General features: G+C 62.1%; 96 protein-coding genes (1 of these 96 running past the window's edge). 37 read left to right on the top strand and 59 right to left on the bottom strand.

All coding sequences use genetic code 11. The features are described from left to right. The 3 genes from addB to trxA all read left to right on the top strand — a co-directional run. Positions 1–638, top strand: the 3' end of a protein-coding gene (gene addB, locus KY465_RS17625) for a double-strand break repair protein AddB (RefSeq protein WP_219203430.1). The gene continues 2,665 nt to the left of window position 1, outside the view; 638 of the gene's 3,303 nt are visible here — the last part of the coding sequence; its start codon lies off the left edge, out of view; its stop codon occupies positions 636–638. Beyond that, positions 631–4,269 (top strand): double-strand break repair helicase AddA, encoded by a 3,639-nt coding sequence (gene addA, locus KY465_RS17620; RefSeq protein ID WP_219203429.1) that lies wholly within the window; start codon positions 631–633, stop codon positions 4,267–4,269. The genes addB and addA overlap by 8 nt, the downstream gene beginning before the upstream one ends. A gap of 78 nt (positions 4,270–4,347) precedes the next feature. Next, positions 4,348–4,671: a thioredoxin gene (trxA, locus tag KY465_RS17615; RefSeq protein ID WP_219203428.1), complete on the top strand. Its 324-nt coding sequence runs from the start codon at positions 4,348–4,350 to the stop codon at positions 4,669–4,671. Between the two features lie 63 nt (positions 4,672–4,734). On the opposite strand, the gene KY465_RS17610 is transcribed toward trxA, so the two are convergent. The 11 genes from KY465_RS17610 to gyrB all read right to left on the bottom strand — a co-directional run bounded on the left by KY465_RS17610 (position 4,735) and on the right by gyrB (position 16,398). Further along, complete coding sequence (locus tag KY465_RS17610) at positions 4,735–6,072, bottom strand: bifunctional folylpolyglutamate synthase/dihydrofolate synthase (protein WP_219203427.1); 1,338 nt, start codon at positions 6,070–6,072, stop codon at positions 4,735–4,737. Positions 6,073–6,117: 45 nt separating this feature from the next. Next, on the bottom strand, positions 6,118–7,140 hold the full coding sequence (gene accD, locus KY465_RS17605; protein ID WP_219203515.1) for an acetyl-CoA carboxylase, carboxyltransferase subunit beta: 1,023 nt from the start codon (positions 7,138–7,140) through the stop codon (positions 6,118–6,120). Positions 7,141–7,205: 65 nt separating this feature from the next. Next, entirely contained in the window at positions 7,206–8,057 is an 852-nt protein-coding gene (trpA, locus tag KY465_RS17600; RefSeq protein ID WP_219203426.1) for a tryptophan synthase subunit alpha, read from the bottom strand. Further along, on the bottom strand, positions 8,054–8,395 hold the full coding sequence (gene cutA / locus KY465_RS17595; protein ID WP_219203425.1) for a divalent-cation tolerance protein CutA: 342 nt from the start codon (positions 8,393–8,395) through the stop codon (positions 8,054–8,056). Before cutA ends, trpA begins: the two co-directional genes overlap by 4 nt. Then, positions 8,395–8,823: a hypothetical protein gene (locus KY465_RS17590; protein ID WP_428983052.1), complete on the bottom strand. Its 429-nt coding sequence runs from the start codon at positions 8,821–8,823 to the stop codon at positions 8,395–8,397. Before KY465_RS17590 ends, cutA begins: the two co-directional genes overlap by 1 nt. 74 nt (positions 8,824–8,897) lie before the next feature. Beyond that, positions 8,898–10,118, bottom strand: a complete 1,221-nt coding sequence (gene trpB / locus KY465_RS17585; protein ID WP_219203424.1) for a tryptophan synthase subunit beta — start codon at positions 10,116–10,118, stop codon at positions 8,898–8,900. Continuing rightward, positions 10,115–10,825, bottom strand: a complete 711-nt coding sequence (locus KY465_RS17580) for a phosphoribosylanthranilate isomerase (protein ID WP_219203423.1) — start codon at positions 10,823–10,825, stop codon at positions 10,115–10,117. Before KY465_RS17580 ends, trpB begins: the two co-directional genes overlap by 4 nt. Before the next feature lie 94 nt (positions 10,826–10,919). Beyond that, positions 10,920–11,660: a M48 family metallopeptidase gene (locus tag KY465_RS17575; protein ID WP_219203422.1), complete on the bottom strand. Its 741-nt coding sequence runs from the start codon at positions 11,658–11,660 to the stop codon at positions 10,920–10,922. Between the two features lie 146 nt (positions 11,661–11,806). Beyond that, on the bottom strand, positions 11,807–12,271 hold the full coding sequence (locus KY465_RS17570) for a DUF2852 domain-containing protein (RefSeq protein WP_219203421.1): 465 nt from the start codon (positions 12,269–12,271) through the stop codon (positions 11,807–11,809). 126 nt (positions 12,272–12,397) lie between these two features. After that, positions 12,398–13,690 carry a polyhydroxyalkanoate depolymerase gene (locus KY465_RS17565; protein WP_219203420.1) on the bottom strand — a complete coding sequence of 431 codons (1,293 nt, stop codon included), beginning with the start codon at positions 13,688–13,690 and terminating at the stop codon, positions 12,398–12,400. 230 nt (positions 13,691–13,920) lie between these two features. Beyond that, a complete protein-coding gene (gene gyrB / locus KY465_RS17560; RefSeq protein ID WP_219203419.1) occupies positions 13,921–16,398 on the bottom strand; it encodes a DNA topoisomerase (ATP-hydrolyzing) subunit B in 2,478 nt (825 codons plus the stop codon). A 281-nt stretch (positions 16,399–16,679) separates the two neighbouring features. Between gyrB and KY465_RS17555 the strand changes: the two genes are divergently transcribed. Together KY465_RS17555 and KY465_RS17550 are read left to right on the top strand one after the other, a co-directional pair. Then, positions 16,680–18,077, top strand: a complete 1,398-nt coding sequence (locus tag KY465_RS17555; RefSeq protein ID WP_219203418.1) for a cytochrome P450 — start codon at positions 16,680–16,682, stop codon at positions 18,075–18,077. Positions 18,078–18,290: 213 nt separating this feature from the next. Next, positions 18,291–20,444, top strand: a complete 2,154-nt coding sequence (locus tag KY465_RS17550) for a malate synthase G (RefSeq protein WP_219203417.1) — start codon at positions 18,291–18,293, stop codon at positions 20,442–20,444. Positions 20,445–20,693: 249 nt separating this feature from the next. Here KY465_RS17550 and KY465_RS17545 read toward each other — a convergent pair whose 3' ends face one another. After that, positions 20,694–21,341, bottom strand: a complete 648-nt coding sequence (locus KY465_RS17545; protein ID WP_219203416.1) for a L,D-transpeptidase — start codon at positions 21,339–21,341, stop codon at positions 20,694–20,696. Between the two features lie 248 nt (positions 21,342–21,589). Here KY465_RS17545 and KY465_RS17540 point away from each other — a divergent pair, with 248 nt between their 5' ends. Then, entirely contained in the window at positions 21,590–22,072 is a 483-nt protein-coding gene (locus tag KY465_RS17540; protein WP_219203415.1) for an MmcB family DNA repair protein, read from the top strand. Between the two features lie 28 nt (positions 22,073–22,100). Here KY465_RS17540 and KY465_RS17535 read toward each other — a convergent pair whose 3' ends face one another. From KY465_RS17535 to polA, 7 genes are all read right to left on the bottom strand, one after another. After that, positions 22,101–22,661: an ActR/PrrA/RegA family redox response regulator transcription factor gene (locus KY465_RS17535; protein WP_219203414.1), complete on the bottom strand. Its 561-nt coding sequence runs from the start codon at positions 22,659–22,661 to the stop codon at positions 22,101–22,103. A 62-nt stretch (positions 22,662–22,723) separates the two neighbouring features. Next, positions 22,724–24,094 (bottom strand): ActS/PrrB/RegB family redox-sensitive histidine kinase, encoded by a 1,371-nt coding sequence (locus KY465_RS17530; RefSeq protein WP_219203413.1) that lies wholly within the window; start codon positions 24,092–24,094, stop codon positions 22,724–22,726. A 53-nt stretch (positions 24,095–24,147) separates the two neighbouring features. Continuing rightward, on the bottom strand, positions 24,148–26,628 hold the full coding sequence (hrpB, locus tag KY465_RS17525; protein WP_219203412.1) for an ATP-dependent helicase HrpB: 2,481 nt from the start codon (positions 26,626–26,628) through the stop codon (positions 24,148–24,150). Then, positions 26,625–27,272 carry an ATP-binding cassette domain-containing protein gene (locus KY465_RS17520; protein WP_219203411.1) on the bottom strand — a complete coding sequence of 216 codons (648 nt, stop codon included), beginning with the start codon at positions 27,270–27,272 and terminating at the stop codon, positions 26,625–26,627. The genes hrpB and KY465_RS17520 overlap by 4 nt, the downstream gene beginning before the upstream one ends. Positions 27,273–27,285: 13 nt before the next feature. Further along, positions 27,286–29,022 carry an ABC transporter permease gene (locus KY465_RS17515; RefSeq protein WP_219203410.1) on the bottom strand — a complete coding sequence of 579 codons (1,737 nt, stop codon included), beginning with the start codon at positions 29,020–29,022 and terminating at the stop codon, positions 27,286–27,288. A gap of 50 nt (positions 29,023–29,072) precedes the next feature. Then, positions 29,073–30,299, bottom strand: coding sequence for an ABC transporter substrate-binding protein (locus KY465_RS17510; protein WP_219203409.1), 1,227 nt, complete (start codon positions 30,297–30,299; stop codon positions 29,073–29,075). Positions 30,300–30,893: 594 nt separating this feature from the next. Then, the gene (gene polA, locus KY465_RS17505) at positions 30,894–33,818 is read right to left on the bottom strand and encodes a DNA polymerase I (RefSeq protein WP_219203408.1); all 2,925 of its coding nucleotides are present in this window, start codon (positions 33,816–33,818) and stop codon (positions 30,894–30,896) included. A gap of 466 nt (positions 33,819–34,284) precedes the next feature. On the opposite strand from polA, the gene KY465_RS17500 reads away from it, so the two are divergent. From KY465_RS17500 to KY465_RS17485, 4 genes are all read left to right on the top strand, one after another. After that, positions 34,285–35,709, top strand: coding sequence for a M20/M25/M40 family metallo-hydrolase (locus tag KY465_RS17500; RefSeq protein ID WP_219203407.1), 1,425 nt, complete (start codon positions 34,285–34,287; stop codon positions 35,707–35,709). 123 nt (positions 35,710–35,832) lie between these two features. Beyond that, positions 35,833–37,995, top strand: a complete 2,163-nt coding sequence (locus KY465_RS17495) for a transglycosylase domain-containing protein (RefSeq protein ID WP_219203406.1) — start codon at positions 35,833–35,835, stop codon at positions 37,993–37,995. Positions 37,996–38,299: 304 nt separating this feature from the next. Beyond that, the gene (dnaK, locus tag KY465_RS17490) at positions 38,300–40,234 is read left to right on the top strand and encodes a molecular chaperone DnaK (protein WP_219203405.1); all 1,935 of its coding nucleotides are present in this window, start codon (positions 38,300–38,302) and stop codon (positions 40,232–40,234) included. A gap of 157 nt (positions 40,235–40,391) precedes the next feature. Next, the gene (locus tag KY465_RS17485; RefSeq protein WP_219203404.1) at positions 40,392–41,489 is read left to right on the top strand and encodes an acyltransferase family protein; all 1,098 of its coding nucleotides are present in this window, start codon (positions 40,392–40,394) and stop codon (positions 41,487–41,489) included. Positions 41,490–41,978: 489 nt separating this feature from the next. Here the strand turns inward: KY465_RS17485 and KY465_RS17480 are convergent, their stop codons facing one another. From KY465_RS17480 to KY465_RS17455, 6 genes are all read right to left on the bottom strand, one after another. After that, positions 41,979–42,959: a complex I NDUFA9 subunit family protein gene (locus KY465_RS17480; RefSeq protein WP_219203403.1), complete on the bottom strand. Its 981-nt coding sequence runs from the start codon at positions 42,957–42,959 to the stop codon at positions 41,979–41,981. Positions 42,960–43,039: 80 nt separating this feature from the next. Beyond that, positions 43,040–43,330 carry a DUF1330 domain-containing protein gene (locus KY465_RS17475; RefSeq protein ID WP_219203402.1) on the bottom strand — a complete coding sequence of 97 codons (291 nt, stop codon included), beginning with the start codon at positions 43,328–43,330 and terminating at the stop codon, positions 43,040–43,042. 16 nt (positions 43,331–43,346) lie between these two features. Continuing rightward, positions 43,347–44,036 carry an orotidine-5'-phosphate decarboxylase gene (gene pyrF, locus KY465_RS17470; RefSeq protein WP_219203513.1) on the bottom strand — a complete coding sequence of 230 codons (690 nt, stop codon included), beginning with the start codon at positions 44,034–44,036 and terminating at the stop codon, positions 43,347–43,349. A gap of 206 nt (positions 44,037–44,242) precedes the next feature. Next, on the bottom strand, positions 44,243–44,845 hold the full coding sequence (gene pmtA, locus KY465_RS17465) for a phospholipid N-methyltransferase PmtA (protein ID WP_219203401.1): 603 nt from the start codon (positions 44,843–44,845) through the stop codon (positions 44,243–44,245). Positions 44,846–45,085: 240 nt separating this feature from the next. After that, positions 45,086–46,219, bottom strand: a complete 1,134-nt coding sequence (gene dnaJ / locus KY465_RS17460; RefSeq protein ID WP_219203400.1) for a molecular chaperone DnaJ — start codon at positions 46,217–46,219, stop codon at positions 45,086–45,088. A gap of 325 nt (positions 46,220–46,544) precedes the next feature. Then, positions 46,545–47,351 (bottom strand): undecaprenyl-diphosphate phosphatase, encoded by an 807-nt coding sequence (locus KY465_RS17455; RefSeq protein WP_219203399.1) that lies wholly within the window; start codon positions 47,349–47,351, stop codon positions 46,545–46,547. Positions 47,352–47,634: 283 nt separating this feature from the next. Here KY465_RS17455 and KY465_RS17450 point away from each other — a divergent pair, with 283 nt between their 5' ends. From KY465_RS17450 to KY465_RS17390, 13 genes are all read left to right on the top strand, one after another. Continuing rightward, a complete protein-coding gene (locus KY465_RS17450; protein ID WP_219203398.1) occupies positions 47,635–48,327 on the top strand; it encodes a glutathione S-transferase family protein in 693 nt (230 codons plus the stop codon). Between the two features lie 55 nt (positions 48,328–48,382). Then, positions 48,383–49,561, top strand: coding sequence for a tRNA epoxyqueuosine(34) reductase QueG (gene queG / locus KY465_RS17445; protein WP_219203512.1), 1,179 nt, complete (start codon positions 48,383–48,385; stop codon positions 49,559–49,561). An 8-nt stretch (positions 49,562–49,569) separates the two neighbouring features. Beyond that, entirely contained in the window at positions 49,570–50,463 is an 894-nt protein-coding gene (locus KY465_RS17440) for an SDR family oxidoreductase (RefSeq protein WP_219203397.1), read from the top strand. A 204-nt stretch (positions 50,464–50,667) separates the two neighbouring features. Beyond that, positions 50,668–50,991, top strand: a complete 324-nt coding sequence (locus KY465_RS17435) for a septal ring lytic transglycosylase RlpA family protein (RefSeq protein ID WP_255561812.1) — start codon at positions 50,668–50,670, stop codon at positions 50,989–50,991. A gap of 154 nt (positions 50,992–51,145) precedes the next feature. Then, entirely contained in the window at positions 51,146–52,471 is a 1,326-nt protein-coding gene (locus KY465_RS17430; RefSeq protein ID WP_219203395.1) for an acetylornithine deacetylase/succinyl-diaminopimelate desuccinylase family protein, read from the top strand. A 36-nt stretch (positions 52,472–52,507) separates the two neighbouring features. Next, complete coding sequence (locus KY465_RS17425) at positions 52,508–53,998, top strand: ABC transporter substrate-binding protein (RefSeq protein ID WP_219203394.1); 1,491 nt, start codon at positions 52,508–52,510, stop codon at positions 53,996–53,998. A 67-nt stretch (positions 53,999–54,065) separates the two neighbouring features. Next, positions 54,066–55,016, top strand: coding sequence for an ABC transporter permease (locus tag KY465_RS17420; RefSeq protein WP_219203393.1), 951 nt, complete (start codon positions 54,066–54,068; stop codon positions 55,014–55,016). After that, positions 55,013–55,885: an ABC transporter permease gene (locus KY465_RS17415; RefSeq protein WP_219203392.1), complete on the top strand. Its 873-nt coding sequence runs from the start codon at positions 55,013–55,015 to the stop codon at positions 55,883–55,885. Before KY465_RS17420 ends, KY465_RS17415 begins: the two co-directional genes overlap by 4 nt. Beyond that, on the top strand, positions 55,882–57,507 hold the full coding sequence (locus KY465_RS17410; RefSeq protein WP_219203391.1) for an ABC transporter ATP-binding protein: 1,626 nt from the start codon (positions 55,882–55,884) through the stop codon (positions 57,505–57,507). The genes KY465_RS17415 and KY465_RS17410 overlap by 4 nt, the downstream gene beginning before the upstream one ends. Before the next feature lie 116 nt (positions 57,508–57,623). Further along, on the top strand, positions 57,624–58,916 hold the full coding sequence (locus tag KY465_RS17405) for an RsmB/NOP family class I SAM-dependent RNA methyltransferase (protein ID WP_219203390.1): 1,293 nt from the start codon (positions 57,624–57,626) through the stop codon (positions 58,914–58,916). A gap of 59 nt (positions 58,917–58,975) precedes the next feature. After that, positions 58,976–59,425: a TspO/MBR family protein gene (locus tag KY465_RS17400; RefSeq protein WP_346432663.1), complete on the top strand. Its 450-nt coding sequence runs from the start codon at positions 58,976–58,978 to the stop codon at positions 59,423–59,425. Positions 59,426–59,519: 94 nt separating this feature from the next. Then, positions 59,520–59,969: a PaaI family thioesterase gene (locus KY465_RS17395; protein WP_219203389.1), complete on the top strand. Its 450-nt coding sequence runs from the start codon at positions 59,520–59,522 to the stop codon at positions 59,967–59,969. Continuing rightward, entirely contained in the window at positions 59,966–60,613 is a 648-nt protein-coding gene (locus KY465_RS17390; RefSeq protein WP_219203388.1) for a 5'-methylthioadenosine/S-adenosylhomocysteine nucleosidase, read from the top strand. Before KY465_RS17395 ends, KY465_RS17390 begins: the two co-directional genes overlap by 4 nt. An 84-nt stretch (positions 60,614–60,697) precedes the next feature. On the opposite strand, the gene KY465_RS17385 is transcribed toward KY465_RS17390, so the two are convergent. Next, on the bottom strand, positions 60,698–61,186 hold the full coding sequence (locus KY465_RS17385; protein WP_219203387.1) for a YciE/YciF ferroxidase family protein: 489 nt from the start codon (positions 61,184–61,186) through the stop codon (positions 60,698–60,700). A gap of 149 nt (positions 61,187–61,335) precedes the next feature. On the opposite strand from KY465_RS17385, the gene guaA reads away from it, so the two are divergent. Then, positions 61,336–62,907, top strand: coding sequence for a glutamine-hydrolyzing GMP synthase (guaA, locus tag KY465_RS17380; RefSeq protein ID WP_219203386.1), 1,572 nt, complete (start codon positions 61,336–61,338; stop codon positions 62,905–62,907). A 9-nt stretch (positions 62,908–62,916) separates the two neighbouring features. Further along, positions 62,917–63,708, top strand: coding sequence for a hypothetical protein (locus KY465_RS17375; RefSeq protein WP_219203385.1), 792 nt, complete (start codon positions 62,917–62,919; stop codon positions 63,706–63,708). Between the two features lie 114 nt (positions 63,709–63,822). Here the strand turns inward: KY465_RS17375 and KY465_RS17370 are convergent, their stop codons facing one another. The 10 genes from KY465_RS17370 to KY465_RS17325 all read right to left on the bottom strand — a co-directional run bounded on the left by KY465_RS17370 (position 63,823) and on the right by KY465_RS17325 (position 73,057). After that, positions 63,823–64,272 (bottom strand): deoxycytidylate deaminase, encoded by a 450-nt coding sequence (locus KY465_RS17370; protein ID WP_219203384.1) that lies wholly within the window; start codon positions 64,270–64,272, stop codon positions 63,823–63,825. 2 nt (positions 64,273–64,274) lie between these two features. Then, a complete protein-coding gene (locus KY465_RS17365; RefSeq protein ID WP_219203383.1) occupies positions 64,275–65,711 on the bottom strand; it encodes an aldehyde dehydrogenase family protein in 1,437 nt (478 codons plus the stop codon). Beyond that, complete coding sequence (locus KY465_RS17360) at positions 65,698–66,621, bottom strand: dihydrodipicolinate synthase family protein (RefSeq protein WP_219203382.1); 924 nt, start codon at positions 66,619–66,621, stop codon at positions 65,698–65,700. The genes KY465_RS17365 and KY465_RS17360 overlap by 14 nt, the downstream gene beginning before the upstream one ends. A gap of 9 nt (positions 66,622–66,630) precedes the next feature. Further along, positions 66,631–66,978: a 4Fe-4S dicluster domain-containing protein gene (locus tag KY465_RS17355; RefSeq protein ID WP_219203381.1), complete on the bottom strand. Its 348-nt coding sequence runs from the start codon at positions 66,976–66,978 to the stop codon at positions 66,631–66,633. Positions 66,979–66,984: 6 nt separating this feature from the next. After that, complete coding sequence (locus tag KY465_RS17350) at positions 66,985–67,761, bottom strand: enoyl-CoA hydratase-related protein (RefSeq protein WP_219203380.1); 777 nt, start codon at positions 67,759–67,761, stop codon at positions 66,985–66,987. Beyond that, the gene (locus tag KY465_RS17345) at positions 67,758–68,924 is read right to left on the bottom strand and encodes a CaiB/BaiF CoA transferase family protein (RefSeq protein WP_219203379.1); all 1,167 of its coding nucleotides are present in this window, start codon (positions 68,922–68,924) and stop codon (positions 67,758–67,760) included. Before KY465_RS17345 ends, KY465_RS17350 begins: the two co-directional genes overlap by 4 nt. A gap of 9 nt (positions 68,925–68,933) precedes the next feature. Continuing rightward, positions 68,934–70,316 carry an FAD-dependent oxidoreductase gene (locus KY465_RS17340; protein ID WP_219203378.1) on the bottom strand — a complete coding sequence of 461 codons (1,383 nt, stop codon included), beginning with the start codon at positions 70,314–70,316 and terminating at the stop codon, positions 68,934–68,936. An 81-nt stretch (positions 70,317–70,397) separates the two neighbouring features. Next, complete coding sequence (locus KY465_RS17335; protein ID WP_255561811.1) at positions 70,398–71,150, bottom strand: ABC transporter permease; 753 nt, start codon at positions 71,148–71,150, stop codon at positions 70,398–70,400. 53 nt (positions 71,151–71,203) lie between these two features. Next, a complete protein-coding gene (locus KY465_RS17330) occupies positions 71,204–72,013 on the bottom strand; it encodes an ABC transporter ATP-binding protein (protein ID WP_219203376.1) in 810 nt (269 codons plus the stop codon). Between the two features lie 9 nt (positions 72,014–72,022). After that, positions 72,023–73,057: an ABC transporter substrate-binding protein gene (locus KY465_RS17325; RefSeq protein WP_428983051.1), complete on the bottom strand. Its 1,035-nt coding sequence runs from the start codon at positions 73,055–73,057 to the stop codon at positions 72,023–72,025. 153 nt (positions 73,058–73,210) lie between these two features. Here KY465_RS17325 and KY465_RS17320 point away from each other — a divergent pair, with 153 nt between their 5' ends. After that, a complete protein-coding gene (locus KY465_RS17320) occupies positions 73,211–74,116 on the top strand; it encodes a LysR family transcriptional regulator (RefSeq protein ID WP_219203374.1) in 906 nt (301 codons plus the stop codon). 27 nt (positions 74,117–74,143) lie between these two features. On the opposite strand, the gene KY465_RS17315 is transcribed toward KY465_RS17320, so the two are convergent. The 11 genes from KY465_RS17315 to KY465_RS17265 form a co-directional block, all read right to left on the bottom strand. Beyond that, positions 74,144–75,214, bottom strand: coding sequence for a LacI family DNA-binding transcriptional regulator (locus KY465_RS17315; RefSeq protein WP_219203373.1), 1,071 nt, complete (start codon positions 75,212–75,214; stop codon positions 74,144–74,146). 65 nt (positions 75,215–75,279) lie between these two features. After that, complete coding sequence (locus KY465_RS17310) at positions 75,280–76,626, bottom strand: TRAP transporter large permease (RefSeq protein ID WP_219203372.1); 1,347 nt, start codon at positions 76,624–76,626, stop codon at positions 75,280–75,282. Positions 76,627–76,669: 43 nt separating this feature from the next. Continuing rightward, complete coding sequence (locus tag KY465_RS17305; RefSeq protein WP_219203371.1) at positions 76,670–77,242, bottom strand: TRAP transporter small permease subunit; 573 nt, start codon at positions 77,240–77,242, stop codon at positions 76,670–76,672. Then, a complete protein-coding gene (locus KY465_RS17300) occupies positions 77,239–78,336 on the bottom strand; it encodes a C4-dicarboxylate TRAP transporter substrate-binding protein (RefSeq protein WP_219203370.1) in 1,098 nt (365 codons plus the stop codon). Before KY465_RS17300 ends, KY465_RS17305 begins: the two co-directional genes overlap by 4 nt. A 31-nt stretch (positions 78,337–78,367) precedes the next feature. Then, entirely contained in the window at positions 78,368–78,856 is a 489-nt protein-coding gene (locus KY465_RS17295) for an OsmC-related (seleno)protein (RefSeq protein ID WP_219203369.1), read from the bottom strand. 170 nt (positions 78,857–79,026) lie between these two features. Then, positions 79,027–80,187, bottom strand: a complete 1,161-nt coding sequence (locus KY465_RS17290) for a Gfo/Idh/MocA family protein (protein ID WP_219203368.1) — start codon at positions 80,185–80,187, stop codon at positions 79,027–79,029. Further along, positions 80,187–81,188: a Gfo/Idh/MocA family oxidoreductase gene (locus tag KY465_RS17285; protein ID WP_219203367.1), complete on the bottom strand. Its 1,002-nt coding sequence runs from the start codon at positions 81,186–81,188 to the stop codon at positions 80,187–80,189. Before KY465_RS17285 ends, KY465_RS17290 begins: the two co-directional genes overlap by 1 nt. A gap of 19 nt (positions 81,189–81,207) precedes the next feature. After that, complete coding sequence (locus KY465_RS17280; RefSeq protein ID WP_219203366.1) at positions 81,208–82,809, bottom strand: GMC family oxidoreductase; 1,602 nt, start codon at positions 82,807–82,809, stop codon at positions 81,208–81,210. A 94-nt stretch (positions 82,810–82,903) separates the two neighbouring features. After that, on the bottom strand, positions 82,904–84,481 hold the full coding sequence (locus KY465_RS17275; RefSeq protein ID WP_219203365.1) for a sugar ABC transporter ATP-binding protein: 1,578 nt from the start codon (positions 84,479–84,481) through the stop codon (positions 82,904–82,906). Further along, a complete protein-coding gene (locus tag KY465_RS17270) occupies positions 84,478–85,455 on the bottom strand; it encodes an ABC transporter permease (protein ID WP_219203364.1) in 978 nt (325 codons plus the stop codon). Before KY465_RS17270 ends, KY465_RS17275 begins: the two co-directional genes overlap by 4 nt. Further along, positions 85,452–86,408: an ABC transporter permease gene (locus tag KY465_RS17265; protein ID WP_219203363.1), complete on the bottom strand. Its 957-nt coding sequence runs from the start codon at positions 86,406–86,408 to the stop codon at positions 85,452–85,454. Before KY465_RS17265 ends, KY465_RS17270 begins: the two co-directional genes overlap by 4 nt. A gap of 269 nt (positions 86,409–86,677) precedes the next feature. On the opposite strand from KY465_RS17265, the gene KY465_RS17260 reads away from it, so the two are divergent. Further along, positions 86,678–87,676, top strand: coding sequence for a sugar ABC transporter substrate-binding protein (locus KY465_RS17260; protein WP_219203362.1), 999 nt, complete (start codon positions 86,678–86,680; stop codon positions 87,674–87,676). Between the two features lie 80 nt (positions 87,677–87,756). Here the strand turns inward: KY465_RS17260 and KY465_RS17255 are convergent, their stop codons facing one another. The 10 genes from KY465_RS17255 to KY465_RS17210 form a co-directional block, all read right to left on the bottom strand. Beyond that, complete coding sequence (locus KY465_RS17255) at positions 87,757–89,460, bottom strand: ABC transporter substrate-binding protein (RefSeq protein WP_219203361.1); 1,704 nt, start codon at positions 89,458–89,460, stop codon at positions 87,757–87,759. A gap of 88 nt (positions 89,461–89,548) precedes the next feature. After that, positions 89,549–90,313 (bottom strand): SDR family oxidoreductase, encoded by a 765-nt coding sequence (locus tag KY465_RS17250; protein WP_219203360.1) that lies wholly within the window; start codon positions 90,311–90,313, stop codon positions 89,549–89,551. A gap of 42 nt (positions 90,314–90,355) precedes the next feature. After that, the gene (locus tag KY465_RS17245; RefSeq protein ID WP_219203359.1) at positions 90,356–91,267 is read right to left on the bottom strand and encodes a 2-oxo acid dehydrogenase subunit E2; all 912 of its coding nucleotides are present in this window, start codon (positions 91,265–91,267) and stop codon (positions 90,356–90,358) included. Between the two features lies 1 nt (position 91,268). Continuing rightward, positions 91,269–92,699 (bottom strand): NAD-dependent succinate-semialdehyde dehydrogenase, encoded by a 1,431-nt coding sequence (locus KY465_RS17240; RefSeq protein WP_219203358.1) that lies wholly within the window; start codon positions 92,697–92,699, stop codon positions 91,269–91,271. 13 nt (positions 92,700–92,712) lie between these two features. Continuing rightward, positions 92,713–94,092, bottom strand: coding sequence for a biotin/lipoyl-containing protein (locus KY465_RS17235; protein ID WP_219203357.1), 1,380 nt, complete (start codon positions 94,090–94,092; stop codon positions 92,713–92,715). Continuing rightward, positions 94,082–95,077 carry an alpha-ketoacid dehydrogenase subunit beta gene (locus KY465_RS17230; RefSeq protein ID WP_219203356.1) on the bottom strand — a complete coding sequence of 332 codons (996 nt, stop codon included), beginning with the start codon at positions 95,075–95,077 and terminating at the stop codon, positions 94,082–94,084. Before KY465_RS17230 ends, KY465_RS17235 begins: the two co-directional genes overlap by 11 nt. Before the next feature lie 10 nt (positions 95,078–95,087). After that, entirely contained in the window at positions 95,088–96,083 is a 996-nt protein-coding gene (locus KY465_RS17225) for a thiamine pyrophosphate-dependent dehydrogenase E1 component subunit alpha (protein ID WP_219203355.1), read from the bottom strand. Positions 96,084–96,156: 73 nt separating this feature from the next. Then, positions 96,157–97,455: a M24 family metallopeptidase gene (locus KY465_RS17220; RefSeq protein ID WP_219203354.1), complete on the bottom strand. Its 1,299-nt coding sequence runs from the start codon at positions 97,453–97,455 to the stop codon at positions 96,157–96,159. A 66-nt stretch (positions 97,456–97,521) separates the two neighbouring features. Further along, positions 97,522–98,328 (bottom strand): SDR family NAD(P)-dependent oxidoreductase, encoded by an 807-nt coding sequence (locus KY465_RS17215; RefSeq protein WP_219203353.1) that lies wholly within the window; start codon positions 98,326–98,328, stop codon positions 97,522–97,524. Positions 98,329–98,343: 15 nt separating this feature from the next. Then, positions 98,344–100,092 (bottom strand): ABC transporter substrate-binding protein, encoded by a 1,749-nt coding sequence (locus KY465_RS17210; protein WP_255561799.1) that lies wholly within the window; start codon positions 100,090–100,092, stop codon positions 98,344–98,346. A 320-nt stretch (positions 100,093–100,412) separates the two neighbouring features. Between KY465_RS17210 and KY465_RS17205 the strand changes: the two genes are divergently transcribed. The 7 genes from KY465_RS17205 to KY465_RS17175 all read left to right on the top strand — a co-directional run bounded on the left by KY465_RS17205 (position 100,413) and on the right by KY465_RS17175 (position 107,389). Then, on the top strand, positions 100,413–101,369 hold the full coding sequence (locus tag KY465_RS17205; RefSeq protein WP_219203351.1) for a sugar ABC transporter substrate-binding protein: 957 nt from the start codon (positions 100,413–100,415) through the stop codon (positions 101,367–101,369). A gap of 80 nt (positions 101,370–101,449) precedes the next feature. Then, positions 101,450–102,247 carry an SDR family NAD(P)-dependent oxidoreductase gene (locus KY465_RS17200; RefSeq protein WP_219203350.1) on the top strand — a complete coding sequence of 266 codons (798 nt, stop codon included), beginning with the start codon at positions 101,450–101,452 and terminating at the stop codon, positions 102,245–102,247. Positions 102,248–102,313: 66 nt separating this feature from the next. Continuing rightward, on the top strand, positions 102,314–103,288 hold the full coding sequence (locus KY465_RS17195) for an ABC transporter permease (RefSeq protein ID WP_219203349.1): 975 nt from the start codon (positions 102,314–102,316) through the stop codon (positions 103,286–103,288). A gap of 10 nt (positions 103,289–103,298) precedes the next feature. Further along, positions 103,299–104,300 (top strand): ABC transporter permease, encoded by a 1,002-nt coding sequence (locus tag KY465_RS17190; protein WP_219203348.1) that lies wholly within the window; start codon positions 103,299–103,301, stop codon positions 104,298–104,300. After that, a complete protein-coding gene (locus KY465_RS17185; RefSeq protein WP_219203347.1) occupies positions 104,297–105,811 on the top strand; it encodes a sugar ABC transporter ATP-binding protein in 1,515 nt (504 codons plus the stop codon). The genes KY465_RS17190 and KY465_RS17185 overlap by 4 nt, the downstream gene beginning before the upstream one ends. Before the next feature lies 1 nt (position 105,812). Next, positions 105,813–106,688, top strand: coding sequence for an NAD(P)-dependent oxidoreductase (locus tag KY465_RS17180; protein WP_219203346.1), 876 nt, complete (start codon positions 105,813–105,815; stop codon positions 106,686–106,688). Beyond that, complete coding sequence (locus KY465_RS17175) at positions 106,685–107,389, top strand: ThuA domain-containing protein (RefSeq protein WP_219203345.1); 705 nt, start codon at positions 106,685–106,687, stop codon at positions 107,387–107,389. The genes KY465_RS17180 and KY465_RS17175 overlap by 4 nt, the downstream gene beginning before the upstream one ends. Before the next feature lie 31 nt (positions 107,390–107,420). Here the strand turns inward: KY465_RS17175 and KY465_RS17170 are convergent, their stop codons facing one another. Together KY465_RS17170 and KY465_RS17165 are read right to left on the bottom strand one after the other, a co-directional pair. Beyond that, a complete protein-coding gene (locus tag KY465_RS17170) occupies positions 107,421–109,682 on the bottom strand; it encodes a PBP1A family penicillin-binding protein (RefSeq protein ID WP_255561798.1) in 2,262 nt (753 codons plus the stop codon). 175 nt (positions 109,683–109,857) lie between these two features. Further along, a complete protein-coding gene (locus KY465_RS17165) occupies positions 109,858–110,805 on the bottom strand; it encodes an AraC-like ligand-binding domain-containing protein (RefSeq protein ID WP_219203344.1) in 948 nt (315 codons plus the stop codon). A 206-nt stretch (positions 110,806–111,011) separates the two neighbouring features. Here KY465_RS17165 and capB point away from each other — a divergent pair, with 206 nt between their 5' ends. The 3 genes from capB to KY465_RS17150 all read left to right on the top strand — a co-directional run. Then, entirely contained in the window at positions 111,012–112,763 is a 1,752-nt protein-coding gene (gene capB / locus KY465_RS17160; protein WP_255561797.1) for a caprolactamase subunit beta, read from the top strand. A gap of 16 nt (positions 112,764–112,779) precedes the next feature. After that, positions 112,780–114,864 carry a caprolactamase subunit alpha gene (capA, locus tag KY465_RS17155; RefSeq protein WP_219203342.1) on the top strand — a complete coding sequence of 695 codons (2,085 nt, stop codon included), beginning with the start codon at positions 112,780–112,782 and terminating at the stop codon, positions 114,862–114,864. A gap of 141 nt (positions 114,865–115,005) precedes the next feature. After that, the coding region (locus tag KY465_RS17150; protein WP_219203341.1) for a LamB/YcsF family protein at positions 115,006–115,343 on the top strand (338 nt) is incomplete at its 3' end.

Below are 115,343 nucleotides of genomic sequence, written 5' to 3'. Positions count from 1 at the left end.
TTGCCGAGCCGGTCGAGGGCGCAGTGCTGCCGCCCGAAATTGCCCGGATCTGGAGAAACCGTCTGGCACGAGCAGCGCCTGATATCATCGAATGGGAGCTGGACCGGCGGAAACATGTCGCCCGGCGCATCGTCGAGGCTTACGGCAAATTCGAACTGACCTCGGGTGTGAGCCTGCGCGGTATTGCCGATCGCATCGATATCTCCCCCGAGGGGACGGCCGGCCTCATCGATTACAAGACCGGGATGTCGCCGTCGCTGAGACAGGCACGCACGCTGCTTGACCCGCAATTGCCCCTGGAAGCCTTCGTGCTGCAACAGGGCGGCTTTTCAGGCCTTGCGCCCCATACCGTCTCGCAAATGCACTATCTTCGCTTGAACAAGGCGCGCCTTTATGCCGAACGTGTCGACAAGGCAGGGATCAAGGAGGGGGAGCCCGACTACAGCACGGAAGCCTTGATCGCCGCTGCGGTCCGCGAGTTCGAAGGTCTGGTGCTTGCCCTGCGCGAGGGCCGGAGGGGCTTCATGTCGCGGGTCATTCCCCGCAGTGCCCGTGATTTTGCCGGCGACTATGATCATCTGGCCCGCGTTGCCGAATGGCAGACGATGAGCGATGCGGAAGGAGGCGGCGATGACTGACAAGCCGCGCCACGCAGAGGAGGGGGCGTCCGACCCGGCTGTCCAGCTGCATTCACCCACGACCTTCCACGACCCCATTGATGAGACCACGCGGCGCCAGCGTCAGGCAGCCGACCCGGGGCATTCCGCCTGGGTTTCCGCCAATGCCGGTTCCGGCAAGACCCATGTCCTGACCAACCGCGTCATCCGCCTTTTGCTCGCCGGCGCCCGCCCATCCGCGATCCTGTGCCTGACTTACACCAAGGCTGCTGCTGCCGAGATGTCCAACCGCGTGTTCCGCAGTCTCGCGGCATGGACCCGCCTGCCCGATGCGGACCTGGCGGAGGCGATCACGACCCTGCAGGGGCGTCCGGTCACCGCCAGCGAACTTGCCCGGGCGCGCCAGTTGTTTGCAATGGCGCTCGAAACCCCCGGCGGCCTGAAAATCCAGACCATTCATGCCTTCTGCGAGGCGGTCTTGCAGCGTTTTCCGCTCGAGGCGAATATTGCCGGCCGCTTTCAGGTTCTTGACGATTCCGAAGCACGCAACCTGCTCGCCGAAGCCCGGCGGGCTCTGTTCCGCACCGGCGACGCGGACCCGGGGTCGGATGTCGCAGCGTCGATCGAGGCGGTGCTTGATCTCGCCGGCGAAACCGGACTTGAACAGCTTCTGCGCGAGATCTACAGCAACCGCCGGGCGCTCGAAACCTTCTTCGCCGCCAGCGATGATGGTCCCTCTGTGGACCAGGCGCTGCGCTCTGTCCTCGGCCTGAGTGAGGGCGAGACCCGCGACGATCTCGATCAACTGTTCTGGCCGCTGCGCGATCTCGATGAACCGACGTTGCGCCGCATGGAGGCGGCCGCCAGCGGCCCGAAGCCCGCCAAGCTGGCCCTCGATTTCGCCCAAAGCCTGCTTGCCTGCTGCACCATCAGTGATCCCGCCGAGCGGGCCCGCAAGGTCTGTGAGGCCTTCTTCACGACCACCGGCAAACCCCGGGCCTTTGGCAAGGTGGCAGCCGCGGCGGTCAAGGCGGAACTTCCAGACATCGAAGCGCGTCTCGAGGCCGCTCAGCAGGAGGTTCGGGCCCTCATTGACCGCCGTTCCGCCTTCGACGTGTACGAAGCCAATGTGGCGGCACTGTCCATCGCCCGGCGGTATATTGCTGAATTCGAACGCCGCAAGCGCCGCCAGGGCTTTCTCGACTTCGATGATCTGGTGGCGGCCACTGACGCCCTGTTTGCCCGCACCGGCGCTGGCGCCTGGGTGCATTACAAGCTCGATCAGGGCATAGATCATATCCTTATCGATGAAGCGCAGGACACCGCGCCCCTGCAATGGAATGTCATCCGCGCTCTGGCGGCGGAGTTTTTCGCCGGCGAGGGCGCGCGCAACAGAGGCCGCACCTTATTCTCGGTCGGCGATGAGAAGCAATCGATCTACTCGTTTCAGGGCGCCCGGCCCGAAAGCTTTTCTGAGGAGCGGCGGCAAACCCGCCGGCGCGCCGAGGCCGCCGGTGAAGCCTTCACGGAAATCCCGTTGCGTGTGTCGTTCCGCTCCACCCAGGAAGTGCTGCGCATCGTCGATCTCGTCTACAAGAACCCTGAGGCGCAAGGCGGCATGGGCGAAGACCAGGCCGCCATCATCCATGAAAGCGCCCGGCCCCGGGCGCCCGGGTCGGTCGAACTTTGGGACGTCATCGCGGCAGAGCCGACCCCGACGAGCGAGAGTTGGACCGCCCCCTTCGATCAGGTGCCCGAATCGGCGCCGGCAGCCCGATTGGCGGCCCGCATGGCTGACGCCATCGAAGACTGTCTCGCTCACCGTCAGATCGCTGACGCAAAGACCGGAATCCTGCGACCGGCGCGCGCCGGTGATGTTCTCGTGCTGGTGCGCAAGCGCGACGGCTTCGTTCCAACGCTGCTGCGCCTGTTGAAGACCCGCGGCAATATCCCGGTCGCCGGCGCCGATCGTTTGCGGCTGACCGACCATATTGCCGTGCAGGACCTGATCGCCATCGGCCGCTACGCGCTTCTTGCCGCCGACGATCTGTCGCTTGCCGCACTGGCGAAAAGTCCGCTGATCGGCCTCGACGAAGACGCCTTGTACCGCCTCGCCGGTGAGCGCGACACGGCCGAGACCCTCGACGCCCGTCTGACGCGGCTGGCGGCTGAGGAAGCAGCATTTGCCGCCATGCGGACCACAACGCAGCGTTGGCGCGAGCTGGCGCAACAGCTTTCCGTGCATGATTTTTATGCCACGCTGCTCGGACCCGACGGGGGGCGGGCGCGCTATTTCGCCCGGCTCGGTTCGGAAGTCAGCGATGTCCTGGACGAGTTTCTCGGCCTGGCGCTCGACCACGATGCCGCCGGAATACCCGGATTGCAGGCTTTCATCTCGATGCTTGATGCGGAAACGCCGGAGATCAAGCGCGAAATGGAGCAGGGAGCCGATGCCGTTCGCGTCATGACCGTCCACGCGGCCAAGGGTCTCGAGGCCCCGATCGTTTTCCTGGTGGATTCCGGTGGCGCTGCCTGGCAACCCGCGCACGTACCGAAACTCTGGTTGCTGTCCACTGAAAAGCCCTTTGCAGACCAGATCCCGGTCTGGCTGCCAAATTCTGCCATGCGCGCCATTCCGGCTGCCGAAGCCGCCGTCGCCGCGCAGCGTCGCCAGGCAGAGGAAGAATATCGCCGGCTTCTTTATGTCGGTCTCAGCCGCGCCGCCGACCATCTCGTGGTCTGCGGCTATCGCGGCCTGCGTCAGGCCTCCTCCCCGACCTGGCACGATTTCGTGCAGGCCGGCTTTGAAAACGCCGAGCACGATCCCGGCGTACAAGTTGAGACAGCCGAGCGGCAAAGCGGAACCGATACATTCGCCATACGTCGCCTGGTCGTTGCTCGCTCCGGCTCGCCGGCCGAACCATCAGCCCCGCTCTCATCCTCTGTGGAAGACACGTCTTCCGCCCCGTTCGTCATCCCGACCGAACCGCTGCCGCCCCCGCAGCGTTTGCCGCGTCCGCTTGTTCCCTCGGCGGCCGGTGCACGGCTCGCCGAGGATCGCCGCAGCAGTGGCAGCACGGCATCGTTCTCTCCCGCGGGTATGACCACTGCCGACAGAGGCGGCGCGCATGCCGCCGCCCGCGGCAGGGCAGCGCACCGACTTTTGCAGGTGCTGCCGGACCTGCCGCCCGACCAACGGCCGGGCGCCGCGCAGCGCTATATCTCCCGCGCCTTGCCCTTTCTGGCTGCCGATGCACGCGATGCCTTCTGCGACGAACTGTTCGCCGTGCTCGATCATCCGGATTTCGCGGCCCTGTTTGCTCCGGGCGGCGCCAGCGAGGTTTCGGTGATGGGCACGCTGACCCTCGGCAAGAGTGAACGTGTCATCTCCGGGCGTATCGACCGGCTCGCCGTCGATGCGCGACGGGCCATCATTCTTGACTACAAGACCGGCACTCGACCTTTTGACGGGCAGCCGGAGCCCGACCACATCATCCAGCTCGCCATCTATCGCGCCCTTCTCAGGCCGCTCTACCCGCAACACGCCATTGAGGCCAGCCTGCTTTACACGGCGGGGCCCGACCTTGTGCGCCTTGACGCTGAACAAATGGATGCTGCATTGAGCGAACTCGGGCGCCGCCTGGGCGGCTGATATCTGCGCTCTTGAATATGGACAGGCAAAGCATCACATTGGGCGCAACCCTGATCCCATCTGAAGGAGAGCCGTTCCATGACCACTGTGAAAGTCGACAATGCCAATTTTCAGTCTGAAGTGCTTGACTCCGATGTGCCGGTGGTCGTCGATTTCTGGGCTGAATGGTGCGGCCCCTGCAAGATGATTGCGCCGAGCCTTGAGGAAATTGCCAGCGAAATGGACGGCAAGGTCAAGATTGCCAAGCTGAATATCGATGAAAATCCGGAGCTGGCGGCCCAGTACGGCGTGCGCTCGATTCCGACCCTCGCCATGTTCAAGGGCGGCGATGTTGCTGACATCAAGGTCGGGGCCTCCCCCAAGTCAGCCCTGTCAGGCTGGATTTCTTCAAGCGCCGCCTGACCGTACAAATCTGCAGATCGACTGTGATAACCCGCCGGCGCACCGGCGGGTTTTTTGTCATGATCAGCGCGGCGGTGTGCGGTTGGCGGCGAGAACCTCACCGACAAGGTATAATGATCCGCAGATCAGGATGCGCGGCGGGTTGTCAGGCCGTTGCCAGGCTGTCGCGATCGCCTTGAGGGCTGCCTCGACAGTATCGGCCGGTTCGGCTGAAAGGCTCGCCTCAGCCGCATCGGAAGCCAGGGCCACCGGGTCGAGCCCCGCCTCGCTCGACTGGATGGGTACGGTAAAGACGTGTTTGGCGATACCGGCAAATGCCTCGAAGAAACCTCTCGGCTCCTTCGTGTTCAGCATTCCGCAGATGACGAACAGCTCCCGCGACTGACGTTCCTCCGCATTGGCCATTGCTTCGGCCACCACGCGCCCGGCCCCGGGATTGTGCCCGCCGTCGATCCAGATCTCGGCTCCCGGCCCTGCCATTTCAGAGATCGGTCCGGTGCTCAAAAGCTGCAAACGGCCCGGCCATGCGACCGATGCAAGGCCGCGCCCGATCGCGTCTTCGCTAATCAGGAAGCCGGCCGCTTTCAGGCCGCGTATCGCGACAGCGGCATTGCCGAACTGGTGGCGCCCGGTCAGATGCGGCAGGGGCAGGTCGAGCAGCTCCTCCTCGTCCTGGTAAATCAACCTGTTGTGCTCGCCATAGGCCATGAAATCCTGGCCATAGACCGCCATGGGCGAACGCAATCGTTCCGCCGTGCCGATCAGCACATCGCGCGCTTCGGCTTCCAGCTGTTCCCCGATGACCACAGGGCAGCCCGCTTTGATGATGCCGGCCTTCTCGGCAGCGATCAACTCGACCCGGTCGCCAAGATAGGCCTGGTGATCGAGCGAGATCGGTGTGATCAAGGTAGCCGCCGGCCCGGGAATGACATTCGTCGCGTCAAATCGCCCGCCGAGACCGACCTCGATAATGGCGACATCCGCCGGATGCTCGGAAAACAGCACGAACATGGTGGCTGTCAGAATTTCGAATACGGTGATCGCGGCGCCGGCATTGGCTGCCGCCACCCTGCGGATGGTCGCGCATAACAGATCATCATCGACCAGTTGCCCGCCGCCCTCCGCACCAGCTTCCGCCGCCATGCGGAAGCGCTCATGCCAGCAAACCAGATGCGGCGAGGTATGCACATGGACCCGGTGCCCGGACGCCTCGAGCATCGACCGGCAAAAGGCGCTGACCGATCCCTTGCCGTTCGTGCCGGCAATGTGGATGATCGGCGGCATCTTGCGATGCGGATTGTCAAGCCGGTCGAGCAGCTGCTGGATGCGATCGAGCGACAGATCGTAGCCCTTCGGATGCAGCGCCATCAGGGCATCGATTTCCAACGCGGCTCGAGACATCAAGGGCAGCACTCCGAAGGACGCGGCCGCAGCCGGAATACCGGTTCAACCGGCGATGTTGGATGCCTTTTCCGTCGCTGGCTGTGGGGCAGGACCGGAATTTGCGTTCGCGCCGGTCCGCCCGGTCTCGTCTATAATCCGCCCGCTGCCCGTCGGCGCAGAGCTCTCGGATGTTTCTGGCGTCAGAGCGCCGTTCTCCGCACCTGGCTCGCTGCGCGGCGCTTGCTTGAGAAGGATGCGCAGCAGTCGCGCCAGCGTCCCTGGCAGATCATGGCGATGCACCACCATGTCGATCATGCCATGTTCCAGCAGATATTCCGCGGTCTGAAAGCCCTCAGGGAGTTTTTCGCGGATTGTCTGTTCGATCACCCGCTTGCCGGCAAAGCCGATTTCCGCCCCCGGCTCGGCCAGATGGACATCGCCAAGCATCGCATAGGAGGCTGACACGCCGCCGGTCGTCGGATTGGTGAGAACGACGATATAGGGCAGGCCGGCCTCTTTCAGCATTTCGACACCCACAGTGGTGCGCGGCAGTTGCATCAAGGACAGGATGCCTTCCTGCATACGTGCGCCGCCAGAGGCCGGGAACATCACCAGGGGTACCTTGCGCGCGTACGCTTCCTGAAACGCCTCGACGATGGCCTCGCCCGCCGCGATGCCGAGTGACCCCCCCATGAATGAAAAATCGTGGACACAGGCGACGAGTGGGACGCCCTGCACTTCGCCGACGCCGGTGACGATCGAATCCTCGAGCCCGGTCTTCTGCCGGTTTTCTTTCAGCCGGTCGGCATAGCGCTTTGAATCCCGGAACTTGAGGGGATCCTGTGGCACCTTCGGGGCCGGCAATTGCTCGTATTTGCCGTCATCAAACAGATGTTCGAGGCGCGCCTGCGCCGACATCTTCATATGAAAGCCGGAGGCCGGAATGACATAATGATTGTCAACCAGGTCCTGATGGAAGACCATCTCGCCGGTCTCCGGACATTTGATCCAGAGATTCTCGGGGACCTCCCGACGGCCAAGCATCGAGCTGATTTTCGGTCTGACGTAATTGGTAATCCAGTTCAAAGCGCTCACTCCGCTTGTTCCGAAACCCGCGGCGCGATCGGCAGACCGGCTTGCGGGATACTCTTCTAGATGGCGTCCTCATCAACACTGGCAAGCCGCGCGGCGCGGACGCCGCCGGCCAGTTCGCTGACCAGGGCCCGTACGGCCGTGACCGTGCCTGCCGTCGGGCTGTCCTCTGCGTCAAGGCTGGCAGCCATCGCCCGCACGATCGCCGTTCCGACAACCACGCCGTCGGCGCTCTGACCGATCGCCTGTGCCTGCGCTGCCGATTGCACACCGAAACCCACGCAGACCGGCAGATCCGTATGCGATTTGATGCGCTTGACTGCTTCGTTGACCTTCGACGTATCGGATATGGCCGAGCCGGTGATGCCGGTCATCGAGACATAATAGACAAAACCGGACGTGTTCTTGAGCACCGCCGGCAACCGCTTGTCGTCGGTGGTCGGTGTCGCCAGGCGAATGAAGTTGACGCCGGCTTCCAGTGCGGGAAGACAAAGTTCCTCATCCATTTCCGGCGGCAGATCGACAACCAGCAGACCATCGATGCCGGCAGATTTGGCATCAGCGAGAAAGCGCGTCACTCCATAAATGTATATGGGATTGTAGTAACCCATCAGCACGATCGGCGTCTCGTCATCGCTTTCCCGGAAGCGCCGGGCCAGCTCCAGCGTCCGCGCCAGGCTCTGGCCTTGCTTCAGCGCCCGCCGGCCAGCCATCTGGATGGCCGGACCATCGGCCATCGGGTCGGAAAACGGCATGCCCAGCTCGATGACGTCTGCGCCTGCATCCGGCAGCGCCTTGAGAATCTCGAGAGAGGTGTCGAAATCTGGGTCGCCGCCCATCACATAGGTGACCAGAGCCGGTCGACCTTCGGCTTTCAGCGTGGCGAAACGGCTGTCGATACGGGTCGTCATGGTGCTGTCTTTCCTGTTTCCGCCGCAATCCAGGCGGCGTAGGCGCGATTGCAGGCCGCGGCTTCGTGCCGGATGATCGCCGGCGTCTCGTAGGGATGAGTCTCCGCTATGAACGTCGCCAGCGCTGTTGCGTTGTTGCTGCTCGTCTTGAAAATGGCAAGGGTTTCCGTTTCAGAGACGATGGCTCCCTCCCACCAAAACAGCGCTTCGACGGGCGCAATGATGTTGACGCAAGCGGTCAGCCGTGCCTCGAGGGCCGCCCGCGCCGCCTCTCGAGCGCTGGCCTGATCACCAAAGGTGACGTGAATCTCGATCAGAGAATCGTCGGCGGTCGCCATCAGACGTCTCCACGCGGCAGGCGCCGTTGCATGTAGGTCTCGAGCGAAGCCCCGGACATGACCGTCTCCATCCAGGCGCGACGCTCGAAGTCGATCACAGCCAGCTCCCAGACGCAGGCCATCAAGGTCGGATCGGCGCGGTGGAACTCCGGCGTTCCGCCTAGATCGCTGCGCCAGACGGTTTGCGTGGCGATGCCGCCCGCCAGCCAGAGATGCAGCAACAGCCATAGCCCGGCTTCGCCGCGGTGCACCACCGCAAAGCCCGCTCCGAGATGATCGACGCTGCCGATCTCCGCCGCCGAGCTGATGGTTTCCCGGATGAGCGCCGTCATGTCGGCATTAAACTCTGTCAGATCGGCCGGCCTCCCGGACCTGCCATCGCCGGCAACAATGCCCGAAAGCTTCACCCGCACATCCGCCAGCGCCATCTCGCACAGAAAACCCGCCTGTCGTGGCGCATAGCAGTTGGCCTCGGCAATGATCGGCTGCGCGCCCAAGGTTTCTAGGACTCCATTCCGAGAATTTTGCTGACCGTGAAGATGTCTTTGTCGCCGCGCCCGCACAGGTTCATCACGATGATCTCGTCACCACTCATTTGCGGCGCGCGTTTGATGACTTCGGCCAGCGCATGCGCCGGCTCCAGCGCCGGGATGATCCCTTCCAGACGGGTCAGCAGCTGAAACGCCTCGAGCGCTTCATCATCGCGAATCGGAACATAATCGACCCGGCCGGTTTCCTTCAGCCAGGAGTGTTCCGGCCCGATACCCGGGTAGTCAAGGCCGGCCGAAATCGAGTGCCCTTCCTTGATCTGGCCGTCGTCGTCCTGCAGCAGATAGGTGCGGTTGCCATGCAGCACGCCGGGGGTCCCGGATGTCAGAGACGCGCAGTGCTCTTCGCCTTCCAGGCCGCGCCCGCCCGCCTCGACGCCGACAATCTTGACCGATGCATCATCGAGAAACGGATGAAACAGCCCGATGGCGTTCGAACCACCGCCGACGGCAGCAACCACCATGTCCGGCAGGCGGCCTTCCGCGGCCATAAGTTGCTCCCGCGTTTCGCGGCCGATCACCGACTGGAAGTCGCGCACCATTTCCGGATAGGGATGCGGCCCGGCTGCCGTGCCGATCAGGTAATACGTGTCATCGACATTGGTCACCCAGTCGCGCAGGGCCTCGTTCATCGCATCCTTCAACGTGCCGTTGCCGGCAGAAACCGGATTGACCTTGGCGCCGAGCAGCTTCATGCGAAAGACGTTCGGAGCCTGCCGCTCGACATCGGTGGCACCCATATACACTTCGCAGGGAAAGCCGAAGCGCGCCGCCACCGTCGCCGTGGCGACGCCATGCTGACCGGCGCCGGTCTCGGCGATGATGCGGGTCTTGCCCATTCGCTTGGCGAGCAGGATCTGGCCAATGCAATTGTTGATCTTGTGCGAGCCGGTGTGGTTGAGCTCGTCGCGTTTGAAATAGATCTTCGCGCCGCCAAGATGAGCGCTCAGCCGCTCGGCAAAATAGAGCGGCGAAGGACGACCCGTATAATGCGTGTTCAGCGCTTCCAGCTCGGCCTTGAAGGACCCGTCAGTCTTGGCGCGGGTCCATTCCTCTTCAAGTTCAAGGATCAGCGGCATCAATGTTTCGGCAACGAAACGACCACCGAATATCCCGAACATGCCCTGTTCATCGGGGCCGGTGCGAAAGGAATTGGGAGTGGAGGGCTGGTTCACGAGATAGGCTCCTTGCTCTTGGCGGTCCCGATCGCCGAGTCTGTGGAATTGACCGCTTCAGAATCATGCCGGCGTACCGCTTCGGCGAAGGCGCGCATCTTGTCGAGATCCTTGATCCCAGGCGCGGATTCAATACCAGACGAGACGTCAAGAAAGCGGCATCCCGTGGTCCTCAGAGCCACCCCGACATTGGCTGCATCAAGGCCGCCCGACAGAACATAATCGGTTTGCCGATCCAAGCTATCGAGCAACGTCCAGTCGAACTGCACGCCATTGCCTCCCGGCAGCGCCGAGCCGCGCGGCGCCTTGGCGTCGAACAGGATGTGATCTGCCACCCCGAGAAACGGTTCCATTGCCGCCAGATCCTCGGCTGTGCGCACCGGGATCGCCTTCATGGCCTTCAAGCCGCTCCGCGCCTTGATCTTGGAAATCTGCGCCGGTGACTCCGCGCCATGGAATTGCAACAGCGTCGGCCGCACCCCGTCGATGATCGCGTCAAGTTCCGCATCGCTGGCGTTCACCGTCACCGCGACCGTCGCAAGGCCAAGGGCATGCGCCCGGGCCGCCAGCATGCCGGCATGTTCAACGGTGACATTGCGCGGGCTCTTGGCGAAGAAGATAAACCCGGCTTTCCACGCGCCGAGCGCCGCAGCCTGTTCGACGGCTTCGACGGTCTTCAGCCCGCAGAATTTGATGTGTGTGCTCATAGGGTTCCCCTCGCATGAAATCGCGGCAGAGTCGAGACGGGCGGCCGCCGATCACAAGGCCGGTTCAGACCATGCTTGCGCGGGCGGCCGCAATCTAGAACTGCAGGGCCTGCAAGCCGCTGCCATGGGCTTTCAGCCAGCTTTTCGCCGCGTTGGTGTTGGGACACAGATCCCGACACAGCGACCAGAACGCCGGGGAGTGGTTCATCTCCGCGAGATGCGCGACCTCATGCGCGGCCAGATAGTCGGTGACGAGCGGGGGCGCCATGGCCAGCCGCCAGGAAAAGGATAGCCTGCCGTCGGATGTGCAGGAGCCCCAGCGGCTTTTCGTATCCTTGACAGAGATGGCGCGGACAGTACGCCCGATCTGCTCTGCGTAGTGGTTCACCCGCTTTTCTAGATCCTGGCGGGCAACGCGTTTGAGATGATCGGCGACCCGCCGTCCGACATGCTCCGGACCACCGGAGACCATCAACGCCGGAACATCGCCTTCGGTGATGACCTTTGCAAGACCGCGCAATTTACCGCTGCGCGTGATCCGGTGATCGATGCCGCCGATCGGAATGAGCATGCCCTCGCCGACCTTGCAGTCCGTGGGCAGGGCGGCCAGCTTGGTCATCATCCAACCTTCGTGGCGCGTCAGAAAGGCATCGATCTCGCGCTGCGCCATGCCCGGCGGCACCGTCAGCCTGAGTGCTTGTCCGCCCGGCTCGATGCGCAAGGTGATGCGCTTTGCCCGCTGGTGTTCGCGAATGCAAAGGGCCAGCCGGCGTCCGGCCACCTCGTAATGGCGGCGCACAGGCGCAATCGGCGTTGTTTCGAACCAGCTGAACATGCCTGTCTTCTATCCGATTCGCCGCTGTACAGAAGTCTCGCTTTCTTCCGCAGGCGCTATTTTGCCGCAAAGAAAACGGCGCCCGAAGGCGCCGCGCTCAGCTTGCAGGACCGTTGTGCGGGCAAGTGCAACCCGATAGCCGCATTTTATCCCTGCAGTTCCGGCGCACCCGGCGCCTCATTGCTCGAAGCTGATGTCGACTCGTTCCGCCGCGCCATGAAGCTTTCGAATTCCTCGCGGTCGCGCGCCATGCGCAGATCGCGCATATGGGCATCGAACTCGGCGCGCATTTCGTCAAGTTTGCGCCGTTCTTCGTTCAGCCGGTCGATCTCGCTGTCGCGCCAGGCATCGAAGGCCACATTGCCCGACGGGCTGCGACCGCCGTACTCGCCACGTGTTGCATCTTCAAATCGGGCGGCGCCCCGGCGGCAGGCGCGGAAAAAGCCGTCCGTACTGCGGTTGACGTCGGTCTTGAAGGACTCGAGACGATCACCCCAGATGATGTAGGCGAGCATCGCAAGTCCAAGCGGCCAGAACACCATGAAGCCGAGCACCATCAGGGCGATGGTGGCGGGGGTCCAGGCCGGGCGGATCATTGCGTTGGATGTCATGGATCGAAACCTCGTTGCTTGAGGCACGGAGATCGTTGCCTCTTGGTTTCGATGTGGGGAGCGTCGCTGTGCGGTTCAAGAATGAAGCAGCGCGTTTTCGTCAAATAACTGATTTAACATAATTTTTCACGCAGATTTACCGCCGGCAACGGACGCCAGTTTCGGACCGCTCGAAGCTGAACCGGTTCGGGCCGCCGCCTGCGTCCGCACAAAATCGAGAATGCGCGGTGCGATTTGCTTGCGGAAGCGGGAGCCATTGAACACCCCATAATGGCCGACCGTATCCTGGACGTAGTGCGCCCGCATCTCCTGCGGAATATTGGGACAGATGGTCTGCGCCGCCTGCGTCTGCCCAAGCCCCGAAATATCGTCGCGCTCACCTTCGACGGTCAGCAGAGCCACATTGCGGATTGCCGTGGTGTCGACCGGCTGGCCGCGATGCATCAATTCCCCCTTCGGCAGCGCATGGTCGATGAACACGGCCTGCACGGTTTGCAGATAGAACTCGGCCGTCATGTCCATCACTGCCAGATATTCATCGTAGAAATCGCGATGCTTTTCCGCCGAATCGCCATCTCCGTCCACGAGATGCAGAAAGAAATCCTTGTGCGCGATCATGTGCCGGTCGAGATTCATCGTCATGAAGCCGCTGAGCTGCAGAAAGCCCGGATAGACGGGACGTCCGAAGCCCGGCAACGGCCATGGCACCGCCATGATCACATTGTTTTCAAACCACTCGATCGGTTTGGTCTGCGCCAGTTCATTGACACCGGTCGGGTTGATACGCGTGTCGATCGGCCCGCCCATCAAGGTCATCGTAAGCGGCACCTGCCGGTCGCCGCGCTGTTCCATCACGGCAATGGCGGCAAGCACCGGAACCGAGGGCTGGCACACGGCCATCACGTGCACGTCCGGCCCGAGATCATGCAGCATCTCGATGATGTAATCGATATAGTCATCAAGATCGAAGCGACCTTCCGACAAGGGCACCATGCGTGCATCGATCCAGTCGGTGATGTAGACCTCGGCCTCCGGCAGGAGCCGCTCGACAGTGCCGCGCAACAGCGTGGCGTAATGGCCGGACATCGGCGCCACGAGCAGGATCTTCGGGTCGGGCGCATGCCCGGACGGAAGGTCACGCTTGAAATGAACGACATTGCAGAACGGCTTCGACCAGACGATGCGTTCCTGGACTTCGACCGGCCGCTCCGCGATTTCGGTGGTGTCCAGTCCGAACTCCGGCTTGCCATAACGTCGTGTCGTCCGCTCGAAGACTTCAAGCCCGGCCGCCATCGCCCGTCCGGCCGGCGTATGCGAATAGGGGTTCAGCGGGTTTTTGCTGGCCAGGCGCACCGAATCGGCGGCAGCGCGCCATGGTGCCAGAGCCGCATGGGTGAATTCGTAGAACTGATAGAACATCAAGGGTCCCTTCAACGCCGCCCGGGTTGGAAGGTCCAGCCCGGATTCGGCAAATCACCAGCGCAGCCTAGCACGCTCGTTCCGCATAGCAATATATGCGTTGCAGCATGAAACGGAAAACCCGTAAAGCCGGCAGTTGTTCCCTGATATTATCGCACCCGGCGCCGCTGGCTGTGCTGCGCCGCAGCGCTTGCGCTTGCTCTGACCGGCAATAGCAGGAGCGATCTCGCTCAGATATCGAGATTGGCGACGTTCAGTGCGTTTTCCTGAATGAACTCGCGCCGTGGTTCGACTTCGTCGCCCATCAGCCGTGAGAACAGATCGTCCGCATTCAGCGCATCGGTGATCTGCACCTGCAGCAGCGAGCGCACATTCGGGTCAAGCGTGGTTTCCCACAACTGCTCGGCATTCATTTCGCCAAGCCCTTTGTAGCGCTGCATCGTCAGGCCCTTGCGCCCCACGGCAAAAACTCCGCTGAGCAAGGCGCGCGGACCGGTAATGGTTTCGACCAGATCCTTCCGGCGCAGCTTTGGCGGCGTGGCATACACCTCCTGCAGCTTGTCGGTCATCTGGTCGATCAGCCGCGCGTCCTGGCTGCCGATCAGTCCGGTATCGATCAGCATGGATTCCTTGACGCCGCGCAAGGTCCGTTCCAGTCGCAATCCACCGCTCTCGGTCGGCTCGCCGCTCCAGCCGCGTTCGGTATCCTCGGCAATCAGATTGAGCCGGTCGGCAACGGTCTGGGCAACGGCCCGCGCCGCCTCGGGCGACGCCACGCGTTCCGGATTGAGGGCACCGGCAATGGCCGCCTGTTCGATGACGTCACGATCGTAGCGCGAATGCAAACCCTCGATCAGGCTGCGCAACCGCAATGCGTCGTTCAGTGTCGCGCGCAGATCCTGGCCCGACCGCATCTCGCCCGAGCCGAGCTCCAGCACGGCTTCTTCGAGGCCGCTGGCAATCAGGTACTCTTCGAGCGCTTTTTCGTCCTTCAGATACTGCGAGGACTTGCCACGGCTCACCTTGTAGAGGGGTGGCTGTGCGATATAGAGATGACCGCGCTCGACCAGCACAGGCATCTGCCGGAAGAAAAAGGTCAGCAAGAGAGTGCGGATATGCGCGCCGTCGACATCGGCATCGGTCATGATGATGATCTTGTGGTACCGCAGCTTCTCGGCGTTGAATTCATCCTTGCCGATACCGGTTCCGAGCGCCGTGATCAGCGTGCCGATTTCCTGGCTCGACAACATCTTGTCAAATCGGGCCCGCTCGACATTGAGGATCTTGCCCCGCAGCGGCAGAATGGCCTGGGTTTCGCGTGAGCGTCCCTGCTTGGCGGAGCCGCCGGCAGAATCGCCCTCGACGAGGAACAGTTCCGATTTCGCCGGATCGCGCTCCGAGCAGTCGGCCAGCTTGCCGGGCAGAGACGCGATATCGAGCGCTCCCTTGCGCCGCGTCAATTCCCGCGCCTTGCGCGCCGCTTCCCGGGCTGCTGCCGCCTCGATCACCTTTCCAACCAGCGTTTTCGCCTCGGCCGGGTGCTCCTCGAGCCAGGTTGAAAGCGCCGCATTGACGAGGTTCTCCACCACCGGGCGGACTTCCGAGGAGACGAGCTTGTCCTTGGTCTGCGAGGAAAATTTCGGGTCCGGGACCTTGACCGAAAGCACGGCGGTCAGACCCTCACGGCAATCATCGCCTGTCAGGGTGACCTTTTCCTTCTTGGTCATTCCCGAGCTTTCCGCATAACCGGTAACTTGACGGGTCAGGGCGCCGCGGAAGCCAGCCATATGCGTGCCGCCGTCCCGCTGCGGGATATTGTTGGTAAAGCACAGCACATGCTCGTGATAGCTGTCGTTCCACCACATCGCGACTTCGACCGTGATGCCATCCTTCTCCCCGATCAGGGTAATCGGATCGGCCACCAGGGGCTTCTTGGTCCGGTCGAGAAAGCGCACGAAGGCTTCAAGTCCGCCCTCGTACCACAACTCGACCTTCTTTTCGTCGGCATGACGCTTGTCGATCAGCAGGATGCGGACACCGGAATTGAGAAATGCCAGTTCGCGCAGCCTGTGCTCCAGCGTCGCAAAGTCGAATTCCGTCTTCGAGAATGTGTCGGTTGAGGGCAGAAAGGTGATCTCCGAGCCGGAGCGGCCTTCATAGGTGAACGCCTGCTTGTTCTCGGTATAGGTCCCGGTCTGGGCGAGCGGTGTGTCGGCGACGCCACCGGAAAAACGCATCTCGTGCACAGTGCCGTTGCGGTTGATCCGCAGCGACAGGAATTCTGACAGCGCATTGACGACAGAAACGCCCACGCCATGCAGCCCGCCGGAAACCTTGTAGGAATTCTGGTCGAATTTCCCGCCGGCATGCAACTGCGTCATGATCACTTCGGCAGCGGAAACGCCTTCGCCGGCGTGAACATCGGTCGGAATGCCGCGCCCGTTGTCGATCACGGTGCATGAGCCGTCGGCGTTCAGCTGCACCGTCACCAGATCCGCATGCCCGGCCAGAGCCTCGTCGATGGCATTGTCCACCACCTCATAGACCATGTGATGCAGACCGGAACCGTCATCCGTGTCGCCGATATACATGCCCGGCCGCTTGCGCACGGCATCGAGACCCTTGAGGACCTTGATCGAATCTGCGCCATACTCGGATGGTCCCGCCGGGGAGAGGGGGCCCGGGGTGTTTTCTGGTGTGTCGCTCATGAAATTCCTGTGTCTCATTCCGCTTGGCACCGCCGGGAGGGGGTTTTGCGAATCAGGCGGAACCGCGCCTGACAAGATATAGGATTTCGCCGCCAAAAGCCAAATGAACCGGGGTTTTACCGGTGGATTTCCGGCATCCGGCACCGTGCTTTCGACCCTCGCTTTCAGCCATCCGCACGGCAGCAGGCGCTCAGCTGTGCAAGTCTAATTTTCGAACGCAGACAATTCGCCATTGGCCGGGGGGATGATCGCGCCTAATTAGGAACAACAAGGAAAAATCAATGGACGTCCGCCGCAAGCCCTTCGTTCCGCCCGCTCCGGTTCCGCGCACCGTGCCGCCGGGGCGACTGGAAATCATTCGCACTGTGATGCGCAATCCCCTCGAATTATGGGGCGAGCCGTCCTACAACGAGCCTTGGATCCTCACCAAATTCCTCAATGAGCGTGCCCTGATCGTCAATCATCCGGGTCTGGTTCGTCATGTCCTTGTCGACAACGTTGCCAATTATCGCATGGGGCGCATCCGGCAACTGGTATTGCGGCCGATCCTGCGCGATGGGCTGCTGACTGCGGAGGGCGACACCTGGCGGCGCTCGCGCAAGGCCGTGGCGCCGGTCTTCACCCCGCGGCATGCGCGCGGCTTTGCCGACCAGATGCTGTCTGGCTCACAGCGCTTTCTGTCGCGCTACCAGGCGGCCGGGCCGCAGGGCAGCGAGTTCGACATCGGCCGCGACATGAGCGAACTGACCTTTTTCATTCTGTCCGACACGCTGTTTTCCGGTGATGTCGCCGCCACTGATGACGAGTTTGCCGCCGACATCGAGAAACTCCTGTCAACCATGGGGCGCATCGATCCATTCGACCTCGTCAAGGCGCCGCGCTGGCTGCCGCGTCTGCGCCGTCTGCGCGGGCGGCACGTCTTGGCAAAATTCCGCGGCATGGTTCGGCGCACGATGACAGGGCGGCTCGAGGTTCTGAAAAATGACCCGGGCGCCGCGCCGGAGGACTTTCTGACGCTTCTTTTGCGCCAGATGGGCCCGGACGGCCTGTCAGCTGAGGAGGTTGAGGACAATCTTGTCACTTTCATCGGCGCCGGCCACGAGACCACCGCCCGTGCCCTCGCCTGGACTCTGTACTGCCTGTCGCAATCGCCCGACGACCTCGCCGAGGTCGAAAAGGAAATCGATAAGGTGGTCGCCGAGGAAAAAGATCCGGTTGAATGGCTGGCCCGCATGCCCTGGACCCGCGCCGCCTTTGAGGAAGCCATGCGGCTTTATCCGCCGGCCCCCTCGATCAACCGCGAAGCGATCGCCGATGACACCTATGTCGACAAGCAGGGCGCCCGCGTCACAATCCCGGCCGGCACCACGGTCATGGTCATGCCCTGGACATTGCACCGCCATCGCCGACTCTGGGACGAGCCGAACGCTTTCATTCCGGCCCGCTTCCTTCCCGCCAATCGCGATGCCATCGATCGGTTCCAGTATCTGCCCTTCGGTGCGGGACCGCGCGTGTGTATTGGCGCCACTTTCGCATTGCAGGAGGCGGTGATTGCACTCGCGGTTCTGCTCGGGCACTTCCGCTTCGAAAGCCTGCCGACGACGCGCCCGTGGCCGGTACAGAAGCTGACAACCCAGCCCGGTGGCGGGCTGCGGATGCGCGTCGTGCCGCGCCGGTGAACGTGATCGACGTCTTTGCACGTGATCCGCACAGCCACGATGCACATTATTGTTGCCCGATTGGAAACAATGCTGTTCGATCGTGCGCAATTGACAGCCCTTGGCCGTCACTGCAGTTTGCTTGCAAATTGCAACCCATTCACGGACGAGCTGTTGGCAATCCATCCGCAGCTGGGTGCACCTCGTCCGACCATGAACCAGTACGGAGCCCATATGTCCACGGTGAGCACGAACGGCCTGACTTTCAGTGCCGACCTTCATGATTTCATTGTCAACGAAGCGATACCCGGCACTGGGGTCGATGCCGACGCATTTCTCGCCGCTTTTGCCGAGACCGTCCACGAACTGACGCCGAAGAACCGTGCTCTGCTGCAAAAGCGCGACGCGATGCAGGACAAGATTGACGCCTGGTACAAGGAAAACGGCGCCCCTTCTGACATGGGCGCCTATGAGGCATTTCTGCGCGAGATCGGCTATCTGCTGCCCGAGGGAGGTCCGGTCGAGGTCTCGACAAGCAATGTCGATCCGGAGATTTCGACCATTGCCGGTCCGCAACTCGTCGTTCCGGTCATGAATGCCCGCTATGCTCTGAATGCCGCCAATGCCCGCTGGGGATCCTTGTATGACGCGCTCTACGGCACCGATGCGCTCGGCGACCGGCCCGAAGGCGGTGAATATGATCCGGCGCGCGGCGGACGTGTTATCGCCTGGGCCAAGGCCTTTCTCGACGACAGCGTGCCGCTCAAGGACGCCAGCTGGGCCGACGCCACGGGTTTTGATTATGAGAATGGCGAACTGAAGATTGAAACACCGGATGGTCAGACCGTGCTGTCCGACCCGGCGCAATATACCGGCTTTTCCCGCCAGGGCGATCATGCCTATCGCCTGTTCTTCGCAACCAACAACATGCACACGATGGTCCAGATCGACCGTGACAGCGCCATCGGCAAGGATGATCCGGCTGGCATTGGCGATGTCGTGCTTGAATCGGCAATCACCACGATCATGGACTGCGAGGATTCGGTCGCTGCGGTGGATGCCGAAGACAAGCTGGTCGTTTACCGCAACTGGCTCGGCCTGATGCGCGGCGATCTTTCGGAGGAGATCCGGAAAGGTGGCCGCACCTTCACCCGCCGGCTCAGCCCCGACCACCACTATTTGACGCCCGATGGCGAGAACGCGGCACTCAAGGGCCGCTCATTGATGCTGGTGCGCAATGTCGGTCACCTGATGACCAACCCCGCCGTCACCGACGAGAACGGAGACGATGTGCCCGAAGGCATCATGGATGCGTTTCTCACCGGCCTCATTGCGCTGCACGATATCGGCCCGCACGGGCGCCATCTCAATTCGGTGGCTGGATCGATGTACATCGTCAAGCCGAAGATGCACGGTCCCGAGGAAGTGGCTTTCGCCGTCGAGATCTTCGATCGCGTCGAAAAGGCGCTCGGCATGCAGCCGAACACCATCAAGATGGGCATCATGGATGAAGAGCGCCGCACGACCGTCAATCTGAAGGAGTGCATCCGCGCTGCCAGCAGCCGCGTCGTCTTCATCAACACCGGCTTCCTCGATCGCACCGGCGATGAGATCCATACCTCGATGGAAGCCGGACCGATGATCCGCAAGGATGACATGAAGCAATCCGCCTGGATCGCTGCCTATGAAAACTGGAACGTGGATATCGGCCTTGAATGCGGCCTGCGCGGCCACGCCCAGATCGGCAAGGGAATGTGGGCGATGCCGGATCGCATGCAGGCGATGCTCGAAGCCAAGATCGGCCATCCGAAGGCCGGCGCCAACACCGCCTGGGTGCCGTCCCCCACCGCGGCAACCCTGCACGCCACGCATTACCACCGCGTCAATGTCGCAGATGTCCAGGCTGAACTGGCCAAGCGGCCGCGTGCCGATCTGTCCGACATCCTGTCGGTTCCGGTGGCAACGCGGCCCAATTGGACGCCCGAGGAGATCCAGGCCGAACTGGACAACAATGCGCAGGGCATTCTCGGCTATGTCGTGCGCTGGGTCGCGCATGGTGTGGGTTGTTCGAAAGTGCCGGATATCAACGATGTCGGCCTGATGGAGGACCGCGCCACGCTGCGCATCTCGGCCCAGCACATGGCTAACTGGCTGCATCATGGTGTCGTCAAGAAGACCCAGATCGTCCGCACCATGAAACGCATGGCCAAGGTGGTCGACAAGCAGAACAAGGATGATCCGTCCTACCAGCCGATGGCTGCCGATTTCGACAATTCGGTCGCCTTCCAGGCTGCTCTTGAGCTCGTCCTCAAGGGGCGCGAGCAGCCGAACGGCTACACCGAACCGGTGCTGCATCGCCGCCGGCTCGAATTCAAGGCAGCCGGGTAACATCCAGGACGCCAGTATTCTGATGCCGCCTCCGGGCACGGCTCAGGGAGATTCAAGAAGGGCGATCGCAAACGGTCGGGCTAGGCTTTTCGCTCTGCCGAACCGGGCCCGGCATCACATACGCGGCGATGCCCAAGGACCCGAGCCTCGTCAGGTGCCCGCGCTTCCCCGACCGAAAGCGCTCACATGAGCGCTTTCGCAGACACAGTCACGACGCGAGAATGGGCAGGGAAATCCCGAATCCGAGCCCTATTGCAGCACCACCACCCGGGCCTTCCGGCCGGGCCGCACCCGGTCATACAGATCGATGATGTCCTGGTTCATCAGGCGGATGCAGCCTGAGGATGCAGCCGTGCCGATCGACTGCCATTCCGGCGTGCCGTGCAGGCGGAACAGTGTATCCTCCCCCTGCTCATTGAACAGATACAGCGCCCGTGCCCCGAGAGGATTCTTCAGTCCCGGCTTCATGCCGTCTTCGCCATAGCGTGCCAGCTCCGGTTGCCGCTGGATCATTTCCTTCGGCGGAGTCCAGGTCGGCCATTTCCGCTTCCAGGCGATATAGGCATCGCCTTCCCAGGCAAATCCGGCGCGTCCGACACCGATGCCGTAGCGTACTGCCTTGCCACCCGGCAGCACATAGTAGAGATAGCGCTTTGGTGTATCGACAATGATCGTGCCGGGTTTTTCGCGTGTGCGATAGCGGACGATCTGCCGGTGCAGGCGCTTGTCGACCTTGCTGATCGGCACCGCAGGGATCGAATAGCCGGAATCGGAAACTGCGCCGTACTCGGAGGTGAATGTCTCGGTTGCCGGCCCATCGCCCGTGCTTGTCGTACAGCCGGCAAGAGCGACGGCGGCGGCCAGGCAGAACATGGTCACGGCGCTGCGAAATATCATGGCAGAATCTCTCGATGATTAGGGGTGCAGCGTCGATATCAGCGCATGCTTGCGCCAAGCATTAGGAGAATGAAATTTCTTTTTGCAAGCGGCGATCGCTCGCCGTCCCGGGCATTTGAGGCGATTTGCGCTGGCGAATGGCTTTTGTGCAACAAGCGCGATGAGGGTCGGTCGCCCCAGGCCTGGCCGGCAACGCCGCGGCCTCCCATCCCATTGTCGAATCACCTCCCGGCTGGCAGGGTGCGCAAATGCCGATCATCTCGCCGCACAAGTCCTCACCGCTGCTCGACGGGCGTCAGTCCGATCGCGCCATGCTCGTCCGCCGCGGCATTCAGCGGCTGTTTCTCTCGATGCGCATCTCGCTCCTGCCGGAGATGACACTGGCTTCCGGTCGCCGCGCCGATCTGATAGCGCTGACCGACAAGGGGGATATCTGGATTGTCGAGATCAAGACTTCGGTCGCCGATCTCCGGACCGATGGCAAATGGCCCGACTATCGCGACTATTGCGACCGTTTGTACTTCGCGACCCATGCCGGCGTCCCACCGGAGATTTTTCCGCAAGATTGCGGCCTGCTGATTGCAGATTCCTATGGCGCCGATTGGCTGCGCGAAGCCCCGGAACACCGATTGGCGCCGGCGCGCCGCAAGGTGCTGACACGGCAATTCGCGCGGCTGGCCGCCGACCGCCTGGTGCTGGCCGAGTTTGCCGCTTCCGGCAATCCGGAATAAAGCCACGCGGGTGCATGGCGCATGCTGCCTAGCGTGGCGCGCGCTTTGCCAAGATGCGTTGCAGGGTTCGCCGATGCATGTTGAGCCGCCGTGCCGTTTCCGAGACATTGCGGTCACACATCTCGTAGACCCGCTGGATATGTTCCCAGCGCACCCGATCGGCCGACATCGGATTTTCCGGCATTTCCGGCTTGTCACCCGGTCCCCGGGTCAGGGCCGCGAATATTTCATCGGCATCGGCGGGCTTGGCGAGATAGTCGATGGCGCCGAGCTTGACCGCATTGACCGCCGTGGCGATGTTGCCATAGCCGGTGAGCACGATCATTCGCGTCTCTTCGCGCGCCGTGCGCAGCGCCACGATGACGTCGAGGCCATTGCCGTCCTCGAGCCGCATGTCGACAACGGCATAGTCGGGCGGTGCAGCCTTGGCCTTGGCCAGGCCTTCCGCCACCGATTCGGCAATCTCCACCGTAAAGCCGCGGCTTTCCATCGCCCGTGCCAGCCGCCGCACGAAAGGCCCGTCATCATCGACGAGGAGCAGCGTCGTGCCAGCTGCCACTTCTGTGGGGGATGTGTGTTCTTCCGTCATCATGCTACCTGATATAAGGGGCGCGCGCCCGCCCGCCAACCACATTCGCCATCTGCCTGCGCCTACCGCCCCATGCTCACATGCGGCGTGTAGGATCCGGTGACAGCGCCGACATCCATCTTGCTGCGCGGCCAGCGGATCCGGACCCGTGCACCTTGCGCCGGCTCGCCGCGATTATCGAACTGAAGCGTCGCGCCGGAGCGTTCGAGAAGCGTTTTGGCAATGAACAGGCCGAGACCGAGGCCGCCGGCACCCGGGCGCCCTGCCTTGTCCCGGCTGCGCATATAGGGAAGCCCGATGCGCGACAGCATTTCTGCTGAGAACCCCGGTCCATCGTCTGTGATGACGATCTCGACGCTCTCATTGTCATGCCTGCTCGTGACCTGCACTTGCGAGCGGGCGAAATCGACGGCGTTCTCGACGATATTGCCCAGTCCATACAGAATTCCGGCATTGCGCTGGCCGATCGGTTCCGGCGGAACATGACGCGAATCGCCGGGCGGCGCTTTATCCGTTACGCGTTTGACGATGATCTCGACACCAAATTCGCGGTGCGGCGCCACGACCTCTTCGATCAGCGCATCAAGCGGGACCTGCCGCATGTGCAACTCGTCATCGGTCGACAGGCTGGTCAGCCGACCGAGAATGTCGCGGCAGCGCTCGCTCTGGCTCACCAGCAATTGCACGTCTTCACCGTGCTGCGGATCACCTGCCAATGCCTTGTGCATCTCGCGGGCCACCACGGAAATGGTGGCCAGCGGGGTACCGAGTTCGTGTGCCGCGGCCGCCGCCAGCCCATCGAGGGCGGACAGGTGTTGCTCGCGCTGCAGCCCGAGTTCGGCAGCCGTCAGAGCCTCCGCCAGTTCATTGGTCTCAGCCGAGACCCGGTGGACGTAGAAGGCCGCGAACGCGGTGGTCGACAGAATGGCAATCCACGTGCCGATGATCAGAACGAACGGAAAAGTCAGTACGGTGCCGGGATACCAGGGTAGCGGCAGGGACAGAAAGGCGAGAAAGGTGATGGCAACAAAGGTCAGCGCTCCGAGCGCCACCGTATGCCGCACCGGTTGTGAGGCGGCGCAAATGATCACCGGCACGCAGATCAGCACCGAGAAGGGATTGGCAAGGCCGCCGGTCAGAAACAACAGACTGGTCAACTGCAGGACATCGAAGGACAGCACCGCCAGACCGCCCAGCGGCGGCAATCGGTGATTCGGCGGATAACGCACCGTCAGGAAGATGTTGAGCCAGGCCGAGCAGCCGATCAGCACGAAGCAGAAGAGTTCCGGCATCGGAAAGCCGAAGCCGTAGGCGATCACCACAACGGCAATGCTCTGACCGGCGACCGCCAGCCAGCGCAGTCGCGTCAGCGTGCTCAGCCGCAGCCGGTGCTGAAACGTCTGGTCGTCAAGAAGGGTGTCATCGGTGCTCATCTCAGCTTCCTTCTAGCCGAGCCTGACGCGCGAGGAAATCGCCAGCCCACCGATCATCGAGTACGCGGCTTGGCGCGCCGGGTCGCCTCGGCGTTTCGCGGGTCCTCCGGCCAGGGATGCTTCGGGTAGCGACCGCGCATTTCGGCGCGAACATCGCTCCAGGAGCCATCCCAGAAACCCGGCAGATCACGTGTCGTCTGGATCGGCCGCTGCGCCGGTGACAACAATTCAAGCAGCAGCGGCACGCGGCCGGCAGCCAGACAGGGATGCCGGCTTTCGCCAAACAGTTCCTGAACCCGAATGGCGATCCTCGGCACCTCGCCGTCATAACGAATGGCAATGCGCGATCCGGTTGGCGCGGTGTAATGGGTTGGCGCCAGCCGGTCGAGCGCGGCGACCCGCTCCGCCCCGAGTATTGACTGCAGCGCGGCAAGCAGCGTCTGTGGTTCGATCTCGCCGAGCGAGGTGCTGTTCGCGAGAAAGGGCACCAGCCACTCTTCCAGCGTTTCGAGCAGGGCCGCGTCACCCAGATCCGGCCAGTCAAATTCAGCCTCGGCACCCGCTCCGGAATTGCGGTGCAGAAAGGCAACGCGCTCACGCAGATGTTGCGCTTGCCTGCTGAAGTTCAGCAGTGCCAGCCCCTCGCGGCGTAACCCGTCCACCAGCGCCTGCTGCGCCCGGACCGGGTCGGGCTTTGCGAGCGGCGTTTCGCTCACCACGATGGCGCCGAGCCGGTGCACCCGGCGGCCCAGCACACGGCCGCTCTCCGCGTCGAAGCGGTACTCCTCGCTTTCAACGCCGGCATTGGCGATCACCGCCTCAAGAGCCGCACCGGACAGTTCCGCTGCGGCCAGAACCCGTGATCGTGCGGCCCGCCCTGTGACGTCGGCCACCACAAGATAGGTTGAACCGGCGAGCCGGTCCTCCGCCGCCACTTCGCAACCCCGGCCGTTGGCCATCAAGAAGCGTCCGCGGCCGCCGCGCTGCCGTGCCACCCGGTCGGGAAAGGCAATGGCCAGATGGCTGGCTGCTGGCACCGCTTCTTCGGGCAGCCGCACATTTCGGCCCGCGATGCGGCGCGCCAGGGAAAGTGCCGCCTTGGCGCGGGGAGAGCGCTCTTGTTTCAGTTGCGCCATGCGTGCGTCGAGATCGATCATCCGTCCGCCAAGCCCCTGCTCTGTCAAAAGCACTGCCAGCATCGCGGCTCCAAACCGATCGCCATGCATGTCGGCGGCAACCACCATTGATGCGAGTCGGGGCGGCAGCGGTAGCGCGCGCATGGCACGCCCCTGTGACGTGATCAGTCCATTCGTATCAATCGCTCCGAGCGCGTGCAGAAGATTGCGCGCTTCGGCCAGCGCAGCAGCGGGCGGCGGATCGAGAAAACGCAGCTCACGCGGATCGAGTACGCCCCAGGCGGCGCAGTCGAGCACCAGGCCGGAAAGATCCGCGCTCTTGATCTGCGGCTCGTTGAACCTCGGCAGCGCCATGGTCTGACCCGGATGCCACAGACGCAGCGCGATGCCCGGCTCCGTGCGTCCGGCGCGCCCGGCGCGTTGTGCCACCGAGGCTTGCGAGGCGCGCCGCGTCACCAGACGGGTAATCCCCGTTTCCGGATCGAGAGCCGGCTGCCGCACGAGGCCCGAATCGATGACGACACGCACGCCATCGATGGTGATCGAGCTTTCCGCCACCGGCGTTGCCAGCACCACCTTGCGATGCCCGGAGCTCGCCGGTCGGATCGCTCGATCCTGGTCGGCACCGCTTAAACCACCGTAAAGCGGCATTATCTGCGTGGTGCTGCCAAGCGTGTCGCCAAGTCGCTCGGCGGTGGCCAGGATTTCACTTTGCCCCGGCAGAAATGCGAGCATCGAACCGTGCTCCTGGCGATGCATCTGCCGGATCGCCTCCGCCATCACGTCCTCGATGCGGCGGCCGGTCGGCCTGTCCTGGTAGCGTATCTCGACGTCGAAGGCGCGGCCCTGGCTTTCGATGATCTGCGCCGTGCCGACGAGGCCCGCTATTCGTTCCACGTCGAGGGTTGCTGACATGACCAGAATGCGCAGATCCGCGCGCAGACCCGACTGAATGTCGAGCGCCAGAGCCAGTCCGAAATCTGCCTCAAGGGCCCGCTCATGAAACTCGTCGAAAAGAACGCAGGAATACCCGGCGAGCTCCGGATCATCGAGCGCCATGCGCGTGAAGACGCCTTCCGTGACGACCTCGATGCGGGTTGCGTCCGACGTGCGCGTGTCGAGCCGCATGCGGTAGCCGACAGTGGCGCCGACCTCCTCCCCCCGCATGGCCGCCATACGGCGCGCTGCGGCGCGCGCCGCCAGCCGGCGCGGCTCGATGAGCAGGATACGGCCTGTGCACCAGGATTCCTCCAAAAGATCGAGCGGCACCAGTGTCGTCTTGCCGGCCCCTGGCGGTGCCGCCAGAACGGCGGCGGTCTCGCCTGCCAGAGCGCTGCGCATATCGGGCAGAGCGGAAGAGATCGGCAAGTCCGCAAATTTGTCCGACAGCCGTGTCACTCGGCCCCCACATTGTGCACCGGACCTCCGGCTGCAACGGCATCGGCTGCATCGTGCGTCACGAGGATCATTGGAAGCCCGGCCGTACGCGCTTCCGCGAAGACCATTTCGCGCACCTGATCGCGCAATGTCGCATCGAGTTTCGAGAACGGCTCATCGAGAAGAAGAAGCCGAGGTTCGGACACCAGCACCCGCTGCAGTGCGACGCGCGCCTTCTGCCCGCCCGACAAGGTTTCGGGATCGCGCTTGCCGAAACCGGCAAGTCCCACGCGTTCGAGCGCCGCCATAGCCATCTGCCGCCGCTGACGCGGCGAGCGCACCGCGCCTGGCACCGCAATGGCAATATTGTCGGCGACGCTGAGATGCGGAAACAACAGGGGGTCCTGAAACAAGATCCCGGCCCGGCGCTCTTCTGCTGGCAGATCCGTCAGAACCACGGCACCGGAACTGACCCGGCCTTGCGCCGAGAACACCGGGTCAAGAAAGCCGCCGATAAAGGCCAGCAGTGTCGACTTGCCGGAGCCGGACGGCCCCATCACGGTCAGCACCGTACCCGGTTCGACCCGTCCGGCCAGGGCAATCAGGCGGCGCCCGTGCAGGCGGATCGATATATCCTCGAGGATGAGTGCGCTGCGGTCAGCCATGTCCCGTCCGATGTCAGACGCGCAAGCCGCGCCGGTTGCGGAATAGCAAGACCGGAAGCGCGATGGCAATTGCAAAAGCCAGGAACGGCAAACCGGACTGCACCAGGCCGTAGACACCCACAACCCGGCGGTTGCCGCCGGAAGACAGCGCGACGGCTTCACTGGTGATCGTGGTCAGGCGCCCCGCACCAATCAGCACTGTCGGCAGATATTGACCGACTGAGACGGCAAAGCCGACGGCAAAAGCGGTCAGGATGGCGCGCGACAGCATCGGCAAACGTATCCGCCACAGGGCGCGCTGCCGGCTCATCCCCAGCCCGGCAGCCAGCGTGTCGAAACGGCGGTCGAATCCGCGCCATGGATCGCTGAGGGACAGGAAGACATAGGGCAGGACGAAAACCAGATGCGCCAGCGTCAGGCCGGCAAATGTCGCGTCGAGCCCGCTGAGGATCGCGACATACTGCATGCCGAACAGAAAGGAGATCTGCGGCACGATAAGCGGCAGATAAAGGATCAGCAGCGCCTTGTTGCTCCGGCTCTCGCGCTGGCTTCCAGCGGTCGAATGCCGGAGATCTCCCTGCCCGTCGCGAAACTCGTTTTCGAGGCAAAGCAGTGTCAGGACCACCGAGATGAGGGCGGCGATGATTGCCACGATCAGGGTCGTCGTCAGCGGCGAACACATCTGCGCCAGCGCCCGCTGCCATCCCGACCATGACAGCGTTTGCGGAAAGGCCTCAGGGAAAGGCCACAGACCGGCCACCGACCATATGCCGAGGACGACGATGCTGGCGAGTACGGTCGCCGCCGCCAGCCCCATGCCCGCCAGACTGAGGCTCCGCACCACACCATCCTTGCGGCAGCGTTGGCCGCGGGCCCGCAAGGCCGTGACCAGAATAGCGCCGACCCGCTCCAGGCCGAACCAGACGAGGATCGCCAGGCCACCGACCGCCAATTGCAAGATCGCACCCGCCGAGGCGAGGTAACGGCGCGTCAGATCCGGATCATTCATCCAGTCTAGAAGGCGCACTGGCAGCGTTGGCGGCAATTGCGGCCCGAGGATCAGCGCCACGTCCACCACCGAAGTTGCATAGGCGAGAACGGCAAGAACGGCGAGACGAATCTGCCGGTAATAGGAAGGCCAGACGAGGAACACGAAGCTGGCCACACGGCCATAGCCGAGCGAGCGTCCAAGGCGCAGAGCCGGCTCGCTTCGGCTTTGTGGCAGCACCGCCAGGCTGATCAGGAAGAGGAAGGGGATCTCCTTGGCAATCAGACCGGCGATCATCGCCAGGCCAAGCGGATCATGCACGATGAGAAAATCCGGCGGCCGCTCGAAGCCGGTCAGCGAGGGGGAGACCAGGCGCAGCAACAGGCCGGAGGGGGCGATCAGGAATGCCAGTCCGAACGCAGCGGCCGCATGCGGCACCGCCAACAGAGGCGCGATCAGCCGCCGTATCACCGCAAAGGCGCGAGTGCCGAAATGGCTTGCAATGAAAATGCCGGTGATAAGCAGAGACGCCAGGGTCGATGCCAGTCCCGTCAGCAGGCTGTGACCGACAGAGCCGGCGAGACCGGGAACTTCGAACAGCGCGCGAAAATGATCAAGGGTCACCGCCTTGCCGCCCAGGCCCGGCAGAAAACCGAATGCTGGCAAGAGCGTGCCGAGAAAACCGCAGATGACCGGTCCGATCAGAAGAAGCACCGTTGCCGCGGGTGCGGCTCGGGTCAGCCAGCCTCCGCGGGCCAGCATGGTCCGCCCTTCCGGTGCACGACGTGCTGTTGTGGCGCTTTGTCGACCGGTCAGTTGCCGACCCCGTAGCGCTTCAGCCAGGCATCCTCGATCCGCTCCATCCAGCTCGGATGCGGCTCGTCGAGGTTCGGACCAAGTTCGTCCGGCCGCAATGTCGCCGCGCCGAGATCCAGCGCCTCAAACCGCGCCCGCATCTCAGTCGGCAATTTCTGCAGCGACAAAACGGTCGGGTCGCCCCAGAAGGCGGGATCTTGCTTGCGCAACTGCGCCTCTGGCGAAAGCAGGAAATTCGCCAGCACCAGGGCACCGGCCTTTGCTGTGGCGTTGTACGGAATGGCGACAAAGTGGGTGTTGCCGAGCGTGCCGCCGGAAAAGCTGAAGGAGCGCACGGTCCTGGCAAGTTCGCCAGCAGCAATTCCCGCGGAGGCTTCCGCCGGATTGAAAGCGAAAACGATATCGAGCTCGCCATCAGCCAGTTTCTGCTTCATGTCCGGATAATTTTTCGGATAGGCGGCGCCCTTGCGCCACAGATAGGGCTGCAGTTCATCGAGATAGGCGAAAAGGGGCGCCTCATCAGCCGTAAAACTGGCTTCGCTCACCGGCTTTTTCAGCTTCTTCGGGTCGTCGATCACCTCATGCAGCACTTGCTTGAGAAAGGAACTGCCGATGAAATCCGGCGGCGCCGGGTAGGAAAAGCGACCGGGATTGCGCTGCGCCCAGGTCAGCAGCTCCAGCGCCGAATCCGGCAATTCCGCGGCATCCGTGCGGGCACTGTCGTAGAAGAACACCAGCTTGGCGCCGCCCCACGGGCTTTCCAGCCCATCGGTCGGGACGGTGAAATCGGTGCGGACGGTCGGCATGTTCTCGACATCGACATACCGCCAATTTGGCAGATGCGTCGCCCAGTCTTCGGACAACAACAGATCCTGCTTCTTCATCGAGGCAAAATTTTCGCCGTTGATCCAGATCAGGTCGACCGAGCCGTTGTCGCTGTTGCCAGCGCTTTTCTCCGCCACGACCTTGGCGACGGCATGTGCGGTGTTGTCGAGCTTTACATGCACAACGGAAACGCCATGCCGGCTTTCGAGCACATTTGCGGCCCAGTCCAGATAGGCATTGATGTTCTGCGAGCCACCCCAGGCATTGAAATAGACCGTCTGGCCCTGCGCCGCGGCGAGAACAGCCGGCCAGTCGCTTGCGTCGGGGTCGGCGGCGCGGACAGCGTTTATGCTGCCGATCATCGCAAGGGCTGCAAGAAATGCACCGAAACGCGTCATGGTTATTTCCCTCTTTTGTTCAAAGAGAAACACCATGCTGCCCGCCGCGCGTCAATCGGCGCCTAGTCAGCCTTTTTCACATTCCGGTGATGCCGGTCGCGTTCGTTTCCTGACGGCAGATCGGCAAGACGCCTGCAGATGATAAAAAGCCGGGGACCAGCGAGGGGCATTGCTGGTCCCCGACCTCTATTGACGGACGGACCCGTCAATCTGAAAGACGTCTGTCCGCCACACGGCACCAGCGACACAAAGTGTCGCCGGCGAGCGGGCTGGAGAAATTGTCAGTGCCGAAGTCAGGATGATATCGCGCATGAAGTCTGGCGCTGCGAACCAGCGGAGAAAGACCACGCGTCGTGTAACGCGCAGCCAGCGACACGGCTGCCATCACCGCTGTGATGCCCCTCTCTACCATGTCATGGCCCCAATGCTCGTCTGCAAATTTCGTATACCATCAAACACGAAAAGCAGGTTAGAGCGATAGCCCAAACAGGTGATTTTGAGCGATTTTTTTCGATTTCTCGGTAGAATCGCTGACAGAAATACCCGGAAAACGCGAGATAGATAAATATAACCCACTAAATATAATGGGATAGTTCAGTGCGCTTCGTCCCAGTTGGATGCAGCGCGCGCTTCGACTTTGAGCGGCACGGCCATGTCGACTGCCGGTAGTGCGGCCTCCTCCATCACCTTCACAATCAGCGGAATTGTATCCTCGGCCTGCCCTTCGGGAGCCTCAAATATCAACTCGTCATGCACCTGCAGCAGCATGCGCGCCTCCAACCTGGCATCGCCGAGCGCTGCATCCATCCGGACCATCGCCCGGCGAATGATGTCGGCGGCGGAACCTTGGATGGGTGCATTGATCGCGGCGCGCTCGTTAAAGGCACGCATTTGCGGATTGGAGGAGCGAATGTCCGGGTAATGCGCACGGCGGCCAAAGATTGTTTCAACATAGCCCAGGTCCCGCGCTTTCGCTTTGGCCGCTTCCATATAGTCGCGAATACCGGGAAAACGCTCGAAATAGGTCTTGATGTAGGCGCTTGCCTCGCTGCGTTCGATGCCAAGCTGGTTGGCCAGGCCAAACGCCGAAATGCCGTAGATGATACCGAAATTGATCGCCTTGGCGCGGCGGCGCACCTCGGGCGGCATGCCTTCCACTGGCACGCCGAACATTTCCGAGGCGGTCATGGCGTGAATATCAATGCCGTCCGCGAAGGCGCCGCTGAGCTGCGGAATATCGGCGACATGGGCGAGCACGCGCAATTCGATCTGACTGTAATCCGCCGAGATCAACGCATGCCCGGGCGCGGCGACGAAGGCGGTGCGGATCTTCCGGCCCTCCGCAGTGCGGATCGGTATATTCTGCAGATTGGGCTCCGAGGACGAGAGCCTGCCGGTCGTCGTCGCCGCCATGGCAAAGCAGGTGTGCACGCGACCGGTTTGCGGATGGATGAAGCCGGGCAGGGCGTCCGTGTAGGTCGATTTCAGCTTGGTCATCTGCCGCCAGTCGACAATTCGGCGCGGCAGCTCGTGGCCGGCTGCCGCCAGATCTTCGAGCACCTGCGCCGAGGTCGACCATTGGCCGGATTTGGTTCTTGATCCGCCGGGAAGTCCCATCCGGCCGAACAGAATTTCGCCAAGCTGCTTTGGCGACCCGACATTGAACCTTTCGCCGGCAAGCGTATGGATCTCATCTTCGAGTCCGGCTGCCTTCTGCGCCAGCTCGCCCGAAAGCCGCGACAGGATCTGCCGGTCAACAGCGATCCCGCGTTCTTCCATCAGCGCCAGAACTTCGACAAGCGGCCGCTCCAGTCGCTCATACACATTCGCGACGCCTTCCGCTGCAAGGCGCGGCTTCAGCACCAGCCACAGCCGCAGCGCGATGTCGGCATCCTCGGCCGCATAGGCCGTGGCGCTGGGCAGGTCCACCTGCGCGAAGGAACGTGCGGTCTTGCCGCTGCCGGTCACGTCTTTATAGGCGATGGGCTTGTGCCCGAGCCAGCGTTCCGAAAGCGTGTCCAGGCCGTGATTGCCCTTGCCGGCATCAAGGGCGTAGGACAACAGCATCGTATCGTCGAAGGACCTCATGGCGATGCCAAGACGGCGCATCACCAGAAGATCGTATTTGACATTCTGACAGACTTTCAGAACGCTTCGATCCTCCAGCAGGGATTTGAGCTCGACCAGCGCCTCGGCAAAATCGATCTGTCCCTCGACGGGCCCGCCTCCCAAGAGATCATCGCTGCCTGACACATGCCGCAAAGGAACATATGCCGCCCGGATCGCCGGTACCGTTCCCGCCTCCGGCGCCTCTTCACAGAATGCGAGCGAGAACCCCACCAGGTCCGCCTGCATCGGGTCGAGCGACGTGGTTTCGGTGTCGAAGGCCACCAATCCGCGCTCCCGCGCAGCTGCGCACCAGGCGCGCAGACTGTCGAGATCAAGAAGCGTGGCGTAGGTGCTTCTGTCAATCGTCAGCCCGGCCACCTGATCGGCGCGCTGCCGTGCCACGCGCGACGGGGTCGCCTCAGCCTCGCTCTGCATTGTCCCGGACGGGTCGAGATCGGGCCCGTGTGCTGCCTCGGGCGCGTCGACTTCGATCGTCGCAGCTTCCACGACCGCGGCTTCCGTATCGGTCGCCTCCGCAACACGCCGCGTCAGCGACGTGAACTCCATGGCCTTCAGGAAGGAGATCAGTTTTGGACCGTCGAGCGGGTTCAGCACCAGAGCATCAAGCGGTTCTTCGAGCGGGACATCGTCGCGCAGCCGCACCAGTTCGCGTGAGATGCGCGCCTTGTCCGCATGTTCGATGAGATTTTCACGGCGCTTCTTCTGCGGGATCTCTTCAGCCCGGGACAGCAGCGTTTCAAGATCACCGAATTCCGCGAGCAGCGCTGCAGCCGTCTTTGGTCCGATACCCGGGACGCCGGGAACATTGTCCACCGAATCGCCGGTCAGGGCCTGCAGGTCGATCATCTTTTCCGGCGGAACGCCCCATTTCTCGACGACTTCGGCAACGCCGATCTGCCGGTCCTTCATGCTGTCATACATGAAGACCTGTTCGCCGACCAATTGCATCAGGTCCTTGTCGGACGAGATGATCGTCGCATCGCCGCCGGCTTCCCGCGCCAGCCGTGCATAGGTGGCAATGATGTCATCGGCCTCGTAGCCTTCGGTCTCGATGCAGGGGAGGTCGAAGGCACGGGTCGCATCGCGAATGATCGAGAACTGCGGCACGAGATCTTCGGGCGGGGCCACGCGGTTGGCCTTGTATTCCTGATAGAGCTCGTTGCGAAATGTCTTCGAGGAATAGTCGAAAATGACCGCGAAATGCGTCGGCGTGACGCCCACAGACGTATCGCGCGCCGACGACAACAGCTTCCACAGCATGTTGCAAAAGCCGGATACCGCACCGACCGGCAACCCATCGGATTTGCGCGTCAGCGGCGGCAAGGCGTGATAGGCGCGGAAGATGTAGCCCGAGCCATCGACGAGGAACAGATGATCACCCTTTTTCATGCCAGAGGCTTAGCGCGCCCTTTTGCGAAGGTCCATCCGCTTTTCCGAAAGACGGCTTGAGAAACCGCTGCGCTTTTTTCCCGGGCATCGATGCCAGAACCGGACAATCACGCGGACGTTACCAAGTTGTAATGAATATCCGCCGCCTGCGTCCTTGAATTGCCACAATGTCTAACCCAATTCCTCACTATCGGCAGTGATTGCCGGGTCCGGATCGCGGCATGTCCCCCGCCGCACCGGACGATCCCCGCGGACAAGGATTTGCCCCCCGCCTATTAGTCCTTGTCCGAGAAATGCCGCCACAGCCCGTCCCCTCCGGCTGTGGCGGTTTTCGTTTGCGGGCCGGCCGACGGGCGGTCCTTTGCGGCAGGCGGCCCTTCCCGGATTGCCGTTTGCGCCAGCGTCGCTTATGTCTCGGGCACAGCTTGCAGATCGAGCGCCATCATACCCGGAGGTTCATCCCATCATGACCGAAACGACCCCCAATCCCGCCGGGAACCTCGGCGATGTCGCGCCTGTCCTTGCTCTGGTCGACGAGGAGATCGAACAAAGTCTTGCGCGCCTGTTCGAACTGCTGCGCATTCCGTCCATTTCAACCGATCCAGCTTTCAAGCAGGAGTGCCGCCAGGCCGGCGCCTGGCTGGTTGAACAGCTGACCTTCCTGGGTTTCGAGGCCAGCCTGCGCGATACGCCGGGACATCCGATGGTCGTCGGACACAATCATGAAGCCGGACCTGACGCGCCGCACGTCCTGTTTTACGGTCATTATGACGTGCAACCGGTCGACCCGCTCGAAGAATGGACGACCCCGCCCTTCGAGCCGGAGCTGGCCGAAGCGCCGGATGGCAGCCGCATCATCACCGGCCGGGGTGCTGCTGATGACAAGGGGCAGCTGATGACCTTCGTCGAGGCGTGCCGGGCCTATCGCACCGCCGGGCGGAAATTGCCGTGCCGGGTGACGATCCTGTTCGAGGGCGAAGAGGAATCCGGTTCTCCCTCGCTGATCCCTTTCCTCACGGCCAACGCCGAAGAGCTGAAAGCCGACTGCGCCCTGGTCTGTGACACCAATATGTGGGATGCCCAGACCCCGGCAATCTCCACCGGATTGCGCGGCCTGGTCGGCGAGGAAATCACCATTACGGCGGCTGACCGGGATCTGCATTCGGGCTATTTCGGTGGCGCTGCCGCCAATCCGATTCACATCCTGTCCAGAATTCTTGCTGATTTGCACGATGAGACCGGGCGGGTCACGCTTGACGGTTTCTATGACGGCGTCAAGGACACGCCGGCGGAAGTTCTTGAGATGTGGGATGCGCTGGGCCGCACCGCAGAAGGTTTTCTCGGCGATGTGGGTCTCGCCAATCCGGCAGGCGAAAAGGATCGCTCGGTGCTCGAACTGGTCTGGGCGCGGCCGACCGCCGAGGTGAACGGCATCCAGGGCGGCTACACCGGCGAGGGCTTCAAGACCGTCATCGCTGCCAAGGCCTCGGCAAAAGTGTCCTTCCGGCTGGTTGGCGAGCAGGATCCCGATTCGATCCGCGCCGCGTTCCGCTCGCATGTCGAACGGCGGGTCCCTGCAGATTGCAGCGTGCACTTTTCCCCGCACGGCGGATCACGGGCCATTCAGCTGCCCTATGATTCGCCGATGCTTGGCACCGCCCGCGCCGCCCTGTCGGAGGAGTGGCCGCAACCGGCCGTGATGATCGGCATGGGCGGTTCGATCCCTGTCGTTGGCGATTTTCAGTCGCTGCTTGGCATGGAGTCGCTGCTGATTGGGTTCGGACTGGCTGACGACCGCATCCATTCCCCGAACGAGAAATACAGCCTGACATCTTTTCACCGCGGAATCCGCTCCTGGGTGCGCATCATCGCCGCCCTTGCCGCGCGGTAGCTCGGCCGCAGCCTGCCGGCACGCGCAGCGCGCACAGGGCAAAGATCTCCTTAACCGTGCCTTAAAGTGGGACCATTAGGATCGACAGTGATTCCAGCAATCTGACGGATACCTCCCGGCTCCATGGCGCGCAAGAAAACAGGACACGACCGCATCGAACCCTCTTTTGAGGACGATGACGGCGGCTCCGCGCCTTCACGCAAGCGGCGCAAGCCCTCCGGCGCCTCCAGGGACGCGGTGAAAAGCAACAAGGGCGGTACTGCGACACGCGGCTCCGCCGGCCGGCGCAAGCGCTCCTCCCCCCGGCGTCGGCGGGGAATGACCGCGCTTGTGCGGCGTGCATTCTATTGGTCCTTTGTCCTGGGGATCTGGGGCGTGATCGCGATCGGAGCGGTCATCACCTACTACGGCGCCCGTATGCCGAGCGCCTCGACCTGGGCCATCCCGGACCGACCGCCCAATGTCCGCATCGTTTCGGTGTCGGACAAACTGCTGGCCAATCGCGGCGCCACCGGCGGTGAAGCACTGCCCCTGAGCCGGATGTCGCCCTATATCCCGGAAGCGGTCATCGCCATCGAGGATCGCCGCTTTTACTGGCATTTCGGCGTGGATCCGATCGGCCTGACCCGCGCCGTGGTCACAAATCTGGTCAAGGGACGGACGGTTCAAGGCGGTTCAACCCTGTCCCAGCAACTGGCCAAGAACCTGTTCCTGTCACCCGAGCGCACCGTCGAACGCAAGGTGCAGGAGGTGCTCCTGGCGTTCTGGCTGGAGCACAAGTTCAGCAAGGACCAAATTCTCGAGATGTATCTCAACCGGGTCTACTTCGGATCCGGAGCCTATGGCGTCGCCGCCGCTGCCCGGCGTTATTTTGGCAAATCGGCCGCCGATGTGACCCTGTCGGAAGCGGCCATTCTTGCCGGCCTGCTCAAGGCGCCGTCGCGTCTGTCGCCGGCGCGCGATCCGCAAGCCGCCGAGGCGCGCGCCCAAGTGGTGCTCGCCGCGATGCAGCGCGCCGGTTTCATCAGCGATCGCGAGACGGCCACCGCTCTGACGGCGCCGCCGGTGCGTGCCAAGAGTTACTGGACCGGTTCGGAGAATTTCGTCGCCGATCTTGTCATGAAGAGGCTTCCCGAACTGATCGGCGAGGTGCGTCATGATGTTGTCGTCGAGACCACCATCGATCTGCATCTGCAGCAAAGCGCGGAAAATCAGATCCGGACCGCCCTCAAGGCCAACGGGCCCGAGCACAATGTCACCGAAGGGGCGCTGGTGGCGATCGATGGCACCGGTGCCGTGCGCGCCATGATCGGCGGGCGCGACTACGCCGACAGCCAGTACAATCGTGCCGCCCTGGCCAAGCGACAGCCCGGATCGGCATTCAAGCCTTTCGTCTACGCGGCCGCTCTCGAGGCCGGCCGCACGCCGAATTCCGTGCGCTACGATGCGCCGGTGAAGATCGGCAAGTGGACACCTGAAAACTACGATCAGAAATACCGCGGCGAGGTTACGCTTGCCACGGCATTGAAGACGTCGCTCAACACTGTCGCGGCGCAACTGGTGATGGAGGCCGGACCGGGCAATGTCGTCAAGACGGCGCATCGCCTGGGCATTGAATCCGACCTCAAGGCCAATGCGTCGATCGCCCTCGGCACCTCGGAAGTGACGCTGACCGAACTGACCGCCGCCTATGCGCCCTTTATGAATGGCGGCTTCAAGGCCACTCCGCACGTCATTCGCCGCGTTCGCTCGCTCGACGGTGAAGTGCTGTTCGAAAACAGCTACACCAACCCGCCGCGCGTTCTGACCCCGAACGTGACAGCGATGATGAACCAGATGCTGGTCGGCGTCATTGAGGACGGGACCGGCAAGCGCGCCCGCTTGTCCGGCTGGCAGGCCGCCGGCAAGACCGGTACCACCAATTCCTACCGCGATGCCCTGTTTGTCGGCTACACCGCCAACCTCGCCACCGGCGTTTGGTTCGGCAACGACGATGGCACGCCGATGAAGGATGTCACGGGCGGCAGCCTGCCGGCCGAAACCTGGCAAGCCTTCATGGCAGCAGCGCACGCCGGGCTGGACCCGGCACCACTCCCGCATTACCGTCCGCTTCCCGCCAGCGGACAGTCGGAGAACCGGGTCGCCGCCGGTCGCCAGCTCGAAAGCAGTTTTCCCGCCCCCCCGACCGCACCTGCCGCGTCGGGCGGCAATCCGCGGCCGCCCGCGGCGGTTGCCGGCGGCGCCGGACAACGCACCACCTTGCTCGATCTCATTCTCGGCAATTGAAGCCGCGATGCGCCCGTTTCTGCGTCGTTTCGATGCCTTTGACCCCGGCGCACGCCGGCTGTTGGAAACTGCGCTGGAAGCGTGCAAAAACACCGCTGGCATCGCTTGCAGAGCTGAAGAGGCGTTCTTATATACGCCGCAGCGCACCGATGCGCCGCCAAGAGACAGTGGCGGGTCGGGCTGACTGGCGTTCGGGTCCTTACTCACGATGGCCCTGTCCGCCGAATGGAATGTTTGTCTCAGTAGGGGCTGCAGACGGGAATGCCGCCACCGGGTCCCGGCAGCTCGCTTGAAGGAGAAGAGAATGGCTAAAGTAATCGGTATCGACCTCGGTACGACAAATTCCTGCGTCGCCGTCATGGACGGCAAGGATGCGCGGGTTATCGAGAATTCGGAAGGCGCGCGCACAACCCCTTCCATGGTGGCCTTCTCCGATGACGGAGAGCGCCTGGTCGGGCAGCCGGCCAAGCGTCAGGCTGTGACCAATCCCGAGGGCACCTTGTTTGCCGTCAAGCGCCTTATCGGCCGCCGCTATGAAGACAAGGCTGTGACCAAGGACAAGGAACTTGTTCCCTACAAGATCGTCCGTGCAGACAATGGCGATGCATGGGTCGAGGTCGATGGCGAAAAATACTCGCCGTCACAGATCTCGGCCATGGTGCTGCAGAAGATGAAGGAAACAGCCGAATCCTATCTCGGTGAGACCGTCGACAAGGCCGTGATCACCGTGCCGGCCTACTTTAACGACGCCCAACGCCAGGCCACCAAGGACGCTGGCAAGATCGCCGGGCTGGAAGTGCTGCGCATCATCAACGAGCCGACGGCAGCAGCGCTCGCCTACGGTCTCGACAAGACGACGGGCAAGACGATCGCTGTCTATGACCTTGGCGGCGGCACCTTCGACGTCTCGATCCTCGAGATCGGCGATGGCGTCTTCGAGGTGAAGTCGACCAATGGCGACACCTTCCTCGGCGGTGAAGATTTCGACATGCGTCTCGTCGAATATCTCGCCAAGGAATTCAAGAAGGAGCAGGGTGTCGACCTGAAGGGTGACAAGCTGGCTCTGCAGCGCCTCAAGGAAGCCGCCGAGAAGGCCAAGATCGAGCTGTCCTCGGCATCTCAGACCGAAATCAATCTGCCCTATATCACCGCCGATTCGTCCGGTCCGAAGCACCTGACGATGAAATTGTCGCGCTCGAAATTCGAAAGCCTGGTCGAGGATCTGGTCAACCGCACCATCGATCCGATGAAGGCGGCGTTGAAGGATGCGGGCGTGCAGGCTGGCGAAATCGATGAGGTCGTGCTCGTCGGTGGCATGACGCGCATGCCCAAGGTTCAGCAGGTGGTCAAGGAATTCTTCGGCAAGGACCCGCACAAGGGTGTGAACCCGGACGAAGTTGTTGCCCTTGGCGCGGCCATCCAGGCCGGCGTGCTGCAGGGCGACGTCAAGGATGTCCTGCTTCTCGATGTCACTCCCTTGTCGCTTGGCATCGAAACCCTCGGCGGTGTCTTCACGCGGCTGATCGATCGCAACACGACGATCCCGACCAAGAAGAGCCAGACATTCTCCACTGCCGATGACAACCAGAATGCCGTTACCATCCGGGTGTTCCAGGGTGAGCGCGAAATGGCCAACGACAACAAGATGCTCGGCCAGTTCGACCTGGTCGGCATTCCGCCGGCGCCGCGTGGTGTTCCACAGATCGAGGTCACCTTCGACATCGACGCCAACGGCATCGTCAATGTCTCGGCGAAGGACAAGGGCACGGGCAAGGAGCATCAGATCCGCATTCAGGCCTCCGGCGGACTGTCGGATGCCGACATCGAGCAGATGGTCAAGGATGCCGAAGCCAATGCCGAGACGGACAAGTCGCGCCGCGCCGCTGTCGAGGCGAAGAACCAGGCAGAAAGCCTCATTCACTCGACCGAGAAGTCGCTGGCTGACCATGGCGACAAGGTGAGCGAAGAGGATCGCACCGCGATCAGCGATGCCATCGCCGCCCTGAAGGAAGCCACCGAGGCATCCGAACCGTCAGCCGAAGACATCCAGGCCAAGACGCAGACATTGATGGAAACATCGATGAAGCTTGGCCAGGCCGTGTATGAAGCCAGCCAGGCGGAAGCGCAGGCTGACGAGACGTCGGCTGAGGCCGCTTCCGGCGGCGAGTCGGCTTCTGATGATGTCGTTGATGCCGATTTCGAAGAGGTCAAGGACGACGACGAGAAGAAGTCGGCCTGATCGTTTGCCGCGACACGGCTATTAAAGATAAGGGCGCCCTGCGGGGCGCCCTTTGCATTTATAACCCCTTAAAATTTGTAGTTTTCGCTTAGCGCTCTGTTGCCTTCCGCTGCGCCACCCTCACCGGGTGTAACGTTGGCGCGGAGTGAGATGTCGAATGCCGCAAAGCTATCGCTTGTTCAGCACGTGGCGGCTGCTCGCGGCACTTCTGGTCATGGCGTACCACTTTTGCCATTATCACGCCGAACCGCGCCCGATCGTCACCTGGTTCGAGCACATGCTGCCGCTCCTCGACATGTTCTTCATCATGTCCGGCTTTCTGATCTTTGACCGCTACGGCAGCATGGAGAACACAGGGCGCAATTATCTGCGTTTTCTGATCAAGCGGCTCGCCCGCCTTTACCCCCTCCATCTCTTCACCCTGTCCGTCTTCGTTGCCTTCGCTCTGCTTGTTCATTTCGGCGTGCTGAACTCGCAAGGGGCCGGGGATCGCTATGATCTTGCAGCCCTGCCGGCCAATCTGCTCTTGGTGCAGGCCTGGGGCGGCAGCAACGGGCTGAGTTTCAACTATGTGTCCTGGTCACTGTCCGGCGAGTGGTTTGCCTATCTTCTTTTTCCGCTGATCCTTTTCGTCGCAGGCCGCGGCCGCCAGCTGGGACTCGTCCTTCTGCTGGCATTGATGCTGCTCGGGCTGGAATACGCCGATCGCCATGCCGAAGATAAATATGACCTGTGGTACTACACCAAACATTGGGCGGCCTACCGTGTCGCCGCCGACTTCCTCTTTGGCGTCATTCTCTGTCGCGCCGCGCGCCAGCTGCGGGTGCCGCCCGGTGCTCAGTGGCTTGCCTGGGCGATGCTTGCCGCTACTTTCTGGGCCATGTTTGCCGAGGCCGGCATCTATCTCACTCTCGCAATGTTCGGGGTCGCCATCACACTCGCCGCGCTCTCAGAGCGCCGCGACGCGAACGCCACCCGATGGCTCGACCCGTTGATGCCCGTCGCCTCAGTGTCGTTCGGTGTCTATCTGTGGCATCCGGTCATCGAGCTGTTTGCCTATTCACTCGTGTGGAAGCGCCTCATGGGCGCCGCCGACCCCGTTGTCTTCTGGCTCTATTTGCCGCTGCCAATGCTGGCGACCATCGCTGTCGCCATGTTCTCGGCCCGTCATCTCGAACGGCCGACCGGCAAATGGCTCGAGAAGACTCTCGGGGAATGGGCCGCTCGGCGCCCTTGGCGCATCCTTCGCACCTGAACTCTGGGCATCCGTTGCCAAGGGTTGAGGTATCGGCCTCTTTTTGCCTCCCGTTTCAATCTATACTGCGGCTCCGGCCGCTACACGGCATTTCTTCCTGAACACTATGCCCGCCAATGGAAAGCCACTAACCGCATCCGTCCTTTGTTATGCGAGAGCCTTGGCTACGAGAGCGTCTACGAGGTGATCGTCCGGAGCGAGAAAAGCCGGAATCACCTGCTGCAACCCTTTGTTGATTGCCTGGTGGCGCGTCACCGGGAAAAACCAGGCGATGCTCCAACGATCGGAATGGATAGAGCATCGGCGGCGGAAAACCTACGCGCCTGACCGCTGCCCTGCCGCCGCCAGGGCAGGAGTAGAGAAGCTGCGGTCTGCAGCTCCATCAGCGGCCAGCGACGAACCGCGCCCTCTTCAGACTTCACGTCAAGGTGAGCGGGATCAGCTGGGCCGCACACGGCAAGCGTTCCCCAGTGCGGCTCGAAAGTTGAATCAGGCGCCCTTGCCGGAATCGGTATACTGACCCTGCGGGCGATAGCGAACGAGATAGGAGGGCAGCACGGCATCGATCGCCGTGGGGCGGATGCCCTCGGCCTCAAGGGTGCGACCCTCAGCCATCGCTTCCTCCGAGACAACATTGTCGACCTTGAGATTTTCCACCTGGTCGGCAGTGATTGGCGGGGTGATGAACGGAACAAATCCGGCGACGGTTCCGATCAGCGACGCCAGACCCCAGGGCAGGGGCACCAAAAGACGATCACGGCGAATGACCGAGAGCATCTCTTTCAGGCACTGCCTGAAAGTCATCGCTTCCGGGCCGCCGAGCTCGTAAATCGTGCCGGGCTTGAGCCGCCCCTCGACGCTGCGCGCCACCATTTCAGCGACATCGCCGACATAGACGGGCTGAAAGCGGGTGTGTCCGCCGCCGATCAGCGGCAGCACCGGTGACAGGCGTGCCATTTCGGCGAAACGGTTGAAGAAATCATCTTCCGGGCCAAAAATCACCGATGGGCGCAAGATGATCGCCGAGGGTACGATGTCGAGTACCGACTGCTCGGCACGACCCTTGGTCCTGGCGTAATCCGAGGCAGCATCAGGATTGGCGCCGATGGCGGAAATCTGCGTCAGGCCGGCGCCGGCGGCGCGTGCCGCTTCAGCCACGGCGCGGGCGCCGAAATCCTGCACGGCGTCAAAGGTGTTGCGGCCCGTCTCGTGCAAGATACCGACGCAATTGACGACATGATCGGCGCCGGCAACCGCGGCATCAACAGAGTCGCGATAGCGCAAATTGGCCTGCACCGGCGCGATCTGGCCGACATTGCCGAGCGGTTGCAGATGAAATGCCAGGTCAGGGCGGCGCGTGGCAACGCGGATGCGGTAGCCGCGACGGGCAAGGGCGCGCACAACATGGCGGCCGACAAAACCGGATCCGCCAAACACGGTGACCAGCTTGGGCAGGTTTCTATCTTGCATGTCTTTCATCCTGTCTGCATCCCCTATGCCCCGTCTAGCCGGGACCGATGTTTCCGCAACCGGCCCTTCAAACGCCGCTGTCAATCAGCGCCCTTGACGATGATGATTTCGCCGCGGGCATGCTTTTGGCGGATGGCGCGCGCCTTTTGATAGGTCTCCGAATTGTAACAGGCAAGAGCCGCTTCATAGCTGGGGAATTCGACGACGACATTGCGGCCGCGCGCCGTGCCCTCGACAGCTTCATAGTCGCCGCCGCGCACCAGAAACACCGCGCCATACTCGCCATAGGCCGGCTTGGCGGTCGCGACGTAGTCCTTGTAGCCTTCCGGATCGTCAACATCGATCCGGCCAATCCAGTATCCCTTTGCCATTCCTTGTTCCTCTTGATCAGGAGTTGCGCATTTCTGCAATGATCTCGCGGGCCGCCGCAGCCGGATCGGCCGCCGCCGAAATGGGCCTGCCAATGACCAGATGCGTGGCGCCGGCGGCGAGAGCCCGGGCAGGCGCCATGACGCGTTTCTGATCGCCGAGCGCGGCGCCGGCGGGGCGGATGCCGGGGGTGACGAGCTTCATTGCGTCGGACAGCACCGGTCGCACCATCGCAGCCTCCTCGGCCGAGCAGACAATTCCGCCCATACCAGCCTGCCGCGCCTGTTCAGCGCGGCGCAGGACAAGGGCGCGCGGATCGTCATGATACCCGGCTTCCGCCAGATCGGCGGCATCCATCGAGGTCAGGAGGGTGACACCCAGCAAACACAGGCCCGAACCCGAGGCGGCCTCCACGGCGGCGCGCATGGCCTTCGGGTAGGCGTGCAGCGTCAGCATGTCGACGCCAAGATCGATGACGCTGTCGACGGCCCTCGCCATGGTGTTGTCGATATCGAGAAGCTTCATGTCGAGAAAGACATTCTTGCCGGCGTCTTTGAGCCGCCGTGCCAGATCGAGGCCGCCGGCAAAGGCAAGCTGATAGCCGATCTTGTAGAAGCTGACGGCATCACCGAGCGTTGCGACAAGCGCTTCCGCATCGCCGGTGCTGGGGACATCGAGCGCGACGATCAGGCGGGGATCGGCCAGCACATTGGCTTGCACTTCAGCGCCCTCTGACATGCACTCGCACTCCTTCTCCGCCACCATTCCGGCATCGCGCCACTCCCATGCCACAGCGTTGCAGCATCGCGATCAGTAACCATTTGCCGGGTTAACGGCTTTGCCCGGTCAAGTCGAGTGCCAAGGGCGGCGAAAGCGGGATGTTGCCGCGCTTTTGCGGCGGCAGATCGCAAAGCTCAAAGGGGAGCGGTGCGGCGGTAGGTCCATAATTGCGCTGGCGGCAGATTGCGCAGAACGAATTCATGGTGGGCGACGGTGAAACTGCTGCCGCGCGACGCGACCGGTGACACAGGACCATAGGAAATCTGCACCACCGGGCGACCGGGCGGCATACGGTCGAGCAGACCTTCGACCAGAGCAATGCGTTGCTCCATCGGGAAATTGAGCAGAGGCACGGCGGAAATGACACAGTCAAACTGCATCCGGCCATTGTCGCCGAGCGCTGTCTCGAGATCAAAGGCATCCCCGCGGATGACATTCACTTCAGGATATTCGAGCTTCAGATGCTCATAAAATTCACCGGAATACTCGACCGAATAAAGGCGCTCGGGGGCGATGCCGCGACCGAGGATGGCACGGGTGATGGCACCGGTGCCCGGCCCGAGTTCGAGGACGGGCAAGGATGAGTGCGGATCAGCGAGGCTGGCCATGCTGCGGGCCGTGAACTGCGACGTCGGAACAATGGCACCGACAGCCTTGGGTCCGTCCAGCCAGCCGCGAAAGAACCTGATTTCATCATCGAACTTGCGGACCAGTCGGTCGGAAATATTCGTCTTCAAAGCCGTCGTCCTCACTCGATTTCCCGCGAAATTTGCAGGACCATTTGATACGTCGCTGGTCAAAGCCTCATTGACCGAAGGTCATCCAGGCTGTCGGATCCCGGTGCCAAACGTTCCGCCGCATATTTGGAATGACAACGGCGCCATGCCGCCCACATACACCTCAATCGGATCTTTTTGAGGTCAGCCCGAGAGAAAGCGCAGCCGGCGGCCGGTCGTCTCATGCCGGGCGCCGGCCTCTCACTCGGTCAGCGTATCGAAAAACCCCTTCATGCGGGAGAAGAAACCGTCAGATTGCGGGTTGTTTTCCTTGGACGACAAAGCGTGAAATTCGGTCAGAAGCTCCTTCTGCCGGCGTGACAGGTTCTGCGGCGTCTCGATGGCGATGCGCACATAGAGATCGCCGAACTGAGCGGATCGCAGGACGGGCATGCCCTTGCCGCGCAGACGCATCTCGCGGCCCGCCTGTGTGCCTTCAGGAACCGTCACGCGCGACTTGGCGCCGTCCATCGTCGTGATTTCGAACTTGCCGCCGAGCGCCGCCGTGGTCATCGAGATCGGAACGGTGCAGAACAGGTCGGCGCCTTCACGCTGGAAGAACTGGTGCGGTTTGACAGACAAGAAGATGTAGAGATCACCCGGCGGACCACCGCGCAGACCTGCCTCGCCCTCGCCGGACAGACGGATACGGGTGCCATCCTCAATGCCGGCGGGGATGTTGACGGACAGCGAGCGCTCTTCGGTGACACGGCCCTGGCCGCTGCACTTGCCGCACGGATCGGAAATCATCTGGCCGCGGCCATGGCAGGTCGGGCAGGTTCGTTCGATCGAAAAGAAACCCTGAGCGGCGCGAACCCGCCCATTGCCGCCGCATGTGGTGCAGGTCTGGGGCTTGCTGCCCGGCTTTGCGCCCGACCCGGAGCACTCATCACAGGTGATCGATGTCGGAACGCGGATCTGGGCGGTCTTGCCGCCGTAGGCTTCCTCGAGCGAGATTTCCATATTGTAGCGCAGGTCGGCGCCGCGCTCGCGTCCGCCGGAGCGGCGGGCGCGGCCACCGCCCATCATCTCGCCGAAAATATCCTCGAAAATGTCGGAGAAGCCCCCCATGCCGGCGCCGGCACCCATGCCGCCGGGGCCGCCGCCCTGTTCGAACGCGGCATGGCCGAAGCGATCATAGGCGCCGCGCTTTTGCGGATCCTTGAGCACCTCATAGGCTTCATTGAGTTCCTTGAACTTGCGTTCGGCCTCGACATCACCGGGATTGCGGTCCGGGTGATACTGCATGGCCAGTTTGCGAAATGCGGATTTCAGCTGTTTCCCGTCGACGCTGCGCGACACTCCGAGCGTTTCATAGTAATCCGGCTTGGCCATATTTTATCGATCTCTTCGCATTGTAGTTGCCATCCACCCGGATACCGCAAAGGCGGCAGGCGATGGCCGTAGAACCTGTTCTCTTCGCCCTGCGGCCAGCGATTTTCGACGGGCTCAGGACCCGAGGAACCGGCAGCCCTTCAGGCCCACCCGTGGTGATGCCCGGTGCGGCGATCCCCCCATTTAGTCATTTGCCCCCGCCAATACCAGCCCCCGCTTGCGTGCATTTCGCCAGGCTTGCCATGTGCGATCGTCGCCCTGCTCGCCGGGGATTATCTGGTGAGGCTGGCAGCGCTCACCGGCGGCATCGCGGCGTCATGCGTTTCTAGCCCACCAGCCAGAGCCCGATCAGGCCGGCGCTGCCGACGGCGATCCGCCACCAGGCAAACGGCGTGAACCCATGCCGTGAGACGAAGTCCAGAAGGCCGCGCACCACGAAAACCCCCGCAGCGAAGGCCACGACGAATCCGACAACGATCGCCGTGATATCACCGCCCGACAGCTTGTCGGCATTCTTGTAGAGATCAAAGGCAAAGGCGCCGGTCATTGTCGGCATGGCGAGAAAGAAGGAGAATTCCGCTGCCGAGCGCTTGTCGGCCCCCATCAGCATCGCACCGGCGACGGTTGCGCCACTGCGCGACGTGCCGGGCACCATCGCCAGGCACTGGAACAGGCCGATCGTCAGGGCCAGCGACAGCGGGTAGTCCATCACGTCGTCGTATTTCGGCTTCAACGCCATTCGATCGATGATCATCAGGGCGAAACCGCCAACGATCAGCACCACGCAAATAAGGGCAGGGGATTCAAACAGCACCGTCTTGATGAAATCATGCGCCAAGGCGCCGATCGCTGCCGCCGGCAGGAAGGCGATCAGCACGCCTGCAACGAAGCGGCGGGCCCGCCAACTCGTCGGCAGCGCTTTGGCAAGGGTGAACAGGCGTACTGAATAGACAGATAGAATAGCCAGGATGGCACCGAGCTGAATCAGCACTTCAAAGCTGTTGCCGGGTGAGGTGAAGCCGAGAAAATGCCCGGTCAGCAGCAGATGCGCCGTTGAGGACACGGGAAGAAACTCTGTCAGTCCCTCGATCAGGCCAAGAAAGGCGGGCTCGACAAGGCCTAGTTCGGACATGCACGATTGCTCCCAAGGGACACGTTCTACAACGGCGATATCGCGTGGCCGCCAATCTCGCGCAAGCGAGGAATAACAACATACGCAGTGATTCGCCTTTGCCCCCAGAGGTCCCTAGAGTGGTTGAGAAGGAAATGAAAGCGGCGGGCAAGTGCGCTGACAACAAAATCCTGCCGCAGATTCTTTCCATCAGAGGGACATGCCCTCTATAGCTGGGGGATCGGAGGGCTCACTTCGCGCCTTCGCTTTCAGATGTCGCACCAGTGCAAGGTTTGTCTCGCAGATGCCTGAACTTCTCCATCATCCGGTCTCCGCCGCTTCGCGTTTCATCCGTCTCGTGGCCGGCGAGATTGGCTTTGCGACCGAAATGGTCGAGGAGCCGTACTGGCAGCGTCGACCGGAATTGCTGTCCATCAATCCGGCCGGACAGGTTCCGGTCCTCGTCGCCGACAATGGCTATGCCTTGTGCGGCGCGACGATCATTGCCGAATATCTCGACGAAGTGCACGGCGTGTTCAAGCGCGACAAGCGGCTCCTGCCCGGCGACCCCTATGCGCGGGCGGAAACAAGACGGCTCATCGCGTGGTTCCTCGACAAGATGGAGCATGACGTCACCGCGCCATTGGTCCGCGAACGGATCATCAAGCCGCAAATGCCGTCAAACCGCGGCGGCGGTTCTCCCGATTCAAAGGTTCTGCGCATCGCCCGCGCCAACATTCGCCAGCATATGAAATATCTGTCATGGCTGGCCGCAAGCAGGCCGTGGCTGGCTGGCGAGACGCTGTCCTATGCTGATCTGGCAGCCGCGGCCGGTCTCTCGGTGCTCGATTATCTTGGTGAAATCGACTGGGCCGAGCAGCCGCATGCCAAGGACTGGTACCAGCGGCTGAAGTCGCGCCCGGCCTTCCGGCCTCTGCTCGCTGACCGCGTTCGCGCGCTCGCGCCCGTCGCGCACTACGCTGATCTCGACTTCTAACGTGACCGCTCCCGCCGACACCCGCCCGCCATCGCCGTTGCGGGGCGAGGCTGCTTTGCATGCCCGGGATAGCGCACCGGAACCGGCGAAACTCGCGGCATTTCTCGACGCCGAAACCCGGCGCCTGGGATTTGCCGCATGGGGCATTGCAGATCCTGCACAACTCGGCAGTGCTGGCGCGCATCTCAGGACCTTTCTGGCCGAAGGACGCCACGGGTCAATGCACTGGTTGGCTGATCGCTCCGAACTGCGCGCCGATCCGCGCCGCCTGTGGCCCGAGACGCGTTCCGTTCTCATGCTGGCGATGAATTATGGTCCGGAGAACGATCCGCTGGCGCTGCTTTCGGAGCCCGACAAGGCGGCCATCTCGGTCTATGCCCGCCATCGCGATTACCATGACATCATCAAGGGACGGCTGAAGGAGATGGCGGGTCGGCTGGTCGCCCGCTTCGGGGGCGATGTGAAGGTGTTCGTCGACACCGCCCCGGTGATGGAAAAGCCGCTGGCGGCTGCTGCCGGCATCGGCTGGCAGGGGAAGCACACAAACTTGCTGTCGCGCCGCCACGGCTCCTGGCTGTTTCTCGGCGCGATCTTTTCCACGCTGGAACTTCCGGCGGATAAGCCCGAAGAGGATCACTGCGGGTCGTGCCGCGCCTGCCTCGACATCTGTCCGACCGCCGCCTTTCCCGCTCCCTATCAGCTCGATGCCCGCCGTTGCATTTCCTATCTGACCATTGAGCACAAGGGGCAGATACCGCGCCAATTCCGGCGCCAGATCGGCAATCGCATCTATGGCTGTGACGATTGCCTTGCCGTGTGCCCGTGGAACAAGTTCGCTGTCAGCGCCGCGGAAACGCGTCTGCAGGCGCGCCACGATCTCCTCGCGCCGCCAATCGCCGATTTCCTCGCACTTGATGATGCGGCGTTTCGAAAACTGTTTTCCGGCTCACCCGTCAAGCGCATCGGTCGCGACCGGTTTTTGCGCAATGTGCTGATCGCCGCCGGCAACAGTGGCGAAGCCGCCCTGATCCCTGCTTGCCGAGCTCTGATCGACGATCCGGCGCCGGTTGTTCGCGGCGCTGCCGTGTGGGCCCTGACCCAGCTTCTGCCCGCGGCTGATTTCGCCGAGCTCAAGACCAGGCGGCTCGGCGAGAAGGGTCGGTCCGAAATGCTCGACCCGGACCCGGATGTGGCGGCGGAATGGGACCACACCGCCCGGGAGCCTGTGCAATGAGTGCAAACATGCGATTACTGGTCCTCGGCGCCGGGTTTTCCGGCAAGGCGATCCTGCGGGAGCTGATGCCGTCCGTTAAAGCTGCCGCCGGCACCAGCCGTGGCGATGGCGGACAGGCCGAGATTGCCGCAACTGGGGCGACGCCCCTTCTTTATGAAGGACAGGGGATCGGCGCAGAACTTGCTGATGTGATGCGCAGCGCCACGCATCTGGTCGTTTCGATCGCTCCGGACGCGACCAATTCGGACGGGGCGTATGGCGGCGATCCTGTGTTGGCCGATCTTGCCGGCGGCCTGGTCGAGCGCCTGCCAGCGCTAGAATGGGTCGGCTATCTCTCCACGGTTGGGGTATACGGCGATCAAGGTGGCGCCTGGGTCGATGAGACAGTCCCATGCCGGCCGCTCTCGAAGCGGTCGCTGGCCCGGCTTGCCGCTGAGCAGGCATGGCAACGCACGTGCCTGGGCGCCGGCCTGCCGCTCGCCATTCTGCGCCTCGCCGGCATTTATGGACCGGGTCGCAATGCCTTGAACAATCTCGCAGCCGGCACCGCGCGGCGCATCGTCAAGCCGGGGCAGGTGTTCAACCGCATTCATGTCGATGACATTGCCGGCGCCGTTGCGCATCTTGCCACGCGCGGCCAGGCGGGCATCTACAATATAGCCGACGACCGCCCGGCACCGCCGCAGGATGTGGTGGCCTATGCCGCCCGGTTGATGAGCGTTGACGCCCCGCCGGAAATTGCCTTTGACGATGCCCCCCTGTCGCCGATGGGACGGTCCTTTTACGGCGAGAACAAGCGCGTGAGCAACGCCCGCATCAAAGCCGCCGGCTATCAATTCCTGCATCCCGACTATGGCACCGGGCTTGATGCGCTGTGGAAGAGCGGCGCCTGGCGCAGCTGAAAACCCGGTTCCCCCCGGCCCGTTGGCACAGCTGCGCTGTATCCGATTGTTACACGCCGAAACCGCTTGTGACTTCGTGACCACTTTTTGGCCTGTTTCCGCCCGTACCCGCTGGCGCGCCGTCCAAGGGGGACGGTCTAGCAGGGATATTGCCGAATGACTGATTTGAAACGCCGGGCCCGCCCCGCGCTTTTGCTCGCCGCCATGGTCTCAACACTGGTCGCTGCGACTGCGCCCGCGATGGCTGACAGCGACTGCGGTCGCGCCTCCTGGTACGCGCTTCACTCTCGCACCGCCTCGGGCGAAATGATGGATCCGAACAAGTTGACGGCCGCGCACCGCTCTTTGCGCTTCGGCACAAAGGTGCAGGTCACCAACAAGAACACCGGCAAGTCTGTCGTCGTTCGCATCAATGATCGGGGTCCATTCATCCGCGGCCGCGTCATCGATGTGTCAAAGGCCGCCGCTGGCCGCCTGGGCATGGTGCGGGCCGGCGTTGCCAGCGTCTGCTACAAGGTTCTGTCCTGACGATCCATTCCGTTTATACCGGAAACGCCCGCAATTCCCTTGAATATTAGGGGGAATTGCGGGTGCGCGGGCGCCGTTCTCCCTCTCCTCCGCAAGATGATTGCAAATCACGCGGTTTTGCGGGAGGTTGCGCCCATGAAGGACACCGTCAGCAATGGATGATGTCGCTTCCGCCGAGAAGCGTCTTTCCATCCTCAGACACAACATTGAGCAGCGGCGCGACGACCTCGTCGAGCTGACCCGCCAGCTTATCCGCATCCCGACCCTCAATCCGCCGGGTGAATGCTACCGCGATATCTGCGAATTTCTCGCTGCGCGGCTGAAAGCGCGAGGGTTCACCGTCCGGCTGCTGCGTGCCACCGGCACACCGGGTGACAGCGACCGCTATCCGCGCTGGAATGTCATCGCGCGCCGCGAAGGGTCGGCATCCGGTCCTTGCGTCCATTTCAATTCTCATACCGATGTTGTCGAGACCGGCCGTGGCTGGAGTGTCGATCCCTTCGAAGGGCTTGTCCGCGATGGCAAGGTCTACGGCCGCGGCGCCTGCGACATGAAGGGCGGGCTGGCCGCCTCGATCATCGCCGCCGAAGCCTATATTGCCGCCTTTCCCGACCATCCGGGCACCATCGAGATTTCCGGCACGGCGGATGAGGAGACCGGCGGCTACGGCGGGGTCGCATGGCTCGCCGAGCAGGGTTATTTCTCGCCCGAACGGGTGCAGCATGTCATTATTCCCGAGCCGCTGAACAAGGAACGCATCTGCCGCGGTCATCGCGGCGTCTGGTGGGCCGAGATCACCACCCATGGCCGCATCGCCCACGGTTCGATGCCGTTCCTCGGCGATTGCGCCGTGCGCCATATGGGCGCCGTGATGATGGAGATGGAGGAACGACTGTTCCCGGCCCTGGCGGAGCGGCGCACCGAAATGCCGGTGGTTCCAGATGGCGCCCGGCAATCGACAATGAACATCAACTCCTTGCATGGCGGTCAGGCCGAGCCGGAACCGGACTTCACCGGTTTCCCTTCTGCCTGCGTGCCCGATTCCGCACGCATGGTGATCGACCGCCGTTATCTCGTCGAGGAAAACTATGACGACGTGCGCGCCGAAATCGTCGAACTGCTCGAACGCGTCAGACGCGAGCGGGCTGACTTTGACTATGATCTCTCGGAACTCTGGCACGTCAACCCGTCTCTGACCGAGCCGGACGCCCCGGTGGTCGGCGCCGTCGCCCAGGGCATTCGCCGGGTTCTGGGCTGCGAACCGGTGCACGTCCTCTCGCCCGGCACCTACGACCAGAAGCACATTGACCGCATTGGCCGCTTGAAGGACTGTATCGCTTATGGTCCGGGTATTCTTGATCTGGCGCACCAGCCGGATGAGTATGTGGGGATAAGCGACATGCAGGATTCGGCACTCGTCATGGCGCTGGCCATTGATGATCTGTTGCACGCGCGGCAAAAGCGCCAGAAGCAGGAATGATCGCGCGATGACGCGGCGAAGACAGGGAGAAAAGTCATGACCAATTTCAAGACCGTCACTGCCACCGTTTCGGCGGTCGCGCTGATCCTCGGGCTGGCGACGATGCCATCCTTGGCAGCGCAGACCGACATCACCGTCGGCATGCAGCTCGAGCCCCCGAATCTCGACCCGACCGGCGGCGCCGCGGCGGCCATCGACGAAGTGGTTTATGCCAATGTGTTTGAAGGCCTGACGCGCTTTACAGCCGACGGGGAAGTGGTGCCCGCCCTGGCAGAATCCTGGGATATTTCCGAGGACGGCCTGACCTACACGTTCCATCTGCGTGACGGTGTCACCTTCCACGATGGCTCGAGCTTTGATGCCGAGGATGTCAAATTCTCCATCGATCGTGCCCGGGCCGAAGACTCGACCAATGCACAAAAGGCATTGTTCGCCGACATTCAGTCGGTAGAGGCGGTCGATGCGCAGACCGTCAAAATCACGCTGTCCCAGCCCAACGGGCTGTTCCTGTTCAACATGGCCTGGGGGGACGCGGTCATCGTGGCTCCGGAAACCGCGGATACTCTTGCGACAGATCCGGTCGGCACCGGACCCTTCGCCTTCGCCACCTGGACCAAGGGCGACAGTGTTGCACTTGAGAAATACGCCGAGTACTGGGGCGAAGCGCCTCGCCTTGACAAGGTGACCTTCAAATTCATCCCGGACCCGACCGCCGCCTTTGCCGCCGTCATGGCCGGTGATGTCGATGCCTATCCGAATTTTCCGGCGCCCGAAAATCTGGAACAGTTCAAGGCGGACCCGCGCTTTACGGTGATCGTCGGCTCGACAGAAGGCGAGACGATCCTGGCGATGAACAACAAGAAGGCACCGCTGGACGACATCAAGATACGCCAGGCGATCAGCCATGCGATCGACCGTCAGGCGATCATCGACGGTGCGTTGTTTGGCTATGGTACGCCGATCGGCACCCACTTTGCGCCGCATAATCCCGATTATGTCGATCTGACCGGGCAGTCTGCGCACGACCCGGAGATGGCGCGCAAACTGCTTGATGAGGCCGGCGTGTCAGATCTCACACTGTCGCTCAAGCTGCCGCCGCCGGCCTATGCCCGCCGTGGTGGCGAGATCATTGCCGCCCAGTTGAAAGAGGTGGGCATCACAGCCGAGATCACCAATGTCGAATGGGCCCAGTGGCTCGAGGACGTGTTCAAGGCCAAGAATTTCGATCTGACCATCGTCTCCCACACCGAGCCGATGGATATCGGTATCTATGCGCGCGATGACTACTACTTCCAGTATGCGGATGCCGACTTCAAGGCGATCCTCGAGGAGTTGAACAAGACGACGGATCCCGCCAATCGCAGCGAATTGCTGGGCAAGGCGCAGCGCAAGATCGCCGATGACGCGGTCAATGCCTATCTTTTCCAACTGCCACGAACCGGTGTGGCCAATGCCAAGATCATGGGGCTGTGGCCAAATGCGCCGACCCAGGCCAACGACATGACCGCGGTTTACTGGGTAGACTGAGGGTGCATGATTTTGACCGGGCGCCTTTGGGCGCCCGGTTGATCCGTCTCGCGCTCGGGCCGCAACGATGACCCTGTATTTGCTCCGGCGGTTGCTTTCGCTGTCGCTGACCCTTCTGGCGGCCAGCATTGTCGTCTTTCTGGTCACCGAGATTATTCCCGGCGATCCCGCCGCCTTCATGATGGGGATCAATGCCGATCCTGCCGCCATCGCCGCTTTGCGCAGCGAGCTCGGCCTCGACCAGCCGGTCGCTTTCCGTTATCTGAATTGGATAGTGGGAATGCTGCAAGGCGACTTCGGCCAGTCCTACACCTACCGGGTGCCGGTCTCCGAACTTGTCGGCGATCGCATTGCCGTATCGCTGCCCCTGACCCTTTACGCCTTGGCTTTGTCGACACTGATCGCCTTTCCCGCGGGGGTTTTCGCTGCTTCCCGCCGCAATGCGCCTGGAGACATCGCCATCATGGGTGTCACCCAGCTCGGCGTCGCCGTTCCCAATTTCTGGTTCGCCATGCTGTTGGTGCTGCTTTTTGCGATCACCCTGCAATGGTTTTCCGCCGGCGGCTTTCCCGGCTGGGATGCCGGGGTGCTGGTGGCGCTCAAATCCCTGACCTTGCCGGCCATTGCCCTGGCCCTGCCGCAGGCGTCGATCCTGGCGCGCGTGATGCGCTCCTCTCTGCTCGACACGCTGGACGAGGATTTCGTGCGCACCGCCCGCGCCAAGGGGCTGAGCCGCAGCCAGGCCCTTTGGGGGCACGCGCTGCGCAACGCCCTGATCCCAGTGCTGACAATCGTTGGTCTGCAGTTCTCGTTCCTGCTCGCCGGCGGCATCATCATCGAAAATGTCTTCTATCTTCCCGGCCTCGGTCGCCTCGTCTTTCAGGCCATCAGCCAGCGCGACCTGATCGTCGTGCGTTCGGTGATCATCCTGTTGGTCTTTGCTGTCGTCGCCGTCACCTTCCTGGTCGACATCGCCTATGCCATTGCTGATCCGCGCCTCAGGAGGCAGCGGCGATGAGCGCACCTCCCGCCGACCGCAATGCCGAGGGCAATTTCCTCGGCGCCGCCTTGCGCCATCCGGCCTTTATTGCCGGTCTGGTGCTGACGCTCTTGTTCGTCGGCGCTGCGCTGCTCTCCTATCTTTGGACACCCTACGACCCGACCCGTCTCGACATCGCCGCGAAATTGCAGACCCCCACATCTGGTCACTGGTTCGGGACAGATCATTTCGGACGCGATATATTTTCCATGCTGATGGTCGGGGCGCGAGTGTCGATCGCCGTGGCGATTATCGCCGTCGGCATCGGCGTATCTCTGGGCGTGCCGCTCGGCCTGTATGCAGCCGCCCATCGCGGCAGCCTGCTTGATGAGGTGGTCATGCGCGGCAATGACCTGATCTTTGCCTTCCCCTCGCTGCTTCTGGCGATCCTGATCACCGCCGTGTTCGGCCCCGGGGCCGTCAATGCGATCATCGCTATCGGCATTTTCAATATCCCTGTCTTCGCCCGCCTGTCGCGCGGCGCCGCTTTGTCGCTTTGGACGCGTGAGTTCGTGCTGGCTGCCCGTGTTGCCGGGAAGGGCAGGGCGCGCATTTCCGTTGAGCACATATTGCCGAATCTGATGAACCTGCTGATCGTTCAGGGTACGATCCAGTTCTCGCTGGCTGTGCTCGCCGAGGCGGCTCTGGCCTATGTCGGTCTTGGAGCCCAGCCTCCCCTGCCGTCCTGGGGCCGGATGCTCGCCGACGCTCAGACCTTCATCTCCCTGGCGCCGCATCTGGCCCTCTTTCCCGGCCTCGCCATCGTCTTGACGGTACTCGGGCTCAATCTGCTCGGAGACGGCCTGCGCGACCTGCACGACCCGCGCCTTCGGAGAGCGCGCACATGAGCGTTCTGTCTGTGCGCAATCTCGACCTGAAGATCGGCCGCATTCCGATACTCGAGGATGTTGATCTCACCCTGGACGCCGGGCACATACTCGGGATCGTCGGCGAGTCGGGGTCCGGCAAGTCGATGACGGCGCTGGCGATCATGCAGCTTCTGCCGCGGGCGGCGCGCTGGACCGGTACGATCGAGGTGGCCGGCAATGATGTGGGGGCAATGTCTGAGCGGGCCCTGTGCACCATGCGCGGCCGCGATGTCTCGATGATTTTTCAGGAACCGATGACCGCCCTCAACCCGGTCCATACGATTGGCGATCAGGTCGCCGAGGTGGTCCGCATCCACGGGGAAGCCGGTCGTCGACATGCGCATGCGCGCGCCATCGAGGTTCTCGGGCGCGTCGGACTGCCACCCGACCGGGTGGCGCCTGACCGCTATCCGCATGAGCTGTCCGGCGGCCAACGCCAACGCGTCGCCATAGCCATGGCGATTGCGCTGCGTCCGAAACTGTTGATCGCCGACGAGCCGACCACCGCCCTCGATGTGACGACCCAGGCCCAGATTCTCGACCTGCTGCGGAAACTGGTGCGCGAGGACGGCATGGGAATGATGTTCATCACCCATGACCTTGCCGTCGTCGCCGGGCTGGCGGACGAGGTGGCGGTCATGAAGAAGGGCCGTGTCGTTGAGACCGGGCCGACCCGGCAGCTCTTTCGCCAGATGCGCCATCCCTATACAAGGGCGCTTTTTACAGCTTCAGCGCATGTCCCCGAGCGCCAGCCGCGCATTGAAACGGCGGCGACGCCGGTGCTCGAGGTCAGGGACGTGGTGCGCGATTACCCACGCCCGCGCAAGAATCTGTTTCAGGCGCAGGCGCCTTTTCGCGCCGTTGATCACGTCTCGCTGACCGTGCGTGCCGGAGAGAATGTCGGACTGGTTGGCGAGTCCGGTTGCGGAAAATCGACCCTGGCACGCGCCATTCTGGCTCTTGAAGCTGTGCAGGCGGGCGAAATTCATTTGAACGGCAAGGCTTTCTCTTCGGCAGGTGCCGGCCCGGACATTCGCCAGCGCGCCGCCGCCCAGGTCGTTTTTCAGGATCCTTATGGGTCATTCAACCCACGCCATCGCGTGCGCCGACTGGTCAGCGAGCCATTTTTTCTGATGCCCGAATCGCCGCAGGATGCCGACCGCGAGCGCCGAATTGGCAAGGCGCTTGAGGATGTCGGGCTCACTGCCGGCGATGCGGACAAATACATACATGAATTTTCCGGAGGCCAACGCCAGCGCATCGCCATCGCCCGCGCGCTGATCATCGAACCATCTCTGATCGTGCTCGACGAGGCGGTTTCCGCACTTGATGTCTCGATCCGCGCCCAGATCCTCGATCTGCTCGCAGGCCTGTCGGACCGCCTCGGCCTGTCCTATCTGTTCATATCGCATGATCTGACTGTCGTTCGCGCCATCACAGACCGCGTCCTCGTCATGCAGGCGGGACGCATCGTTGAAGACGGCTCGACCGAGGACATCTTTCATAACCCCAGGCATCCTTATACCCGGAGCTTGCTGGCGGCGACGCCGTCGCTTGCGGCCGCACTTGACGAACCGTCAGGCGAGACGGTCGAGACGTAGTTCCCTGCCCTGGCGGTGGACGGCGGCGCCCGGATATCGTATCGCCGAGCCTCGAACAACGAGACTGTGATGGCCTGCCAGGCCGGCACATCCAAACGGGATACAGGAGAGCGCAGATGCGGCTTGGTGGACGAATGCAAGCGGCAGCGGAGATCCTCGCCGATATCCAGACCCGGCACCGACCTGTCCCGGAAGCGCTGCGTGACTGGGGGCAGGCGCATCGTTTTGCCGGCTCTGGCGACCGGGCGGCAATCAGCAATCTTGTTCTCGACGTCCTGCGCCGCAAACAGTCCCACGCCTGGCTGATGGACAGCGATGCGGCTGCCGATCTTGTTGTCGCCGCCCTCGTGCGGCAATGGGGGTACCAGATCGATGCCCTGATCGAGGAATTGCGGGACGATCGTTTCGCCCCCGAATTGCGAGATCCACAGCAACTGTACGACCAGCTCTCTCGCGATCTGGATGAAGCGCCCGAATTTATCCGCGCCGATTGTCCCGAATGGGTTGTCGAGGAATGCAAAAGCGCGTTCGGCGACGCATGGATCGCCGAATTGCAGGCTCTTGCCGAGCGGGCGCCGCTCGATCTCCGCATCAACGGCCTGAAGGCCAACCGTGACAAGGTCCTGAAATCTCTGCGCACACCGGCCGCCGGCGCAACCGCGCTGGCCCCACATGGCATCCGAATCCCAGCGCCGGAAGGACCGCGCCGGCAGATCGCCGCCACCAATGAAGTGGCGTTTGCCAAGGGGTGGTTCGAGGTGCAGGACGAAGGCTCGCAGCTGGCGGCGGCGATGACCGGGGCGCAGGCTGGCGAACAGATTCTCGATTTTTGCGCCGGCGCCGGTGGCAAGACCTTGGCGATGGCCGCCGCCATGCGCAATCGCGGCCAGATTCACGCCTATGACGTCGACCGCCATCGCATGGCGCCGATGGTCGAACGTCTGCGGCGCGCTGGCGCACGCAATGTGCAGCTGGTCGAGAACGCGGACGCGCTAGCCGCACTGCAAGGGCGGATGGATCGGGTTCTCGTCGATGCGCCCTGCACCGGCACCGGAACATGGCGCCGTCGCCCCGACGCCAAGTGGCGGCTGTCATCCGATACCCTGGCGCAGCGCCAAGGGGAACAGGATGCCGTTCTTGATGCGGCAGCGCTGCATGTCCGGCCGGGTGGCACGCTCACCTATGTCACTTGCTCTGTGCTGCCGTCGGAAAACGGCGACCGCGCCGCTGCATTCGCCGCGCGTCATCCGCAATTCACAATCTGCGACAGTGCCGCCCAGTGGCATTCTGTTGTTCCGGAAGGATCACCGGTTCCCGAAGGTCCAACGGCCGCAGATCTTCTGCTCTCGCCCCACCGCACCGCTACGGATGGCTTTTATATCGTGCAGTTCCAGCGCGCCGGTGCCTGAGCGCGAACCGAAGCGCGTCTCAGGCGTTGTCAAAGGACCGCAACCTCTGGAGATCGCCTGTGTCCAAGCGCACCATGCTCGTCTTTCTCGCCATCGCGCTTGGAGGTGGCTTGCTGATCGGCACTGTCACGGCGCCCGGCCCCTGGTACCAGCAATTGGAAAAGCCGGCTTTCAATCCGCCCGCGTGGGTTTTCGGCCCCGTATGGACCTTTCTCTACGTCTTGATCGGGATCGCCGGGGCGCGTGTCTGGGCGCGCGATCTGAGGAGCCCTTCGCGCCTCTGGCTGGCCCAGATGGGGCTGAACTTTCTCTGGTCGCCCTTGTTCTTTTCCGCTCACCGACCCGATCTCGCATTGCTCATCATTGTCTTGCTGTTGATCGCGATCGTCCTCTTCGTCGGCGCGACATGGCGGCGCGATCGCGCCTCAGCGCTGTTGTTTCTGCCCTATCTTGCTTGGATCGCCTTCGCCACTGCACTTAATTTTGCGATCTGGCGTCTGAACGGCTAGAACGGAGCGAACCTGCGCAAGGCCTCACAGCCGTCTGCTATACGAGATACGCAATTTTGGGCTGCGAAAACGCGGCATCAGGGAAGGCCGTGTGATGATTGATAAACCGGACAGCCGGTTCCGCCAGCGCGTTGAGGAAAGCTACAGCCGTCAGAACGCCATGCGTACGATAGGTGCTGAGTTGACGTCGATCGAATACGGCACCGTCGAACTTGAGATGCCTTTCTCTGAAGCGCTCACCCAGCAACATGGGTTTCTGCATGCAGGCATTCTGTCCACGGCGCTCGATTCGGCCTGTGGCTATGCCGCCCTTTCGGTGATGCCAGCCGATGCGGCGGTACTGACAATTGAATTCAAGATCAATCTCTTGTCCCCGGGGCGCGGCACGCGCTTTTTGTTCCGCGGCGAGGTCACAAAGCCCGGCAACACGATCATAGTCAGTGACGGGCGCGCCTTTGCCCTCGACAACGGTCCGGCCAAGCTGATTGCTTCGATGACCGCCACGATGATGGTCGTCCGTGGCCGCGAAGGCATGGCAGGATGAGTGCTGCCGCCATCCCCCCGCCTGCAGATATTGGCGGGTATCGGGTGTTGTTCGTCATGGCGGCGGATGCGGAGTACGGAGAGGCGCTCCGCCGGCTCATCGCGCCGCTCTTCGTTGGTGTCGGCCCCGTTGAATCAGCGATTAACACCACCGCTGCTTTGATTGCTGAAAAGCCTCATCTCGTAGTCTCGCTGGGGTCCGCCGGTTCGCGAAGCCTCGAGCAGGGAAAAGTCTATCAGGCCGCGTCCGTGTCCTATCGCGACATGGATGCGTCATCTCTTGGCTTCGCAAAGGGCTGTACACCATTTCTCGATCTGCCGGCCGAGGTCCCGCTGTCATTGCGGATCGAAGGCGTGCCGCAAGCACGACTGTCGACCGGGGGCGCCGTCATTTCCGGCGGCGCCTATGATCAGATCGATGCCGATATGGTCGATATGGAGAGCTATGCCGTGGTGCGGGCCTGCATGCGCATGCATGCGCCGGTGATCTGCTTGCGAGGCATTTCCGATGGCGCCGACGAATTGCATCATTACGATGACTGGTCGCGCTATCTGCACGTGGTCGATCGCAATCTCGCGGCCGTCGTCGATCAGCTGAAATCCGCGTTGGTGACCGGCGCGTTGTTTGGGTCAGATTCCGACTGACGCGGCCCTGTCGCAACAAAGTCCCGCCGGAGCGGGACTTTGCCAGACGAAGCCCGAGTCAAAAGCGCGCTGCACCGGAAAGGATCAGGCAGCTTTCTCGTTGAGCTTGTCTTCCGCCAGACGCGTCAGCTTGGCGTCGGCGCTCTTCTCCTGCTCGATCGTGTCGCGCAGAAGTCCGATGGCCTCCTGGTGCCCGAGCTGGTTTGCCCAGGTCAGCAGCGTGCCGTAACGGGTGATCTCGTAATGTTCGACGGCCTGGGCGGCGGCTATCAGGGCCGCGTCCTTCGTCTCCGCATCCTCGATTTCGCCGATCAGCTCTTCCGCTTCCTCAACGATACCTTCGATCGCCGGGCATTCTTCGCCGGCCGCTTCCTTGCCGATAACTTCAAAAACCTTTTCCAGACGCTCGATCTGTCCGGCCGTTTCCTCGCGATGATGCTCGAAGAGCGATTTGAGTGCCGAGTTCGAGCTGTTCTCGATCATCTTCGGCAGGCTTTTATGGATGTATTTCTCGGCGAAATAGATGTCTTTTAGTGTGTGCTCAAAAAGATCCGAAAGGTTTTTGATGGTCATTGTCGTTCACTCCGAAGTTGGGGGTGGGACGGGTCGTCTTGCCTTCTTCAACGCCGGTTTGGCGACTATGTTCCAGCTCTCGGGAAAAACCGCTTTGCCGTCGCCCGAGGGCAATTGCATCAGGCTTCGCATTGGCGTAAGCGCTTCCCATGAGCGACACGCTAGAAATCTCCCACCCTGAATCCGTGCTGATCATCGACTTCGGCAGCCAGGTCACCCAGTTGATCGCCCGGCGTATCCGCGAGACCGGTGTCTATTCGGAAATTGCTCCGTTCCAGCTCGCCGACGAGGCATTCAAGCGCCTGCAGCCGAAAGCCGTGATCTTTTCCGGAGGCCCCGGCTCGGTGCCACAGGACGGCTCGCCCCGCGCCCCGGAAGCGGTATTCGCATCCGGCGTGCCGATCCTTGCCATCTGCTATGGACAGCAAACCTTGTGCCACCAGCTTGGCGGCAGTGTCGAAGGCGGCCATCACCGCGAATTCGGCCGTGCCGATGTTGAGATCCTCAAGGCAAGTCCTTTGTTCGAGGGGATCTGGGAGGTGGGCGGCCGCTACCCCGTATGGATGAGCCATGGAGACCGCGTCACCCGGCTGCCCGAAGGGTTCGAAGTGATCGGCACCTCGCCCAACGCGCCGTGTGCCATAGCCGTTGACGAGACACGCAAATATTACACGACGATGTTTCACCCCGAAGTGGTGCACACCGCCGATGGCGCCCGTCTGTTGCAAAATTTCGTGCACAAGATCGCCGGGATGCATTCCGACTGGACGATGGCTGCCTACCGCAAGGAGATGGTCGACAAGATTCGTGAGCAGGTCGGTGATGGCAAGGTCATCTGCGCGCTCTCCGGCGGTGTCGATTCCTCGGTCGCGGCCCTGCTGATCCACGAGGCGATCGGCGACCAACTGACCTGCATTCTCGTTGATCACGGGCTCATGCGCCAGAATGAGGCGGCCGACGTCACCGCCATGTTCCGCCAGCATTACAATCTGTCGCTCAAGCTGGTCGATGCGTCCGATCGCTTCATCGGCGCTCTCGAGGGCGAGGCCGATCCGGAAACCAAACGCAAGACCATCGGTCGCCTGTTCATCGAGGTTTTCGAGGAAGAGGCGAAAAAGCTCGGCGGCGCCGATTTCCTGGCCCAGGGTACGCTTTATCCCGACGTCATCGAAAGCGTCTCCTTCTCGGGTGGACCTTCCGTCACCATCAAGTCGCATCATAATGTCGGCGGTTTGCCCGAGCGCATGAACATGCAACTCGTCGAGCCGCTGCGCGAACTTTTCAAGGACGAGGTGCGTGCTCTTGGCCGCGAACTCGGCCTGCCGGACAGTTTTATCGGCCGCCATCCCTTTCCCGGGCCTGGGCTCGCCATTCGTTGTCCCGGCGGCATCACCCGCGAAAAGCTCGACATCCTGCGGCAGGCCGATGCCATCTATCTCGATGAGATCCGCAAGGCCGGGCTATATGACGAGATCTGGCAGGCTTTCGCCGTACTGCTGCCGGTGCAGACGGTGGGCGTCATGGGCGATGGCCGCACCTATGAATTTGTCTGCGCCCTGCGTGCCGTCACCTCGGTCGATGGCATGACCGCCGATTTCTATCCCTACGACATGAACTTCCTCGGTCGCGCTGCCACCCGTATCATCAACGAGGTCCGGGGCATCAACCGCGTCGTCTACGACGTCACCTCCAAGCCGCCCGGCACTATTGAATGGGAATAGGGGGGCCGGATGCTCACGCTCCTGCGTTCGCTGGTTCGCGGCAGACGTGTCCCGCAGCAGATTTGCCATTTCTCTTTTCATAAGAACCTCACGGTCTATTACGGCAAGGTCGCTGCAGATTTCGCAGCTGAGACGGGCAGAACTTACACGCACTTTAACAGTTTTCACCGGGCATTCAGGCAGGAAGCTGCGCTCGATATGCGCAGCCTCAACAATCACTGCATGGATCTGGACGCAATCCGCAAAAAGACCCCGCACGCGCGTTTCTCCCTGTTCCTGCGGGATCCGCGAGATCTTGTCGTCTCCGGATATTTTTATCACAAAAGGGGCGCCGAGGCGTGGTCCCGCGCTGTCGATCCCACCGACGAGACACTTGCGACGGTAAATCTGCGTTTGCCAAAGCGTTTTTTGCGCCCGGGCGAATCGATCGCCACCTGCTTCCAGCGCCTGTCCGACGCTGAAGGCCTGGATATGGAGATAGAGATGCGCCGGCCGCATTTCGAGGCGATGCGGCAATGGTTGCGGACGGTTGCCACCTCGCCACATCTGATGATCAAAACCTATGATGCGATCCTTGCAGACGAAACTTCCGCCTTTGCAGATTTAGCCGATCACTATCACTTGTCCGAGACAGAAAAGCAGATCTGGGTGGGCCTGGCGACCAAGTATGCAGCGAGGAACCTTGCCAGCGAGCACATCAGAAATCCGTCTTCCGCGCAGTGGAAACAGGTTCTCTCAGCCCAGCAGATCAGTTTGTTCGATGCCGAATACGCCGATTTGCTCGAGCCCTTCAGACGCTGATCGAGCTGTCGCGAACCCTCCGCGCATGCCGCGCACCGAAATCCCGGGCGGGCGCAGCAGCTGGAAGCGCCATGTCGTGCCGCACCATACGGACAACCCTGGATCGCATATGTCCTAGGGGTTCACGCAGACGATCCCGGCCTCCGTCAGCATGATCTCGGAAACCGCGAAAGAGTGGTCGAGTGCTCCGTCGAATTCCGGCTTCGGCGGGCAGACCACCATGCGGATGCCGCACTGTATGATCGCCCGGGCACAGTCGGCACAGGGGTAGCGGTTGATGTAGATGGTGCAGCCATCAAGGGTCGCGCCGACGCGTGCAGCATTGTAAATCGCATTGCGTTCGGCATGCTCGATCCAGAAGAACTTCTCGCCGCTCTTGCGGTCAAAGCGCGCCTCGTCGGTGGCAGAAACGCGCCGCGGCAGCCCGTTATATCCGGTGGCACGAATCTCGTGATGCGGGCCGACAATGACGGCGCCGACCTTGAAATCGCGATCCTCGGACCAGCCCGAAACGGTATCGGCCAGTCCGAGAAAGCGGGCGTGCCATTCAGCTTCTTCTGCCATCGTCAACCTGCAAGCACATAGGCGGTCTTGACGGTCGTGTAGAACTCGACCGCATAGCGGCCCTGCTCGCGTGGGCCGAACGAGGAGGCCTTTCGACCGCCGAAAGGCACGTGATAGTCAACGCCGGCGGTCGGCAGATTGACCATGACCATGCCGGCCTGCGCCCGACGCTTGAATTCGCGCGCCGATTTGAGGTTCGAGGTGCAAATGCCGGCGGACAATCCGAAATCCGTATCATTGGCGACGGCGATCGCGTTCTCGAGATCATCGACCTTGATCACGGAGCCACACGGGCCGAAGATCTCTTCACGATTGATGCGCATTGCGTTGTCGGTGCCGATGAACAGAGCCGGCGCCTGGTAAAAGCCCGGCTTGTCGAGATCCAGCCGTTCACCGCCGATAACCTCGGCGGCCTCGGTTTTTGCCAGTTCGACATATTCGAGATTGGATTTCAACTGACGCTCATCGACCACCGGACCGATCTGCGTGCCGCTGTCGAGCGCATCACCGACTTTCAGAGCTTGCATCTGCGCGCTCAGTTCCGCGACAAAATCGTCGTGAATGCCGGATTCGACGATCAGCCGCGACGACGCGGTGCAGCGTTGTCCGGTGGAGAAGAAGGTGCCATTCAGGCAGGCCGGCACCGCCAGTGACAGATCTGCGTCATTGAGAACCACCATCGGGTTCTTGCCGCCCATTTCCAGCTGCACTTTCTTCTTCATCCGGCCGCACACCTCGGCAATGTGATTGCCGGTTTTGACGGAGCCGGTGAAGGAAACCGCCGCAATGTCCGGATGGGTCACGATCGCCTCGCCAACGCTGGAGCCGCGGCCCATGACCAGATTGAAGACGCCGGGCGGGCAGCCGTTCTCGTGCAGCAGCTCGGCAATGACATGCGTGCAGCCGGGCGTCAGGTCGGCGGGCTTCATGACCACACAATTGCCATAGGCCAGTGCCGGCGCAATCTTCCAGGCCGGAATGGCGATCGGGAAATTCCACGGCGTGATGATGCCGACGATGCCGACCGGTTCGCGGGTTACCTCGACATCGATGCCGGGCCGGACCGAGGGTTGCAGATCGCCGACCTGCCGCAGGGCCTCGCCGGCAAAGAACTTGAAGACCTGGGAGGCGCGCATCGTCTCGCCGATCCCTTCGGCAAGCGTCTTGCCCTCTTCCCGCGACAGCAGTCGACCGATTTCCTCACGGCGGGCGGCAAGCGCATTGCCGACGGCATCGAGAAGATCGTGGCGGGCCTGCGGCGTGCTTTCAGCCCACTGCTCGCGAGCTGCCGCGGCGGCTTCGGTTGCCGTCGCCACCGCGTCCTCATTGCCGTAGGAATAGACACCGATGACATCATGGGTGTCCGACGGATTGACGTTGTCATGATAGTTGTCAAAGCTGACCCACTTGCCGTTGATCAGGTTGTCATGCTTGTTCATTGCTTCTCTCTGAGGTTGCTGCGGCGAATTCGGCTGACGCCACCGGGTTGAGGTCGATGGCATCAAGGGCTGCTTTCACGCCATCGTCGAGTGCCACGAAGGGCGGCACGACATTGCTCCAGCTTTCTTCGCCGGTGCGGCGCCCGACCAGATATTTGACTGAGGGAATCAGCGGCTGGCTGCTGATTGCTGTTCGCATCGCGCCGACCGCCTCAACGAGAGCGCTGTCCGGCTGTGACCGGCGCGCCCACAGCTCAGCGCAAAGCGGCGCACTCTGATTGACCGTCGCGGAGATACAGCCGGCAAAGCCGGATTGCGCGGCCTCGGACAGCGAGGTTTCGGAGCTTGGAAAGACTTTGAAACCCGGCAGGCGCGAGACGATCTCGCGGCAATAGGCGAGATCGCCGGAGGAATCCTTGATGCCGGCAAATCTGTGCGGATATGCCAAATGCAGCCTCTCGATCAGCGAGACCGAGAGCTTGAGCCCGGTCATCTGCGGAAAATTGTAGAAATAGATGCCGATCTTTGCCGCGCCGAGTGCGTCATGCAAGGCGGCATACCATCGGAAAAGCCCGTCATCCGTCACCGGCTTGTAATAATAGGGCGGGAGCACCAGAGCGACCCGGTAGCCGTTTTCGGCGGCGCATTGCGTCAGGCTGATCGTCTCTGCGAGTGAGGGTGTGCCGGTTCCGACCATCAGGCGCGTGCGATCCAGCGTTTCAGCCGCCCAGCCCATGACGCGCATGCGATCTTCCGTCCTCAACGAATTCGCTTCGCCGGTCGATCCGAGAATGTTCAGCGCATTGCAGCCATTGCCGAGCGCCCATCGACAATGCTCGATGAACAGATCGCGCTGCGGCACCCCTTGCGCGTCTACCGGCGTCGGCACGGCGGCAACGATACCCTCCATCATTTTCTCCTATTGATCTTGCGTTTCAGGCTCACGGCCCTTGAATGTCCGGACAATTGGATGATCCGGAACGGGAGGCGAGTGCTTCTTCCATCCGCCCGGTTGCGAAATCTGACCATCATCATCCATGAAGACCTCGGCATTGATTTTCACGAATTCTGCATCCGCGTCCTCGACTTCATCTTCGTACCGAATGGCATCGACCGGGCAGATCGATTCGCACATTCCGCATTCGATGCATTCAGTTGGATGGATGTAGAACATCCGCTCGCCTTCATAAATGCAGTCGACGGGACACGCGGTCGTACAGATGCCGTCCTTCACATCGATGCATTCGCCTGTGATGACCAGCGCCATGGCGGTTCACTTCCCCTGCCAGACCGGTGCCCGCTTTTCCCGGAACGCGCGGACCCCTTCCTGGGAATCGTCGGAGACGAGCGCGGCGATCAGATCCGGACTGCGCATCGCCTGCGCCTGATCGGGCGGCAATTCGGCAGTGTCGCGCACGGTCGCCTTGATGGCGCGCAGGCAAAGCGGCGCGCATGCAAGGATATCGGCCACCCACCGGTCGGTTTCCGCGTCCAGTTCGTCCGCCGGAACGACTGCATTGACGAGGCCGTAGTGGGCCATTTCCTGTGCCGACGCCATGCGGCCTGTCATCATCAATCCGACCGCGATGTTGCGGGGGATGAGACGCTGCAGCAAGGTCATGCCGCCGGCAAGGGGAAGGTTGCCAACCTTGGCCTCAGGCAGCCCGAAGCGGGCGCTTTCGGCGGCAATGACGATATCGCAGCCGAGCACCATCTCCATGCCGCCGCCAAGCGCCACGCCGTTGACCCGGGCGATGACCGGAACCTTCAGCGAGCGCCGGAACGCGATGGCGCCGAAGCCTTCCGGGTTGGCCGCCGCCCAGTAATCGAGTCCGCTCACCCCGGTCTCGTCCTTCAGATCGGCGCCGGCGGAAAAGGCGCGATCCCCCGCGCCGGTCAACACGACGCAGCGCACGGATGGATCGGCCTCGATCTTCTGCCAGATCGTCTCCAGCTCGCCGGCAGTTGCCGCATCGATGGCATTCATCCGTTGCGGGCGGTCGATCGTAACGCGCGCCACATGATCTTTGCTGGTAAATGTGACGCTCATCCCGCGGCTCTCTCTCGTCTGTCGAGGCCGAATTCTTCGATCACCTCGGACGTATGCTCGCCAAGCCGTGGCGGCACGTGGCGGACCTTGAGCGGTGCATCGCTCAGATGCACGGGTGAGCCGACGAGCGTGATCTCGCCGAGTACCGGATGGTCGATCTTGACGAGCATCTCGTTGATCGCCGTCTGCGGATCGTCCAGGGCCTCGCCGAGCGGCCGCACCGGCGCGCACAACAGGTCCCGTGATTCAAGGCGCTCCAGCCAATGCGCCGTCGTGTTCGTTGCGAAGCGCTCGCGGAATACATTCTGCAGGAACGGCTTGTTCTTTCGCTGGCTCGCCAGATCCGGATAGTCGGTGGACAGGTCCTCGATGCCGAGTGCCGTGCAGATATCCTGCAACGGATTTTTCTTGAATGCGCCGACAACCACGAGCGCCCCGTCCGTCGTATCGAATACACCGGTCAGCGGCATCGCCGCCCAGTTGAGAACTTCGCCATGCTTGTTCCATTGTGCAGCCTCCTGCATCTGCATGGCGATCATCGAATCGTAGAGCGAAACGCTGACCTTCTGGCCGTGCCCCGTCTTCTCGCGCGCAAGCAGCGCCGCCAGCACGCCCTGCACCAGATGCATGCCTGCCGTATAGTCGCACAATGTTGTCGGATAGATCGATTTCGGGATCGACGGGTCGGCGGTTTTTTCCATCACGCCGCTCATGGCCTGGGCGAGCACGTCCTGCCCCCCCTTGTGGGCATAGGGGCCCGTGGCTCCGAACCCGGTGCCGGAGGCGCAGATGATCCCCGGATTGATCTTTTTCAATTCGTCGTAGCCAAAACCCAGCCGGTCCATGACGCCCGCCCGAAAATTATCGACCACCACATCCGACTGGCGCACCAGCTCATAGACCATCGCCTTGCCATCGGCCGATTTCGTGTCGATTTCCACGGATCGCTTGTTGCGATTGAGCGAGGCAAACACGGCGTTGTTCAGCGCCTCCTCGCTTGTTTCGCCGTAAAAGCTGCGTGACAGATCTCCCGCGCCCGGCCGTTCGACCTTGATGACATCGGCGCCGAAGTCGGCGAGCATCTGGGTGGCGCAGGGACCGAGCATGACCTGGGTGAAATCAAGGACCCGGATACCGTCGAGGGGAAGTGTATTCTGCGGCATCGCCATCTCCTATGCGTCCTGTTTTTCTGCGGCTGGCGACGATCTCTCGACCAGCGCATTGGGCGAGGGAACATCGCCGGGATCGGCGCCCTGGGCGCGCATCTGTTTCTGGATCTGTCGCGGATCGACGTCCCGCAGCGCCTTGTTCTGATGCAGCGCCAGCGCCACGGCGACGCCGGCGGCCTCGCCCTGCGACATGCAGGGCGGAATTTCGCGCGACATCTTCTGCGCCTCGCTCTCAACCGAATAATGGCGCCCGGCGACAATCAGATTGTCGATGCCTTTGGGCAAAAGAGCACGATAGGGCGTATAGTAATCCCGCCCCCGGCAGACGCTGTCGGCGAAATGACGGCGGCTTTTCACGTCGTCCTTCGTCACCACATATTCGCCCTGCAGCAAACGCGTCTGACGGATACCCATCTGCTCGGCGGCCCCGAGCATTTTCGCATTCTCGAAACCCGGCAGATTGGCGCGGGCAAAGGCGAGCAGCTTCATCATGCGCTCGCGCCCTTCGTATTCCGCCGCAACCATGTCTTCGGGCGACAGACCGTCATAGCCGGGCATGTGCGGGCAGTTGCACCACACGACCCCGGGAAGCGGCGTCTTCAGCCACCACATCCCCCAGGCTCCACCGATGACCCGGCGCGCCTGCCGATCGAGCTTCTTGTACTCTTCGGGATGGGCGTATTCGAACGCCTCGGCCTTCTCTGTGTCCACATCGCAGAGCCGGAAAACCGTCGTGACGATGTATTGTCCGTCGACGAAACGGGCGCCGGCGGAGGCGGCAACATCGAGGTCGCCACTCGCATCGACAACCATCCTGGCCCGGATAGCCTGCCGTCCGACCTTGGTTTGGCAGATCACTCCGGTCACCCGGTTGTCCTCGACAAGAGCTTCGGAAAACCACGAGTGCAGCCGCAAGTTCACGCCCGCCTCGCGCACCAGATCGAGACTCACCCGTTTCCACGCGTCCGGATCGAAGGCGACGGCATGAATGATCGGTTGCGGCATACCGGTCTTGTGGAAGTCAATGCAGCCCCAGCGCGACCACTTCTGCCACATCTCCCAGTTGGTCTGGCAATCCGCTGGAGGCGGATAGACCGCGCCGTCTTGTTTGACCATCCGGTCAACATATTCGCTGACGATACCGGTGGTGACAATTTCATTGCCCTCGTTGACCATGTCGTCAAGCACGAGGACCATGCCGCCCGATGCCATGCCACCGAGATGGTGATAGCGTTCCAGCAACGTTACCGAGGCTCCGTTGCGCGCCGCTGACACCGCAGCGGACACACCGGCAGGGCCCGCGCCGATGACGACGACGTCGGTATCCGCCACGACCGGCACCTGTTCGCTGCGGGAACTGATGTGATCTTTCTGCTGAGCGCTCACTGCCGCATACTCCTTCTGTTGCGCCACCAGGCCGCTTGGCTCATGAGGCGCATTTTCCTAATTTAAATCAAAGTGTTACGCTTACCAGCGCACCACCAGCCTCTCGATCGTCGAAACGGTTGCGAACAACACGACGGAAAGACCGGACGACATGAAGACCGTTGCGTAGAGCAGCGGTGAATTGAAGTTGAAGGTCGCATCGATGATCAATGCGCCAAGCCCAACATCCGCCCCGACCCATTCTCCGACAATCGCGCCAATGACACAGGTCGTCGCTGCGATCTTCAGCGCGGAAAACAGGAATGGCAGCGAGGATGGCAGCCGGATCTTCCAGAAGATCTCGGCTTTCGAAGCGGACAGGATCCGCGCCAGCTCCAAAGCCTGCGGACTTACCGCTTGCAGGCCGCGCACCATGTTGACCAGGGTCGGGAAGAAGCAGATTAATGCCGCGATCACCACCTTTGCGGTCAGGCCGGGCCCGAAAATAAGCACCAGGATCGGTGCGATCGCCAGGATCGGGATCGTATTTATGAAAACCGCGATCGGGAAAAACGCACGCTCGACCATGCGGCTGTGAACGAACGCAACGGCGATGAGAATGGCGGCAATATTGCCGACAAAAAAGCCGAGCACGCTCTCATAGAATGTCGGCCAGAAATTCATCAGCAGAATCGGGAACTTGTCCACCAGGGTGTAGGCAATATCCGACGGCGCGGGCGCGATATAGGTCGGCACGTCAAAAAGCTTCACCCCGATCTGCCACAACGCGATCAGTGCTGCTGCCGTCATCACGGGGATAGCGATCGCCACCGATCTGGTGCGGCGCGCCTCCATGCGTTCAGAACCTATCGGCTCCTCGGCGGTCGGAATGTTGTCCACGGCAGTCATCAGCACGTCTCTAACAGCTTGCGCAAATATGCGGAGTAGCGGGTAAATTCCGGCGTATCGCGCTGTTCGATGGTGCGCGGACTGGGCAGGTCGATATCGACGACTTCGCGCAGACGGCCGGGGTGCGCCTGCAGCATCAGAACCTTCTGGCCGAGAAACACCGCCTCCGGAATGGAGTGGGTGACAAACAGGATCGTCACGCCGGTTTCTTTCCAGATCCGCAGCAGCTGCAAGTTGAGATGATCGCGCGTCATCTCGTCGAGCGCCCCGAATGGCTCGTCCATCAGCAACAGTTTCGGATGACACACCAGGGCCCGCGCGATGGCGACCCGCTGTCGCATGCCACCGGACAATTCATGCGGCAGGGCGTCCTCACGGCCGCTCAGCCCAACCAGGTCAAGCAGCTCGCGTGGCGTCTTGTCGCCGACCGGAATGGGCACACCGCGCCGGCGACCGATCTCGAGCGGCAGTTCCACGTTCTTCAGAGCGGACCGCCAGGGAAGCAAGGTCGCATCCTGAAAGACGAACGCGAACTCCCGGGCAAGCCGTGCCTCTTCCGTCGATTTGCCGAAGATCGTCACATCGCCGGAAGCGGCGGGGATCAGATCCGACACCAGCCGCAGCATGGTCGACTTGCCGCAGCCGGATGGCCCGAGGATCGTGTAGAACTGGCCTTCCTCGATATCGATCGATATGCCGTCAATTGCCGTGAACGACCCGAACTTGACACAGGCGTTCCTGAGCGAAGCAGCGATCGCGCCGGCCGGCAGGGAGGTCGGCGCCGCTGAAATCTTGGCCGTTCCAGACATCGGCTCACCTCACCCGTATTTGGGACGCGTTTCCGCGGTTTCCTCAAGGATCGAGAGCGTCATGATGTCATCGACCGCAGGGGCGTCGTTCTCGAACTGTCCAAGCTCATCGTAGATGTCGATCTGGGCCTGCCAGTTCTCTTTCGTCATCGTCCCCCAGCCATTGGCTGCGGTGTTCTCGTTGAACGAGTAGTCAACGACGAGATCGACCGTCTCAAGCTCCTTCTGGCGGTCCATGTTCGGATACCGTTCGACCAGGATGTCGACGGCTTCCTCGCGATTGTCATGGACATAACCCCAGCCGCGTGAGATCGCCCGTATCATGGCGGCAACCTGTTCCGGGTGATCGGCAAGCGTGCTGTCGGTGACATAATAGGGGTTTGCATAAAGCTGGATGCCGGCATCCCACAGGGACATGTCGTTGCGCTGATCGCCGAGAATGGCTAGCGCGCTGGTGTTCGTCTTCCAGCCGGTGACCACGTCCACCTGCCCGGTCATCAACGGCGCCATGTCGGACCCCATCACCGAAACCTCGACATCGTCCTCCGAGATCTCGTTCTTGGCCAGCAGGGCACGAAGCAGGATACGGGCGGTGCCGTTGGTGGCGACGCGCTTTCCGACCAGATCTGCGGGCACATTCACCGGGTTTTTCTTGAGTGAGAAATACGTGAATGGATGCTGCTGATAGCCTGCAGCAATGCATTTTATCGGCAATCCGGCAGAGCGGGCGAGCATCAAGGACGGGCTCGATGAAATCGATCCAAGATTCGCACGCCCGGAGGCAACCGACGCGACACCGTCAATATTTGGTCCGCCCGGTACGATATCGAGCGTCAGCCCCTCCTCGGCGAAGAATCCCTTCTTGTCCGCGACCACTTCGCCCAGAATGCCATTGCTGGCCAGCCAGCCGAGTTGCAGTGTCACATCGAACATATCCTGGCCACGCGCCCTGTCGATGCTGACGAACGTGCCGGCGGACAGTGCCCCCGCCGTAGCGCACATCGACTTCAACAAGGATCGGCGGCTCAGGCCAGTTTGCGCCAGACGGATCATGGTTCTCTCCTGTTGCTCATACGTTCGGGTTCGTGGACTTGGCTAATGACTGCTGACCTTAAGTCTTGCGGTGTGATGCAGGAAGGACTAATTGCAGCCTGCAGCGGTGCATTTTATGCATCGCCTAGCGCCCGGAGGTGTCAGGTGCATTCCATCTTCCTGAGATATTTCGATGAAGTCGCCCGCCACGGCTCGATCAGAAAGGCGTCGAGCGTCCTCAACGTGTCCTCGACATCGGTGAACCGAAAGATCCTCAGCGTCGAAAAACGGCTCGGCGTGGCGTTGTTCGACCGGACGCCGGAAGGCGTGGAGCTGACCAGCATCGGCAGCATCCTGCTTGAGCACTGCCGCAAGACGCTCCACGATTTCGAGCGGACGAAGATCCTGATCGATGATCTGCGTGACCTGCGCACAGGTCACATCAATCTCGCCACGATCGATTCCGTTGCCTACGGGATCTTGCCTCAGGCCTTGCAGCGCTTCAGCCAATCCTTTCCGGACATCTCGATATCGATCACGACGGCTCAGCCTGACGAGGTGATGCGGTCCGTGGCCAGCGGCGAGACCGATGTCGGCATCACCTTCTTGTTCGAGCTGCATCCCGGCGTGCGCGTGGTCTCTGAAAAATCGGCGCCGTTTGGTGTGATCCTGCGGCCGGACCATCCTCTTGCCGAGCGCACCAATGTCACGGTCGAGGACATCGGCAATTATCGGCTCGTCCGCACGATCGACGCCCGCGGCCGCAACTCGATTATCGACCAGCACGTATCCTCGCTCGCCTCGCCGCTGTCGACGCACATTTTCACCAACACCCTTGTTGTCGCCAAGCAGATGATTCTCGAAGGTCAGGGCGTCGGCCTTTACACCAAGATCGGATTTCTCAAGGAGGTCGAGCAAAGGCAGCTGAAATTCATCCCCCTCATCCAGGAGGGCCTGGCCAATACGCGCATCGGGATACTGGTCTCCGCCACCAGCGGAATCGGACCCGTAAAGCGGCACATTTGCGATGTCATCAGCCGGGCAATCCGCAATGTACGGCTGGACTCCTGACGACCTTGGATTCGGAAGGCAGGGGAGTCAGCCGGTGCGCGCCGGTGCCAGTGAAGCGCGGGGGATCTGGGTCGAGGCGATGCGGCGGATCCGCTGCGCCGCCTTTGCGGATGGGGGGTCGGATTTGCCCAAGAGCAGGTCCAGCATCACGGCTCCGGCAGTTCGGCCAATCCGGTCAAGATCCATTTTCACGGTGGTTAGTGGCGGATCGATCATGCCGACCAGCGGGATATTATTGTAGCCGGTGATCGAGATATCCTCCGGCACCCGCAGGCCGACATCCCGGCACGCCCGCAGCGCCCCCAGCGCGACGAGATCATTGACACAGATCAGAACGGAGGGAGGAGACTCCGCTTCCGCAAGCAACCGGCGCGTTGCCTGTTCGCCGCCTTCCACCGTCATCCTTGTGACAAAAGTCAACCGGTCATTGCGCATGGCGAACCCGGCCTCTGCAAGCGCGTCGCGGTAACCATGCAGTCGCTCGCGCGCCGTGGAAAGCGTCTGCGGCGCCCCGATATGTGCAAGATCACGATGCCCGAGCGCAATGGCGTGCTGCACCAGATCACGCATGCCGCCATAGCAGTCATTGATGACCGCCGGCGTGAAGTCATCCTCCGAAAAGCGAAGCACGGAGACGACGGGGATGGCGTAGTCGCGGCACCGCCGCACCACCGGGTCGTCAAGCCGCGTCGTGGCCAGAAACAGGCCATCGACCATTTGCGCCGCCATGCGATCGACCAGTTCGAGTTCCGACTTGAGATCGTAGCCGGTGTTGCCGACGAGCACGACGAATTCCTGTGGCGCCAGTTGCGCTTCGATGCCACTGAGGATCGGCGGGTACACCGGATCATTCATGTCATGAATGATCAGTCCGATGGAGCGGGTCGAATTGGTCCGCAACCCCGAGGCCAGGGAATTGGGCCGGTAGCCCATCTTCTGCGCCATGCTTCGGATCTTTTCGGCCACTTCGCCGGAGACGCGACCATCAGCGCCCGGCCGCAGCACACGCGACACGGTCGAAGCGTGGACCCCCGCCGCAGCGGCCACATCGGAGAGCCGCACCCGGGGACGGCCTCTGGGGGCTTTTTTCTCGTTCACGGTGCCGCCCTCGCCTCACGCAGAGCCGGCGTCCGGCTCACCTCAAGTCACGCAAGCATGCCGGACTACAGCCACTGATTGATATAGACCAGATGCGGCCAGGCTGTCAGGAGTGCCAGCACCAGGACCATCATGATCGCGAATGGTAGCGCGCCGAGGAACACATCGCCAAGCGTGATCGACGGGTCGTCGAGGCAGCCTTTGATGACGAAACAGGCAATCCCCATGGGCGGACTGAGCAGGCCGACTTCGACGGCGATGACCGTCAGAATGCCGAACCAGATCGGATCGGCCCCAAATCCCTGCATGACTGGAAGAAACAACGGGACCATGATCAGGATGATCGAGACGGAATCGATGATGGTGCCGAGAACCAAGACGATCAGCACGTAGATTGCCACGACAAGCAGAAATTCACCGGTGGTTGTGCGCACCATCTCGCCGATTTCCGCCGGCACGCCGGCCAGCGCCAGCGATCGGCTGTACATGGTCGCGGCGATGATCAGAAAGCAGATCGAAGCCGTGATGTGTCCCGTCTCGCGCACGACCTTCCAGAAGGCTTTCAGGTTCATCCGCCGGCGGGCAATGGCCAGCAGCAGGGCGGCGGCTGATCCGACCGCTCCCGCTTCGGTCGGCGTGAAGATGCCGCCGTAGATGCCGCCCAGAACGATAAGGACCAGGCCGAGCAGCGGCAGCGCCTTGAGAATGATCGTTCGTCCGTTGCGTGGTGGTTCGGCGGTCCCGCCGGCGGCCGCTGCCGCAGCCGCTGCGTAGCGGCCGGTGCGGTCATAGACGAAACCGGGCATGAGATAGGCCATGCCGATGATCCCCGCGCAGTAAACGCCGGAAAGCAGAATGCCCGGACCGATGCCCGCAAAGAACATCATGCCGATCGATTCCTCGACAAGGATGGCATAGATGATCAGGAGAATGCTGGGCGGTATAAGCATGCCGAGCACCGAACTGCCGGCAACGGTGCCGACTGCAAAACGCGGATTGTAGCCAAGGCGCAGCATTTCCGGGACCGCGACGCGGGTGAAGACGGCCGCCGAGGCGATCGACACGCCGGTCACGGCGGCGAACACGGCATTGGAACCGACCGTCGCAAGTCCCAGACCGCCGCGAATCCGGCGCAGGAAATAGTCGCCGACATCGTAGGCATCGCGCCCCACATCGGAAGCGCTCATGATCAGGCCCATCAGCACGAACAGCGGGATGACCGCGAAAGTCTGATCGGCAATGCCGTCGGCGGCCGCCAGCGTCAGCAGCTTGACCGCCAGGGTCAGGCTGTTTTTCTGCAGCGCCACGGATACGAAGGAGACCAGGCTCAGGGCAATACCCACATGCAGCCCCGAATAGATCAGCAGAACGATCGAGCCGACCGAGAGAAATCCGATTTCGATGCCGCTCATACGGCGCCTCCGGGCGTTGCGGAAAATCGCCTTGCCAGAACGGTCACGCGACTGACCTCGCTTTTCGCCATTGCGCCAGATTACCGAACGCCAACACCAGAAACTGGATCGCGCCGGCGCTGGCGCCGATCAGCAGAATGGTTTCGAACGGCCAGGTCGGCGCTGTGAACACCCCGACATTGCCTTTGAAGTAGCCGCGGCTCCAGGCATCGATCAGCCGCGGCAACTGGCCATAGGCAATGATCGTCAGAATTGCAGCGCCGCAGAGATTGAAGACAAACCGCAGGCCGGCATTGGCGCGCAATGCCCCTTTGCGGGCGAGAAAATCGAGAAAGCTGTCGGATCGCGTCAGACGCCGGCTTCGGATGGCATAGGCCAGTTGTAGATAGACCACCGCGACGATTCCCAGTTCGGTCAGTTCCAGCGTTCCCGGCATCGGCGCGTTAAACAGCCAGCGACCGAACACATCCATATTCACCAGGATAACCATGCCGAGCACCATGGCGGCGCCGAGGATATCCATGCTGCCGACGACGGTCTTGAAGCCGCGCGACAGCCAGTTTGCTTCCGAAGGGGCCGGGGCCCCTCCGGAAGCTTTGTTTTGCTCTGGTGTCATTGGTCCCACTGGCGCGCGATCGGCTGATCGGCATCGCGCATCGCCTGCATGTACTCGGCGAGGATTTCCTTCGCCGGCACGCCCTGCGCTTCGAGAGACTCAGCCCATTCCTGGGCGAGATTGGGCAGCGATTCGGCAAGCTCGGTGCGCTCGGCCGGATCAATCTCGACAACGGTGCCGCCGTTTTCCAGAACCGTCTCGCGCGCCTTGGCGCCAAGCCGTGCCGCGAACTCGCCGATATCAACACCGTAATCCTTGGCCGCGGCGATCATCGCCTCCTTGACCTCATCCGGATAGCTCTCCCAGGATTGCTTGTTTGCGTTGATGACATAGGAGTTCACGCCACCAAGCTTGGCATCGAAATAATTGCCGCAAACCTCGTAGAATTTCAATGAGACCACGGACTCGCCCCACACCAGCATCGCATCGACGACGCCGGTTTCAACGAGCTGGTAGAAATTGCCCAGCGAGCCAGTGACACCGGTGGCGCCAGCCGGTTCGATCCAGCGCAGATTGGGTCCGGCGCCGGCAATCTTCAACCCTTCGATATCGGCAACCGATTCGACCGGCTTGCTCGAGCAGATAATGTAATTGTCCGGAATGCCGCTCGCCGAGAGCGTCACCTGATTGAGCCCCTCCCAGGTCTCGCGGAAGGCCGGATATTTCTCGACCAGCTCATCCACCACCTTGTGGATCAGGACCAGATCCGTGGTGGTGAATGGCGTCACATAGCCAATCTGGTAGACAGGCAGCTTGTCGGCGTGAAACCCGGTCGGAATGACGCCCATGTCGGCCAGGCCCGTCTCGATGGCTTCGAGTTCTCCGGCCGGCTTGGCGAGCGTGCCGGAAAAGGCTTCCTGCCAGTTGATCTTGTAGTTACCCGTCTTTGCCAGCCGCTCGTCCACGCCCGGCATGAAGCTCTCCTTGAGCATCTTGACCGCGGCCACAGCCGGTGAAAAGCCCGAAACGATCGAGACGTCGATCTCTTCGGCGGCATGCGCCGGCAATGCGAGGCCGCAGCCGCTGGCGAATAGTCCGGCTACAAGCAGGCGTCGTGCCTGCCGAAAGGTGTTGCGGTCTGGGGATTGAGTCATTGGTTTCCTCCTCTGAAAATAAACGTCCCGATCAGGACGCCAATGTCTGCCACGCGGCTTCATTGACGCGCATCCGGTGAACGATCGGATTGGCCTGCGCGAGTGTCTGCTCGACAAAGCAGCCGCGCCGCGCCGCCTCGATCAAGTCATCAACCCGGTCGCTCGAGCTGGTCACGTCAATGTCGACCTCAAAGCCAACCGGCCGCCCGCGATAGGGTGCAACGGCGTCCGGAAGAGCTTCCCAACGGGCCCGGCAGTGCACTTCCACATCGTCGATTTCGATCTTCATGCGCCGCGAGAACACGCGGATCTGGGTCATCAGACACCCGACCCAGCCTGTGAGAAAGAACTCGAGCGGCGTCGGCGACGTGTCCTCGCCCCCCTGGAATTTGCCTTCATCGGTGGCCAGCATCCGTTCCACTTGGAAAGGCTCTGTCGCCTTGCATGTCACCTCGTTGCGAAGCTTGCCGACGCAGACCCCCTGGGCGGAAAAATGAACATTGAAGATCGCTTCTGACACGAATGACTTTCCTTTTCGGTTGCGCAATCGTTTGCGCACATCGAAATGCAACAGGTGGATCTGCGAAATCGCGAAAATATCCAAATCGAAAATGAAAATATTCAAACCGGATAAAACTTCGCTGGACTCGCCCGCATTCCGTTCGCGCGCGAACTATCGTCCGGCGCATTTTACGCCAGCGTCACGGTGCAATCTTCACGCGCGGAGGTTTGCATTGCTTCGATGACCCTTTGCACATCAACGCCCTCGCGGAAATCCGGCCCGCAAGCGGCACCCCCGGCAACCGCGCCGAGCAACTCCGCGACCTCAATGATCTTCAGATCGTTAAAGCCGAGATGATGGCCGGGGGCCGGACAGAACTGACCATAGGGTGCATGCTCCGGTCCGGCTTCGATCTTCAAGAACCGTCCGGCAGCACCATTCGGCAGCGCCCGGGCGATGTGCAGTTCGTTCATCCTTTCCTGCGTGAACACGATGGCGCCGCGTGTTCCGGTCACTTCGAAGGACAGATCCATTGTCCGTCCATAGGCGGCCCAGTTTGCCTCGATGCTTCCGCGAGCGCCATTGGCAAAACGGACCAGGGCATGCGTCACATCGTCGACCTCGACCGGTGTCCGTGTTTGGCTACCGGCGCAGACCGGCCGCGTCGGATGGATCGTCGTGCAGCTCGCGCGTACGGTCTCGATTGGACCGAGGAGATACCTCGACATCGAAACGATATGGCTGCCGATATCGGCTGCCGCCCCACCGCCGTTGCGATCGGTGCGGAACGAATGCGCGATGTCGGGATCGCACATGTAGTTTTCCGCGTGACGGCCGCGAAAGCTGACGATTTCGCCCAGCTCGCCAGAGCGGATGATGTCGCGTGCCAGCTTGACCATCGGATTGCGCAGAAAGTTGAACCCGACCATCGTCACGGTTCCGGCCGCTTCCGCGGCGGCAGCCATTCGCTCGGCGCTTGCCACTGTCGTCGAAAGCGGTTTTTCGCAGTAAACCGTCTTTCCCGCTTCGATGGCGGCCATGACGATCGGCTCATGCAGCGCATTCGGCGCCGTCACCGCGACGATGTCGACATCAGGATCGCTGCACAGCTGCCGCCAGTTGTCCGTGCCACGCGCGAAGCCGAGAGCGGCGGCATTCAGTCTTGCCGCCTCCGGCGTCGCATCGGCAAGCACTCGCGCGACCGGCGTCAGCGGCAAATCGAAAAGGCCCGAAACGGACCGAAACGCATGCGCGTGACAGCGCCCCATGAAGCCGGCGCCGACCAGACCGATGCCGACCGGCGTCTTCGCCTCCGGCTCGGCCTGTGTTTCCCTGGGGTCGGACGCCATCAGACATACTCCGGTTCGACGGCCCGATGCTCGCGCCGCGAGCGCTCGCACGCAAGCGCGATCGCCAGTGCCGTCCGGCCGTCTGCCGCGGTGCAGGACGGCGCGCGCTCCTCTGTCAGGGCGCGGTGAAATTCGTCCAGTGCGTGATAGAAGGAGGCATCGTAGCGCTCCAGGAAGAAATGCTTGAGAGGCATCGAGGCGTTGGTACGCGTGTCGTCCCAGCGCACCAGATTGTCATCGCGATGGTTGCGCGTTTGCAGCATGCCATCACGTCCGAAGGCTTCCAGCCGCTGATCGAACCCATAAGCGCAGGCACGGCTGTTGTTGACATGGGCCAGGCACCCCGAGGGCATCTTCATCACGGTCATCGTCGCATCGACGTCGCCCTCCGCGGCAATTGCCGGGTCAAACAGGCACGAGCCGGATGCAAACACCTCCGCAGGTCGTTCGCCGGCTATCCAGCACAGCAGATCGATGTCGTGGATGGTGGCATCGATGAAGTAACCGCCCGAGCGCCGAACATACGCGATCGGTGGCGGCGCCGGCTCGCGGCTCCAGCTCATCAGAAAGGTCAGGGCGCCGATCTCGCCATCCCGCACGGCGGTTTGCAGGCGCCTTATATCCGGGTCGAAGCGCCTGTTGAACCCGAGCATGAACGGCACCGGATGGGCTGCCAGCGCATCCAGGCACTTGTCGACCCGCTCGAGAGTCATGTCGAGCGGCTTCTCGCAATAGACCGGCTTGCCGGCCTTGGCGCAGGCCTGCACATATTCCAGATGTGTGTCCGTCGGTGTCGCGATGATCACAGCGTCGATCCGATCGTCGCCGAGCACCCGGGCAAGGTCATCGTCGGCTGTCCCGCCGTGGCGGGCAACGGCCTTCTCGGCTGATGCCAGCCTCGGATTGTAGATGGTCACCAGATGAAAGCCGGGATGCGCATTGATCTTCGGGCCGTAGACATCGGCCATGCGGCCGCTTCCCAGCAAGGCCAGTCCTAGCATCGCAAACTTCCTTTCCCGTTCACTGCCTGGCATCGGCAAGAATGTGGGCGGCGCCCTTCTCTCCGATCATGATCGTGGCCGCGTTGGTGTTGCCGGTGACGATACGCGGCATGATCGAGGCATCGACAACGCGCAGACCCTTGAGACCATGCACTTTCAATTGCGGATCAACCACCGCATCTGCACCCGTCCCCATCTTGCAGGTGCCGACGGGGTGCAGCAGCGACAGACCATTGGCGCGGCAATAGGCCAGCAGGGCGTCGTCGGTCTCGACGTCGCGCCCGGGGGCGATTTCATAGTCGATGCAGTCGGCCATCGGCTGTGTCTGCCCGATCTTGCGCGCGAACTTCAGGCCGGCCAGCGCCGCCTGCTGGTCGGCCTCGTCGGCGAAGAAATTGAACTGGATTTTTGGCTGGATTGCCGCATCGTCCGAGGTCACCTGGACATGACCCCGCGATTGCGGCCGCATATGCTCCGCCAGGATCGTGAAACCTGAAAATGGCAATGGCTTGAGCTCTTCGGAGGTGCACCAGGCCATGAACGTGACCATCATGTCAGGCCGGTCGATGTCCGGGCCGCTGCGAATGAACGTGTTGGAATAGTTGCCATTATCGGCAAATGGTCCGGTGCGAAACAGCAGATAGCGCAGCAGCTGCGCCCCGCCCTTGATCGGATTGTTGTACAGATCATTGACGGTCGATTTGACGGTCGAGCGGTACTCGGCGCCGATTCCGAAATGGTCCTGGAGGTTTTCACCGACTCCGGGAAGGTCGTGCACGACGTCGATCCCCGCCGCGCGCAGCACCGCACCCGGCCCAATGCCGGAGACCTGCAAGATCTGCGGGGAATTGAAGGCGCCGCCGCACAGGATGATCTCGCCATCCGCCTTCGCTTCATGCTCTGCGGTTCCCTCGGTCCACCGCACACCGACAGCCCGCCCCTCGGCGATGCGGATCCGCTGAACGAGGGCATTGACCCGGATATTGATGTTTTTCAGCGCCGCCCCGCGCAGATACCCCGATGCGGTGCTCCAGCGCCACCCCTTGCGGGTCGTGGTCTGCACATAGCCGGTGCCTTCCTGCCGAGCGCCGTTGAAATCGCTGTTGGGCGGAACGCCAAGCCGTTCCGAGGCGGCGTGAAAGGCTTCGCCCAGCCGATGGCGGGTCCGCAGATCGGAAACGGCCACCGGTCCGCCGACCCCGTGATAAGCATTCGGTCCACGTTCCTGGTCTTCGCAGGACTTGAAGAACGGCAGCACGTCGTCCCATCCCCAGCCGGTGCAGCCCTGTTCCCGCCATCCATCGAAATCTTCGGGCTGGCCGCGCATGTAGATCATGCCGTTGATGGCGCCGGTCCCACCCAGCACCTTGCCGCGCGGCTGGAACAGCCGGCGGTTGTTCAGATGCGGCTCTTCGCAGCTTTCATAGCACCAGTTGACCTTCGGATTGGCATAGAGACGCGAATAGCCAAGCGGGATGTGGATCCACGGATTGCGATCCGCGCCGCCCGCCTCGAGCAGCAGCACCTTGTGGCCGGCTTCACCCAGTCGTCCCGCCACGGCGCAGCCCGCCGAACCGGCGCCGATGACGATGTAGTCGTAGCTCTTCACATCTTTCGTCACCGTGTGTTCCCGCTGCCCCGTTGTCATTGATCCAATGGTGCCACGGGACGGGCCCTGGAAAAATCTGTGCGGTGTCCGTTTTGGACATCGGCAATCAGCCTTGCCCGCCCATAACCGCCCGCGCGTCAACCGGCGGGCGCTCCGCCGATCCCTCCTCCGGCGCCTCCACGTTCCGGCGTTCCGAAACGGCAGCGATCAGATTTTCCTCGGTCTGGTCAGCGCCGGTAAATTCGGCGACAATCTTGCCTTCTGACATCACCGCGACGCGGTGACTGACGCCAAGGATCTCCGGCATCTCCGAGGAGATCACGATGACCGCGAGGCCCTGCTCGGCGAGGCCGGCGATGAATTTGTGAATGGCGGATTTCGATCCGATATCGATGCCGCGGGTCGGCTCATCGAGAATGATCAGCTTGGGATGGCCGCAAAGCCACTTGGCAAGAACGAATTTCTGCTGGTTGCCGCCCGACAGGGTGGCCACCAGCTGGTCGGGGCCCGATGTGCGGATGTCGAGCAGATCGACATACTCTCGGTAGGTCTGCATCTCGCGCGAATGAACCATCACCCCGGCCTGCGCATAAGCGCTCAGATGGGGCAGGGTGGTGTTCTCCCGGCCATTCATGCCGAGCACCAATCCCTGTTCCTTGCGGCTTTCCGGAACCAGGCTGATCCCCATTTCGATGGCTTGGCGCGGCTTCGGAAATGGCGTTTCCTCGCCATGCCAATAGAGGGTTCCGCTACGGATCTGGCGCATGCCGAACAGGGATTCCGCAACTTCGGACCGCCCGGCGCCGATCAGACCGTAAAGGCCGAGCACTTCACCCGCATGCACCGAAAGCGAGACATCCGAGAAATCGCTGCTGCACATTTTCTCGACCCGCAGCACCTCGGCCCCGGGGGCACTCTTGGCGCGATGAAAATAAGCATCGAGATCGCGCCCGATCATCATCCGTGTGATCTTGTCGATATCCGTCTCGGCAGTCGTCTCCGTGCCTTGGTACTTGCCGTCGCGCAGAACGGTTATCCGGTCGGTGATGGCAAAAATCTCGTCCATCTTGTGCGAGATGTACAGAATGCTCCGGCCGCGTTCCTTCAGCTCCAGAATCGTTTTGAACAATTGCGCCTTTTCCGTATCGGCCAGCGAAGCCGTGGGTTCGTCGAATATCACCACATTGGCGTTGAACGCCTGGGCGCGGGCGATTTCCACCATCTGCTGACGGGCGATCGACAGTTCTCCCACCCGTGTCATCGGGTTGATATCGCTGCCCAGCGCCTGCAGCGCCGCCCGTGCATCCTCGTGCAGTTTCTTTTTCCTCAAGACGCCGACCCGGTTGGTCGGCCAGGCACCCAGATAGATGTTTTCGGCAACAGACAGCTCCGGCGACAGCGACAGTTCCTGGTGAACGAGCAGAATGCCCTTCAGGCGTGCATCGAGCGGTGAGGTGAAGGATTGCTCCTGGCCGTTGTAGACGAGCTTGCCGCCGTCGGGAGCGTGCAGCCCGGCCAGCACTTTCATCAGGGTTGATTTGCCGGCGCCGTTCTCGCCGACAATCGCATGCACCTCGCCTTTGCCGACATTGAACGACACCTCGTCGAGGGCGCGCACACCGGGAAACGTTTTGCAGATGCCGCGAATTTCAAGAACCGGCGCGTCCTGAGGCCTTGCAGTCATTTCGCCATCCTCAGCGAGATGAACCGGTCGAGCAGCAGGGCGAGGATCAGAAACGCGCCCATCACCATCAGTTCCACGTAGTTGGGCGTGTTGAGAAGCCGCAATCCGTTGCGCAGCACCGCCAGCGTCAGCACGCCGCCGATGGTCATCCACATATTGCCGAAACCGCCTTGCAAACGGGTGCCACCGAGAACCACCGCGATGATCGTCCAGAGCTCCCAGATCTTGCCGGCATTCGGCTCGGCCGTTCCTAGACGCATCGACAGAAGAATCCCGGCGACGGCCGCCAACGCCCCGCAGATCGTGAAATTGATGATCTTGTGGCGCTTGATGTTGATGCCCGCATCGAATGCCGCATTTATATTGTCCCCGACGGAATAGGCCTCCCGGCCATGCCGGGTCCATGCCAGGATCCACTGAAAGAAGAGGGCAAGCCCGAGAAAGATCAGCGCGGTTAGCGACAGCGGACCCCAGCTGATGTCGGCATATTCAGTGTAGGAGAAGTCCTCGACCATCAAGGCGTTCTCGCCGGTATAGACAAACACCAGACCGCGAATGCCGATCAGTGCCCCGAGCGTGACAACAAAGGAATGCATGCCCGACAGCACAATGATGCTGCCATTGAGGAACCCGAGGCCGGCCCCGGCCAGCAAGCCGCAAAACACCGCTGGCCAGACCCCGATCACGCCCTGAAGGCCAATCGCCAGCGCATTCGCCAGAGCCAGCGTGGCGCCGACGGAAAGGTCGATTTCGCCATTGATCATCACCATCGTCATGCCGATCGCCAAAATGCCGATGAATGCGGCTTGGGTCAGCACGTTGCCGAGATTGTTCAGCGTCAGGAAGAACGGCGAAGCGAACGAGAACAGCGCGATCGCAATCGCCAGGAAAATCCAGATATGATTGCGCAGCAGCCAGTTTGTCACGCGCGGCAGGTGGGCGGAGGAGCGCGAAGCGCCCAGCATTGCAGTCATGCGAAAAGTCTCCCGCGTTTCGCCCCGAGATCGATCCAGACCGCGGCGATGATGACAAACCAGGTGACCAGCCACTGCACATAATAGGGATAGCCCAGAAGCAGCAGACCGTTTTGGATGAAACCGAGCATGATGATCCCGAGCACGGTCCGCCAGATGCTGCCCGAGCCGCCGATCAGCGACGTGCCGCCAAGCACGACACCGGCAAGGACGGTGAGCTCGTAGCCCTGTCCGATCGTGTTCTGAGCGCCCATCACGCGACTGCCCATGATGATCGCCGCGCCGGCGGTCGCCAGACCCGACAACACGTAGGCGAGAAAGATCGTCCATCGCGAGTTGATGCCGGAAAAGCGGGTCGCCACCTCGTTGCCGCCGACAGCGTAGACCGTGCGGCCGAAGATCGTCTTGCGCAGGAGAAAGCTGGCCGCCGCGGCACTGGCGAGAAAAATCAGAACCGGTACGGGAATGTTATACACCGTCCCGCGTCCGAAAAGCGCGAACCAGCTTTGCGCATCGGCGATGTTGACGTTGGCGCCGCCGGAATAGAGGAGTGTCAGGCCCTGCAGGAAGGACAGCATGGCCAGCGTGACGATCAGCGCGTTCAGCCCGATAAAACCGATCAGCAGCCCGTTGACCGCCCCAAGCACCATGCCGCCCACCAGGACGAACAGCAGGGCCAGACCCGGTCCAACGGCATTGTGCTGATCGACGACGACAACCGTCAGCAGGGTCAGCATGGAGCCGACTGACAGATCGAATCGGCCGGTAATCACCACAAAGGTCACGCCGAGGGCAATCATTCCGGTGATCGACGTTTGCCGTATCACATCGAGAAAGTTGCCAACCGTCAGAAATGTCGGCGAGTTCGCCGAGACCAGAACGATGAAGATCAGAAATGCGACGATAAGGCCGTGACGGCGAACAAGAGCTATGACAGCCGACGATCGGTCCATGAAAATCTCCTCTCCCCCATTCCCTTACGAAATGCGCCCTGCACTTTACAGATTGAAATAGTCCATTCTGGATCGTGGTGCAGCTTGAGCGTTTGTGCCAGCGCCGGTGACGTGTCAGATGGGCTTCGCCGGATAAATCAGATTTGGACAACACCACGGTTGAGCCTGTCGCCGCGAGCCGGTCACATGGCAGATGTGAAAGAGCTTGAAGCAGATGTTCCGGTCGCCAACGAGCTTGCGCTGGGAACCCGCTAAGGAGGAGGAAACTGATGAAACTGAAATCGAAAGCGCTGCGTGTGGCGGTGGCCGCAATACTTGCCAGCACCGTCGCGTCGGCAGCCATGGCGCAGGATGCACCTGATTGGTTGGGCGGCGAACTGAAAAAGCCGTTGTCCGAAACGCGTATCGGCATCACGGTGTTGTATCCCGGCTCGAATGCCTACCAAGCCAAATATGCCGAGACAGCCGAAAGCTACACCAAGGAACTGGGCTTGAACGCAACCGTCATGGATCCGCAAGGCGATCCCGCGACACAGTTCAATCAGATCCAGGATATGGCGTCGCAGAACATGGATGCCATTGTTGTCTGGCCGACCTCGCAGAACGCGCTCATCCCGGCCATTCGGGCCGCATCGCGCAGTGGAATCCCGATCATCACCTCCAACTCGCCGATTGGCGAGGCCGGGCGGCGCTATATCGAGGGCCACACCGGACCCGATGACTGTGCGCAGGCCGAACAATCGGCTGAAATGCTGGCGGACGCGCTGGGTGGTGAAGGCAATATCGTCGTGGTCGAGGGCACACCCGGCTACACGGTCTCGATACTTCGCAAGAACTGCTTTCTTGACAAGGTGGCCGACGACTATCCCGGCATCAACATTCTCGCCAGCCAGACTGCGGAGTGGAATCGCGAAAAAGCCCAGACGGTGATGGAAACCTTCCTGACCCAGTTCGGCGACGAGATCGATGGTGTCTACGCCTTTGACGATGGCATGGGCCTTGGTGTGATCAGTGCCCTGAAAGGCGCCGGCAAGGAGCCGGGCGAGGTCAAGGTGGTGACCTGCAACCAGTTTGGTGAAGGCTGGGATGCGATGAAGGAAGGCTGGCATTCAGGATCGAACAAGCAATCGCCGATCGATGATGCCATCCTGGCGATTCAGACCGCGGTCAAGGCTGCCAACGGCATCGATATCCCCGATCTGCAGGGCATCGAGACACCGAAGGTGACCCCGGAGAATGTCGAGGAGTTTGAGCGTCCAAGCTGGTAAGCGGCTTCTCCCGAATGAAATTGAAAACCGCGGCATGCCCATGCCGCGGTTTTTTTGCGCCGCAATCGGGTCGGGGCAATTCAGTAGCGGCCGTTGGCGCGCATCATCTCGTCAATTTGCTTCTGGCTGCTGGACAGGGCATCCGCCACGCGCGTCTCGCCGCGCAGCATCCGGTGGATTTCCACCCCCAGAATGGCGAGGATGCCATTGATTTCGGGGATCGGCGGGCGTGGCCAGATCTGAGTTTCGCCGCGTCGTTCCATTCCGTCGAGAAACTGGATCATCGGGGAAAAGGACCGCACCTCCGGATCGGCGCTCGTCGAATAGCGCGGACTGGTCAGATTGCCGTTCTGCACATACCACTTCATCATCTCCGGCCGCGCCAGATATTCCATCACCTTCCAGCTGTTCGGCACCCGGTCCTTTTCGAGATTGGCCGGAATGGCAAGCCCGAAGCCGCCGATCGGCGAGACCCGATGCCCCGGCGAACCGCCGGGGTGAGCGACGAATGACACCTTGCCATAGGCTTTCGACTTGGTGTCGAGTTCGAAGGCCGCGGCGCGAATGGACCAGCCATAGGTCATTGCGGCATGGCCATCGGAAAATAGACCGATGCGCCGATCCCAGGTGCACTTCAGGCTCTCCGGATGGGCATAGTCGAGAAGTGCACGCAGATATTCGGCGGCCTGCCGTCCAGCCTCGCTGTCGACCATCGGGCGAAATTCCGCGCCCGAAATCGACGACGCGTCGTAGTCGCTGCCGACCCGGCGCAGATTGATCACCGGCACACCGAAATCGGCCATGGTCTGAATGAAGCTGTGCGCCACAGGCAGGCCCGGACCGTAATTCATCACGATCCCGCTCATGTCCATACGGCTCTTGTGCAGGGTCTTGGCAGCCAGCAGCACGTCTTCGGTTGTCGCCGGCGCATCGAGCCCGGCCTGCGCAAACATGTCGCTGCGGTAAAAGAGCAGCTCGGTCGTCGGCTGGATCGGTATGCCGTATTGATGCCGCCCGTAGCGCGATCCCTTCCATGCCGCCGTATGAAAATCGGACGCATTGTAGCGTGCCGTTTCGATGATCTTGTCGAGCGGCAGCACCACCTGTTTTTCAGAAAGCTCTCCGATCCATGGCAGGTCGAACGAGACGACATCGAAACGTGAAATGCGGGCGCGGCTGTTGTCGAGCAGTGCCTCGTGTAGTTCATCGAGTGGCAACAGCGTGAATTCGAAATTGCAGCCGCACAATTCGTTCAGCGTGCGGCTGTTGTCCTTCAGCGTGCGAAACGTCGGATCCAGCGGCCCGAGCACACGCAGCGTCTTGTCGTAGCCGACCCCGGTCCGCATCGCGTTCGGGAACGACAGGATCTTCGCGGTCATGTAGGAGCCGCCAAAGAAGAAATCGCCGATGGCACCATCCTCCTGGCTGAAACCGAAGGTCTTGCCCACATGCGCCTTGAGTTGCAGGGCGAAGGCCTCGAACTCGCGGATCAGTTCCCGCGAGGGGTGCAGGGAGAACGAGCGCCCGGACTTCGAGCGCGAGCGCTTGTGCAGGCGCTCTTCCTCGAGCAATTCGTTGATCCGCCGCATCGCCGTACCATATGGTACGCCCGAAGCAGCGGCCGCCGAAGTCACCGTCAGCAGCTTGCCTTCCAGGTGCCGGCGCATCGCATAGGCGATAATATTCCAGCGCGCGTCGGTCTGCGCCAGATTGGTGCGTTCTTCAGACAGCAGCCTGGACGTGGTTGCAAAGTCCAGGATGCGAAGTAACTCATCTCGCGTCACCGGCGCCTCCCAAGATGGCTGAGGATTTCAGATCCTGGCAATCAGGAAAGCAGCAACTTATCAGATTTGGACAAAGCCTGAAGCTGAGCTACCGGCTGAGCCAGCCGCCATCGACGGGCAGGATCGTGCCATGGATGAAGCGGGCCAGATCACTGCATAAAAATGCGACGGGCTCGGCGATTTCCGTGGGCCGCCCCCAGCGTCCGGCCGGCACCCGCTCGAGAAGGGCACGTTCCCGCTCCGAATCCGCCTGTAGTGCGGCCGTGTTGTCGGTGGCGACATAGCCGGGCGCGACACCGTTGACGTTTACCCCTTGCGATGCCCATTCATTGGCGAAAGCCTTGACCAATTGCGCCACGGCCCCCTTGCTGGCTGCGTAGCCTGGCACGTTGATTCCGCCCTGGTAACTCAACACCGAGGCGACGAAGACGACCTTGCCGCTGCCGCGTTTCAGCATCTCACGGCCAAGCGCCTGGGTCAGCAGGAACGGCGCATCGCAATTGACTGCCATCACCGCATCCCAGTCCTCGATCGCATGCTCTGCCGCCGGCGCCCGCCGGATGATGCCCGCATTGTTGATCAGGATGTCGATCTGCCGGTCAGCCAGCCGTTTGATCAGCGCGGCAAGCTGCGATCTCTCGCCGAGATCGCAATCGATGGCGGTGAAACGGCGGCCGCGTGCAGCGATCGCCTCGGCGAGGTCGCCCGGCGCGCTTTTGAGGTTTGTGCCGATCCCGACAATGTCGGCGCCGCATTGAGCCAGGGTCTCGGCGATCGATCGGCCGATACCCCGGCTGGCGCCGGTGACCAGAGCGGTCCGACCGCGCAAATCAATTTGCAGTCCCTGCACCATCGAGGCTCCCGTTTATCGCTGCCGCAGCTTGCCGTGCGCTTCTCAGATCAGCATCAGCCGCGGATCAGCCAGAAGGGCGGCGAACCGGGCGAGGAAGCGCGCCGCATCGGCGCCATTGATCACCCGGTGATCATAGGACAGATCGAGCGGCACCATCGGCACCGGAACCCAGCTGTCGTTCTCCCACACCGGAACCACGTCGCTGCGCGTGATGCCAAGGATTGCCAGTTCCGGCGGATTGACGATCGGCGTGAATGCGGTGCCGCCGATGCCGCCGAGATTGGAAATGGACATCGACGCGCCGCCCATCTCGTCCGGCCGGATTTTGCGCTCCTGAGCACGGCGTGCCAGATCGGCGATATCGCTGGCGATCTGCCACAGGCCCTTTCGGTCGATATCGCGGATGACCGGAACCATCAGGCCGTGCGGCGTGTCGACCGCAATGCCGATGTGGCAATAGGATTTGAGGATCAACGTCGATCCGTCGCTGCTCAGCGATGCATTGAAGCGCGGGAATTCCTTGAGGCACACGCCCAGCGCCTTCACATGGAAGGCCAGCGCCGTAAGCCGAATCCCCCGTGTCGCAGCCTCGCCTTTCAAACTGCTCCGGAAGGCTTCGACGGCGCGCATGTCGGCGCGGTCATGGTGGGTGACCTGTGGGATCATCCGATTGGCTGCCGAAAGATTGTCCGACGCGACCTTGGCAAATTTCGAGAGTGGCTCCTCGGTTACCGGCCCGAAAGCCGCATGATCGACCTCCCAGTAGCGGCTGTCATGCGCGATCGCGGACGCGGTTTGGGTTGAGCCCCCGCCGGTCCCGCCGGCATGCCGCTCGACATCCTCGCGGGCAATATGCGTGCGGTCGGCGCTGCGCGCCACATCGGCCAGATCGACGCCCATGCGGCCGGCCAGCGCCACAACGGAAGGGCTTGCAACGAATTCGGACTGGCTCATCTCACCATTCCGCCGAGATATACTGAGTTTCCATGAATTCGAGCATGCCCTCGTGTCCGCCCTCGCGTCCGAGACCCGATTGCTTGACCCCGCCAAATGGCGCCGCCGGATCGGACACGAGGCCGCGATTGAGACCGACCATGCCATATTCGAGCCGCTCGCACACCTGCAGGGCACGCTTCATGTTCTCGGAGAACACATAAGCCACGAGTCCGTATTCGGTGGCATTCGCGCGGCGGATGACGTCGTCCTGATCGGTGAAGCTCTGCAGCGCCGCAACCGGACCGAAGATCTCCTCGTCGACACAATCGGCGCTTTCCGGAACATTGGAAAGGACGGTCGGCGGATAGAAAAATCCTGTCCCCTCCGGCACCATGCCGCCCAACTCGATCGTCGCGCCCTTGGCAACCGCGTCCTCGACCAGGGCAGCCACCTTGTCGCGCGTGCTCGCATTGACCAGCGGCCCGACGTCGACGCCGTCCTCCAGCCCGTTGCCCACCTTCAGAGCTGCCATCGCCGCAGTGAATTTCTCGGTGAAGGGAGCAAGCACGTCCTTGTGGATGTAGAAGCGATTTGCAGCGGTGCACGCTTCGCCGAGATTGCGCATCTTGGCAAGCATCGCACCGGCCACCGCCTTGTCGATATCGGCATCCTCGAACACGATCAGCGGCGCATTCCCACCGAGCTCCATGGCCGGCTTGAGAACCTGGTCGGCAGCCGAATGCAACAGCTTGCGCCCCACCTCGGTCGATCCGGTGAACGATACGACGCGCACGCGCGGATCGTGCAGCATGTGATCGACCAGCTTGCCGGAACTGCGCGACGGCAACACATTGACAAGACCCTTCGGAACACCGGCCTCTTCCAGAAGCGGCATCAGGGCCAGCATGGTCAGCGGTGTTTCCGAAGCCGGCTTGATGATCACCGGGCAGCCGGCGGCCAGCGCCGGCGCGATCTTGCGGGTGCCCATGGCGGCAGGATAATTCCACGGCGTCACCAGGACGGCGATACCGGCCGGCTTGTGCTGGACGACGATACGTGCGCCCGAAGCCGGCGCATGCGTGATCAGACCATCGGCACGCACGGCTTCCTCGGCGAACCAGCGAAAGAACTCGGCGGCATAGGTCGCCTCACCGATGGCATCGGCGCGCGCCTTGCCGTTTTCCAAAGTGATCAACCGCGCAAATTCATCAAGCCGCGCCGTCATCAGTTCCCACGCCTTGCGCAGGATTTCCGAGCGCTCGCGCGGTTTCTTTGCGGCCCACGAACCGAATGCCGCCTGGGCCGCATCGAGCGCCGCATCGGCGTCGGCGATATCGGCCGATGCGACCGAGGCGATGACTTCTTCGGTGGCCGGATTGAGAACATCGAACCGCTCGCCGGTTGCGGCCTCGCACCATTGCCCGTCAATATAAAGATTGGTGTGTTGCATCTTCGTGCTCCGGTCAGAGTAGGTGGCGCAGCGGTTCACCGAGCCGTTCGGCAAAGCTGCTGACAAGTTCGACAGCCTGGTCTTCATCCAGTGCACCGGCTGAATAGTCGAGTGACAGCACGAAGTCGCTGCCATCCCGGCCCAGCGTCAGCGTCGGAACAGATCCGGTCATGCCAGACATCGCGGTGATCTTCGAACCGGTCATGTCGCGCACAACGAGCGCCGGCGGTTCTTCGCCCTCATCTGCCGCGCTTTGCGACAGACGGCGGCAATCGGCATCGCTGAAGCGCACGGGATTTTGACCAGCCCTGCGCACGGTGACGATGATCGGTTGGCGTGCTTCGCTTCGCGCCTGCCGCAACGCCGCCGCGGCGAAGCTCGCGAAGAGACGATCAGCCGCCACCTCCGATCCGGCTTCGCTTTTCGCCCAGTCAAGAAAATCCGTGCAACCCTGTGCCGAAACGCGGGCGCTGATATGCGAGGAAACCGGGCCCGATACCGCTGTGCCCTCGGCAACACCTGGCGCGCGCGGGCCGAGATTTTCGAGAACGGTCAGATCCGCGACATGATAGGGGGGCGCGACGCCGGTTTGCGCCAGCCGGGCCAGGTCCAGGCCTCTTTCGGCGGCCAGCCGCCGCGCCTTCGGTGACGCCAGGATCCGCCCCGTCGAGGGGGTCGCCATCCGGGCTTCAGGCTCGGGCGATGGGGCTTTCTTGCGCGCCACAGGATCTGCAGATGCATCCGCTGTAGCCGGTTTGGCCTGTTGCGAGGCGGCAGGTGCAGCTGCCGAGGTGCGCTTGACCGGCGCCTCCGGCGCCGTTTCCGAGATGATCGCGATGACCGCGCCGACTGGCACCGCCTGCTGCGCCTCGGCGAGCACGGCGGCCAGGAAACCATCATGCCCGGCCGCGACTTCGACGACCGACTTGTCGGTCTCCACCTCAAACAGGATGGCGTCGGCCGCCACCGGTTCGCCCGGCTCCTTGCGCCAGGCGACAATTAGCCCGGTGTCTTGTGCCATGCCGAGCGCCGGCATGATGATCTCCGCGCCACTTGGAAGATCGTCGTTCTCCGTGGGCGAGGTAGCGCTTGCAGCCGGCCCGTCCTGTGGCGCTGGCCCGGATTCTGTCGGCGAAGCCGCCTCGGCCTCCTCGGCACTGTCGGTAATGATGGCTACCACCTGGCCGACCGGAACCTGCTCGCCGGCTGCCGCCTGAACCTTGGCAAGGAACCCGTCGGCCTGCGCTTCGACTTCCATGGTGGCCTTGTCGGTTTCGACCTCCATCAGGGCATCGCCAATCTTCACGGCATCACCGGGCTGCTTCAGCCAGGAGACGAGCAGGCCGCTGTCCTGCGCCATGCCAAGCGCCGGCATGATGACCTCATGCGGCATGAATCAACTCCCCGCCGACCAGCTTGCGCGCCATCGCCGCAACACTTTCCGGCGTGGGTACGGTCAGATCCTCCAGCGCCGGGCTGAACGGCACCGGCACGTCCATGGCGCCCATGCGCACCACCGGCGCGTCGAGATGATAGAAGGCTTTCTCGTTAAGACGCGAGGCGATCTCGGACGTCACGCCGTAGCTCTGGTGACCTTCGTCGATGACGATCGCCCGCGAGGTTTTCTTGACCGAAGCGATCAGCGTCGCTTCATCGAGTGGCACGATCGTACGCGGGTCGATGACTTCCGCCGAAATGTTCTCTGAGGCAAGAATTTCCGCCGCCTTCTCAGCCACCTGCACCATCGACGAGGTGCCGATCAACGTGATGTCGGTGCCTTCCCGCTTGATGTTGGCCTTTCCGAACGGGATCAGATATTCCTCCTCCGGAACGGGCGCCTTTTCCTGGTACATCAGCTTGTCTTCGAAGATGACCACGGGATTGTTGTCGCGGATCGCGGTTTTCATCAGCCCCTTGGCCTCGTAGGCGGAAGAGGGGAGCGCCACTTTCAGTCCCGGAATATGGGCGACCAGGGCGTGCAGCGACTGGGAATGCTGCGCCGCCGATCGACGCGTGGCGCCGAGATTGGTGCGCAGAACCAAGGGCACCGTCAGCTTGCCGCCCGACATATAGTGGGTCTTGGCGGCCTGATTGCACAGTTGATCCATTACCAGAAACAGGAAATCGCCGAACATCAAATCGACCACCGGACGGGTGCCGGTCATCGCCGCGCCGACTGCAATTCCCATGAAACCAGGCTCGGCGATCGGCGTATCGACCACGCGCGACGTGCCGAATTCCTCGACGAGCCCGGACAGAACCTTGAACGGCGTGCCGGCTTCGGCGACATCCTCGCCGATGATGAACACCGTCGCATCGCGCCGCATCTCTTCGGCGAGCGCTTCGTTGACGGCCTGGGACAGGGTGATCTCGCGCATTGTTTTCTCCTCAGGCCGCGTGGACATGCATGTCGACCTCGGACGCATCCGGGTATTTCGCTTCCAGCGCATAGGCGACGGCTGCGTCGGCATCGGCTTTGATCTCCGCCTGCATGGCCTCGAGCTCGTCTTCCGTCGCAATGCCCTCCTTGGTCAGGTGACGCGCGAAGGAAACGATCGGATCCTTGTTGTCGCGCCAGTCCTTTTCCTCGTCCTTCGACCGGTAATATTCCCGGTTGATATCGCCGACATGGTGGCCGTGATAGCGGTAGGTCTCAAGCTCCATGAAGAACGGGCCCTCGCCCTTGCGGCAGCGTTCAACCAGCTGTGCGGTCAGGGAATTGACCGCGAGAACGTCCTGGCCGTCCACCTTGTGCGCTTCGATACCGAACGCCTCGGCGCGCGCCGTGATCGAGCCGGCGGCGATTTCGTCGGTGCGCGTATACTCGGAATAGCCGTTGTTCTCGCAGGCGTAGATCACTGGCAGCTGCCACAGCGCCGCCATGTTCATCACTTCGTACATCAGCCCCTGGGCTGTCGCACCGTCGCCGAAAAAGCACACGGTCACATCGTCATTGCCGAGCAGCTTGGCGGTGAATGCCGCGCCTGTGGCTATTCCCATCGAGCCGCCGACGATGGCGTTGGCGCCAAGATTGCCATTCGACTGGTCGGCAATGTGCATCGAGCCGCCCTTGCCGCGGCAATAGCCTTCTTCCTTGCCAAGCAGCTCGCAGAACATCTCCTTGAAATTCGCGCCCTTGGCGACACAGTGACCATGCCCACGATGCGTCGAGGTGATCTTGTCGGTCACTTTCAGCGCCTCGCAGATGCCGACGGCGACGGCTTCCTCGCCGGAATACATATGCGTCAGACCCGGCATCTTGGCCGACAGATAGAGCTGGTTCGCATGATCCTCGAAGGTGCGGATGCGCACCATCTGCCGGTACATGCGCAGATAATCCTCGGCATTGTGGCTGGCGGGTTTCTTCGACTTGCGGGTACTCATGTGTCGTCTTTCCAAGGGCTCGTGGTCCGGCCCGGCCGCATCGAGTTATGCGGTCCGGGCCGGCCAGGGAGGATCAATACCGATTGGCGATTGGCAGCTCTTCGGCCGGGAACAGCGAGATCACCTCGCAGCCGGTCTCGGTCACCACAACCTCTTCCTCGATGCGTGCGGCCGAGAAGCCGTCCGCCGCCGGACAGTAGGTTTCCAGGGCGAACACCATGCCCGTCTGGATCTCCATCGGATGATCGAGCGATATCGCCCGGCTGATGATCGGCCTTTCATGCAGGGCCAGCCCGAGACCGTGACCGAATTGCAGGCCGAAAGCGGCCTCTTCGCTCGGGAATCCGAACTCCTCGGCCTTCGGCCAGACCTCGGCAACCTTGTCGGTCGACACGCCCGGCTTGATCATCGCGATGGACGCGTCGATCCATTCGCGTGCCTTCACATAGGCATCGTTCTGAGCCGGCGTGGACCGGCCGATATTGAAGGTCCGGTAGTAGCAGGTGCGATAGCCCTGATAGGACTGCAGAATATCGAAGAACGCCTGATCGCCGGGCCGGAAATAGCGATCGGTGAAGTTGTGCGGATGCGGGTTGCAGCGCTCACCCGAGATGGCATTGATGGCCTCGACATCGTCCGACCCCATCTCGTAGAGCATCTTGTTCGACAGCGCGACGATGTCGTTCTCGCGGATGCCCGGTTTCAGCTCCTCGTAGATCATGTGATAGACACCGTCGACCATCGAGGCCGCCTGGGTCAGAAGCTGGATTTCATCCCAGTTCTTGATCTCGCGCGCTGCCAGCATGATCTGCTGGCCGTCAATGACATTGAGGCCTTCTTCCTGCAGGGCGTGGAACATCGCCGTCTCGGCGTAGTCGACGCCCACCGGCATGTCGGCCATCCCGGCATCCTTGATCAGACCGGCAATCTCGCGTGCATATTTGCGCATCAGACCGAATTCCGGCGGAATGGTGCCGCGCATGCCGACCACGCCCGCCCGGCAATGGTCGGGTTCAAGCCAGTCGGCGAACTTCTTGTGGTGCACGGCCGCCGATCCGAAATCCCAGACATAAGGGGAATCATCGCCGGTTAGCAGGCAGAAGCGGCACATCTTGTCCCGCTCCCATTCGCCGATCTTGGTTGCCGAGACGTAGCGGATGTTGTTGACATCAAACAGCAGCAGCGTCCCCGCCGGCGAATTCTTCAGCGCCTGCCGGGCGCGGCTCAGCCGATAGCGGCGCAGCCGGTCGTGATCGATACGGCGCTCGAAGTCGACGGAGGTGTGGCCATGGGCCGGCAGGCGTTTCTCCCACCGCCACTGCGGGTCAAGATCCTGGGGTGTCAGGACATTCGGGGTAAGGGCGCGCGACATGAATATCTCCTCTAGGCATGCATCTGCACGCCGGTTGGGGTAGCAATGACAGGAGGCTGACTATCCCTATTGGATGCACCAGCCGCCATCGATGTGGATCATCTGACCGGTCATGTAGTCACTGTCCCTGCTGGCCAGGAACGATGCGGTGCCGACAATGTCGTTCGGATAGGACACCCGCTTGATCTGAAGGGCATCGCGCACGATGTCCTCATAGGCCTGGCCGGCTTTCTCCTTGAAGCCGATGTCGACCAGATCCTTGTCGAGCTGTTCCCACAATGGTGTCACGACGACCCCCGGCGCATAGCCATTGACGGTGATATTGTGCTCGGCGAGTGCCACCGCGCCGCAATGCGTCAGCGCCAGGCATCCGTATTTCGAGGTGCAGTAGACCGTGACATCGACCAGCGGCTTGCGCGAGGCGATGGAGCCGACATTGATGATCTTGTACGGCTCGTCGCCCGGACCCTGGGCGATCATCTGTTTCGCCGTCTCCTGCATGCCGAGCCACATCGCCTTGGTGTTGACGTTCATGATCATGTCCCAGTTGTCCTCATCGATATCCATGAAGAACCGGGGTTTGTTCAGACCGGCGTTGAACAGGCCGACATTGATCGAGCCGAAGGCTTCGACGGTGGCAGCGACCGCGGCGGCATTGTCCTCGCGTTTGGTGACGTCCATCTTCACCGCGATCGCCTTGCCATTGCCGGCATCATTGATGCGGTCGGCAACCTTCTGAGCTTCGTCAAGGTCGAGATCACCGAGACAGACATCGGCTCCCTGCTGGGCGAAAGCCTCCGCATTGGCGGCCCCCATGCCCCGTGCTGCGCCCGTGATCAGAATATGTTTGCCCTTCAGCCGGTTGGCGTCCATCGTGCTGCTCCATGTTCAGGTTTGTATGCGTTCACGCATGATGCGGTCGGTTCGCTCCTGCGCATTCCGCAGGGCGGTTTTCGGTGCGATGATGCCGCGAAGCATGTCGTGCAGCTCCTCACCGCAGATCTGAAAGATTTCGCCGATCTGTGGAATCGGAGGGCGCGGCCAGAACTGCAGCTCGTCACGCCATGACATCTGGTCGACCGCTTCGAAGATTGCCGAACTGCGACGCACCTCCGGATCCGATCCCACCGAGTAACGCGGATTCGTTCGGCTGCCGTTCTGCACGTAAAGCTTTTGGGCGCCCGGCGAGGTAAAGACGATCAAGGCCTCTGCCGCTGCCGCGATCCGCTCCGGTGCGATATTGTGCGGAATACCCATGACGTAGCCGCCAACGGGCGCCACCGAGGGGGCGGTTGATCCGGCCGGATGCGGCAGAAAGCCGGTCTGCCCATGCGCCGGCGATGTCGAATCAAGCTCGAAATACGGCGCCAGCAGGGTGTATCCATAGGCCATTGCGACCTCGCCCGTGGCATAGGGCCGTACCCGTTCATACCACGACATCGAAAGAATGTAGGGCGGGGAGTACTGCAGCAGTTCCATCAGATATTCGGCCGCTGCCAGGCCCGCGTCGCAATCGATCACCGGACGCTGGATCCCGGCGGCAAGACGGTCGGTCGTATATCCGTTGGCCGCTGACGACAGGGGCACGATCGAATGGCCGAAATCGGCGAGCGTCATCAGGAAAGTGTGGCCGAGCGCCGTTCCCCGCGCCGCATTCCAGGCGATTCCGTAAAAGCCTTTGGCAGGATCGTGGAACGATCGCGCCGCGTCGATGACATCGGAGGTGGTCCTCGGCGGCTCGATGCCGGCGTCGGAAAACAGATCCTTGCGGTAAAACAGCAGCTCCGGCGTGGTTTGCGCCGGAACGCCATAGGGCCGGCCGCGCCAATGCGTGGCATTCCAGCCCGCCGTGTGAAAATCTGTCGGATCGAGCCTGGCGATGTCGAGCGCCTGGTCGAGTGGCATCAGCACCTGTTTCTCGGCAAATTCGCCGATCCACGGTAGATCAACTGCAATGATGTCGTAGCGGCTGGATTTGCGCTCCGCGTTTTTCAAAGCCTCCTGGTGAAGCCGATCGATCGAGAAGGCGCGCTGATGAATGTCGGTTCCGACCACCAGTTCAAACTGCCGCTTGAGGTTGTCCATCACCATGAAAGTCGGATCGCCATGCACCAGGACGCGCAGGCCGCCGGCAATGCGCAGCGGTTCGGGCAGGACCTGCAGCGGCGGTATGGAGCGCGCCGCCATATAGGAGCCGCCATAGTAATATTCCCGGCTATCGCTACCGCTGTTCGGCTGCCCGAAACGGGTATGCGCCAGTCGCTTCAAACGCCCGGTCAGCTGCATCCAGGAATCGAGGAGCTTCTCGCTCGGATGCATTGAGAAGGTCTTGCCGCTGCGCGTCCGCGGGCGTTGGTCGATCAACCCGTTTTCGGTCATTTCCCGGATGCGCCGGGTTGCCGTTGCATAGGGAACGCCCGACGCGCCGATCAGAGAGGTCGGCGTCACGGTCTTGGCTTCCAGATGATTGCGGATGAGATGCAGGGACATGCGGACATAGGGATTGGGCGCGAAGATCGCCAAGGCATCGGAAAGCTCGTCCTCGAAATCCTCGAGAAAGGCGAGAATGTTCAGCAGTTCGTTCTTTTCGAACTGTGAGACGGGCAGGGTTCGCGCTTCTGTTCCTCCCTTGTTCATCGAAAGCATAGCTCCCGTCCTCCAGTCGCCGTTGCCCGGCTGGCGGGTGCTGTGTTCGGATGGCGACCGGCCCTTCCTCATGGCGGTTCCTCGCAAGATGTTCAGTTTGAGGGTTTCAGCATAGGGACAAGAAATCCGATTTGGATAGAAAAATATTCATTATGGATATAAATCGGATGTTTGCGTCGCCGGGTTCTTGGCAGGGTGGCCGCCTGTTTCCATGACTGCGGATCGCCTCCGCTTCCAGCTGTGATGCTCACTGAGCAGCGGAAAATGAGAAACGACATTCGATGTGAGAACGCAATTCGGGAGGAAACGAGATGAAAATTCGCACGATACTTGCCGTGTCGACGGCTGTGGCCGGCTTGACCCTGGCCAATGCCGCTCTTGCCGCGGAATACACGATCGGCATCACGCAGAACAATGTGGGCGTCGACAGCTACCAGACGACCTATGACAAGGCCTTCAAGGAGGCGGCGGAAGCCAATCCCGATGTCGAAGCCGTTGTTCTCGATGCCGGCGGCGATGTCGCCCGCCAGATTGCCCAGATCGAAGACCTGATTCAGCAGGAAGTCGATGCGATCATCATCTGGCCGACCAACGGCGAGGCCGTCATCCCGGCCGTGCGCAAGGCAAAGAAGGCCGGCATTCCGGTGATTGTCACCAACTCGAACATTGCCGAGGCCGGCTTTGATTTCGTCAAGTCCTTCTCGGGACCGGACAACATCACGCAAGGCGCGCGCTCCGCTGAAATCATGTGCGACAAGTTCAAGGATATGGGCATCGAGACAAGCGCCAAGGTCGTGCAGATCTCCGGACAGCCCGGTTACACCACGGCGATCGAGCGTCAGAAGGGCTTTGATGACCGTCTTCCGGAAGTCTGCCCTGATGTGGAAGTTCTGGAAACCCAGCCTGGCGACTGGAACCGCGAGAAATCGCAGAAGGTGATGGAAGCGTTCCTGGTCAAATACGACAAGATCGATGGCGTCTATGCCGGCGATGACAACATGGGCGTCGGCGCCTTGAACGCTGCCAAGGCTGCGGGTCGCGATGGTATCATCTTTGTCGGTGCCACCAACTTCGCGGTTGGATACGAAGCCATGGAAAAGGGTGAATACTGGGGCTCGATCTACCAGTCTCCGGTTGATGACGCCAAAGCCGCGCTGAAAACGGCTGTCGACGTCCTGGAAGGCAAGGATGTGCCCTTCCTCAACTACTTCGATACGCCGAAGATCACCCAGGACAACATGTCGGACTACACCAAGCCGGTCTTCTGATCGCCGGCTCTGTTGTGCGCCGGGCGTCGCGGGGGCGGCGCCCGGCTTTTCATGTTGACCATGGGGTCTGGGAGGCAATCATGGCTCGGGTTTCAGGACGCTCATGCATCGTCACCGGTGCGGCGCGCGGCATCGGCCGTGCGATCGGGGAAGCACTGCTTGATGAGGGCGCGGACGTTTGCTTTGCCGACATCGACGGCGCCGGGGTCGCCGAAGTGGCGCGGGCAAATGAGATGCGCGCCCGACAGGGCGGCGGCAGGGTGACCCATGCGGCAGTCGATGTCACCGATCGCAGCCAGGTCTGCGCCATGATCTCCCATGCGGTGGATCAGTTCGGCAAGATCGACGTCAAATTCAACAATGCCGGCGTCAACAAGCCGATGAATTTTCTCGACGTCACCGATGACAACTGGAATTTCATCATGGGGGTCAACGGGCTCGGCTGCATGATCGGCATGCAGGAAGCGGCACGCCAGATGATCGCCCAGGGCACCGGCGGCAAGATCATCAATACTGCTTCGATCGCCAGCCGCCAGGGGTTTGACAATGTTGCGCCCTATTGCGCCAGCAAATGGGCGGTGGTCGCCCTGACCCAGTCCGGCGCCCGCGATCTGGCCAAGCACAACATCACCGTCACCGGCTTTGCGCCCGGCGTCGTCGCCACCGAAATGTGGGAGCAGGTCGATCAGGATCTTCTCGACATCGGTGCCGCCGACCGGCCCGGCCAGGCGATGGAGGAGTTCGCCGCCGGCATCCTCAAGGGCCGCGTCGCGAAACCCGGCGACATCACCGGCACGACGACCTTTCTGGCATCACCGGACAGCGATTACATGACCGGTCAGATTGTCATGATCGACGGCGGCATGGTTCTTGTCTGACGGCAGGACCAAAATCACGACTGAATGTGCGGCAGAGACACGCACAACTGCGGGAGGCAGGACGGCATGGCTGGTTGGACCAGATCGGATATCGGCGGATTTCTCGCCAAACAGGGAATCCTGATCGCTTTTTTTCTGTTCATCATTGGCTTCACCATCGCCAATGAGCGTTTCCTCGCACCGGAAAACATCATGGGCGTGGTCCGCTCATCGGCCATTCTCGGCGTCATGGCGCTCGGCGTCACATTCGTCGTGATCAGTGGCAATCTCGACCTGTCCGTGGGGTCGATGATGTCCTTTTCGACCATCGTCGTGCTCGACCTGCATGACAAGCTCGGGCCGGCCCTGGCCATTCCCGCCATGTTCGCCCTGACACTGTGCCTCGGGGCGCTGATCGGCTTTCTTGTGGGTTACCTCAAGCTCAATTCGCTGATTGTCACGCTCGGCATGCTCTCGGCCATTCATGGGCTTACCCTGACCTATTCCGGCGGCAAGAACATGGACATTGCCGACAAGGGCGGCACCTGGTTCTCGATCTTCGGGCAGGGGGAAATATTCGGCATTCCGGTGCCGATCCTGATTTTCGTGGGCCTGGCCGCCCTTCTCGGCATCGTGCTGGCGCGAACGCCATTCGGTCGCAAGGTCTATGCAGTGGGCGGCAACGGGGTGGCTGCAACCTTCTCCGGCATTCGGCGCGCGCGCATCGTCTTTGCCTGCTATCTCCTCTCCTCGTTTTGCGTCGCCACAGCCGGACTGATCCAGGCAAGCCGCAGCCTCGGCAGCCAGAATACGGTCGGTCAGGGATTGGAACTGGAGGTTCTCGCTGCCGTGATCCTCGGTGGCGCTTCGCTGCTCGGTGGCTCGGGAACCATCTTCAAGACAATCATCGGGGTGTTGATTCTCGGCTTCATCCAGAACGGGCTGTTGCTCGTCGGGCTGCAATTCTACGCCCAGTACGTCGTGACCTGGATCATCATCATCCTGGCGGTCTGGCTCGACATCGCGGCCAAGCGCGGCCGGCTCTGGTCCCCCCTGGCGTGAGGTCGAACTGATGACAAGCGAAACCAAAACCCGTCTCTTCAAACAGGGTGCCATCTGGGGCTTCATCGCCTTCGAACTGATTTTCTTCTCGGTGGCCGGCAGCTATTTCTCGCTGTCCAAGGGCGCCTTCATGGATGCCGACAACATGCTTCTGCTGTTCAAGCAATCGGCGCCGATCGGCATCATCGCGCTCGGCATGACCATTGTCATGATCAACGGCAACATCGACCTGAGCGTCGGCGCCACCTATGCGCTTTCCGCCATCGTGCTGCTCGACAGCATGACGTGGCCGATTTTCGCCGGACTGGGTGACTGGGTTATCCCGATCTCCTGGGCCCTTGCTCTCCTGACCGGCGCAGTGCTCGGCGCCGTCAACGGGCTGATCGTCTGGAAGACCGGTGTCGATGCCTTCATCGTCACTCTTGGCTCGATGCTCGGCTATCGCGGTCTGGTCTTCATGTACAATGGCGAGGATCCGACCTCGCATCTCAATTGGACGCTGGTTGATTTTGCCGAAGCGCAGTTCCTCGGCCTGCACACCGCCACATGGTTCTTGTTGGGCGTCGCGGTCATCCTCTGGTTGCTGATGAACCGCACCGTGCACGGGCGCAATGCCTATGCCATCGGCGACAACCGCGAGGCTGCCGTCAATGCCGGCATTCGCGTCGGACCTCACATGCTGCTCAATTTCGTGCTGATCGGTTTTCTTGCGGCTCTCTCCGCAGTGGTTTTTTACTCCGAGAGCGGTTCGGTCAATCCCAATGACGGCAGCCTGTTTGAATTGTGGGCCATCACCGCGGTCGTTCTTGGCGGGACCAAACTGGCTGGCGGATCCGGATCGATCATATCGACGCTCGGCGGCGTCATTGCCATCCAGTTGCTCAGGAAAGGCCTGGGCTACATCGGTGCCGGCACCGAGACCGTAAATCTGGTGATCGGACTGATCCTGGTTGCGGTGCTCTTCCTCGACCGCCAGCTCAACGTCAAGGCCAAAGGGGAGTTGAAAGTATGAGCACCGCCACACCGGCCCTTCGTCTCGAAAACATCGTCAAGACCTTCCCCGGGGTCCGCGCCCTGGATGGCGTCTCCTTCTCGGTCCTGCCGGGCGAGGTACATGCCCTGATGGGCGAGAACGGCGCCGGCAAGTCGACCCTGATGAAGGTGCTCGGCGGCATCTATCAGCCCGATGGCGGTGAGATCATCGTCAGCGAACAGAAAGTGGTGATGCGCTCGCCGCTCGAGGCCAAGCACAAGGGCATCGTGTTCATTCACCAGGAGCTCAGCCTCGCCAAGGAATTGAGTGTCGCGGAAAACATCTATCTCGGCGAATTGCCGCACAATCGTTTCGGGCTTGTCGACTGGCAGCACCTGTTTGAAAAGACGGATGCCATCCTGCAGCGCCTGAAGGTCGGTTTCGACGCCCGCACCCGCGTCGGCGACCTGTCGATTGCCAATCAGCAGATGGTCGAGATTGCCCGCGCGCTTACGCACGAGGCCAAGGCGGTCATTTTCGATGAGCCGACGGCGTCGCTGACCGATGCTGAAAAGGTGGTGCTGTTCGAAGTCATCGAGGATCTCAAGTCGCACGGCGTCGGCATCATCTACATCTCGCACCGCATGGAAGAGATTTTCAAGATGACCGATCGCATCACTGTCCTGCGCGATGGGCAGTACCGCGGCACGCTGGACACGGCGCAGACCACGGAGGAGGACATCACGCAACTGATGATCGGACGCAAGCTCGACCTGACGCGCAACGCCGTTGATCACGAATTTGGCGCCGCCGCCCTGGAGGTTGAGAATCTCTCCTGCGGCACGCTCTACACCGACATCAGCTTCAGTGTGCGCGAAGGGGAAGTGGTTGGATTCTACGGTCTGGTCGGCGCCGGGCGCACGGAGATCGCCGAGACGCTGTTCGGACTGCGTACCCCGACGGCCGGCAAGATCCTCCTGAATGGCCGCGAGGTTCACATCGAATCCCCCGTTGATGCGATCGAGCTGGGGATCTCGCTTGTGCCTGAAAACCGCAAGGAACAGGGACTGGTGCTCGGGATGAACTGCCGCGACAACATGACGTTGCCGCAGGTTGATGCCCTTGTTTCCGGCCCGTTCGTCAAGGACAGCGCCGAGATCGAGATCTTCGGCCACTATCGCGACAAGCTGGAAATCAAGACGCCGAGCTGGAAGCAGCTTGCCGGCAATCTGTCCGGCGGCAACCAGCAGAAGATCGTCATCGGCAAATGGCTGTCGATGCATCCGAAAGTGCTCATCGTCGATGAACCGACCCGCGGCATCGATGTCGGGTCCAAGTCGGAGATTCACAAGCTGATCCGGGACCTGGCGTCCCAGGGCTACGCCATTATCGTGATCTCCTCCGAAATGCCGGAGATCCTGCACGTCTCGGACCGCATCGTCGCCATGTACAGCGGCCGGATCATGCGCACCTTCACCGCCCAGGAGGTGACCGAGGACAGTCTGATCCAGGCGATCTCCGGTCTTGGCGAGAGTGAGAAGGTCGCCTGATATGCGCATCGGCTTCGCCGGACTTGGCCGCATGGGCCGTCGGATGGCTGCAAACTGCGCCGGGGCCGGCTATCAGCTCAATCTGTGGAACCGCAGCCGCGGGCCGGCCGAGGAACTGGCCGCAACGCTGCCTGACGCCCGCGTCGTCTCGGACCCTGCCGAACTGGCGTCAAACAGCGATGTCGTCATCACCATGCTTGCCGATGACGAGGCTGCGCGCCGGGTCTATTGTGGCGATGACGGCTTGCTCTCAGGCCAGGGTGCCTCGATCCTGGTTGAAATGGGAACGATGAGCCCGGCGCTGATTGCCGAACTCGCTGCCGCGGCGCGCAAGAAAGACAAGCGCTTTCTCGATGCGCCCGTATCCGGTGCGACGGAAGCAGCGCGACAGGCGCAATTGCTGATCATGGCTGGTGGCCAGCAAACCGATTTTGAAGACCTCGAACCCGTCTTTGCGGCGATGGGACGCAAGACCATCTGGCTCGGCGCCACCGGCCATGGCGCCGTCATGAAACTGGCCGTCAACATGCTGATTCATGGCCTGAACCAGACTCTGGCCGAAGCCCTGACCCTTGCGGCTCGGGCCGGTATCACCGAGTCCGACGCCTATGACGTCATCGAAAATTCCGCCGCCGCTGCCCCGATGCTCAAATACCGGCGGGCGCATTATCTCGACGAGGCGGCACAGGACGTTTCCTTCACTGTCGACCTGGCCGCCAAGGATGTCGGCGTGGCGCTTGACCTCGCCGCACGGCACGGCGTTGCAATGCCGCAGACACAAGCCACCCTGTCGGTCCTGCGCGAGGCCATTGCCGCCGATTTCGGGCAGCGCGACATGGCTTCGATTTTCAGTTTCATCAAGGAGAAATCGGAATGAAGGCAGCCCTGTTCGTCGGCGGGTGGGAAGGCCATACGCCGACCCATTTCGCCGACTGGTACAAAGCCCTGCTCGAGGAAAACGGCTGCGAGGTCGATGTCTATGACACGCTTGAACCGCTCGAAGAGCCGGAAAAGCTGGCCGATATCGATTTGATCACGCCGATCTGGTCGTCAGCGCGCTCCGGCCATCAGGACGAGTTTGGCAACATGACCAAACGTCAGGAAGACGGGCTGTTGCAGCTGATTTCGTCCGGCTGCGGCATCGCCGGCTGGCATGGGCACATGGGCGACGCGTTTCGCGACCGGCCGACCTACCATTTTCTCATTGGCGGTCAGTTTGTCGCCCACCCGCCGGGATGGCCCGACAACCTGCAGCCCACCGAGGATTACATCGACTACGATGTCACCATCTGCCGGCCGGACGATCCGATCGTCCGCGGCATCCGCAGCTTCCGGCTGCGCTCGGAGCAATATTACATGCTCGTTGATCCCTCCAACGAGGTGTTGGCGACGACGACATTTTCCGGCGATCATCTATGGTGGATCGAGGGAACGGTCATCCCGGTGGTCTGGAAGCGGCGCTGGGACAAGGGCCGGGTCTTTTACTGTTCGATCGGGCACGAGCTCGATGACCTCAAGGTGCCGCAGGTGACAGAGATCATCCGTCGCGGCGCTTTGTGGGCGGCACGCGACAAGTGAGGCCACAACCACCCGGATTTCATGCTCGTTTTCACTTGGTGCACAGCTTGCGCCGCCCTCGGTAGGGCTGAAAGGTGCAGTCAGACACCCTGAACGACCGGTAGGCCCGCGAACAGGCACGGACATTGCAGGCCGGCGCGGCCTGTCTCTCTCTTGCTTGCGCCAGCGGTTCTCCCTCCTTTTGCGGTCGGGAGATCAGAGACCCCGCCGGCTGGTACCCGGAGGCATTGGCCATGAATTTCTGCCAGATCTTGGCTGGTAGACCGCCACCAGCGACATTGTCCATCGCGGTTCCGTCGTCATTTCCAACCCAGACGCCCACCGTCATCGATTCATTGAACCCGATGAACCACGCATCCCGGAAATTCTGGCTGGTGCCGGTCTTTCCGGCCGCAAATCCGTCAAGCCGCGCCGCCTTGCCGGTGCCGCGGTCGACAACCAGTTGCAGCAGGCCGGTCAGGGTGCGGTGGTCCTTTTCCGACAGCCGTATCTTCGGCTCCGCCGGCCGGCTCACCCGGAAGGATTGATTGCTGCCGTCGACCGAGAAGGATACATTGCCCCACGGTTCGATGGGGGCCACCCCGGCCCGCACCGAAGCATAGGCCCCCGTCAGGTCGAGCAAAGTCACTTCCGATGCCCCAAGGGCCAGGCTGGGTGTCTCGGTCAGGTCCGCGTTGATGCCGAGATCACGCGCCGCTGCGGCGACATTGTCGATGCCCACATCGAGGGCGAGCTGCACCGTGGCGGCATTGAGGGATCGGGCAAAAGCTTCCGCCAGGCTGACCCGACCGTGAAATTTCCCTCCATAGTTTTCCGGCTTCCAGCCGTCGAGCTCGATCGGCGCATCATTCAGGCGGTCGTTGGGCTCATAGCCGGCGCGCAGCGCTGCGTAGTAGACAAACAGCTTGAACGTCGAGCCGGGCTGCCGTTCCGCCGAGGTCGCCCGGTTGAACGACGATGCGCTGTAGTCGCGTCCGCCGACCATCGCCACCACACCACCATCCGGCCGCAGCGCCACGAGGGCCGCCTGCGACGCCCCCGAGGCCGCGCCCTCTTCGTTCATCACGGTCTCGATCGCCGCCTCGGCCATTCTCTGCAGTTCCGGCACAAGCGTCGTCGACACAGAGATGTCGCCGCGAAACGATCCGGCAATTTCCCGTGCCGAAGGGCGAATCCAGTCGGTGAACCAGGAGCCGTCGCCAGTCTCTTCTCGCCCCGGATTGAGATCCAGGGACGCCAGCGCCGCCGTCTCGCGGTCGCTGGCGGCATCCGTTTCGATATGACCGGCAGCCTGCATTGCATTGATGACAGTGCGTGCCCGCTCGCGCGCCGCCTCCGGGTTTTCAAGAGGATTAAGCTGCGAGGGCGCGCGAATCAGGCCGGCGAGCATGGCACTTTCCGGCAAGGTCAGCTCACCCACCTCCTTGCTGAAATAGATCCGCGCCGCGGCAGGCATTCCCGTCGCGCCGGCGCCGAGATAGATGTTGTTCAGATACCTTTCGAGAATCTGCTCCTTGCTCATGCGGCGCTCGATCCACAGGGCGAGAAAGGCTTCCTGGATCTTGCGGCGGATCGTCCGGTCGCGTTCGAGATAGAGGATTTTCAGCAATTGCTGGGTGATCGTGCTGCCGCCCTCGACAACCTGACCGGCCGTGACATTGCGCACCAGCGCCCGCGTCATGCCGCGCAGATCCAAGCCCCAGTGGTCCATGAAGCGCCGGTCTTCGATCGACATCACTGCTTTGACCAGATGGTCGGGAAAGGCGCTGTACGGGGTATTTGCGCCGCGATACGGTCCCTGTTGGATCAGCGCTTCCCCGTCCGCCGACTTGAGGACAACGATCGGGTCGACCGTCTCGTCCGCGATCTTCGACAATGGTACGTCATGCAGCGCCCAGACCGCCGTGAGGGCCACAACGAGGAGGGCCGTCAGGGCACCCCCGGCCAGCAGCGCAACGAGGCGGCGCCTGAGCGGCATCTCCCGCAATCGGCGCAACCCGGCCGAACCGGTTCGATGTCGGGTATCGGGAGCTGCGGAGCGATCGTCCGCAGCCGCGGTGCGGCGCGTGCTGACGACCGCCGAGGCCGTCATCGCCCTCAACCGGCGTGCAGCGTCCCTCGCAGCGGGGCCGGCAGTGGCGCGGGCCTGCCGGGTCAGCCGGGCGGCGTCGTCCCGCAGAGCGAAAAGCAGAGAGCGAAAGGCATGGCCGCTGCGGGACACCTCGTCGCCATCGTGGCGACTCTCGCCAGCGGGATCACGATCAGATCGTTTGCTCGTCTCGCGCTCGCTCATTCGCCGTTTCGATCTCATCATGGGTTGGGAACTGCCGAAACGTTGCAACTAGCCTTGAACACGGTGGTTTCAAGCTTCCCCGGAGCCCGGCGCGGCCCTCTGAGACAAAATAGTCTGACCTTCCGGCGATTTTTCTGAATGCCCAGAGAGAGAACGGGCGCGAGACTGAGGCAGATCAGGCCTGCCGCGCCCTGTGCTCCGAGGGCGTCTCGCCGAACCGTGCCTTGAACAGACGTGAGAATTGCGCCTGGTCGCAAAAGCCGAACCGGTAGGCGATCTCGGCGATCGACCGGTTGCTGGCCACCTCCAGCATCGCGCGCGCCGCTATAAGCCTCTGGTCGCGAATGTGCTGCGAAACCGTCCCGTTCACATCTCTGAACAGGTCATGCAGATAGCGTTTCGACACGCCACAGGCATTGGCGATCGTTTCGGGCGATAGCGAGGGATCGGTCAGATGCGCCGCGATGTAATCGCCTGCCCGCCGCAGGTGAGCCGTCCGCACCGCCGATCCGGCCATGGATTCGCCTGATCCGCGGTCCTCGAGCGCCAGAGTGAGGAGTTCAATCAGGTGCCGGCTGACCACCGCAGCGCTCGCCGCGTCGGTGATCGTATCCTCGTCGTGCAGCCGCCGAGCCATTGCCGAGAACAGCCCGCCCATGCCGGAGCGCCCGTCAAATACGCGCGCGCAATGCTGGTCCGGTTCGCGCAAATAGGTGCCGAGCAGCGGTTTCGGCACCTTCAGGACGAGCAGGTCATTGGCCTCCTCATAGGAAAACCGGTACGGGGCATCGCCGCGCTCGAGAATGAAACCGCCGGGCTCGCACCGCACTTCGCGGTTCATTTGATAAAAGGTGACCGGACTTCTGCGTGGCAGCGTGACGAGGAACTCTTCTTCGCTGGTGCTGCTGATGTGGCGCGGCAGACGCTCATACTGCAACGGCTCGGTGCGCAGCCGCGAGACTTCGATGCGCCCCACGGAGCGGTTCGACAGTTTGCCCTTGAACCGGCTGGCCGATCGATAAGTCAGGGCCAGGGGAAAATAGACATCGGCGATTACCGCACTCCACGCCGCAGCGCGGTCCGGGGGCGGAATCCGGTCTGTCGAGTGGGCAATCCACGTCATCGGGACATTGTTTCCTGCCGCTATCTCCCGTGAAGACTAGAGCCGGCAGGACCCTCTAGCAAGCACCTTCGCGCCCAACCTCTCCTGCGCCGAGCGACAAACGATGCTTCGCCCAGCGTCAAGACCGCAGCGGGGAAACAGGGCAGCCTGCGCGTTTGAATGCGCGCCAATGGGAGTTACGCGCATTCCCACGGAGGATGACGCAGATGGCAATACCGGAAGTCGATCCGATCACCTTGTCAGTGGTCAGGGGCGTTTTGGAAACCACGCAGCGCGAGATGACACTGGCTTTGGAGCAGACCGCACGCTCCTCTGTGTTCAATCTGGCGCACGATTATTCGACCGCGCTGTTCAACCACACGCCGGAAATGATTCTGCAGGGCCAGGATATCCCGATCCATCTTGGCAGCCTGATACCGGCGATGAAGGCAGTCGATTCCTTCTTCGAGGGAGACATCCATGAAGGCGACCTGATCCTTCACAACGACCCGGATTATGCCGGCAGCCACATCATCGATACCTGCATGTATTACCCCGTCTTCTACCAGGGAGAACTGGTCTTCTGGACCGTGTGCAAGGGTCACCTCACAGACATCGGCGGGCCGGTTCCCGCCGGTTACAATCCGGACGCCAAGGAGATTTACGCCGAGGGACTGCGTATCCCGCCGATCAAGATCTGGGATCGCGGCACACCGCGCAATGACATCCTCAACATGCTCCTGACCAATATGCGGGCGCGGCGCGACCAGGAGGGCGATTTCAACGCGCTGATCGGTGCCTGTCAGGTCGGCGCCCGCAACCTGATTGCCCTCCTCGACAAATACGGCAAGCAGACCGTGCAGGATTGCATCGAGGTGCTGCTCGACATGGCCAACCGCCACATGAGCAAGCTGATTGCCGAGGTGCCGGATGGCACCTATTCGGGCACCGCCATTCTCGAGGATGCCGGGCACGGCTTCGGCGATTTCGAGATCACCGCCACCGTCCTCATCGAGGGCGAGAATTGTCACATCACCATCGATAGCCCGCCGCAGATCCCCTATTTCATCAACAGTTATGAGGGCAACAGCTATTCCGGCGTCTATCTTGGCCTGATGATGTTTGCCCAGCTCCCCCCACCCTACAACGAGGGGCTGTATCGCAACGTCACGGTCGACATGGGCCCGAAAGGCACGCTGTGCAATGCCAAGTCACCGGCGCCGCACATGAACTGCACGACAACGCCGATGGAGACGCTGACGGACGCAGTGCGGCTGGCCTTTGAGAAGGCGGCTCCCGACAAGGTGTCAGCCAGCTGGGGCCATGCCAACGGCTGTAACATTGCTGGCTGGGATACCCGGCATGACGAGGAATATGTCACCATGGTGCTGGCCTCGATCATCTCCGGCGCCGGCGCCACCGCCACCCAGGATGGCTGGCATGCCTGCGGCCCGGAATGCTGCTTTGGCGCGCTGACCTCCGGCGATATCGAAATGCTCGAGCACAGCTACCCGATCATCATCCACGAATATGGGCTGATGGAGGACTCCGGCGGCGCCGGCAAGCATCGCGGCGGCTCCGGAACCCGCTGGCAGGTTGAGCCGCTCGACAGTCCGATGACACTGATCACCTTTGGTGAAGGCCGCCGGATCCCGGCAATGGGCGCGGCCGGTGCCAAATCGGAAATGATCGACAAGAAAGTCGGTCGCCTCGAGCTGACCCGCGACGGTCGCACCCAGGTGATCACCGACAATGTGATCGAGACCATTCATCCCGGGGAAAGGGCCGCCAACATGAATCCCGGTGGCGGCGGTTTCGGCCCAGCCTTCGAGCGCGACCCCCAGCGCGTCGTCGACGATGTCCGCAATGGCCTGGTCTCGATCGAGGGCGCCCGCCGCGACTATGGCGTGGTGATCAGCGACGCGCAGACACTGCAAATCGATGCCGAAGCGACATCCAAGCTGCGGGCCAGCGCCTGAACGAGGGGGAAAAGACATGCGTACACAATATCGTCTCGGAATTGATGCCGGCGGCACCTTTACTGACTTCGTTCTCGCCGAAAGGAACGGCAATGTTCGCCTGTTCAAGGTCCTTTCCACCCCCTCGGATCCGACCCGCGCCATCCGCAATGGCCTTGATCTGATCACCGAGGAAACCGGCATCGCCGCCGGAGAGATCGTCGCCAACTCCGATCTGTGCATAAATGGCACCACCGTCGGCCTGAATGCTCTGATTACCCATCGCGGCGCGAAGACCGCCTTGATTGCCACCAGGGGACATGAGGACAGCATCGAGATTCGCCTCGGCCACAAGGAGGATGGCTATCGCTATGATCCGGAATACCCGCCGGCGACCATGCTGGCGCCGCGCTATCTGCGCCGCGGCGTGCGCGAGCGGGTGATTTCCAATGGCACCGTGCACACGCCCCTCAATGAGGACGATGTGCGCGCCGCTTGCCGCCATTTTCTCAACGAAGGCGTCGAATCCGTTGCCATTTCCTTTGTCTGGTCGGTGCTGCATCCGGCGCACGAATTGCGCGCCGCTGAAATTGTCCGCGAGATGATGCCGGATGTGCTTCTGACCGTCGGTTCGCAACTCTACCCGCAGGTCCGCGAATACACCCGCACCTCGACCGCCGTGGTCAATGCCTATCTGGGTCCGATCCTGCGCCGCTACGTTGAAGCCGTCGACGCCCATTTCGCCGCTCTCGGCGCCCGCAATCCGGTACGCTATTTCCAGTCCAACGGCGGTCTGGCGAAAGGCAGCGTCGTCTCCGATCAGTCGGTCTATGCGATCAATTCAGGCCCCGCCTCCGCGCCGCAGGCCGCCCTTTATATTGGCGAGCCATGGGACGAGAAGAACATCATCACCATCGACATGGGCGGTACTTCCTTCGACATCACCCTGACCCGCGACGGCAAGGCGAACATCAACAAGAACATCGATTTCCTGCGCTACCGCATCGGCATTCCGATGATCCAGGTGGAAACGCTTGGCGCCGGCGGCGGCTCGATCGGCTGGATCGACGAAATGGGCCTGCTGCAGATGGGACCGCAATCGGCCGGATCGGAACCGGGGCCGGCCTGTTATGGCCAGGGCGGCGAGGAACCGACAACCACCGACGCCAATATCACCCTCGGCTATCTCAGCGATGAGGGGCTTGTGGGCGGGCGTCTGCCGCTCGATCGCGACAAGGCGCGCCAGGCCATCCGTGACAAGCTTGCCGATCCGCTCGGCATCAGCGTCGAGAAGGCGGCGCACGGCATGTTCACCATTGTCAACAACAACATGGTCAACGGCATCCGCCGCGTCTCGGTGGAACGCGGCTATGATCCGCGCGATTTCGTGTTGATGGGCGCCGGCGGGGCGACCGGTGCGCATATCACCGCACTGGCTCGCGAGATCGGCATCCGCAAGGTGCTGGTCTCCAAGCTGGCATCCGGCCTGTGTGCCTACGGGCAGATCATCTCCGATGTGAAGTACAACTACATGGCGCCGGCCCCGACCCGGTTGGAAGGCGCTGAGGCGGCGAAAAAACTCGACACCTTGTTTGGTGAGCTCGAAGCCCGTGGCATCGCCGATCTCGAGGCAGATGAGTTCACCCGCGACCGGATCTCCATTCGCCGCAGCCTCGACATGCGCTACACCGGTCAGGTGCACGAATGCACCGTCGAGATCGAGGCAGGGTCCATCGATGAGGCAGGCCTTGATGCAATCCGCTCGGCCTTCCATGCCCGCCATCGCGAACTCTACACCTATGACGAGCCGCACAGTGCCGTCGAGGTCGTCAACATCGAGAGCACGATCCAGGGTCATGTCGAAAATCCCAAACGCATGCATCTCGCTGCCGGCAAAGGGGCCGACACGGCACTCAAGGGCCGGCGGCCGATGGTCTTCGACGCCTCCGGGGCGACCACCGACACACCGGTTTACGACGGTGGGAAACTGGGCGCGGGGGACCGCGTTTCCGGTCCGGCGGTGATCGAGGAGGTGACCACGACGCTGGTGATCGAGCCCGGCTGGACGGCTGACCTGCACGAAAGCGGGGTCTATGTCATTACCAGCACGACAGCGGCCTGAGTGACCCTCGCCGCCGCACACCGGCCTATGGCTTATGAACGGTACCGCATTTACAATCGCATACGATGTTCCCTATCGTACCGGAACAGGTCGGGCGGCTTGTCGTGAATGCGCGGCCGCTGCAGAAGGAGCATGTGTTTGATGTCTGTTGATCTGAACTGTGACATGGGGGAGAGTTTCGGTCTGTATTCGTTTGGCGATGATGCGGCGTTGATGCCGTTGATTTCGCAGGCGAATGTTGCCTGTGGTTTTCACGCTTCCGATCCCAATCACATGCGCCGCACGGTTGATCTGGCGGGCACGCACGGGGTCCGGGTCGGGGCGCATGTGTCGCTTCCGGATCTGGCCGGTTTCGGGCGCCGCGAGATGAAGATCGAGCGCGACGAGATGGCCAACATCATTTTGTACCAGACCGGGGCTCTGAAGGGGTTTCTCGATGCCGCCGGTCTGCCGCTCAGCCATCTCAAGCCGCACGGGGC

It is taken from the genome of Neohoeflea coraliihabitans (assembly GCF_019334345.1).
GTDB classification, from domain to species: Bacteria; Pseudomonadota; Alphaproteobacteria; order Rhizobiales; family Rhizobiaceae; genus Pseudohoeflea; species Pseudohoeflea coraliihabitans.
This window is presented reverse-complemented; position numbering and strand designations above follow the sequence as displayed.

Excerpts from the sequence above, each read along its gene's own strand:
- KY465_RS17250 (WP_219203360.1), bottom strand. The coding sequence starts at position 90,313 with ATGGTGCAGGGACTGCAAATTGATTTGCGCGGTCGGACCGCTCTGGTC.
- KY465_RS17555 (WP_219203418.1), top strand. The coding sequence starts at position 16,680 with ATGGACGTCCGCCGCAAGCCCTTCGTTCCGCCCGCTCCGGTTCCGCGC.
- KY465_RS17495 (WP_219203406.1), top strand. The coding sequence starts at position 35,833 with ATGGCGCGCAAGAAAACAGGACACGACCGCATCGAACCCTCTTTTGAG.
- KY465_RS17240 (WP_219203358.1), bottom strand. The coding sequence starts at position 92,699 with ATGCAACACACCAATCTTTATATTGACGGGCAATGGTGCGAGGCCGCA.
- KY465_RS17235 (WP_219203357.1), bottom strand. The coding sequence starts at position 94,092 with ATGCCGCATGAGGTCATCATGCCGGCGCTTGGCATGGCGCAGGACAGC.
- KY465_RS17425 (WP_219203394.1), top strand. The coding sequence starts at position 52,508 with ATGACCAATTTCAAGACCGTCACTGCCACCGTTTCGGCGGTCGCGCTG.
- KY465_RS17260 (WP_219203362.1), top strand. The coding sequence starts at position 86,678 with ATGAAACTGAAATCGAAAGCGCTGCGTGTGGCGGTGGCCGCAATACTT.
- KY465_RS17210 (WP_255561799.1), bottom strand. The coding sequence starts at position 100,092 with ATGAACAAGGGAGGAACAGAAGCGCGAACCCTGCCCGTCTCACAGTTC.
- KY465_RS17385 (WP_219203387.1), bottom strand. The coding sequence starts at position 61,186 with ATGACCATCAAAAACCTTTCGGATCTTTTTGAGCACACACTAAAAGAC.
- KY465_RS17420 (WP_219203393.1), top strand. The coding sequence starts at position 54,066 with ATGACCCTGTATTTGCTCCGGCGGTTGCTTTCGCTGTCGCTGACCCTT.
- KY465_RS17375 (WP_219203385.1), top strand. The coding sequence starts at position 62,917 with ATGCTCACGCTCCTGCGTTCGCTGGTTCGCGGCAGACGTGTCCCGCAG.
- KY465_RS17370 (WP_219203384.1), bottom strand. The coding sequence starts at position 64,272 with ATGGCAGAAGAAGCTGAATGGCACGCCCGCTTTCTCGGACTGGCCGAT.
- KY465_RS17275 (WP_219203365.1), bottom strand. The coding sequence starts at position 84,481 with ATGACTGCAAGGCCTCAGGACGCGCCGGTTCTTGAAATTCGCGGCATC.
- cutA (WP_219203425.1), bottom strand. The coding sequence starts at position 8,395 with ATGGCGACCGCCGACGATTCTCTGATCGAGATTCACGTCACCTTTGGT.
- KY465_RS17500 (WP_219203407.1), top strand. The coding sequence starts at position 34,285 with ATGACCGAAACGACCCCCAATCCCGCCGGGAACCTCGGCGATGTCGCG.
- KY465_RS17580 (WP_219203423.1), bottom strand. The coding sequence starts at position 10,825 with ATGAGCACACACATCAAATTCTGCGGGCTGAAGACCGTCGAAGCCGTC.
- KY465_RS17355 (WP_219203381.1), bottom strand. The coding sequence starts at position 66,978 with ATGGCGCTGGTCATCACAGGCGAATGCATCGATGTGAAGGACGGCATC.
- KY465_RS17245 (WP_219203359.1), bottom strand. The coding sequence starts at position 91,267 with ATGAGCCAGTCCGAATTCGTTGCAAGCCCTTCCGTTGTGGCGCTGGCC.
- guaA (WP_219203386.1), top strand. The coding sequence starts at position 61,336 with ATGAGCGACACGCTAGAAATCTCCCACCCTGAATCCGTGCTGATCATC.
- KY465_RS17330 (WP_219203376.1), bottom strand. The coding sequence starts at position 72,013 with ATGTCTGGAACGGCCAAGATTTCAGCGGCGCCGACCTCCCTGCCGGCC.
- KY465_RS17395 (WP_219203389.1), top strand. The coding sequence starts at position 59,520 with ATGATTGATAAACCGGACAGCCGGTTCCGCCAGCGCGTTGAGGAAAGC.
- KY465_RS17575 (WP_219203422.1), bottom strand. The coding sequence starts at position 11,660 with ATGTTCAGCTGGTTCGAAACAACGCCGATTGCGCCTGTGCGCCGCCAT.
- polA (WP_219203408.1), bottom strand. The coding sequence starts at position 33,818 with ATGAAAAAGGGTGATCATCTGTTCCTCGTCGATGGCTCGGGCTACATC.
- KY465_RS17345 (WP_219203379.1), bottom strand. The coding sequence starts at position 68,924 with ATGCCGCAGAATACACTTCCCCTCGACGGTATCCGGGTCCTTGATTTC.
- KY465_RS17185 (WP_219203347.1), top strand. The coding sequence starts at position 104,297 with ATGAGCACCGCCACACCGGCCCTTCGTCTCGAAAACATCGTCAAGACC.
- KY465_RS17515 (WP_219203410.1), bottom strand. The coding sequence starts at position 29,022 with ATGCTGGCCCGCGGAGGCTGGCTGACCCGAGCCGCACCCGCGGCAACG.
- KY465_RS17520 (WP_219203411.1), bottom strand. The coding sequence starts at position 27,272 with ATGGCTGACCGCAGCGCACTCATCCTCGAGGATATATCGATCCGCCTG.
- KY465_RS17175 (WP_219203345.1), top strand. The coding sequence starts at position 106,685 with ATGAAGGCAGCCCTGTTCGTCGGCGGGTGGGAAGGCCATACGCCGACC.
- gyrB (WP_219203419.1), bottom strand. The coding sequence starts at position 16,398 with ATGAGCGACACACCAGAAAACACCCCGGGCCCCCTCTCCCCGGCGGGA.
- KY465_RS17215 (WP_219203353.1), bottom strand. The coding sequence starts at position 98,328 with ATGGACGCCAACCGGCTGAAGGGCAAACATATTCTGATCACGGGCGCA.
- KY465_RS17300 (WP_219203370.1), bottom strand. The coding sequence starts at position 78,336 with ATGACTCAATCCCCAGACCGCAACACCTTTCGGCAGGCACGACGCCTG.
- trxA (WP_219203428.1), top strand. The coding sequence starts at position 4,348 with ATGACCACTGTGAAAGTCGACAATGCCAATTTTCAGTCTGAAGTGCTT.
- KY465_RS17190 (WP_219203348.1), top strand. The coding sequence starts at position 103,299 with ATGACAAGCGAAACCAAAACCCGTCTCTTCAAACAGGGTGCCATCTGG.
- KY465_RS17180 (WP_219203346.1), top strand. The coding sequence starts at position 105,813 with ATGCGCATCGGCTTCGCCGGACTTGGCCGCATGGGCCGTCGGATGGCT.
- KY465_RS17550 (WP_219203417.1), top strand. The coding sequence starts at position 18,291 with ATGTCCACGGTGAGCACGAACGGCCTGACTTTCAGTGCCGACCTTCAT.
- KY465_RS17200 (WP_219203350.1), top strand. The coding sequence starts at position 101,450 with ATGGCTCGGGTTTCAGGACGCTCATGCATCGTCACCGGTGCGGCGCGC.
- KY465_RS17410 (WP_219203391.1), top strand. The coding sequence starts at position 55,882 with ATGAGCGTTCTGTCTGTGCGCAATCTCGACCTGAAGATCGGCCGCATT.
- addA (WP_219203429.1), top strand. The coding sequence starts at position 631 with ATGACTGACAAGCCGCGCCACGCAGAGGAGGGGGCGTCCGACCCGGCT.
- capB (WP_255561797.1), top strand. The coding sequence starts at position 111,012 with ATGGCAATACCGGAAGTCGATCCGATCACCTTGTCAGTGGTCAGGGGC.
- KY465_RS17285 (WP_219203367.1), bottom strand. The coding sequence starts at position 81,188 with ATGCTAGGACTGGCCTTGCTGGGAAGCGGCCGCATGGCCGATGTCTAC.
- KY465_RS17565 (WP_219203420.1), bottom strand. The coding sequence starts at position 13,690 with ATGTTCTATCAGTTCTACGAATTCACCCATGCGGCTCTGGCACCATGG.
- KY465_RS17365 (WP_219203383.1), bottom strand. The coding sequence starts at position 65,711 with ATGAACAAGCATGACAACCTGATCAACGGCAAGTGGGTCAGCTTTGAC.
- KY465_RS17225 (WP_219203355.1), bottom strand. The coding sequence starts at position 96,083 with ATGAGTACCCGCAAGTCGAAGAAACCCGCCAGCCACAATGCCGAGGAT.
- KY465_RS17405 (WP_219203390.1), top strand. The coding sequence starts at position 57,624 with ATGCGGCTTGGTGGACGAATGCAAGCGGCAGCGGAGATCCTCGCCGAT.
- KY465_RS17430 (WP_219203395.1), top strand. The coding sequence starts at position 51,146 with ATGGATGATGTCGCTTCCGCCGAGAAGCGTCTTTCCATCCTCAGACAC.
- KY465_RS17590 (WP_428983052.1), bottom strand. The coding sequence starts at position 8,823 with ATGGCGCTGGCGGATGTGCGGGTGAAGCTTTCGGGCATTGTTGCCGGC.
- KY465_RS17610 (WP_219203427.1), bottom strand. The coding sequence starts at position 6,072 with ATGTCTCGAGCCGCGTTGGAAATCGATGCCCTGATGGCGCTGCATCCG.
- KY465_RS17510 (WP_219203409.1), bottom strand. The coding sequence starts at position 30,299 with ATGACGCGTTTCGGTGCATTTCTTGCAGCCCTTGCGATGATCGGCAGC.
- KY465_RS17570 (WP_219203421.1), bottom strand. The coding sequence starts at position 12,271 with ATGACATCCAACGCAATGATCCGCCCGGCCTGGACCCCCGCCACCATC.
- KY465_RS17170 (WP_255561798.1), bottom strand. The coding sequence starts at position 109,682 with ATGAGCGAGCGCGAGACGAGCAAACGATCTGATCGTGATCCCGCTGGC.
- KY465_RS17540 (WP_219203415.1), top strand. The coding sequence starts at position 21,590 with ATGCCGATCATCTCGCCGCACAAGTCCTCACCGCTGCTCGACGGGCGT.
- KY465_RS17290 (WP_219203368.1), bottom strand. The coding sequence starts at position 80,187 with ATGGCGTCCGACCCCAGGGAAACACAGGCCGAGCCGGAGGCGAAGACG.
- KY465_RS17265 (WP_219203363.1), bottom strand. The coding sequence starts at position 86,408 with ATGGACCGATCGTCGGCTGTCATAGCTCTTGTTCGCCGTCACGGCCTT.
- trpA (WP_219203426.1), bottom strand. The coding sequence starts at position 8,057 with ATGACGACCCGTATCGACAGCCGTTTCGCCACGCTGAAAGCCGAAGGT.
- KY465_RS17475 (WP_219203402.1), bottom strand. The coding sequence starts at position 43,330 with ATGGCAAAGGGATACTGGATTGGCCGGATCGATGTTGACGATCCGGAA.
- dnaK (WP_219203405.1), top strand. The coding sequence starts at position 38,300 with ATGGCTAAAGTAATCGGTATCGACCTCGGTACGACAAATTCCTGCGTC.
- dnaJ (WP_219203400.1), bottom strand. The coding sequence starts at position 46,219 with ATGGCCAAGCCGGATTACTATGAAACGCTCGGAGTGTCGCGCAGCGTC.
- KY465_RS17530 (WP_219203413.1), bottom strand. The coding sequence starts at position 24,094 with ATGAGCACCGATGACACCCTTCTTGACGACCAGACGTTTCAGCACCGG.
- KY465_RS17310 (WP_219203372.1), bottom strand. The coding sequence starts at position 76,626 with ATGAGCGGCATCGAAATCGGATTTCTCTCGGTCGGCTCGATCGTTCTG.
- KY465_RS17230 (WP_219203356.1), bottom strand. The coding sequence starts at position 95,077 with ATGCGCGAGATCACCCTGTCCCAGGCCGTCAACGAAGCGCTCGCCGAA.
- KY465_RS17360 (WP_219203382.1), bottom strand. The coding sequence starts at position 66,621 with ATGGAGGGTATCGTTGCCGCCGTGCCGACGCCGGTAGACGCGCAAGGG.
- capA (WP_219203342.1), top strand. The coding sequence starts at position 112,780 with ATGCGTACACAATATCGTCTCGGAATTGATGCCGGCGGCACCTTTACT.
- KY465_RS17545 (WP_219203416.1), bottom strand. The coding sequence starts at position 21,341 with ATGATATTTCGCAGCGCCGTGACCATGTTCTGCCTGGCCGCCGCCGTC.
- KY465_RS17415 (WP_219203392.1), top strand. The coding sequence starts at position 55,013 with ATGAGCGCACCTCCCGCCGACCGCAATGCCGAGGGCAATTTCCTCGGC.
- KY465_RS17195 (WP_219203349.1), top strand. The coding sequence starts at position 102,314 with ATGGCTGGTTGGACCAGATCGGATATCGGCGGATTTCTCGCCAAACAG.
- KY465_RS17480 (WP_219203403.1), bottom strand. The coding sequence starts at position 42,959 with ATGCAAGATAGAAACCTGCCCAAGCTGGTCACCGTGTTTGGCGGATCC.
- KY465_RS17450 (WP_219203398.1), top strand. The coding sequence starts at position 47,635 with ATGCCTGAACTTCTCCATCATCCGGTCTCCGCCGCTTCGCGTTTCATC.
- KY465_RS17535 (WP_219203414.1), bottom strand. The coding sequence starts at position 22,661 with ATGACGGAAGAACACACATCCCCCACAGAAGTGGCAGCTGGCACGACG.
- KY465_RS17390 (WP_219203388.1), top strand. The coding sequence starts at position 59,966 with ATGAGTGCTGCCGCCATCCCCCCGCCTGCAGATATTGGCGGGTATCGG.
- KY465_RS17205 (WP_219203351.1), top strand. The coding sequence starts at position 100,413 with ATGAAAATTCGCACGATACTTGCCGTGTCGACGGCTGTGGCCGGCTTG.
- KY465_RS17350 (WP_219203380.1), bottom strand. The coding sequence starts at position 67,761 with ATGAGCGTCACATTTACCAGCAAAGATCATGTGGCGCGCGTTACGATC.
- KY465_RS17440 (WP_219203397.1), top strand. The coding sequence starts at position 49,570 with ATGCGATTACTGGTCCTCGGCGCCGGGTTTTCCGGCAAGGCGATCCTG.
- KY465_RS17305 (WP_219203371.1), bottom strand. The coding sequence starts at position 77,242 with ATGACACCAGAGCAAAACAAAGCTTCCGGAGGGGCCCCGGCCCCTTCG.
- KY465_RS17435 (WP_255561812.1), top strand. The coding sequence starts at position 50,668 with ATGGTCTCAACACTGGTCGCTGCGACTGCGCCCGCGATGGCTGACAGC.
- KY465_RS17485 (WP_219203404.1), top strand. The coding sequence starts at position 40,392 with ATGCCGCAAAGCTATCGCTTGTTCAGCACGTGGCGGCTGCTCGCGGCA.
- KY465_RS17270 (WP_219203364.1), bottom strand. The coding sequence starts at position 85,455 with ATGACTGCAATGCTGGGCGCTTCGCGCTCCTCCGCCCACCTGCCGCGC.
- KY465_RS17335 (WP_255561811.1), bottom strand. The coding sequence starts at position 71,150 with ATGGAGGCGCGCCGCACCAGATCGGTGGCGATCGCTATCCCCGTGATG.
- KY465_RS17455 (WP_219203399.1), bottom strand. The coding sequence starts at position 47,351 with ATGTCCGAACTAGGCCTTGTCGAGCCCGCCTTTCTTGGCCTGATCGAG.
- KY465_RS17165 (WP_219203344.1), bottom strand. The coding sequence starts at position 110,805 with ATGACGTGGATTGCCCACTCGACAGACCGGATTCCGCCCCCGGACCGC.
- KY465_RS17220 (WP_219203354.1), bottom strand. The coding sequence starts at position 97,455 with ATGTCGCGCGCCCTTACCCCGAATGTCCTGACACCCCAGGATCTTGAC.